At 67.2% G+C, this 113589-nt stretch carries 107 protein-coding genes (2 of these 107 running past the window's edge); 60 read left to right on the top strand and 47 right to left on the bottom strand.

Annotated elements, in window-relative coordinates:
- The 12 genes from H0X90_RS14945 to H0X90_RS14890 all read left to right on the top strand — a co-directional run.
- Window positions 1-625: the end of an MFS transporter gene (locus H0X90_RS14945; protein WP_077189823.1), read on the top strand. It extends 668 nt beyond the left edge of the window; only the last 625 of its 1293 coding nucleotides appear in the window; the start codon falls outside the window, past its left edge; its stop codon occupies window positions 623-625.
- Window positions 626-665: 40 nt separating this feature from the next.
- Window positions 666-1613 carry a YncE family protein gene (locus H0X90_RS14940; protein WP_077189824.1) on the top strand — a complete coding sequence of 316 codons (948 nt, stop codon included), beginning with the start codon at window positions 666-668 and terminating at the stop codon, window positions 1611-1613.
- Window positions 1614-1626: 13 nt separating this feature from the next.
- Entirely contained in the window at window positions 1627-2586 is a 960-nt protein-coding gene (locus H0X90_RS14935) for an amidohydrolase (protein ID WP_077189910.1), read from the top strand.
- A gap of 202 nt (window positions 2587-2788) precedes the next feature.
- Window positions 2789-4063: a sugar ABC transporter substrate-binding protein gene (locus tag H0X90_RS14930; protein WP_006482338.1), complete on the top strand. Its 1275-nt coding sequence runs from the start codon at window positions 2789-2791 to the stop codon at window positions 4061-4063.
- A complete protein-coding gene (locus H0X90_RS14925) occupies window positions 4047-5006 on the top strand; it encodes a carbohydrate ABC transporter permease (RefSeq protein WP_006494551.1) in 960 nt (319 codons plus the stop codon). Before H0X90_RS14930 ends, H0X90_RS14925 begins: the two co-directional genes overlap by 17 nt.
- On the top strand, window positions 4994-5821 hold the full coding sequence (locus tag H0X90_RS14920) for a carbohydrate ABC transporter permease (RefSeq protein ID WP_006482351.1): 828 nt from the start codon (window positions 4994-4996) through the stop codon (window positions 5819-5821). Before H0X90_RS14925 ends, H0X90_RS14920 begins: the two co-directional genes overlap by 13 nt.
- Before the next feature lie 10 nt (window positions 5822-5831).
- The gene (locus H0X90_RS14915) at window positions 5832-6866 is read left to right on the top strand and encodes an NAD(P)-dependent alcohol dehydrogenase (RefSeq protein WP_006494552.1); all 1035 of its coding nucleotides are present in this window, start codon (window positions 5832-5834) and stop codon (window positions 6864-6866) included.
- Window positions 6867-6869: 3 nt separating this feature from the next.
- Window positions 6870-8063 carry an ABC transporter ATP-binding protein gene (locus H0X90_RS14910; protein WP_062885122.1) on the top strand — a complete coding sequence of 398 codons (1194 nt, stop codon included), beginning with the start codon at window positions 6870-6872 and terminating at the stop codon, window positions 8061-8063.
- A gap of 29 nt (window positions 8064-8092) precedes the next feature.
- Window positions 8093-9028: an AraC family transcriptional regulator gene (locus H0X90_RS14905; protein ID WP_006482319.1), complete on the top strand. Its 936-nt coding sequence runs from the start codon at window positions 8093-8095 to the stop codon at window positions 9026-9028.
- The gene (gene xylB / locus H0X90_RS14900) at window positions 9025-10491 is read left to right on the top strand and encodes a xylulokinase (protein WP_006482345.1); all 1467 of its coding nucleotides are present in this window, start codon (window positions 9025-9027) and stop codon (window positions 10489-10491) included. The genes H0X90_RS14905 and xylB overlap by 4 nt, the downstream gene beginning before the upstream one ends.
- Window positions 10492-10573: 82 nt before the next feature.
- Window positions 10574-11629: a MerR family transcriptional regulator gene (locus H0X90_RS14895; protein ID WP_077189825.1), complete on the top strand. Its 1056-nt coding sequence runs from the start codon at window positions 10574-10576 to the stop codon at window positions 11627-11629.
- Between the two features lie 31 nt (window positions 11630-11660).
- A complete protein-coding gene (locus tag H0X90_RS14890; protein WP_027813915.1) occupies window positions 11661-11948 on the top strand; it encodes a barstar family protein in 288 nt (95 codons plus the stop codon).
- Window positions 11949-12060: 112 nt separating this feature from the next.
- Here H0X90_RS14890 and H0X90_RS14885 read toward each other — a convergent pair whose 3' ends face one another.
- Both H0X90_RS14885 and H0X90_RS14880 read right to left on the bottom strand, forming a co-directional pair.
- Window positions 12061-12876 carry a carboxylesterase gene (locus H0X90_RS14885; RefSeq protein ID WP_077189826.1) on the bottom strand — a complete coding sequence of 272 codons (816 nt, stop codon included), beginning with the start codon at window positions 12874-12876 and terminating at the stop codon, window positions 12061-12063.
- Between the two features lie 13 nt (window positions 12877-12889).
- Window positions 12890-14182 carry an MASE1 domain-containing protein gene (locus H0X90_RS14880; protein WP_006482331.1) on the bottom strand — a complete coding sequence of 431 codons (1293 nt, stop codon included), beginning with the start codon at window positions 14180-14182 and terminating at the stop codon, window positions 12890-12892.
- Window positions 14183-14488: 306 nt separating this feature from the next.
- Between H0X90_RS14880 and H0X90_RS14875 the strand changes: the two genes are divergently transcribed.
- Window positions 14489-15445 carry a hypothetical protein gene (locus tag H0X90_RS14875; RefSeq protein ID WP_006494556.1) on the top strand — a complete coding sequence of 319 codons (957 nt, stop codon included), beginning with the start codon at window positions 14489-14491 and terminating at the stop codon, window positions 15443-15445.
- A gap of 42 nt (window positions 15446-15487) precedes the next feature.
- Window positions 15488-15925 carry an N-acetyltransferase gene (locus H0X90_RS14870; RefSeq protein ID WP_060264152.1) on the top strand — a complete coding sequence of 146 codons (438 nt, stop codon included), beginning with the start codon at window positions 15488-15490 and terminating at the stop codon, window positions 15923-15925.
- A 31-nt stretch (window positions 15926-15956) separates the two neighbouring features.
- Here the strand turns inward: H0X90_RS14870 and H0X90_RS14865 are convergent, their stop codons facing one another.
- The 5 genes from H0X90_RS14865 to H0X90_RS14845 all read right to left on the bottom strand — a co-directional run bounded on the left by H0X90_RS14865 (window position 15957) and on the right by H0X90_RS14845 (window position 21769).
- Window positions 15957-16787 (bottom strand): peptidyl-prolyl cis-trans isomerase, encoded by an 831-nt coding sequence (locus H0X90_RS14865; RefSeq protein WP_077189827.1) that lies wholly within the window; start codon window positions 16785-16787, stop codon window positions 15957-15959.
- Window positions 16788-17067: 280 nt separating this feature from the next.
- Window positions 17068-19002, bottom strand: coding sequence for an SMP-30/gluconolactonase/LRE family protein (locus H0X90_RS14860; protein WP_077189828.1), 1935 nt, complete (start codon window positions 19000-19002; stop codon window positions 17068-17070).
- Window positions 19003-19259: 257 nt separating this feature from the next.
- Complete coding sequence (locus H0X90_RS14855) at window positions 19260-19460, bottom strand: hypothetical protein (protein ID WP_021033601.1); 201 nt, start codon at window positions 19458-19460, stop codon at window positions 19260-19262.
- Window positions 19457-20755 carry a dicarboxylate/amino acid:cation symporter gene (locus H0X90_RS14850; RefSeq protein WP_077189829.1) on the bottom strand — a complete coding sequence of 433 codons (1299 nt, stop codon included), beginning with the start codon at window positions 20753-20755 and terminating at the stop codon, window positions 19457-19459. Before H0X90_RS14850 ends, H0X90_RS14855 begins: the two co-directional genes overlap by 4 nt.
- 345 nt (window positions 20756-21100) lie before the next feature.
- Window positions 21101-21769, bottom strand: coding sequence for a TetR/AcrR family transcriptional regulator (locus H0X90_RS14845; protein ID WP_227739726.1), 669 nt, complete (start codon window positions 21767-21769; stop codon window positions 21101-21103).
- A 284-nt stretch (window positions 21770-22053) separates the two neighbouring features.
- Here H0X90_RS14845 and H0X90_RS14840 point away from each other — a divergent pair, with 284 nt between their 5' ends.
- The 3 genes from H0X90_RS14840 to H0X90_RS14830 are packed head-to-tail and all read left to right on the top strand — an operon-like array spanning window position 22054 to window position 24523.
- Window positions 22054-23208 carry a glycosyltransferase gene (locus H0X90_RS14840; protein ID WP_077189831.1) on the top strand — a complete coding sequence of 385 codons (1155 nt, stop codon included), beginning with the start codon at window positions 22054-22056 and terminating at the stop codon, window positions 23206-23208.
- Window positions 23205-23765, top strand: coding sequence for a hypothetical protein (locus tag H0X90_RS14835; protein ID WP_077189832.1), 561 nt, complete (start codon window positions 23205-23207; stop codon window positions 23763-23765). The genes H0X90_RS14840 and H0X90_RS14835 overlap by 4 nt, the downstream gene beginning before the upstream one ends.
- Before the next feature lie 23 nt (window positions 23766-23788).
- Entirely contained in the window at window positions 23789-24523 is a 735-nt protein-coding gene (locus tag H0X90_RS14830; RefSeq protein WP_077189833.1) for a polysaccharide deacetylase family protein, read from the top strand.
- A gap of 275 nt (window positions 24524-24798) precedes the next feature.
- Here the strand turns inward: H0X90_RS14830 and H0X90_RS14825 are convergent, their stop codons facing one another.
- The 5 genes from H0X90_RS14825 to H0X90_RS14805 form a co-directional block, all read right to left on the bottom strand.
- Entirely contained in the window at window positions 24799-25524 is a 726-nt protein-coding gene (locus H0X90_RS14825) for an OmpW family protein (protein ID WP_034203072.1), read from the bottom strand.
- Window positions 25525-25737: 213 nt separating this feature from the next.
- A complete protein-coding gene (locus H0X90_RS14820; protein WP_077189834.1) occupies window positions 25738-27699 on the bottom strand; it encodes an acyl-CoA synthetase in 1962 nt (653 codons plus the stop codon).
- On the bottom strand, window positions 27696-28652 hold the full coding sequence (locus H0X90_RS14815) for a fumarylacetoacetate hydrolase family protein (RefSeq protein ID WP_034203074.1): 957 nt from the start codon (window positions 28650-28652) through the stop codon (window positions 27696-27698). Before H0X90_RS14815 ends, H0X90_RS14820 begins: the two co-directional genes overlap by 4 nt.
- Window positions 28653-28688: 36 nt before the next feature.
- Complete coding sequence (locus H0X90_RS14810; RefSeq protein WP_012493005.1) at window positions 28689-29759, bottom strand: VOC family protein; 1071 nt, start codon at window positions 29757-29759, stop codon at window positions 28689-28691.
- 7 nt (window positions 29760-29766) lie between these two features.
- Window positions 29767-31479 carry a bifunctional 3-(3-hydroxy-phenyl)propionate/3-hydroxycinnamic acid hydroxylase gene (locus H0X90_RS14805; protein ID WP_077189835.1) on the bottom strand — a complete coding sequence of 571 codons (1713 nt, stop codon included), beginning with the start codon at window positions 31477-31479 and terminating at the stop codon, window positions 29767-29769.
- 100 nt (window positions 31480-31579) lie between these two features.
- Here H0X90_RS14805 and H0X90_RS14800 point away from each other — a divergent pair, with 100 nt between their 5' ends.
- From H0X90_RS14800 to H0X90_RS14790, 3 genes are all read left to right on the top strand, one after another.
- A complete protein-coding gene (locus H0X90_RS14800; protein WP_063899349.1) occupies window positions 31580-32359 on the top strand; it encodes a TetR/AcrR family transcriptional regulator in 780 nt (259 codons plus the stop codon).
- A 181-nt stretch (window positions 32360-32540) separates the two neighbouring features.
- Window positions 32541-33158 (top strand): LysE family translocator, encoded by a 618-nt coding sequence (locus tag H0X90_RS14795; RefSeq protein WP_006482276.1) that lies wholly within the window; start codon window positions 32541-32543, stop codon window positions 33156-33158.
- A 108-nt stretch (window positions 33159-33266) separates the two neighbouring features.
- Window positions 33267-33515: a hypothetical protein gene (locus H0X90_RS14790; RefSeq protein ID WP_012492997.1), complete on the top strand. Its 249-nt coding sequence runs from the start codon at window positions 33267-33269 to the stop codon at window positions 33513-33515.
- A 132-nt stretch (window positions 33516-33647) separates the two neighbouring features.
- Here the strand turns inward: H0X90_RS14790 and H0X90_RS14785 are convergent, their stop codons facing one another.
- The 7 genes from H0X90_RS14785 to pobA all read right to left on the bottom strand — a co-directional run bounded on the left by H0X90_RS14785 (window position 33648) and on the right by pobA (window position 40616).
- Window positions 33648-35006 carry an MFS transporter gene (locus tag H0X90_RS14785; protein ID WP_006494583.1) on the bottom strand — a complete coding sequence of 453 codons (1359 nt, stop codon included), beginning with the start codon at window positions 35004-35006 and terminating at the stop codon, window positions 33648-33650.
- 194 nt (window positions 35007-35200) lie between these two features.
- Window positions 35201-35587 (bottom strand): 4-carboxymuconolactone decarboxylase, encoded by a 387-nt coding sequence (gene pcaC / locus H0X90_RS14780; RefSeq protein WP_006480129.1) that lies wholly within the window; start codon window positions 35585-35587, stop codon window positions 35201-35203.
- Window positions 35588-35597: 10 nt separating this feature from the next.
- Window positions 35598-36383 carry a 3-oxoadipate enol-lactonase gene (gene pcaD, locus H0X90_RS14775; RefSeq protein ID WP_006482306.1) on the bottom strand — a complete coding sequence of 262 codons (786 nt, stop codon included), beginning with the start codon at window positions 36381-36383 and terminating at the stop codon, window positions 35598-35600.
- 16 nt (window positions 36384-36399) lie between these two features.
- Entirely contained in the window at window positions 36400-37758 is a 1359-nt protein-coding gene (locus tag H0X90_RS14770; RefSeq protein ID WP_034203081.1) for a 3-carboxy-cis,cis-muconate cycloisomerase, read from the bottom strand.
- An 88-nt stretch (window positions 37759-37846) separates the two neighbouring features.
- Complete coding sequence (locus H0X90_RS14765) at window positions 37847-38503, bottom strand: CoA transferase subunit B (RefSeq protein ID WP_077189836.1); 657 nt, start codon at window positions 38501-38503, stop codon at window positions 37847-37849.
- Between the two features lie 19 nt (window positions 38504-38522).
- Entirely contained in the window at window positions 38523-39239 is a 717-nt protein-coding gene (locus H0X90_RS14760; protein WP_006482282.1) for a 3-oxoacid CoA-transferase subunit A, read from the bottom strand.
- 144 nt (window positions 39240-39383) lie between these two features.
- A complete protein-coding gene (gene pobA, locus H0X90_RS14755) occupies window positions 39384-40616 on the bottom strand; it encodes a 4-hydroxybenzoate 3-monooxygenase (protein WP_077189837.1) in 1233 nt (410 codons plus the stop codon).
- Window positions 40617-40732: 116 nt separating this feature from the next.
- Between pobA and H0X90_RS14750 the strand changes: the two genes are divergently transcribed.
- From H0X90_RS14750 to H0X90_RS14740, 3 genes are all read left to right on the top strand, one after another.
- On the top strand, window positions 40733-41659 hold the full coding sequence (locus H0X90_RS14750) for a LysR family transcriptional regulator (protein ID WP_006482291.1): 927 nt from the start codon (window positions 40733-40735) through the stop codon (window positions 41657-41659).
- Window positions 41660-41754: 95 nt separating this feature from the next.
- Complete coding sequence (gene folE, locus H0X90_RS14745; protein WP_006482320.1) at window positions 41755-42390, top strand: GTP cyclohydrolase I FolE; 636 nt, start codon at window positions 41755-41757, stop codon at window positions 42388-42390.
- Entirely contained in the window at window positions 42390-43193 is an 804-nt protein-coding gene (locus H0X90_RS14740; protein ID WP_077189838.1) for an SDR family oxidoreductase, read from the top strand. Before folE ends, H0X90_RS14740 begins: the two co-directional genes overlap by 1 nt.
- Before the next feature lie 162 nt (window positions 43194-43355).
- Here H0X90_RS14740 and epsC read toward each other — a convergent pair whose 3' ends face one another.
- Together epsC and H0X90_RS14730 are read right to left on the bottom strand one after the other, a co-directional pair.
- A complete protein-coding gene (epsC, locus tag H0X90_RS14735) occupies window positions 43356-44276 on the bottom strand; it encodes a serine O-acetyltransferase EpsC (RefSeq protein WP_006482285.1) in 921 nt (306 codons plus the stop codon).
- Window positions 44277-44413: 137 nt separating this feature from the next.
- Entirely contained in the window at window positions 44414-44647 is a 234-nt protein-coding gene (locus tag H0X90_RS14730; protein ID WP_006480138.1) for a hypothetical protein, read from the bottom strand.
- 278 nt (window positions 44648-44925) lie between these two features.
- Between H0X90_RS14730 and H0X90_RS14725 the strand changes: the two genes are divergently transcribed.
- The 3 genes from H0X90_RS14725 to fnr all read left to right on the top strand — a co-directional run bounded on the left by H0X90_RS14725 (window position 44926) and on the right by fnr (window position 47161).
- Entirely contained in the window at window positions 44926-45333 is a 408-nt protein-coding gene (locus H0X90_RS14725) for a DUF3005 domain-containing protein (protein WP_077189839.1), read from the top strand.
- A 510-nt stretch (window positions 45334-45843) separates the two neighbouring features.
- The gene (locus tag H0X90_RS14720; RefSeq protein ID WP_006482283.1) at window positions 45844-46311 is read left to right on the top strand and encodes a universal stress protein; all 468 of its coding nucleotides are present in this window, start codon (window positions 45844-45846) and stop codon (window positions 46309-46311) included.
- A gap of 103 nt (window positions 46312-46414) precedes the next feature.
- Complete coding sequence (gene fnr / locus H0X90_RS14715) at window positions 46415-47161, top strand: fumarate/nitrate reduction transcriptional regulator Fnr (RefSeq protein WP_006482294.1); 747 nt, start codon at window positions 46415-46417, stop codon at window positions 47159-47161.
- A 48-nt stretch (window positions 47162-47209) separates the two neighbouring features.
- On the opposite strand, the gene H0X90_RS14710 is transcribed toward fnr, so the two are convergent.
- Window positions 47210-48103 carry a LysR family transcriptional regulator ArgP gene (locus H0X90_RS14710; protein ID WP_006480142.1) on the bottom strand — a complete coding sequence of 298 codons (894 nt, stop codon included), beginning with the start codon at window positions 48101-48103 and terminating at the stop codon, window positions 47210-47212.
- A 110-nt stretch (window positions 48104-48213) separates the two neighbouring features.
- Here H0X90_RS14710 and H0X90_RS14705 point away from each other — a divergent pair, with 110 nt between their 5' ends.
- Window positions 48214-48834, top strand: coding sequence for a LysE/ArgO family amino acid transporter (locus tag H0X90_RS14705; RefSeq protein ID WP_006482350.1), 621 nt, complete (start codon window positions 48214-48216; stop codon window positions 48832-48834).
- Window positions 48835-48914: 80 nt separating this feature from the next.
- On the opposite strand, the gene H0X90_RS14700 is transcribed toward H0X90_RS14705, so the two are convergent.
- The 4 genes from H0X90_RS14700 to H0X90_RS14685 are packed head-to-tail and all read right to left on the bottom strand — an operon-like array spanning window position 48915 to window position 54839.
- On the bottom strand, window positions 48915-50648 hold the full coding sequence (locus H0X90_RS14700) for a DUF2235 domain-containing protein (RefSeq protein ID WP_069352708.1): 1734 nt from the start codon (window positions 50646-50648) through the stop codon (window positions 48915-48917).
- A 36-nt stretch (window positions 50649-50684) separates the two neighbouring features.
- Window positions 50685-51362 carry a DUF3304 domain-containing protein gene (locus H0X90_RS14695; protein WP_006494589.1) on the bottom strand — a complete coding sequence of 226 codons (678 nt, stop codon included), beginning with the start codon at window positions 51360-51362 and terminating at the stop codon, window positions 50685-50687.
- Window positions 51363-51418: 56 nt separating this feature from the next.
- Window positions 51419-52321, bottom strand: a complete 903-nt coding sequence (locus H0X90_RS14690) for a DUF4123 domain-containing protein (protein WP_077189841.1) — start codon at window positions 52319-52321, stop codon at window positions 51419-51421.
- A 13-nt stretch (window positions 52322-52334) separates the two neighbouring features.
- Window positions 52335-54839 (bottom strand): type VI secretion system Vgr family protein, encoded by a 2505-nt coding sequence (locus H0X90_RS14685; RefSeq protein WP_077189842.1) that lies wholly within the window; start codon window positions 54837-54839, stop codon window positions 52335-52337.
- Between the two features lie 355 nt (window positions 54840-55194).
- On the opposite strand from H0X90_RS14685, the gene H0X90_RS14680 reads away from it, so the two are divergent.
- The 4 genes from H0X90_RS14680 to H0X90_RS14665 all read left to right on the top strand — a co-directional run bounded on the left by H0X90_RS14680 (window position 55195) and on the right by H0X90_RS14665 (window position 59998).
- Window positions 55195-56142 (top strand): aldo/keto reductase, encoded by a 948-nt coding sequence (locus H0X90_RS14680; protein WP_048986186.1) that lies wholly within the window; start codon window positions 55195-55197, stop codon window positions 56140-56142.
- 163 nt (window positions 56143-56305) lie between these two features.
- Window positions 56306-57109, top strand: a complete 804-nt coding sequence (locus H0X90_RS14675; RefSeq protein WP_227739728.1) for a hypothetical protein — start codon at window positions 56306-56308, stop codon at window positions 57107-57109.
- 196 nt (window positions 57110-57305) lie between these two features.
- Window positions 57306-58274, top strand: coding sequence for a helix-turn-helix domain-containing protein (locus tag H0X90_RS14670; protein WP_006482346.1), 969 nt, complete (start codon window positions 57306-57308; stop codon window positions 58272-58274).
- A gap of 158 nt (window positions 58275-58432) precedes the next feature.
- A complete protein-coding gene (locus tag H0X90_RS14665) occupies window positions 58433-59998 on the top strand; it encodes a GMC family oxidoreductase (protein WP_058902472.1) in 1566 nt (521 codons plus the stop codon).
- A gap of 95 nt (window positions 59999-60093) precedes the next feature.
- On the opposite strand, the gene H0X90_RS14660 is transcribed toward H0X90_RS14665, so the two are convergent.
- Window positions 60094-61074 (bottom strand): helix-turn-helix domain-containing protein, encoded by a 981-nt coding sequence (locus H0X90_RS14660; protein ID WP_006488519.1) that lies wholly within the window; start codon window positions 61072-61074, stop codon window positions 60094-60096.
- Window positions 61075-61253: 179 nt separating this feature from the next.
- On the opposite strand from H0X90_RS14660, the gene H0X90_RS14655 reads away from it, so the two are divergent.
- From H0X90_RS14655 to H0X90_RS14635, 5 genes are all read left to right on the top strand, one after another.
- Window positions 61254-61787 carry a 2,4'-dihydroxyacetophenone dioxygenase family protein gene (locus H0X90_RS14655; protein ID WP_006488523.1) on the top strand — a complete coding sequence of 178 codons (534 nt, stop codon included), beginning with the start codon at window positions 61254-61256 and terminating at the stop codon, window positions 61785-61787.
- A gap of 18 nt (window positions 61788-61805) precedes the next feature.
- Window positions 61806-63110, top strand: coding sequence for an MFS transporter (locus tag H0X90_RS14650; protein WP_006488522.1), 1305 nt, complete (start codon window positions 61806-61808; stop codon window positions 63108-63110).
- A gap of 1 nt (window position 63111) precedes the next feature.
- Window positions 63112-64233 carry a 2,3-butanediol dehydrogenase gene (locus tag H0X90_RS14645; protein ID WP_058902471.1) on the top strand — a complete coding sequence of 374 codons (1122 nt, stop codon included), beginning with the start codon at window positions 63112-63114 and terminating at the stop codon, window positions 64231-64233.
- Window positions 64211-64933 carry an SDR family NAD(P)-dependent oxidoreductase gene (locus tag H0X90_RS14640; protein WP_077189844.1) on the top strand — a complete coding sequence of 241 codons (723 nt, stop codon included), beginning with the start codon at window positions 64211-64213 and terminating at the stop codon, window positions 64931-64933. The genes H0X90_RS14645 and H0X90_RS14640 overlap by 23 nt, the downstream gene beginning before the upstream one ends.
- Before the next feature lie 177 nt (window positions 64934-65110).
- The gene (locus tag H0X90_RS14635) at window positions 65111-66202 is read left to right on the top strand and encodes a porin (protein ID WP_060264126.1); all 1092 of its coding nucleotides are present in this window, start codon (window positions 65111-65113) and stop codon (window positions 66200-66202) included.
- Window positions 66203-66269: 67 nt separating this feature from the next.
- On the opposite strand, the gene H0X90_RS14630 is transcribed toward H0X90_RS14635, so the two are convergent.
- The 6 genes from H0X90_RS14630 to H0X90_RS14605 form a co-directional block, all read right to left on the bottom strand.
- Window positions 66270-68510 carry a TOMM precursor leader peptide-binding protein gene (locus H0X90_RS14630; protein ID WP_077189845.1) on the bottom strand — a complete coding sequence of 747 codons (2241 nt, stop codon included), beginning with the start codon at window positions 68508-68510 and terminating at the stop codon, window positions 66270-66272.
- A 93-nt stretch (window positions 68511-68603) separates the two neighbouring features.
- Entirely contained in the window at window positions 68604-68966 is a 363-nt protein-coding gene (locus tag H0X90_RS14625; protein WP_058902467.1) for a BMA_0021/BMA_0022 family TOMM bacteriocin, read from the bottom strand.
- Window positions 68967-68982: 16 nt separating this feature from the next.
- Window positions 68983-69327 (bottom strand): BMA_0021/BMA_0022 family TOMM bacteriocin, encoded by a 345-nt coding sequence (locus H0X90_RS14620; protein ID WP_006488524.1) that lies wholly within the window; start codon window positions 69325-69327, stop codon window positions 68983-68985.
- 34 nt (window positions 69328-69361) lie between these two features.
- Window positions 69362-73414, bottom strand: a complete 4053-nt coding sequence (locus H0X90_RS14615) for a TOMM system kinase/cyclase fusion protein (protein WP_077189911.1) — start codon at window positions 73412-73414, stop codon at window positions 69362-69364.
- Entirely contained in the window at window positions 73411-74412 is a 1002-nt protein-coding gene (locus H0X90_RS14610) for an FHA domain-containing protein (protein WP_034178667.1), read from the bottom strand. Before H0X90_RS14610 ends, H0X90_RS14615 begins: the two co-directional genes overlap by 4 nt.
- Window positions 74413-74535: 123 nt before the next feature.
- On the bottom strand, window positions 74536-74937 hold the full coding sequence (locus H0X90_RS14605) for a hypothetical protein (RefSeq protein ID WP_125346531.1): 402 nt from the start codon (window positions 74935-74937) through the stop codon (window positions 74536-74538).
- Between the two features lie 284 nt (window positions 74938-75221).
- Here H0X90_RS14605 and H0X90_RS14600 point away from each other — a divergent pair, with 284 nt between their 5' ends.
- The 3 genes from H0X90_RS14600 to H0X90_RS14590 all read left to right on the top strand — a co-directional run bounded on the left by H0X90_RS14600 (window position 75222) and on the right by H0X90_RS14590 (window position 77174).
- On the top strand, window positions 75222-75929 hold the full coding sequence (locus H0X90_RS14600) for a PadR family transcriptional regulator (protein WP_012492994.1): 708 nt from the start codon (window positions 75222-75224) through the stop codon (window positions 75927-75929).
- Window positions 75930-75967: 38 nt separating this feature from the next.
- On the top strand, window positions 75968-76789 hold the full coding sequence (locus tag H0X90_RS14595) for a siderophore-interacting protein (RefSeq protein ID WP_077189846.1): 822 nt from the start codon (window positions 75968-75970) through the stop codon (window positions 76787-76789).
- A gap of 151 nt (window positions 76790-76940) precedes the next feature.
- Window positions 76941-77174 (top strand): hypothetical protein, encoded by a 234-nt coding sequence (locus tag H0X90_RS14590; protein WP_006485180.1) that lies wholly within the window; start codon window positions 76941-76943, stop codon window positions 77172-77174.
- A gap of 24 nt (window positions 77175-77198) precedes the next feature.
- On the opposite strand, the gene H0X90_RS14585 is transcribed toward H0X90_RS14590, so the two are convergent.
- Window positions 77199-77780: an undecaprenyl-diphosphatase gene (locus H0X90_RS14585; RefSeq protein WP_006485151.1), complete on the bottom strand. Its 582-nt coding sequence runs from the start codon at window positions 77778-77780 to the stop codon at window positions 77199-77201.
- Window positions 77781-78214: 434 nt separating this feature from the next.
- Between H0X90_RS14585 and H0X90_RS14580 the strand changes: the two genes are divergently transcribed.
- Genes H0X90_RS14580 through H0X90_RS14565 form a run of 4 tightly spaced genes read left to right on the top strand, consistent with a single transcriptional unit; the run spans window position 78215 to window position 81532 of the window.
- Window positions 78215-78955 (top strand): acetoacetate decarboxylase, encoded by a 741-nt coding sequence (locus H0X90_RS14580; protein WP_006485181.1) that lies wholly within the window; start codon window positions 78215-78217, stop codon window positions 78953-78955.
- A 52-nt stretch (window positions 78956-79007) separates the two neighbouring features.
- Window positions 79008-79793, top strand: a complete 786-nt coding sequence (locus H0X90_RS14575; RefSeq protein ID WP_006485158.1) for a 3-hydroxybutyrate dehydrogenase — start codon at window positions 79008-79010, stop codon at window positions 79791-79793.
- Window positions 79790-81007 carry a patatin-like phospholipase family protein gene (locus tag H0X90_RS14570; RefSeq protein WP_006496219.1) on the top strand — a complete coding sequence of 406 codons (1218 nt, stop codon included), beginning with the start codon at window positions 79790-79792 and terminating at the stop codon, window positions 81005-81007. The genes H0X90_RS14575 and H0X90_RS14570 overlap by 4 nt, the downstream gene beginning before the upstream one ends.
- A gap of 60 nt (window positions 81008-81067) precedes the next feature.
- Window positions 81068-81532 (top strand): hypothetical protein, encoded by a 465-nt coding sequence (locus tag H0X90_RS14565; RefSeq protein ID WP_077189847.1) that lies wholly within the window; start codon window positions 81068-81070, stop codon window positions 81530-81532.
- Window positions 81533-81588: 56 nt separating this feature from the next.
- Here H0X90_RS14565 and H0X90_RS14560 read toward each other — a convergent pair whose 3' ends face one another.
- Complete coding sequence (locus H0X90_RS14560; RefSeq protein ID WP_006485167.1) at window positions 81589-82473, bottom strand: LysR family transcriptional regulator; 885 nt, start codon at window positions 82471-82473, stop codon at window positions 81589-81591.
- A 121-nt stretch (window positions 82474-82594) separates the two neighbouring features.
- On the opposite strand from H0X90_RS14560, the gene argC reads away from it, so the two are divergent.
- Window positions 82595-83536, top strand: a complete 942-nt coding sequence (gene argC, locus H0X90_RS14555) for an N-acetyl-gamma-glutamyl-phosphate reductase (RefSeq protein ID WP_077189848.1) — start codon at window positions 82595-82597, stop codon at window positions 83534-83536.
- Between the two features lie 65 nt (window positions 83537-83601).
- On the opposite strand, the gene H0X90_RS14550 is transcribed toward argC, so the two are convergent.
- Window positions 83602-84525, bottom strand: a complete 924-nt coding sequence (locus H0X90_RS14550; RefSeq protein WP_006485150.1) for a LysR substrate-binding domain-containing protein — start codon at window positions 84523-84525, stop codon at window positions 83602-83604.
- Window positions 84526-84640: 115 nt separating this feature from the next.
- Between H0X90_RS14550 and H0X90_RS14545 the strand changes: the two genes are divergently transcribed.
- A complete protein-coding gene (locus H0X90_RS14545) occupies window positions 84641-85726 on the top strand; it encodes a tartrate dehydrogenase (RefSeq protein ID WP_077020560.1) in 1086 nt (361 codons plus the stop codon).
- A 461-nt stretch (window positions 85727-86187) separates the two neighbouring features.
- Here the strand turns inward: H0X90_RS14545 and H0X90_RS14540 are convergent, their stop codons facing one another.
- Together H0X90_RS14540 and H0X90_RS14535 are read right to left on the bottom strand one after the other, a co-directional pair.
- Window positions 86188-86667 (bottom strand): nuclear transport factor 2 family protein, encoded by a 480-nt coding sequence (locus H0X90_RS14540; protein ID WP_006485164.1) that lies wholly within the window; start codon window positions 86665-86667, stop codon window positions 86188-86190.
- A gap of 64 nt (window positions 86668-86731) precedes the next feature.
- Window positions 86732-87337 (bottom strand): TetR/AcrR family transcriptional regulator, encoded by a 606-nt coding sequence (locus H0X90_RS14535; protein ID WP_060211085.1) that lies wholly within the window; start codon window positions 87335-87337, stop codon window positions 86732-86734.
- Window positions 87338-87519: 182 nt separating this feature from the next.
- Here H0X90_RS14535 and H0X90_RS14530 point away from each other — a divergent pair, with 182 nt between their 5' ends.
- The gene (locus tag H0X90_RS14530; RefSeq protein ID WP_077189849.1) at window positions 87520-88158 is read left to right on the top strand and encodes a GNAT family N-acetyltransferase; all 639 of its coding nucleotides are present in this window, start codon (window positions 87520-87522) and stop codon (window positions 88156-88158) included.
- Window positions 88155-88571: a hypothetical protein gene (locus H0X90_RS14525; protein WP_077189850.1), complete on the top strand. Its 417-nt coding sequence runs from the start codon at window positions 88155-88157 to the stop codon at window positions 88569-88571. Before H0X90_RS14530 ends, H0X90_RS14525 begins: the two co-directional genes overlap by 4 nt.
- A gap of 398 nt (window positions 88572-88969) precedes the next feature.
- Here the strand turns inward: H0X90_RS14525 and tdh are convergent, their stop codons facing one another.
- Window positions 88970-89998: an L-threonine 3-dehydrogenase gene (gene tdh, locus H0X90_RS14520; protein ID WP_006480187.1), complete on the bottom strand. Its 1029-nt coding sequence runs from the start codon at window positions 89996-89998 to the stop codon at window positions 88970-88972.
- A 13-nt stretch (window positions 89999-90011) separates the two neighbouring features.
- The gene (locus H0X90_RS14515) at window positions 90012-91211 is read right to left on the bottom strand and encodes a glycine C-acetyltransferase (RefSeq protein ID WP_077189851.1); all 1200 of its coding nucleotides are present in this window, start codon (window positions 91209-91211) and stop codon (window positions 90012-90014) included.
- A 158-nt stretch (window positions 91212-91369) separates the two neighbouring features.
- On the opposite strand from H0X90_RS14515, the gene H0X90_RS14510 reads away from it, so the two are divergent.
- The 3 genes from H0X90_RS14510 (at window position 91370) to H0X90_RS14500 (ending at window position 93622) form a co-directional block, all read left to right on the top strand.
- On the top strand, window positions 91370-91981 hold the full coding sequence (locus H0X90_RS14510) for a helix-turn-helix domain-containing protein (RefSeq protein ID WP_006496226.1): 612 nt from the start codon (window positions 91370-91372) through the stop codon (window positions 91979-91981).
- A 141-nt stretch (window positions 91982-92122) separates the two neighbouring features.
- Window positions 92123-92500, top strand: coding sequence for a DUF2471 family protein (locus tag H0X90_RS14505; RefSeq protein ID WP_006485149.1), 378 nt, complete (start codon window positions 92123-92125; stop codon window positions 92498-92500).
- A 102-nt stretch (window positions 92501-92602) separates the two neighbouring features.
- Window positions 92603-93622, top strand: coding sequence for a tyrosine-type recombinase/integrase (locus H0X90_RS14500; RefSeq protein WP_006485171.1), 1020 nt, complete (start codon window positions 92603-92605; stop codon window positions 93620-93622).
- Window positions 93623-93758: 136 nt separating this feature from the next.
- On the opposite strand, the gene H0X90_RS14495 is transcribed toward H0X90_RS14500, so the two are convergent.
- Complete coding sequence (locus H0X90_RS14495; RefSeq protein WP_077189852.1) at window positions 93759-94940, bottom strand: DNA-binding protein; 1182 nt, start codon at window positions 94938-94940, stop codon at window positions 93759-93761.
- Window positions 94941-96763: 1823 nt separating this feature from the next.
- Here H0X90_RS14495 and H0X90_RS14490 point away from each other — a divergent pair.
- The gene (locus H0X90_RS14490) at window positions 96764-98131 is read left to right on the top strand and encodes a replication initiation protein (protein ID WP_006480193.1); all 1368 of its coding nucleotides are present in this window, start codon (window positions 96764-96766) and stop codon (window positions 98129-98131) included.
- 92 nt (window positions 98132-98223) lie between these two features.
- Here the strand turns inward: H0X90_RS14490 and H0X90_RS14485 are convergent, their stop codons facing one another.
- Window positions 98224-99285 (bottom strand): ParB/RepB/Spo0J family partition protein, encoded by a 1062-nt coding sequence (locus H0X90_RS14485; protein WP_006485146.1) that lies wholly within the window; start codon window positions 99283-99285, stop codon window positions 98224-98226.
- A 23-nt stretch (window positions 99286-99308) separates the two neighbouring features.
- Window positions 99309-99971: a ParA family partition ATPase gene (parA, locus tag H0X90_RS14480; protein ID WP_006480195.1), complete on the bottom strand. Its 663-nt coding sequence runs from the start codon at window positions 99969-99971 to the stop codon at window positions 99309-99311.
- Between the two features lie 983 nt (window positions 99972-100954).
- Between parA and arsC the strand changes: the two genes are divergently transcribed.
- The gene (arsC, locus tag H0X90_RS14475) at window positions 100955-101311 is read left to right on the top strand and encodes an arsenate reductase (glutaredoxin) (protein ID WP_048984707.1); all 357 of its coding nucleotides are present in this window, start codon (window positions 100955-100957) and stop codon (window positions 101309-101311) included.
- Between the two features lie 137 nt (window positions 101312-101448).
- Here the strand turns inward: arsC and H0X90_RS14470 are convergent, their stop codons facing one another.
- Entirely contained in the window at window positions 101449-101664 is a 216-nt protein-coding gene (locus H0X90_RS14470; protein ID WP_006485156.1) for a zf-HC2 domain-containing protein, read from the bottom strand.
- Window positions 101642-102241, bottom strand: coding sequence for an RNA polymerase factor sigma-70 (locus H0X90_RS14465; protein WP_006496230.1), 600 nt, complete (start codon window positions 102239-102241; stop codon window positions 101642-101644). The genes H0X90_RS14470 and H0X90_RS14465 overlap by 23 nt, the downstream gene beginning before the upstream one ends.
- 368 nt (window positions 102242-102609) lie before the next feature.
- Here H0X90_RS14465 and H0X90_RS14460 point away from each other — a divergent pair, with 368 nt between their 5' ends.
- Entirely contained in the window at window positions 102610-103164 is a 555-nt protein-coding gene (locus H0X90_RS14460; protein WP_006485152.1) for an NADPH-dependent FMN reductase, read from the top strand.
- A gap of 60 nt (window positions 103165-103224) precedes the next feature.
- Here H0X90_RS14460 and H0X90_RS14455 read toward each other — a convergent pair whose 3' ends face one another.
- Window positions 103225-105474, bottom strand: coding sequence for a hybrid sensor histidine kinase/response regulator (locus H0X90_RS14455; RefSeq protein WP_012493655.1), 2250 nt, complete (start codon window positions 105472-105474; stop codon window positions 103225-103227).
- A gap of 470 nt (window positions 105475-105944) precedes the next feature.
- Between H0X90_RS14455 and H0X90_RS14450 the strand changes: the two genes are divergently transcribed.
- The 3 genes from H0X90_RS14450 to H0X90_RS14440 are packed head-to-tail and all read left to right on the top strand — an operon-like array spanning window position 105945 to window position 107867.
- On the top strand, window positions 105945-106313 hold the full coding sequence (locus H0X90_RS14450; RefSeq protein ID WP_011548759.1) for a response regulator: 369 nt from the start codon (window positions 105945-105947) through the stop codon (window positions 106311-106313).
- Window positions 106306-106932, top strand: coding sequence for a chemotaxis protein CheC (locus H0X90_RS14445; RefSeq protein WP_006496234.1), 627 nt, complete (start codon window positions 106306-106308; stop codon window positions 106930-106932). The genes H0X90_RS14450 and H0X90_RS14445 overlap by 8 nt, the downstream gene beginning before the upstream one ends.
- On the top strand, window positions 106929-107867 hold the full coding sequence (locus H0X90_RS14440; protein WP_006485173.1) for a GGDEF domain-containing protein: 939 nt from the start codon (window positions 106929-106931) through the stop codon (window positions 107865-107867). Before H0X90_RS14445 ends, H0X90_RS14440 begins: the two co-directional genes overlap by 4 nt.
- Before the next feature lie 19 nt (window positions 107868-107886).
- Here the strand turns inward: H0X90_RS14440 and H0X90_RS14435 are convergent, their stop codons facing one another.
- Window positions 107887-108771, bottom strand: a complete 885-nt coding sequence (locus tag H0X90_RS14435) for an alpha/beta fold hydrolase (RefSeq protein ID WP_077189853.1) — start codon at window positions 108769-108771, stop codon at window positions 107887-107889.
- 190 nt (window positions 108772-108961) lie between these two features.
- On the opposite strand from H0X90_RS14435, the gene H0X90_RS14430 reads away from it, so the two are divergent.
- From H0X90_RS14430 to shc, 4 genes are all read left to right on the top strand, one after another.
- Window positions 108962-109294: a hypothetical protein gene (locus H0X90_RS14430; protein WP_006480205.1), complete on the top strand. Its 333-nt coding sequence runs from the start codon at window positions 108962-108964 to the stop codon at window positions 109292-109294.
- Window positions 109295-109552: 258 nt separating this feature from the next.
- Window positions 109553-110401, top strand: coding sequence for a presqualene diphosphate synthase HpnD (gene hpnD, locus H0X90_RS14425; protein WP_006485179.1), 849 nt, complete (start codon window positions 109553-109555; stop codon window positions 110399-110401).
- A gap of 13 nt (window positions 110402-110414) precedes the next feature.
- Window positions 110415-111668 (top strand): hydroxysqualene dehydroxylase HpnE, encoded by a 1254-nt coding sequence (gene hpnE, locus H0X90_RS14420; protein ID WP_058902453.1) that lies wholly within the window; start codon window positions 110415-110417, stop codon window positions 111666-111668.
- 12 nt (window positions 111669-111680) lie between these two features.
- Window positions 111681-113589 carry the 5' portion of a squalene--hopene cyclase gene (shc, locus tag H0X90_RS14415; protein ID WP_006482092.1) on the top strand. Its footprint extends 65 nt past the window's final position, so the window shows 1909 of its 1974 coding nt (coding positions 1-1909); the start codon lies at window positions 111681-111683; its stop codon lies beyond the right edge, outside the window.

The raw sequence follows: 113589 nt of genomic DNA, 5'->3' as shown, positions 1-113589 counted from the left end.
CGACGAGCAGGAACGCAAGCGCGCGGCCGGCACGCCGGCGGCCACGTCGTTCGGCGCGCTGCTGCGCCACCCGACGATCTGGCTGCTCATCGCGATCAACTTCTGCTATCAGGCCGGCATCTACGGCTATACGATGTGGTTGCCGACCCTGCTGAAAAATCTCACGCACAGCGGGATGGGCCGGGTCGGCCTGCTCGCGATGCTGCCGTACGTCGCGATGGTGATCGGGATGCTCGTCACGTCGTATTGGTCCGACCGGACCGGCAAGCGACGCCTGTTCGTGCTGCTGCCGCTGGTCGGATTCGCCGCGTGCCTCGCGCTGTCGGTGCTCACGCATGCATCGATGGCCGTGTCGTTCGCGTTCCTGATCGGCTGCGGCTTCTTCCTGCAGGCGGCGGCCGGCGTGTTCTGGGCGATTCCGCCGAAGCTCTGCAGCGTCGAGGCGGCCGGCAGCGCCCGCGGCCTGATCAACGCGCTCGGCAATCTCGGCGGCTTCTGCGGCCCGTATGCGGTCGGCGTGCTGACGCAGCACGTGAGCGCGGCGGCCGGCGTCTACAGCCTCGCGGCCACGCTCGCGGTGGCCGGGCTGCTCGCGCTGACGCTGCCGAAGCGCTGCGAGGGCTGACGAACCCGCGCGACAGCGAACGACACACCGGAGACCCATCATGAACGACATCCTGCTGCTGGTGCAGAAATGCGCGCACACTTTCAGCTTCTACGACCTCGACACGAAAGCGCCGCTCAAGCACATCGTGCTGCCGAACTTCCCGCACGAATTCGCCGTCGACGTGAACGACCGCTACGCGTACGTCGGCATCTTCGGAATCGAGACCGCGTGGTCGCGCGGCCATGAAGGCGATCACCGGATCGCCGAGATCGATCTCGTCGAGCGCACGCACACGCGCATGCTCGACCTGTGGCCGTACTACCGGCCGCACGGGATGGCGAGCGACCGCGACGGCCGGCTGTATGCGATGAGCGAAGCGCACGACATGCTGCTCGTATTCGACGAGCCGACCCGCCAGCCCGTGCCGAACATGGCCGTGCCGTCCGGCGGCGCGAAAACGCACCTCGTGACGCTCACGCGCGACGCGAGCCGTGCGTACGGCGTGCATCTGCTGTCGAACACGGTCACGCGATTCCATCCACGCGACGCGACGGTCGCGCCGCGCGCGGTGATGCCCGGCCCACGCCCCGAAGGCAACGCGCTGTCGAGCGACGAGCGCACGCTGTTCGTCGCGAATCGCGGCGACGACACGCTGGTCGAGATCGACACGGAGACGATGACCTGCGGCCGCCGCGTGAAAACGCGTAGCGACCCGAACCGCATCTACCGGACGAGCGCGCCCGACGGCCGCGACCTGCTGCTGTTGACCAACTCCGGCGAGCGGTCGATCTCGGTGTTCGACGCGCGGCAGCTCGAGGAGATCGAGCGCATCGCGCTGCCCGCCAATCCGACCGCGCTGTCGTTCCATCCGTCGCGGCGCGTCGCGTACGTGTCGTTCCAGGACGACCATGTGCGCGAACTTGACCTCGACGCGTGGCGCTTCGTCGGTGCGCTCGCGACGCTGCGCGAGCCCGATGCGTCGTACGTGCTCGCCGGCGCGCGCTGACATGCGCGCTGACATGCGCGACGAAGCGCCGCCCGACGGCATGCCCGATGCGCTCGTCGATGCGCATCACCACCTGTGGCAGCTCGATGCGGGCGCGCACTACCCGTGGCTGCAGGCGCACTACGACCCGGCACGCTTCATGTTCGGCGACTACGCGGCGCTGTGCCGCAACTTCGACGTCGACGATTTCCGGCGCGCGGCGCAATGCGCGCCGCTCGTCGCCAGCGTGCACGTCGAAGCCGAACGCGCGCGCGACGAGGCACTCGCGGAAACGCGCTGGCTGCATGAAGTCGCGGCCGCGCACGCGCTGCCGTCGGCGATCGTCGCGTGGGTCGACCTGCTGGCCGGCGATGCGGACGAACGGCTCGCCGAACAGGCCGCGTGGCCGCGCGTGCGCGGCGTGCGGTTCAAGCCGCGCACCGCGGCTGCGCCGGACGCATCGATCGACGGGCCGGGCGCGCTGCGTGATCCGCGCTGGCCGGCCGCGCTCGAACGCCTCGCCGCGCACGGCCTGAGCTGGGATCTGCGCGTGCCGTTCTGGCATCTCGGCGACGCGGCCGCGATGCTGGTCGATGCACCCGACGTCGATGTCGTGCTCGAACACGCGGGGCTGCCGTGGGACCGTTCCGAAGCCGGACTCGCGCGTTGGCGCGGCGGCATGGCGGCGCTCGCCGCGTTGCCGCGCGTGACCGTGAAAATCTCCGAGCTCGGCCTGCGCGATGCGGCGTGGAACGACGCGGACAACGCGCGGATCATCCGCGACACGATCGCGATCTTCGGCTGGCGGCGCTGCCTGTTCGCCAGCAATTTCCCGGTCGCCGGACTGCGCGTGTCCTATCCCGCACTGCTGCGCACGTTCGCCGGCGCGATCGCGCACCTCGACGGCCCCGCGCGCCGCGCGATCTGGCACGACAACGCGCTGCGCGTCTACCGGATCGCGCTCGACGCGCCGCATCGACCGGCGCGCGGGTAACGCCGCGCGTCCGCCGTTCGTCCGCGCCGGGCCGGCCTCGCGCCGCCCCCCGACCACCACATTTTGTGCATCGCACGACCGAACCTGAGCAAAAAGTATCGGTTCGCGAATTCTTTTGATGTGGTGATCGCATCGCCCCCGTCACACCATTGTCCCTGCCGTCATCGGCGGCATTCGAACAAGCAGAATCAAGGAGACACGGGTGAACAAGATGCGAATCGTCGCAGCCGGCCTGCTGCTCGGCGCCTGTCTGCCGGGCGTCGCGGCCGCGCAAACCTGCAAGGTGCCGACCCTTCGGGTGCTCGCGCAGAAGAGCCTCGGCCTGTCGGTGATGGAGAAATCGCTGGCCGACTACGAGAAGAAGAACGGCACCAAGGTCGAGATCAGCTATTTCGGCGAAAACGACCGCCGCGCGAAATCGCGGCTCGACGCGTCGACCGGCGCGGGTTCGTACCAGATCTACTACGTCGACGAGGCGAACGTCGCCGAATTCGCGTCGGCCAACTGGATCGTGCCGCTCCTGAAGTACTATCCGAAGGACTACGACTACGACGACTTCCTGCCCGGCCGCCGCGCGGTCGCGAGCTACAACGGCGTCGCGTACTTCGCGCCGCTGATCGGCGGCGGCGACTTCCTGTTCTACCGCCGCGACCTGCTCGACGCCGCGCACATCCCGGTGCCGAAGACCCTCGACCAGCTCGTCGCCGCGATCAGGAAGCTCAACGCGCCGCCGAAGCTGTACGGCTGGGTCGCGCGCGGCCAGCGCGGCTCGGGGATGAACGTGTGGCGCTGGTCGCCGTTCATGCTCGGGATGGGCGGCGCGTGGACCGACAAGGGCGGCCAGCCCGCGTTCAATTCGCCGGCCGCGGTGAAGGCCACGCAGCTCTACAGCGACCTGTTCAAGTACGCGCCCCCCGGCTCGGCGACCTACGACTGGAGCAACGCGCTCGAAGCGTTCCGCTCGGGCAAGGTCGCGTTCATGATCGAATCGACGCCGTTCGCGGACTGGATGGAAGATGCGAGCAAGTCGAGCGTGGCCGGCAAGGTCGGCTATACGCGGCCGCCCGCGCCGTTGCCGTCGGCCGCGTACGGGCACGGCTTCGCGATCTCGGCGGTCGGCGCAAAGGACGACTGCACGCGGATGGCCGCCGGCCGCTTCATCGCGTGGGCGACCAGCAAGGACCAGGAGCAGGCGCGGCTGCGCAACGGCGTGTTCAGCGACTACAACCGCTCCAGCACGATCGCCAGCCCGTACTTCAAGCAGCACGTCGCGCCGCAGATCCAGGCCGGGCTGAACGACACCAACCCCGTCACGCAGGTGACGATCTGGCGGACGCCGCAGTGGCCGGATATCGGCGACAACCTCGGCATCGCGCTCGAACAGGTGTTCACCGGCACGCAGACGGACATCCGCGGCACGCTCGACGACGCGGACCAGTATGCGAAGGACGCGCTCGAACATGGCGCTCGCAAATGACGGCACGGGCGGACGCACGCTCGGCGTCCGCCCGGCCCCTTCCGCAACGTCGGTCCGGCGCGGCCGCGCGCGCCGCGATCGCACGAGCCTGCCGTGGGTGTTCCTCGCGCCGACGCTCGCGCTGCTCGCGGTCCTGAGCCTCGTCCCGACGATCGCCGCGATCAACCTCGCGCTGCGCAACCGCGTGCTGCGCTACCCGGACAGCGAATACGTCGGCCTGCGCAACTTCGTCCGGCTCGCGTCGGACCGGCGCTTCCTGAACGCGATCGAGGTGTCGGTGCTGTGGGAAGTCGTCACGGTCGCCGGCGCGGTGCTGGTCGGGATCGCGCTCGCGGTGTTCCTGTTCGAGCGCGTGCACGGCCGCTGGCGCCGCTTCGCGTCGCTGGTGCTGATCATGCCGGTGCTGCTGCCGCGCGTGTCGGCCGCGTTCATCTGGAAGTTCATGTACGCGCCGCTCACCGGCATCCTGAGCTGGCTGCTCGGCACGCTCGGCGTCGAGCACACCGCGTTTCTCGCCGATCCGCATCTCGCGCTGTACGCGGTCGCGCTCGTCGACGTGTGGCAGTGGGGGCTGTTCTTCGCGGTCGTGATCCTGAAGCTGCTGGAGACACTGCCGCCGGAGCCGCTCGAGGCCGCGCGGCTCGACTACGCGACGACCTGGCAGGTGCATGCGTACATCGCGCTGCCGATGCTGAAGGCGCCGCTCGTGAGTCTCGTGTTCATCAAGATGGTCGAATCGCTGCGCTCGTTCGACCTGATCTACGTGATGACCAAGGGCGGCCCCGGCATCGCGACCGAAACGCTCGATCTCTACGCGTACCAGCAGGGCATCGGCCTCGCCGGCAAGGTGTCGTATGCGTCGGGCATGGCCGTGCTGATGATGGTCGCGACCACGCTGGTCTTCACGCTCATCTGGAAGAGGGTCAACAAATGGGACGACTGATGGCCCGCCGCGGCCCCGCCGCCGTTTCCACCGTCGCGATCGCCGGCGCGATCCTGCTCGTCGCCGCGTTCCCGCTGTTCTGGGCCGTGCTCAATTCGCTCAAGCACCTGCTCGACATCGTCACGCCGACGCCGCGCTTCTTCTTCACGCCGACGCTCGCGAACTACGAACAGGTGCTGTCGAGCCCCGAAGTGCTGATCGGGCTCGGCAACAGCATCGCGATCGTCGGCGCGGCGGTGCTGATCGGCGCCGTGCTCGGCGTGCCGGCCGCGTATGCGATCGCGCGCTACCCGGTGCGCGGCAAGCGGGACATCCAGTTCTTCCTGCTGTCGCTGCGATTTCTGCCGCCCGTCGCGGTCGCATTGCCGCTGATCGCGATCTGGGTCGATCTCGGGCTGTACGACACCAAGCTGTCGATGATCGTCACGTACCTGCTCGTCACGCTGTCGACCATCACGTGGCTGTCGATCCCGGTGTTCCGCCGGCTGCCGCGCGAGATCGAGGAAGCCGCCGCGCTCGACGGCTACGGCCCGTACGCGGTGTTCTGGCACATCGCGCTGCCGGTGTGCGCGAGCACGCTGCTCGGCGGCATCGTGTTCAGCTTCGTGCTGGTGTGGAACGAACTGATGATCGCGCTCGCCCTCACGTCGTCGCGCAGCGCGACGCTGCCGGTGGTCGCGTCCGCGTTCACGTCGCTCGGCCAGGAAGTGCCGTGGGGCGTGATCAACGCGTCGACGGTGCTGCTCGCGCTGCCGCCGCTCGTCTTCGTCGGCATGCTGAGCCGCCTGCTCAATTCGATGGTCAAGGGAAAATAAGGAGAACACGTTGAAAGCGCTCGTACTCGAACGCACGCGCGAGCTCGCGCTGCGCGACATCGACCTGCCGCAAGCGGTCGGCCCCGGCGACGTCCGGATCAAGGTCCATACGGTCGGCGTCTGCGGCAGCGACGTGCATTACTACGTTCACGGCGGGATCGGCCCGTTCCGCGTCGATGCGCCGATGGTGCTCGGCCATGAAGCGTCCGGCACGGTCGTCGAGACCGGCGCCGACGTCACGCACCTGCGCGTCGGCGACCGCGTGTGCATGGAGCCCGGCGTGCCGCGCCTCGATTCGCCCGCGACGCTGCGCGGGCTCTACAACCTCGATCCCGACGTGCGCTTCTGGGCGACGCCGCCGATCCACGGCTGCCTGACGCCGTTCGTCGTGCATCCGGCCGCGTTCACGTACCGGCTGCCCGACAACGTGTCGTTCGCCGAAGGCGCGATCGTCGAGCCGCTGTCGATCGGCCTGCAGGCCGCGAAGAAGGCGGCGATGAAGCCGGGCGACCTCGCGGTCGTGATCGGCGCCGGCACGATCGGCGCGATGACGGCGCTCGCCGCGCTCGCCGGCGGCGCCGCGCGCGTGATCCTCGCCGACGTCGTGCCGGACAAGCTCGCGCTGTTCGCCGGCAACCCGGCCGTCACGACCGTCGACGTGCGTACGCGGCCGCTGGCCGACGCGGTGGCCGAAGCCTCTGGCGGCTGGGGCGCGGACGTCGTGTTCGAGGCGAGCGGCAGCGCGAACGCGTATGCGGGCCTCGTCGACCTGATGTGCCCGGGCGGCTGCGCGGTGCTGATCGGGATGCCGGTCGCGCCGGTGCCGCTCGACGTGGTCGCGCTGCAGGCGAAGGAAGGCCGCATCGAGTCGGTGTTCCGCTACGCGAACATCTTCCCGCGCGCGCTCGCGCTGATCGCGTCCGGCGCGATCGACGTGAAGCCGTTCATCTCGCGCACGTTCCCGTTTTCCGAAGGCGTGCGCGCGTTCGAGGAAGCGGCGAGCGGACACCCGCGCGACGTCAAGATTCAGATCGAAATGGATTGAGCCATGGCCCAGATCACCTGCAAGGCTTTGTCGAAGCACTACGACGGCGGCCCCGCCGTGCTGCATCCGCTCGACCTCGAGATCGCCGACGGCGAATTCATCGTGCTGCTCGGCCCGTCCGGCTGCGGCAAGTCGACGATGCTGCGGATGATCGCGGGCCTCGAGGCGATCACCGGCGGCGAGCTCGTGATCGGCGATGCGGTCGTCAACGACCTGCCGTCGCGCGAGCGCAATGTCGCGATGGTGTTCCAGAACTATGCGCTGTATCCGCACATGACGGTGTACGACAACATCGCGTTCGGCCTGCGGCGGCTGAAGGTGCCGGCCGACGAGATCGACCGCCGCGTGCGCGACGTCGCGCGCATCCTGAGCCTCGACGCGCTGCTCGACCGCCGTCCGCGCGCGATGTCGGGCGGCCAGCAGCAGCGCGCGGCGATCGCGCGCGCGATGATCAAGACGCCCGCCGTGTTCCTGTTCGACGAGCCGCTGTCGAACCTCGACGCGAAGCTGCGCACGCAGTTGCGCGGCGACATCAAGCGGCTGCACCGGCAACTGAAGACGACCACGCTGTACGTCACGCACGATCAGCTCGAGGCGATGACGCTCGCCGACCGCGTCGTGCTGATGCGCGGCGGCCACATCGAGCAGATCGGCACGCCGGCCGAGCTGTACGGCCAGCCGCACACGGTATTCGCGGCCGGGTTCGTCGGCACGCCGGCAATGAACTTCGCGGACGGCACGATCGCGCGCGTCGGCACGAACGTGCTGCTCGACTGCAACGGCGCGCGCTGGCCGCTCGCGTCCTCGCGCTTCGCACGGCTGCAGGACGGCCAGCGGGTGAAGGCCGCGATCCGCCCGAACCACCTGCAACTCGTCGCCGAAGGCGATCCGACCCCGGGCACGCTCACGCTGACCGGCACGGTCGAACTCGTCGAGCTGCTCGGCGCCGAGGCGCTCGTCACGCTGGACTGGCGCGGCCAGCCGTGCGCGGCCCTCGTGCCGGCCCCGATGGCCCCGGCGCCGGGCGCCGTGGTAGCGTTCCGCTTCGACGAAGAAGCCCTGCATCTGTTCGACGCCGGCACCGAGCGCAACGTCACACTGCCGGACGCGAACCCGATCGCGCACGCGGCGCCGCCGGCGGCCGCGACGCGCACCACGCCGCCTGCCGCGACGGGCTGGTCGATGTCCCGTTCGTAGCACGCCGGCACGCCCCGACGGAGTACACGATGAACCCGGATCTCGAGATCGTTCCCACCCACCGCGACGAATCGTTTCGCGCGTGGGTCCACGACTATCCGCATTCGGTCGCGAAGTGGCACTTCCATCCCGAGTACGAGATTCATCTGATCCAGGCGTCGCACGGCAAGGTGTTCGTCGGCGACCACATCGGCGATTTCGGCCCCGGCAACCTGATCGTCACCGGGCCGAACCTGCCGCACAACTGGGTCAGCGAGCTGGCCGACGGCGAACGCGTGCCGTCGCGCGACGTCGTGCTGCAGTTCTCGCGCGATGCGATCGAGAAGATGGTCGGCGCGTTCAGCGAGCTGCAGCCGGTGATCGACCTGATCGACGATGCGGCGCGCGGCGTGCAGTTTCCCGACCGCGTGGGCATCGAGGTCGCGCCGCTGATGCTCGAACTCGCGAATGCGCACGGCTGCCGCCGCGTCGAGATCCTGATGTCGCTGTTCGACCGGCTGTCGTCGTGCCGCGAGCGGCGCGTGCTCGCCGGCCCCGGCTACCGCAGCGACGCGCAGCACTACATGTCGTCGACCATCAACCAGGTGCTGTCGTACCTGCAGCAGAACCTGCCCGGCATGCTGCGCGAAGCCGACGTCGCCGCGTTCGCCGGCATGAGCGTCAGCACCTTCACGCGGTTTTTCCGGCGTCATACCGGCTCGTCGTTCGTGCGCTACCTGAACCGGCTGCGCATCAACGAAGCGTGCGAGCTGCTGATGTTTTCCGACCTGACGGTGACCGACATCTGCTACCGGGTTGGCTTCAACAACCTGTCGAACTTCAACCGTCAGTTTCTCGCGATGAAGCAGGTGCCGCCGTCGAAGTTCCGCGCGCTGCACCGGCTCAACGAACCGCACGGTCGCGACGACGCGCCGCCCCCGCGACGCGCGCCGCCCCGCGCCCCAGACAGGACGCTTCATACGTGACATATCTCGGCATCGACCTCGGCACGTCCGAGGTCAAGGTTCTGCTCACCGATTCCCGATCGGTGCCCCTCGCGACCGGCTCGGCCGCGCTGTCGATCAGCCGGCCGCATCCGCACTGGTCCGAACAAAGCCCGCAGGCGTGGTGGCACGCGATGCTCGACGCGATCGCGTCGGTGCGCGCCGCGCATCCGGCCGGCTTCGCCGCGCTGCGCGGCATCGCGCTGTCCGGCCAGATGCACGGCGCGACGCTGATCGACCGCGCGGACCAGGTGCTGCGCCCCGCGATCCTGTGGAACGACACGCGCGCCGGCACCGAATGCGTCGAGCTGGAAGCGCTGGTGCCGGAATCGCGCGCGATCACCGGCAACATGGCGATGCCCGGCTTCACCGCGCCGAAGCTGCTGTGGCTCGCGAAATACGAGCCCGCCGTGTTTCGCGCGGTCCACAAGGTGCTGCTGCCGAAGGACTACCTGATCTGGCGCCTGTCCGGCGAATTCGTGTCCGACATGTCCGACGCGGCGGGCACGCTGTGGCTCGACTGCGCGCGCCGCGACTGGTCGGACCGGATGCTCGCCGCAACCGAGCTGTCGCGCGCGCAGATGCCGCGCCTCGTCGAAGGCAACGCGCCCGCCGCGCAGTTGCGCGATGCGTTGCGGCGCGAATGGGGCATCGACGGGCCCGTGACGATCGCCGGCGGCGCCGGCGACAACGCGGCGTCCGCGATCGGCATGGGGGTCACGGGCGCCGGCAGCGGCTTCCTGTCGCTCGGCACGTCGGGCGTGCTGTTCGCCGGCAACGACCGCTTCGCGCCGAACCCGGACGCCGCCGTGCACGCGTTCTGCCACTGCGTCGAAGGACGCTGGCACCAGATGAGCGTGATCCTGTCGGCGGCCGCGAGCCTCGACTGGCTCGCGCGTGCGCACGGCACGACCGCCGGCGCGCTCGCTGCGCGCGCCGAACGCGCCGATCCGGCCCGCGCGCCGCTGTTCCTGCCGTATCTCGGCGGCGAGCGCACGCCGCACAACGACGCGCATGCGCGCGGCGTGTTCTTCGGGCTGTCGAACGAACACGATGCGGATGATCTCGCGTATGCGGTGATGGAAGGCGTCGCGTTCGCGATGGCCGACGGCTACGACGCGCTGCGCGCGGCCGGCACGACGCTCGACGCGGTGTCGTTCATCGGCGGCGGCTCGAAGAGCGCGTTCTGGGCGCGGCTGTGCGCGAATGCGACCGGGCTCGCGATGCAGCGCCATGCGGACGGCGCGGTCGGCGCGGCACTCGGCGCCGCGCGGCTCGCGCGGCTGGCGGCGACGAACGACACGCTGGAGGAGGTCTGCGTCGCGCCGCCCGTCACGGAGACGGTCGCGCCCGATGCCGCGTCGGTCGATCTGCTGGCGGGGCGGCTCGCGCGCTACCGGCGGTTGTATCGCGCGCTGCGGGACGAGTTCGCGGCGGCTGACTGAACGCCCGCGCGATCGCGCTTGACCCGGCCCTTGGGATCGCCTTTATGCTGGGCGCAACGAATCGACAGCAAAGAGGTGACGGATGGGTACCGCCACACCCGGCTTGAACGCGTCGGCCGCCGCCGCGCGGCTCGGCGTCTCGATCAAGGCGCTGCGGCTGTACGAGCGGCACGGCCTCGTCACGCCGGCGCGCACGCCGGCCGGATACCGCACGTACGGCGCGGACGATCTCGCCCGCGCCGCCGACATCGCGGCACTGCGCAAGCTCGGCCTCACGCTCGCGCAGGTCGCGAGCGTGCTCGACGGCGACGCGCGCGGTCTCGACGCAGCGCTGGCCGCCCACGAAGCGGCGCTCGATCACGGGATTCACGATTTCGTCAGCAAGCTCGACCGCGTGCGCGCGATGCGCGCCGGCCTGGCACGCGGGCGGATGCCGGCGGACGGCGAACTCACGCGGCTGCTCGACCCCGGCAGCGCCGGCGTCGCGTTCAGCCTGCCGTGGCCGTGGGGCGGCGAGTGGTTCGAGTGTCGCGATATCCGGCCGCTGAACTACATCATCGGTTCGCCGGGGAGCGGCAAGACGCGGCTCGCGCTTCGGCTGGCGGAGGCGCTGCCTGGCGCCGTGTTCGTCGGCCTCGATCGGCTGGACGACGATTGTGCGGCGGCATCCGACGCATTGCGCGCCGATCCGCAACTGAAGTCACGTGTGGACCGCACGTCGGCGTTGCTCGTCGGCACGGGCGCGACGCCTTCGGCGGCGCTGACCGCGCTGCTCGTCAGCCTCGAAGCGGAAAGTCCGCGCGTGCGGATCGTCGACCTGATCGAGCAGGGCCTCGATCGGGCCACGCAACTGGCGCTGATCGCGCATCTGCGCGACAGCGCGGCCGCCGGCATGCGGCCGCTGTTCCTGCTGACGCGCTCGACGACGATCCTCGATCTCGCGGCGGTCGGTCCCGACGAAACCATCCTGTTGTGCCCGGCCAATCACAGCCCGCCCGCACGCGTGGCGCCTTACCCCGGCGCGCCGGGGTATGAAGCCGTGGCCACGTGCCTGGCGGCGCCGGAAGTCCGCGAGCGGATCGCGCGGCGGCCGGAAGCGCGCGCTATGATGCTCGGTACGGAACGCGAAATGAATTGAATGTTTCGCGACCTGTCCGTCGGAGAACATGATGGCACGCGACACGCGGGTAGAAATCGAACTCGACGATATCGAATCGACCGAACAGTTGCACGTACGACTGATGAAGAAGTTGAGTTTCCCGGATTGGTATGGAAGAAACTGGGATGCGTTCTGGGACGCCATTACCGCGCTGGTCGATATGCCGCTCATTCTCCGGCTGAAAGGCTGGTCGGAATTCGAACGCCGCTTTCCCCGCGACGCGAAGCTGATGCGCGACTGCCTGCAGGACATGGCCCGGCAATATCCGGCCTTCGCACCCCGTGTCGAATACGATTGATCGAACTCGCCGCGAGCCGCAAGATCGCGCGTCCGTTCCTTCCAGACTAGATCGCGACAACCTCAAATGGATTTGCCCCCGGATTGACGCCATTGTGACGGTTGCGCCACCGTCACGATCCCAGCCGCCCCATCCTCCGCGCCATCGCCGGGCTCACCGCATGCACGGGATCGAAGCCGAAGAACTCGAGCACGTGCCGCGCGACGTCGTCGCGATCGTTGTCCGCGCAGATCATGTGATAGCTGTTCTCCAGCACGATCCCGCGCGCGTCGGGCAGCTTCTCCAGCAGGAAGTCGGCCGAGCGCAGGCTCGTCAGCTCGTCCTCGCGCGCATGCAGCACGAGCGTCGGGCACGGCGTGCCGGCCGCGGCGTCGAGCGCCCAGTCGCGCATCCGGTCCACCTGCCGCACGCACGCGAGCGGCACCCACGCATAGTGGAAACTGTCCTGCCGCTCGAACTTCTTCTTCACGATCGCGCGGATCGTCGCGTTCTTGATGCCGAACGGATCGCCTTCCTCCACGCGCATTCGCTCGGCGACACCCGGCACGCGGTACAGCACGTGCCGCAGCGACCGGTACCACGGCGTCGACCAGCCGTCGATGAACATCGGCGTCGCCAGCAGCGCGAGCCGGCCGCGCGCATGCTGCACGCGATGACACAGCAGCAGCGCGACGAGCGCGCCCATGCACATCCCCGCGACGTGCAGCGTGTCGTACTCGCGCGCCAGCGTGCGGTATTGTTCGGTCACCGCATCGAGCCACGCCTCCGCGCGCACGCCGACCAGATCCTCCGGGCGCGTGCCGTGCCCCGGCAGCGTGATCATGTGCGTGTCGCCGCCCGCGCGCCGCATCGCCTTGTGCAGCGAACCGAGATCGTATTGCGTGCCGCCGAGCCCGTGGATCAGCAGCACGCCCGTGCGGCCCGTCATGACGCGTACCCGCTCATTCGTCCGCCGGCCACACGCGCTCGAGCTGCCACACGCCCGCCACCACCGTCACGTCGACGTTCGAATCCAGCAGCGGCGCGCCGTGGTCGGTGATCGTCCGCGTGCCGCCGTCGCGCAGCACGATGCGCAGCGACAGCGACGCGCGGTCCTCGCCCGCGATCTCCGCATTCCAGTAGTCGCGCAGCGCGTCGCGATCGCCCGGCTGCACGCGTTCGAGCACGAGCGGCACGGTCGCGATCTGCGCGGCGTCGACGCCGACGCCGAACACGCGCTCGACGTCGCCGCTCCACTCGATGCGGCCCGACTCGGGATCGAGCACGTACGCGATCTGGCCGGCGCTCGCGAGCGCGAGCTCCATGTTGTTCTGCAGGACGGCCGCATGCTCGTGCACGCGCTCGCGTGTCGTCTTCAGCGTGCTGACCGTCAGCACCAGCAGCGACGCGACCGCCAGATAGAGCTGCGCTTCGAGCAGCGCGCTGCCGTAATGCGCGTGAAGCGACGCGAACGGGCCGTCGCCTTGTGCGGTCTGCTCGATCACGATCAGCGCGAGCACCAGCACCGACGACGAACCCGCCCGGCCGCCGAGCAGCAGCGTCACCGCGACCGTCAGGAACAACGGGACATACGTGAGCGCGAAGCCGGCGCCCGTGCCGAATTTCCGCGACGTATCGCCGTCGAAGATCACGAGCGCGACGGCCGCGAGCAGCACGAACGCGACGATGCCGAGCACCAGGTCGAAGCGCTCGTGGTCGCCCGAACGGTGCGCGCGAAAGCGCGACCACGACGCGAGCACCGGCGTGACCAGCAGCACGCCGACGAAATCGGATGCGGCCCACACCGACCACACGTCGAAGAACGGCGCGCCCTTGAGCGTCGTGTACCACGCCGCGCCGCCGATCGCGCCGACGACGCCCGCGATCATCCCGGCGAGGATCACCGAGCGCAGGAAATACAGCCCTTCGAGCGAAAAGCGCACGCGCTGCACGAGCCAGACCGCGAGCGCGGCCGCGCCGACCTCGTCGACCGTGAACAGCACCGCGTTGACGAGGCTGCCGTGCTCGATGGCGGTCAGCGCGAGTTGCCCGACCAGGAACGCGCCGGCCAGCGTCAGCCAGTCGCGCATCGGCCGCAGCATGAATGCGCCGACCGTCACGCCGGCCGGCAGCCAGATGTAGCCCGTCAGCCGGACGGGGCCGTTGAATTCGTGCGAGATGTAGCCGGTCGCGAGATACAGCGCCGCCCAGAGCAGCGCGGCGACGAGCCCCGGCCGCGATCGTTTGGTGTCCATCGAGAATCCCTGTGTATTGCGCCGTGCGTGCGAGCGATGTGCGAATGATAGGCGGGCGGGTTGAACGGCGGAATACCGGACGGCGGCAGCACGTTCGGGGCACCGGCGCGCGCCCGCAAGCTGGCGAGTGTGACCGGCAAGGTATCGGAAAAGTTCGCCGCTTGCCGGGCGCTATCGGGACACGTCTGCAAGTCGTCTTGTCCTGATGGCCAAAATCGGCCGCGGCCGGTCATTCGGCCCTACGATGAAAGGCATCCGAAAGCGTTCGTTTCGGCGTATCGTCCAGCTCTCTTGCCAGCACTCGACATGACCGCACACGATGAAAACAGTACCGGCCCGGCCGATATCGGCCCCTTCGACACCATGAGCCGATTTCGCATCACGTACGACGGGCCCACGCTCGATTCGTCCGAGATGGACGTACGCGAACTCGCGCCCGCGCTGCTGGCATTCGGCGATTTGCTCGACGCGTCGACGCGCGCACTGTGCGGCGGTCAGGTCCGGCCGCAGGTGAACGTGCGCGGCAGCTTCAAGACCGGCAGCTTCGGCATCGATTTCACGCTCGCGACCTCGCTGCTCGGCCGCATGCGCGACATGCTGAGCGGCAGCGAAGGCACGGCGCTCGCCAATGCGGTCACGATCCTGACCGCGCTCGGCATCGCCGCGCCCAGGGCGAGGAAGGGGCTTTTCGCCGTCCTCAAATGGCTGCGTGGGCGCGAGATCACGCACGTGCGGATGCAGAACAACACCGCGGTGCTGGACGTCGACGGCGACGAACTGGAAATCGACCTACCCGTCCTCACGCTGCTGAGTGACGTCCGCGTTCGCCAAGCCATCGCGCAAGTGCTTGCGCCGCTCGCTCGCGAAGGCATCGAGATTTTCGCTGCCGGCACCGATACCGAGGTATACGAGACGGTCGCCCACAACGAGATCGCATGGTTTCACGCGCCGGAGCCAACCGATTCGCTCCTGCTCGACGAGCATCGCAAGATGGCATTCTCGATCGTGTCGCTCGCGTTCAAGGACGACAACAAGTGGCGCCTGTACGACGGCACGTCGACGATTCACGCGACGATCACCGATGCCGGCTTCCTGTCGCGCGTGAACAACAGCCAGATCAGTTTCAGCAAGGGAGACGTGCTCTTGTGCAATGTCCGTATGCAGCAGTGGCAAACTTCGGACGGGGCAAAAACCGAATACGAGGTCACGGATGTCCTCGAACATCGCCCGGCCGGCCTGCAAATTCGGTTGCCGGGCATGTGATCCGCACCAAAGCCTCGCGCCCGACGCAACCTCTCATCACTGATGAAACCCGCGATCCATCTGCGTGCTGCCTCCCAGGAAGATCTCCCGTTCCTGCTGACGCTCCGTCGACTCACGATGACCGAGCATCTGCAGCGCGTCGGCGCGCCGACCGACGATGAAGCGCACGACCGCCGCATCCGCGCGAACTTCGACGACGCGATGATCGTCTGTGAAGGCGCCGATGCCATTGGCCTGCTGAAGGTGACACGCGCCGCCAGCGAATGGCACGTCCATCAGATCCAGATTCTCCCCGCGCGCCAGGGCCAGGGAATCGGCGAAGCCGTGCTGCACACATTGCTGACCGACGCGGCGCACGCGCGCGTGCCGGTATCGCTCAGCGTGCTGCACGGCAACCCGGCGCGGCGGCTCTACGAACGGCTCGGCTTTCGCGTCGCGTCGGCAACCGACACGAGCGCGAGCATGGTCTGGCACGCGTGACGCGCGTCATGTCGACGCCATCGCATGGCCATTACTGCGTGATCTTCGCGTCCTTCAGCAGATTGCCGATCATCTGCGCACTCGCCTTCTCGGCCGCGATCGCCTGCAGTTGCTGCTGAAGCGTCGGCTTCGCGGTCTCGAAGCCCGGCACCTGCGTCGGCCGCTTCGCATCCAGCTTCACGATCGCCCGCACGCCATCGACCGGAATCGAATCCTTCGTCACCGCGCCGACCGACAGCTTCTCGAGCGCCTGCGCGACGGGCAGCGGCAATCCGGCCGTCTTGCCTTCCACCGCCGGCGTGTTGAAGCTCACCCACGGCAGCTCGCCGCCGGTATCGCGGCTCGGCGCCACGCTGTACTGGCGCGCGAGCCCGTCGAACGACTTGCCCGCTTTCAGCTCGCTCAGCACGGTCGCCGCCGCGACCGGATCCTTGACGACGATCAAACGCGGCTTGAATTCGTTCTTGCCGAGCGCGGCGACGAGTTCGTCATAGCGCGCCTTGACCTGCTCGTCGGTCACCGGCTCCGGCTTCACGTGGTCGCGCAGGTACAGCTGCACCTCGGCCGTCACCTTCGCCTGCTGCATCGCCGCCTTGACCTCGGGCTTGTCCGCGTAGTTCGCCTTTTCGGCCGCCTGCTGAACCAGCACGCGCGTGATCAGCTGATTCTTGATCGCCTGGCGGATCTGCGGCGAATCGGGCTGACCGGACGCGCGCAGCAGCGTATCGACGTCGGTCTGCGTGATCGGCGTGCCGTTGACGGTCGCGACGGTCGCCGCCGTCTGGGCGTGGACAGGGCCGCTCAGTGCGCCGGCCAGCGCAACGATCGTCAACAGGCGGTTCGGTGTCGTTTTCATTTTCATCGGGGTTGTCACTTCGAGCATAAGAAACGCGGCAGCGGCAGCCGCGCCCGTTCATCGGGCACGCCCGCGCAGCGTCCGCGGGTGCCGCTGTCATTGTGCACGGAACCGCGTTTGCGCGTCGGGAGGTTGGGGCGGCTGGCCACCGCGGTGCGGCACGCAGTGTGCCCACCGTTCATTGCATGCGCGTTGCGCAACCATCCCGAGAGAATGCGCCGATGGTCTTCACGACTTTCCGTCCGCGGCCGCGGCCCGAAGCGACCGCACCAGCACGTTCAGCCCGTCAGGGCGTCCATCGGTACACGGTGATGCTGTTCCCCTTCACGTTGTTCTTCATCACCACGTACTCGCCGTTGGACCGGCGGTACGCGCGGATGCTGTACATCGCATCGATCGCGCTGCTGGTGTCGACCGTCGCGGGGCTCGTGTTGACGAGCGTCGTGTCGAGCTTGCCGGTGGCGAGGTTGAACGCGTCGACGTTCGGCCACAGCGGCCCGCTGCTGCTGAACCAGTAGCCGACGAACAGGTGGTTGCCCGCCGCGTCGATCGATTTCGCGCCGCTGTGCGGCAGCGTGATCACCGGATCCGGCTTCGTCGTATTGCCTGCGCGCCAGCCGTGATACACCTCGATGCGCGTGCCGATCGACGTCCAGTCGTTGCTGCCGAGCGCGCCCTGCGCGAGCACCATCGTGTCGCTGTCCGCGAGATACACGATGCGCGTGAGCGGCTGGATGCTGGCCGGAATACGGGTCGCGACACCCGGCCCCCACGACGGCTTGCCATCCGCGTCGAAGCCGGTCAGCGGGTAATGCGTGATCGCGCCGGTCTTGTCGAGGCCGGCCCACACGCCGCCCTGGCTGTCGACGCTGAAGCCGCCCGTCACGCGTTGCGTCGTGTTGAACGCGGGGCCCGGAATCGAGCCGTCCGGAATCGCGATGTAGCCGTTCGCCGCGTTGAAGTGATAGAAGTAGAAAATCGGCGGATTCTGGCCGGCCGCGACGAGGATCCGGTTCGCGCCGACCGACGTGATCAGCCCGAAGTGCTCGTCGCGCTGCATGTCGCTCATGTTGATGCGCGGATCCGACGGGTACGTGAACGGATCGACGGTATTCGCGACGAACTTGCCGCCCGCGCTGCCGCTGTAGATATGCGTGCCGCCGTAGAACAGCGCACCGTCCGTGACCGGGTCCGGCGCGGCGATGCCTTCGAAGTTCAGCGATTGCAGCGTCCAGCGCAGGTTGCCGTTGCTGCCGTACGCATGAATGTCGGTCGCGCCGTTGCGCCCGAGATCCCAGCTGCCGCCCCACGGATTGTTGAGCACATAGAGGTTGCCGCCGGTGTCCTTGCCGATCCCGACGATGCGCGTGAAGCGTTGCGGGCCGACCTGCCCCTTGATGCCCGTCGTCGTGTCGAGATAGCCGCCGCGCACGCCGAACGTGCCGGCCAGCGCAGGCTGGCCCGATATCGAATAACGCTTGATGTTCTGGTCGGGGCCTTCGTCGCCCACCAGCAGTTGCCCGGCCGCCGCATCGACATGCAGCGCCGACGGATGCGAGCCGGCCGGCATCCGGATCGTATTCAGCAGCGCGCCGGTCGGACTGAAGCCGACGATCGAGCCGGCGCTTTTCTGCGCGACCCACACGTTGCCCGCGCCGTCCACCGCGAGCGCGCCCGGCGCCGACACGCCGATGTCCCGCTGCCACACGCCGTCGGTCGTGAATACGCGCACGCGATTGCCGTAGAAGTCGCTCGCATAGAGCAGCGAGCCGGCCGTCGCGAGCCCGGTGACGACATCGATGCGCGGCTGGTTGGTCGCCGCGCTGATCTGGATGACACGATCGCGAACCTTCGTCGCGCGGCTGTAGCGCCCCACCGCGCCGCTGCCGTACGTCTTGCCGGGCTGCAGCGCGACGAACAGCGACGTTGCATTGCCGGTGATCGCGCTGCCCTGGAATTCCGAATGCGCGCCAATCGAGCCGATGCTCTTGCCGTTCTGGTAGATCGCGACGCCGCCCTCATCCTCGTCCCACATCGACGCCGTGTAGATCACGCCTTCGGGGGCGACCCACATCGCGCGCGCGACGTTGCCGACGTGCGCGGCGAGCGTGCCGTACGTATTCGCGAGCCAGTCGGTGGTGTTGGCTGCATGAGCAGCGGGTGCACATGCGGCGATTGCCGCGGCAACGAGCGCGGCCTGGATGCGTTTTCTGGCGACCATGACGGATGCTCTCCTGAACAGGGTAGTCATTCACATGAGGGATCGGCCGGCCAGATGGCTTGAAGCCCGCGAGATGTCAATTCTTCCCCGAATCATCCGGCGCAGTCGGTATGACATACGGCATGCATTCGATCATGCGCAGCGCGAGAATAACGTCATATAAATCGAAAAAAATTGCGAATCGCCCCATGCTTGCGGCGAGCGCCGCCGCCCGTCAGTGAATGGTCACTTACGCGCCGGATCGGGAATGGGGAAAATCAGGCAAGCGCCTGTCGGAATATCGCCGCCGATTCGACGTCGATCGATTGAAACGGCGAATGCCATTTCGGCAACATCGGGACAAGCCGCCGCCCCAAAACACATCGCCGGCCCGAATCCGTATCGAATCCGGGCCGGCGAATGTCATTTGCCGCGGGTTGGGCAACGCGGCGTTGCGCCGCCGCGTTGCCACGCGTCATGCCGACGTTTCCCGCACCTTCGCCTCGGCTACGCGCGCACCGTCCGAATCGTCGTCGTCGCGCGGCGCGTCGAGCTGCCCTTCCCACTTCGCGACCACGGCCGCCGCGATCGAGTTGCCGACGGCGTTGGTGGCCGAACGCCCCATGTCGAGGAACATGTCGACGCCCATGATCAGCAGCAACCCGGCTTCGGGCATGTTGAACTGGTTGAGCGTCGCCGCGATCACGACCAGCGACGCGCGCGGCACGCCCGCCATCCCCTTCGACGTCACCATCAGCATCAGCAACATCGTGATCTGCGTGCCGAGCGGCAGATGGATGCCGTACACCTGCGCGATGAACAGCACCGCGAACGTGCAGTACATCATCGAGCCGTCGAGGTTGAACGAATAGCCGATCGGCAGCACGAAGCTCGAGATCTTGCGGTTCACGCCGAAGCGGTCGAGCGCGTCCAGCAGCTTCGGATACGCGGCCTCGGAGCTGGCCGTCGCGAACGACAGCAGGAACGGCTCGCGAATCAGCCGGATCAGCGTGAACGCGCGCTTGCCGAGGAACGTCACGCCGGCCAGCGTGAGCACGGCCCAGAGCAGCGCGAGCGCCAGGTAGAAGCTGGCCATGAACTTCGCGAACGTGAGCAGGATGCCGAGCCCTTCGGTCGTGATCGTCGACGCGAGCGCCGCGAACACCGCGACCGGCGCGAACCACATCACCGCCCCCGTCACCTTCAGCATCACCTGCGCGAGATCCTCGATCACCCCGGTCAGGCGCTTGCCTGCGTCGCCGAGCGCGGACAGCGCGGTGCCGAAGAAGATCGAGAACACGACGATCTGCAGGATTTCGTTGTTCGCCATCGCCTCGGCGATCGACTTCGGCACCAGGTGCACCACGAAATCCTTCAGCGTGAACGCGCCCGTCTTCAGGTTGAGCGCCGCATCGGACGGCGGCAGCGGCAGGCTCAGGTGGCTGCCCGGCTGCAGGAGCGTCGCGGTCAGCAGGCCGAGCAGCAGCGACGTGAACGACGCGATGAAGAACCAGCCGAACGCCTTGACGCCCACGCGGCCCACCGCGCTGCCGTCGCCCATCTGCGCGATGCCGACGGTCAGCGTCGCGAACACCAGCGGCGCGATGATCATCTTGATCAGGCGCAGGAACACATCGGACAGCAACGACACGTACCCGGCGACCTCCTTCGCCATCTTCGGGTCGGGAAACGCGCTATGGCAGGCGTAACCCACGGCGATGCCAAGAATCATCGCGACAACGATGTACCTGGTAATGTTGTGCTTCTTTTTCATTAGTGATCCAAATTACAAAGCGTATGTTGCTAACGGCTGGCCCATCATTCGCGTCCGGCTGCGAATCGAAACCTGTGTCTCCAAGCGGGCGACCTGTCCACTTCGGGCGGTCACCCGGGCGGACAAGGGGGGGCATTCTAACGCAAACGGCGAGCCGGCTTTCAAATCTGAAAGCGCCGCGGGTTGATTTGCGTCCTGATGTCGTCGGGAAAGGGCAGGTGCCGCGGTCCGGCTCGCTTCCGGTGCGGCCGGATGCCGGGGGATTTCAGCGGATCGGATAGCGCGCGGCTTGCCGGAAGGCCGCGGCGAACGTGTCGACGCGATGCGCGCCGGTGGCGTCGGGCGTCAGGCAACCAGCACGTAGGTGCGGAAGAAATCGCCGAGCGCGGCGGCCGTCTGTTTCATGTCGACGGACGTGCCGAGGCTGCGGTCGAGCCACAGGCCGTTGAACAGCGCGAAGACGATGTTCGTCGCACCGGCGGGATCCAGCGATGGCCGGACCCAGCCTTCGGCCTGGCCGCGCGCCAGCAGCGCCGCAAGATCCGCGCGCATCTTCCGGTCGAGCCCGACGATATCGGGGCGGCGTTCGGCATCGCGCGCCAGTTCGAGCCAGCTGTCGACACCGAGGCCGTCATCGCCTTGCGCCATCATCCCGGCCAGCTCGTCGGCCGTGATGCCGGCCAGTCCAAGCAGCCCCTCCCTGCTGAGGATGCGGTTGAAGTCCTGCGTATAACGCTCGACCTCGACCGCGATGATCGCGTCGATCATCTCGCGCTTGTCGGCGAAATACCGGAACACCGCGCCCGCGCTCATGTCGGCCGCCGCACAGATATCTTCCGTGCGCGCGCCGTGGAACCCCTTGGCCTTGAAGACCCGGGCGGCCGCGGTCAGGATCTGCTCGCGGCGCTGCTGATGAAGGTTTTCGTTCCGTGTACGCGCCATGCTTCCCGAAATAACCGGACTAAATCGTCGCATTATAGGGAAGACATCGACCCGAATCAAATCCGGCGCCATCGTTGCAATCGAAATCGCGATCGCGGGAGATCGTCACGCACCGGGCGACACGATCCAGCGATCACGACAGATTCTCACAAAGATGCGCAGACCTCGACACTACGGCACGTAAACGATCTGTAATATTTGGAAATGATTCGCATTGGCGCCGTGCACCGACGTCGATGCGCAATCCCGGGCCGGAAACGCGGCACCGCGTTCGCGCCATGGCTTCCATCAGGTCGAGTCCGGCATTTCATCAGTATTCCTCTGAAATGACGGATCGATAAAAAAGCGGCATCGTGATGAACATTCTGTACACCAACTTCCACGGCGATTACGGCGGCGGCCAGGACACCTACGTGCGCGATCTCGCCGTCGCGATGAGCCGCCATCACCGCGTGACCGTCGCGTCGCCGGAAGGCAGCCGCCTGTCGCGACTGTTGAAGGACAGTCCCGACGTGGCGATTTTCGACATGGAATTCAAGCCGCGCTGGAACCGGCTGTGCCGGGAGATTCTCCGGCTGCGCCAGCGGATCGCCGCCGAGCGCTTCGACGTGATCCATGTGAACGGGGCCGCCGATCACAGGCAGGTGATGCTGGCACTGCTCGGCTGCCGGTATCGGCCCGCGATCGTGCTGACCAAGCACAACACCTATCGCGCCGACAGCCTCGGCAACGTGCTGCGTGCGCGGCTGGCCACCGACCATACGATCGCGGTCAGCGACTACGTCGCCAGCATGCTCGCGCTGCGCTCGCCGTACGGCAACGTCACGGTGGTCAAGCACGGCGTGCGCCGGCCGGCCGCCGAACGACTGGCCGGCGACGAGATCCGCCGCCGCAAGATCGCGCTGTTCGGCGCGTCCGGCGCGGAGGCGATCGTGCTCGGCAGCAGCGCCGGCACCACGCCCGAAAAAGGCTGGATGGACCTGATCGCGGCGCTGGGCCGCCTGCCGGAAGCCGAGCGCGAGCGGTTTCGCGTGCTGCTGATCGGCGCGGAGCCGTCCGGCGAGCAGCGCGAACAGCTCGCGCGGCACGGCATGGCGTCGCGCACCGCGTTCACCGGACGGCTCGACGACGTGTGGGCGCCGTTCTCGATCATCGACGTGTCGTTCGTGCTGTCGTACCACGAGAGCCTGTCGTATGCGTGCCGCGAAGCGATGTCGCTCGGCTGCCCGGCGATCGTGACGCGCGTGGGCGGGCTGCCCGAGAACGTCGAGCCGGGCGTGGACGGCTGGGTCGTCCCGCCGCGCGAGCCCGCGGCGATCGAAGCGATCCTGCGCGCGATCGTGCAGGAACCCGGCTGCGTCCGCGCGATGGGGCGCAGCGCGCGGCTGAAAGGCAAGCGCGAATTTTCGTTCGACGCGTTCGTCGACGCGACCTTGTCCGTCTATCAGAAGTCGATTCGACACAACCCGTACCGCTGGGTGACTTCCTTGAGATCCACGAAATGGCATTGAATATCTGGAAGAAGTACTGGGACCTGCGCACGCAGGAATGTCCGTGTGACGTGCACTTCGTCGAATGGCTGGAATCCGTGCACCTCAAGGGCATCCGCATCTATCACTTCGGCACCGGCGGCCACCACCATGTCGGCATCGAATGCGCGCGGCCGCACCTGAACAACACCGTCTTCGGCGTGACGGCATCGCCGAAGGAATACAAGTCGTATGTCGATCTCGTCACGCGGCAACCGGAGGTGAGCAAGACCTACCTCGCGTATTTCGGCGACATCTATACGAGCCATTCGCGCCTGCTGCCGACGTTCGACGTCGTCACGCTGTTCCATCTGTGCGAATTCCGCGACGAAGCGAACAGCCGCTACGGCGCGAAGACCGACGAAGCGGTGCTCGACCTGTTCGCGCGCCATACCGCGCCCAACGGCCATCTGTTGTTCTACACCGGATCGTCGGCGTATCGAAAGGCTGAACCGATCATCGCGCGGTGGGCCGCCAATGCCGATTTCGTCGAGGTCGGCGACTTCAAGACCCTGCGGATTTTCCGCAAGGCCGCGTAATCCCGCTTTCCTGCGACCCGCCGATGCTTGCGCGCACCCCACGCTATCCGATCCTGATGTATCACCAGATCCGTCCGCTGCCGCCGCCGACCGACCGGCTGCGCAGCCTGAGCGTCGCGCCCGACGCGTTCCGCCGCCAGATGACGCTGTTCCGGCGGCTCGGCTACCGCGGCCTGAGCGTGCGCGAACTGCAGCCGTACCTGCGCGGGGAGCGGCAGGGCAAGGTCTTCGGCATTTCGTTCGACGACGGCTTTCTCAACGTGCTGACGCATGCGATGCCCGTGCTGGATGCGCTCGGATTCACCGCGACCTGCTACTTCGTCGCCGGCCGGTTCGGCGGCGCGAACGACTGGGACGCGGGCGCGCCGACCACGCGCTCGCCGCTGATGACCTGCGAGGACATGCTCGCGTGGCGCGACCACGGCCATGAAATCGGCTCGCATACGCTCGACCACGTCGCGCTGTCGTATGTGCCGGCGCCTGATTCGGACTTTCAGCTTACCGAATCGAAGCGGCAACTCGAAATGCTGAGCGGGCAATGTGTCGAATCGTTCTGCTATCCGTACGGCAATCTCGACGCGCGCGTGCGCGATCAAGTCATCGCTGCCGGTTACGGCAACGCAACGACGACTCGACGCGGATGCGCCGGCGCTGCCGACGATCCGTTTCTGTTGCCGCGGATTCCGGTCGCGGGCGGGGTCGGGGCTGCGAGGCTGTGGTTCAAGTGTTGGAAGGGGCGGATAGCGGGGCGCCAATAAGTATCCAGGCAGATCGTCCGGATGAACCGGTACCACGCCGAGCGAATACCCGTCTCCTTCGATGTCACTGTCATCATCCGCACCTTGTGTGGGCCATATTCATCGTTCTGGTCAGCAATCCTTCATGCTCCGACCGCACTCGAAGCATGTCGCGAGCAAGGGACGAGGAAGCGTCCGCGGCCGGCCCATGCGCCGCCGAATCTCGGCGGCAATCATCACGTCGCACGCAGCGCGGCGACTGCAACGTGCGTGCGCCGTGTCCCGGGCAATGCGATTCAGAAGCGGTATCCGACCGACAGGAACGTCACGATCGGATTGACCCGGAATTTGCTGGTGCTCGTGACCGTGCCGACGGAGGACCGGGTGGTGAGCGTGGCGCGTGTCGATACCCACGAATACGCGACCGACGCGTTGATCGACCAGTGCGAATCGATGTTGTACGTCAGGCCGCCGTTGACGACGGGCGCGAAGGAATGACTGAGCGACACGGATGTCGGTCCCTCGAGCGCGGTCCCGACGGTCGGCGAGAAATAGATCTGGCCGGTGGAAACGGGATTGCTGAGCTTGATGTTGCTGAACCACGTGTAGGTGACGCCGGCGCCCAGATACGGCCTGAACCGTGCATTCGGCTGGCCGAAGTAGTAGTTGAAGATGATCGCCGGACTCCAGGCCCGCGCGGTCCCCAGCTCGCCGAAACCGCTGAGCGTGCCTGCGCCGTTCAAGTGCCAGGTCGGCGGAAAGCCCATGACCGTCGTCGCCGCGATATGGTCGGTCAGGAAGTACGTTGCGGTCAGTCCGAACGTATCGCCGCTTGCGATGTCCCCGCCGCTGCCGGTCATCACTTGCGACTGGCCGAGTGCATTGAGGGTCAGCGGATCCGCCGATCCCTGCGGGGCAAAGTGGGACCAACCGGCACTGACCACCCACTGACCGGCTGATTGCGCATGCGCGCCAGAGATGGCCGCGACCAATACGACGGCTCCTGCACTGATTCGTTTCATGATTGTCTCCAGATTTTGGTGTTGGTGTTCAAGAATCGTGAAACCTGTCTTCATCGCCGTGCGCCACGCATGACTTGCGGGCTGTTCCCGCGCGTGTGACGCGCGACGCCAAAAACGTCGGGTGCTGCTTCGTCAAGCGAAATTCCCGCTCCATAGATTCGGATTCCGAATCTATTTGCTCAATTCAATGCCGAACGTTCCGGGAATCGACAATCAGTGATGTTCGGGTTCCACGGAAGTCGAAAAGGCGAACGGGAAGCGGCCCATCACCGTATGGGCCTTCGCTGTCTGCGCGTGATCGCTCAGCGCCACATGCAGGGTGAGCCCGCGCGACGGGTCGTCCACCATGCTCACCCGCGCACCCTCGACGCCGGCATCCTTCAGCGCGGAGACCAGCGCGTCGAACGTCTCCCATCGTTTGAGTTCGGGCTTGAAGATCTTGCCGACCGCCGTAAGCGGCATCGCATCGACGATATGAATCCGCTTCGGTATCGCGGCGCGCTCGCCGATCATGCCGCGTATGAACGTGTCGAGCTCCGTCTCGGTTGCCGTTGCGCCGGCTTTCAACTGCACGTACGCGACCGGCAGCTCGCCAGCATGCACGTCGGGACGTCCGATTGCCGCAGCGATTTGCACGGCCGGGTGGCGGTGCAGCGGTTCCTCGATCGTCGCCGGATCGATGTTGTGACCGCCCCGGATGATGAGCTCCTTGCGGCGGCCCGTGAGCCAGAAGTAGCCCTGCGCATCGCGTCGCGCGAGGTCCCCGGTGTTGAGCCACTGCCGGCCGTCGCCGAGATCGAGCCACAGGCTCTTGTTCTGATCTTCCTGAAGATAGCCCGCGAACACGTTCGGCCCGGAAATCGTCAGCACACCGACTTCGTTCTCGACGCAATCGCGCACATAGCGGCCGGCGTCGTCGAGTATCACCGCCTTCATCATCTGGCCGGGGATGCGCAAGCCGATCGAACCGAGACGCCGTTCGCCGCCTGGCGGATTGACGCTGCTGACGCAGGCGCCCTCGGTGAGCCCGTAGCCTTCGAGGATCCGGACCCCGGTGCGATCCTGGAACGTGCGGAATACTTCCACGGGCATCGGCGCGGCACCGCACAGCCCATATTCCAGCGAGTCGATGTTCCGGCCGTCGACGGGCACGTCGAGCAACGCCGAATACAAGGTCGGCACCGCGCTGAAGAAATTGATCTCGTGGTGCTCGACGATTTCCCAGAATCGTTTGACGACGCCGTCGCCGCGATAGCCCTGTGGCGTACCCAGCACCACATGTGCGCCGCGCGAGAACGGCACCAGGCCGGTTGCCAGCACGGCATTGACATGGAACAGCGGCAGTCCGCAGAACACGGTCTTCCCCGGACCCATCCCGGCGCCGACGACCTGCCCGACGCTCCAGGCATTGGCCACCTCGTTGCCGTGCCGGCGAATCGCGATTTTCGGCAATCCCGTGGTGCCGCCCGTACAGAAGTAGGACGATATGTCGTCGGCTTCGAAACGCCGTGGGATCAGCAGCGAATCGCCGGATTCACGCGACATCGCACTGTCGAAATCGTGGATCGCGACGTGGCGCGGAACGGCGCCGCGCACGCCGGCGCGCCCGTGCAACCGTTTGCATTCGCGACGCTGCATCGCGCGTGCGGCAATGCGGCGCCACCCCTGCACGCGCTCGGCCAGATCGATCAGGACGAGGCTTTGCAGCGACGGCACCTCGCTCAGGACGGGCTGGATCTTCGACCAGATATCCGTTCCCGGAAAAGGCGCCAGCGTCACCAGCACCTTTGCGTTTGCGGCCTTGAGCAGCGATGCGATCGCCGGCCCCTCCAGCAACGGATTGATCGCGCACACGATCCCGGCCGCTTCGCCTCCCCAGATGACGAAATGCGTTTCCGGCAAATTCGGCAGCACGTAGGCGACCACCGCGTGGCGATCGATACCGAGGCGCGAAAACATGTTCGCGGCGCGGGTGATATCCCGCAGAAGCGCCGCATAGGTCCAGCGCAATGGCTTGCGATGATCGTCGGCGCGCAGGAAAAACGACAAGGCCGGCGCGGTCGGGTCGATCGCCGCACCACGGCCGATCATCTCGTAAGTGCTGGCCGGGAGGTCGGCGGGCGGCCCCTGGTTTTCGATCCGAAGCACGTCCGCTTCGGTTGCGATGGCGTTCATGCGAGCTCGTCCACGATTCGGTTGCGTTGCACACCGAGGTCGATCGCCCCGTCCCTGCTCCGGATCCGCGACTCGACCAGATCCCCGGCCTTCAGGTACTGCGGGCGCGCGGCTTGAACCTTCGTGAAAATCCGCCACTTCATGTGCTCCGGCAGCAACGCGGCAATTCGTTGCTTCGCCGGCGACGGAATGCTGAGCGCGCACCCGGACGGCGTGCCGGTTGCAAGCAAGTCACCGGCGTTCAGATCCTGAACACCCGAAAGTTCCGTGAGCGTTTCGGCCGGACCGTACACGAGGTTCCCCGTCGAATCGCTCTGCCGCACGTCCCCGTTCACGGTCAGTGTCAGCGTCAGCGCGTGCAGCCGTGCGATATCGCTGGCCTCCAGCAGGCACAGATACGGCCCGACCGGCCCGAACGTCCGATAGCTTTTCCCCTTGTAAAACTGCATTTGGGGAATCTGGATATCGCGGGCGGAATAGTCGTTGACGATCACGAGGCCCGCGACGTACTCGTGCAGGTTCTTGTCCGTGATGGCTTGCCGGGACGTGATATCGCGGCGAAGCACGAGCCCCAGTTCGATCTCGTAGTCCAGAAACCGCACATGTTGCGGCCGGATGACGTCGGAATCGGCGGCGACGATGCAGCTCGTCGCCTTCGTGAAGATCATGTTGAATGACTTCGCATCCGGATTCATGCCGGACTCGATCATGTGCTGGCGATAGTTGGCGCCCTGGCAAACGAACCGTTGATTGCGCGTGACCGGCGACAGCCACTCGACGTCCGATTCGGGAATCGTTTCTCCGTCGAGCGCGGCGAGGTCATCGATCCGATGTGCGCGCACGAATTCGCCGGTCGTCGGGTAGTCGCCCGGTATCGGCGTGATCCGGTGATGCCTCACCACGCCCCATTGGGCGCGCCCCTGATGCCGGTAGTGCAAGACGTGCAATGCCATGAAGATGCCTCGAACAGGTCTGAGTGAAGATGAAGGTCACGCAAACAGCTTCGCGAGCGTGCGCAGCTTCGCGAACGTGACGTCCGGACTGGCCCGGAGGTTTCGGATGAGCGATGCGATGCTGGCGGCGGTGATCTTCGGTTTGGTGAAGCTGCGCGGCATCCGCGGGCCCCACTGCGACATCGCTTCACGGCTGACTTCATGGATGCCCGTCGCCACGTCCGCCGTGAACATGTCCCCATCGCAATAGTGTTCGTGCTTGTCGCCCCAGGGGTCCTGCCAATAATCGAAGACCTGGCTGCCGAGAATGTGGCGACCCATTCCCCATGCGTGCGTCCATCCTTTTTCGCTCAGCACACGCTGCCCGATCCCCACGGCGTCCGCGTCCACCAGCTCGAATGCCGAGTGGCTGTAAAGCGCTGCGAACCCCTGTGCCAATGCCAGCGTATGGTGATCCGTGGGGGTCGCCCCGCGATCGAGCCGCAAGAACGCGACGGCGGGCGATCCATCCGGCAACACCTGAACGTCGCTCGGGATGAAACCGAAGTGAGACGTGTACCACGCACAAGTCGCCTGGAAATCGGCGAGTTCGAGCACGACATGACCGAGGCGAATCACTTCCGGCGCCGCCAGCGGCGCACGCTGGGTATCGTTCACGCGAACGACGGAATCGGGGGAGTTGAACGGTAACGCCGACCGGTGCGGCAGGGCGCCGGCCCGCGCTTGTCCCGCGACCGCGTCGACACGAAAACCCGACGGATCGACGAGCGTGACGCGATGGCCGCCACCGGGCCACGGCGACGGCGCCACGTCCGACGCGCCCGGCACGCCGGCAAGCTTTCGCAGCGCGTCGATGCCGTCCACTTCAAGCCCGAAGCCGACGAACCGGTTTTTTTCAGCCCGCCGGACGACGTAGCAGAACGGTGTGGCGGCCGTGCCTCGAAGGAACAAATGTTCGCCGTCACGGGATACCGTCCGCAGGCCGAAGTCGTTGAGAAATCGTTCGGCCCGTTCGAGATCGGGACGCTCGAACATCAGGTAGGAAAGCGCCCGAGCCTTCGTCGTCGGCTGGGGACTCCGTGCGGGTTGTGCAGTCGTAAGCTTCATGGGGGCCTCAGGAAATCGGCTGGGCAATGTGATCGGACAGCGGCGACAACGCGGTGCGCGCACCAAGCAATCGCAGGGATTCGAGAACCAGACGGGTCGAGTCGGCCACCGGGCCTTCGTGCAGGACCGTTTTGTCCGGCCGAATCACGGCCGCCCAGCCAAACCGCACGACACCCGGCATGAACGTACCGTCCAGGTCCTCCCATCCGTCGTCCTCGATGCGATGAAGGCGCTGCCCGCGGTGCATCACCTGCACCACGACGCCGCCCGCCGCGATCAGCGCGGCTCGCGCGCCGGCGTCGAGCTCGACGCCCGGATCCCGTCCGAATCCGATCAGCGCGAGACCAGTACCGAACACGTCGTCGCTCAGGCGGATCGTCCCATCGTGCCTGCGCAGCCATCCCTGCGGCAGGGCTGCACCGCGCACGAGCCGCGTGGACGAATGGCCGGGGACGAACAGACCGCTCCGGAACGCATTCTTCGGCTTGATCCCGAGTTCGTCGAAATGATTCCGTAGCGGCGGAACGAGCCGCGTCAATCGCATCAGACCATGCGTGAACAACGCGATCCCGGCGTTTCGCGGCATCACGAGCTTGCCCATGAATTTCGCGACGCCGATCATCGCCTTGGCGTGCGGTCGGCGTTCCCGATCGTAGGAATCCAGAATTTGCGGGGTTGCGTGGCCTTTGACGACCCACGCCAGTTTCCAGCCGAGATTCGCGGCATCGCGCAGGCCGGCGACGAGCCCCTGGCCAACGAACGGCGGCGTGATATGGGCGGCGTCGCCCGCGAGAAAAACGCGCCCTTTGCTGAACGTCGTGACGGTTCGGGCATGAAAACGGTACACGGCCTTGCGTTCGATCACCATGTCCTCGATGCCACCCCACGGCGCGAGCAGTTCGCGGATGCGTTCGTCGGATTCCATCTCTTCGCGCGTCTCGTCAGGATGGAGCATGAACTCCCAACGCTCGCGCCCCCCGGGTGCGGTCATATGAGGCGTCGGTCGCCGGTGGTCACAGATGAACTCGACATGGTCGATGGGTCGGCGCACGTTTCGCGCATCGACGATCAACCAGTCCTCCGCGAACGTCTTGCCTTTGAAATCCTGTCCGATCAGCTGGCGCACGATCGAGCTGGCGCCGTCGGCACCGACGACGTAGCGGGCGCGCACGACGTGCCGTGCGCCCGGCCCGCTGTCGAGCGTGGCGGCGACGTGGTCGGCGTGCTCGTCGAGCGAGACGAGCGTCACACCGAGCGCCATTCGGGCCGTGCGGTGCGCGGCCAGTCGGGCACGCAAGCATCGCTCCAGGTCCGGTTGATAGAACGTCACGAGCTTCGGATGGCCGTCGATGCTCCCCAGCGTATTGATGCGCCCGAACTCGCCGAACCAGGGCGAGCGCATCCTGACGTACGGAATCGCCACCGTATCGAGGTCGGCTTCGTTCACCCCGACGTACTGCAGGATGCGAAGCGCGTCGTTGTCGAGCGCGATCGCACGCGGCGCCATGAAGATCTCCGCCGCCCTGTCGACGACGAGCACGCGCACGCCGTCCCGGCCGAGAAGCGCACCGATCGCCGCGCCGACGGGACCGCAGCCCACCACGAGCACGTCTACCTCCGACGGCAAGTCGCGGCCGCCGGCACAGTTCGCGTTGTCGTTGCCTTCATGGACGCCCGGCTCGCACGTCAGTTTTGTCTCCACCACCGTTCCGTCTCCCATTCTCGGGACTGGCCACTGCCGGCCGCCTTGATGACATTAAAGTCATAACTGATAACTTTGTCAATTTTGACGTTCGAACGTATACTCGAACACCGAAACCATGCGCACGCCGATGCCCAACACTTCTTCCCGTCGCACCAGAACACCGTCGCCGGCCGTCTCGAACGGGCAAGCGCCGTCGAGCCCCGAGGTTCGCGAGCCGCGGGGCGCGCGCCGCAAGCGCGAGACGCGCGCGCGCCTGCTGGATGCCGCCTTTGTACTCATGGCGCAAAAGGGGATGGAAGGCGTCGCGATCAATGAAATTACGGAAGCCGCGGACGTGGGTTTCGGGTCGTTCTACAACCACTTCGAATCGAAAGAGGCGATTCATGCCGCGGTGTTGGAAATCGTGTTCGAGGAGTTCGCGGATACCCTGGACCGCATCGCAGGCGGCCTCACCGACCCGGCCGAGATCATTTCCGTGTCGCTGCGCCATACATTGCTGCGAGCCAGAAGCGAGCCGGTCTGGGGACAATTTCTCCTGCGCGAGGGGTTGTCCATGCGAGCGCTCAGCCGCGGCCTCGGACCGCGGTTGTTGAGGGATATTCAGAAAGGCATCCTCGCGGGGAGGTTCTCGGCAAGCGACCCGCTGATGAGCGTGATCACGGTCGGGGGCGCGGTACTGACCGCCATTGCGATCGAGCTCCGATTCGATGCGGACGAGAAGCCGGTTACCGACATGTTGAACATGATCGGGTACAGTCAGAACGGCTTTGCCGAACGGGCAGCTTCATCCCTGTTGCAGACCTTGGGTGTGCCGCGAACTGAAGCGATAGAGATCGCGAATCGCCCGTTGCCGCCCGCCGTGACGCCTGCGCCCAACGAATCGCAAGAACGTTAGCGGTCCATCGTTCGGCTGTGATGGGCAGAACCTTGGCGGGTGCTCGCGTCGTGCTGACGACCGCCGTCACGCACTCCCACGCCCCGTACCGGCAATCGTCAATTTAACTGTACCGGTACTGTACAGAAAACCGTCGCTACACTGACTCCATCCCAGCCTCGAACCGAATGGAGAATCCGCGATGGAATTCCTCACCCTCAGCGCGCTGCCCGCCGGCATGCTGTTCGCGCTCGTCACGACGATCACGCCCGGCCCGAACAACACGATGCTGCTCGCGTCCGGCGTCAACTTCGGTTTTCGCCGCACGATGCCGCACCTGTTCGGCATCAGCATCGGCGTCGCGATCCTGATGCTCTGCGTCGGCTTCGGCCTCGGCGAAGCGTTCAAGCGCCTGCCGCTGCTGTACACGCTCCTCGAAGTGGCGAGCGTCGCCTATCTGCTGTACCTCGCGTGGCGCATCGGCACGTCGGGCGAAGTGAAGGCGCACGGCGCCAAATCGCGGCCGATGACGTTCATCGAAGCCGCCGCGTTCCAGTGGGTCAACCCGAAGGCGTGGATGATGGTACTGACCGCCGCGACGACGATCCGCCTGTCCGCCGACTATGGAATGAATGCCGCATGGATGGCCATCCTGTTCATCCTGATCGGCTTCCCGTGCATCAGCCTGTGGGCCGCGTTCGGCCTCGGCCTGCGCCGCTTCCTGTCGAATCCCCGCGCGCTGCGCATCTTCAACGTGACGATGGCCGTGCTGCTGATCCTGTCGCTGTACCCGCTCGTCGCCCATCTGCTGCCGCAGTAAGCGCTCACGAGCGCCCGTTGAGCTTCACGTGATGCAGGCGTACCCTTTCGGTACGGGCGCGTGCAACCGCTTCGGCGGTTGCACCGCTGCTCTGCATGGAGACTGCCGATGAAGCCAATGCTCAGAGCGGGCGAGCACATCGAGGGTATGCACTGGATCGCCGAGTATCACCCGCTCACGCACGATATCCGCGTGCTGCGCGAGAACATCGAAGTCGGCACCTACTGCGCGCCGCCGACGCTGTTCGGCGACGAGGCGGGAATGGGCGCCGCGAACCATGACGATCATCGCGGCCGGGAAGCCGCGCTGCGCGCGTATCTGCGCAACTTCGTCAAAGAGCACGACGCGGAGGAATAACGGTGCGACGGCCGCAGTGTCGACGGGCCGCGAAGGCGGCCCGGTCTGTCGTCGTGCGCCGGTCGATCTGCTCTCGACCGGCCCGAATCCATCACGCGCCGGGCCGATGCAACGCACCGGCCCGCACGCCGCTCAATGCCCGAGCGACTCGATCTTGCCCGCCGGCTGCGCCACGCCATGCGGGCGCGCCATCTGCTTGATCAGCAGCGCGACACACGCGAGCACGCCCGCGATGGCGATCGTCGCGAACACCCCCGCGAACGAGAAGTGCCGGCGCGTCAGCTCGGCGACGAGGAACGACCCCGCGATCCCGCCGAAACGGCCGACGCCGAGCATCCACGCGACACCCGTGCCGCGCCCTTCGGTCGGATAGAACGCGGCGGCCAGCGCCGGCATCGACGACTGCGCGGTGTTCATCAGCACGCCGGCCACGAACACGACCAGCACCAGCAGCCCGACATTGCCGGCCGCCTGCCCGATCGCATACACGCTCACCGCCGTCAGCGCGTAGCACACGGCGATCACGCGGTTCGCGTTGAAGCGGTCCATCAGCACGCCGCACAGCACGGCGCCCACGCCGCCGAGCGGGAACAGCGCCGAGATCAGCGTCGCGCTCTTCGGCGTCAGGCCCGCATCCTTCAGCAGGATCGGCATCCAGTTGATCGACGCGTAGAAGATCACGAGGCCCATGAAGTACGCGAGCCACAGCATCACCGAGCCGACGATGTACGAGCGCGACAGCACGACGCCGAGGCCCTTGCCGCCCGTCTGCGGTGCGGCTTCGGTCAATGCGAACGAGCCGGCGTTCAACGCGTCGCGCGAGATGCGTGCGAGCGTGGCGCGGATCTTGTCGACGGACTGACCGGTCGCGACCATGAAACGCACCGATTCCGGCATCTTCAGCAGCAACAGCACGCCGAGCAGCAGCGGCGTCACGCCGCCGAGCACCAGCACGCTGCGCCAGCCGAAATGCGGAATCATCCACGCGGCCAGGAAGCCGCCGAACGCGGCGCCGAGCGGAAAGCCGCAGAACATCAGGTTGATCACGGTCGCGCGGCGCTTGTCCGGGCAGAATTCGCCCATCATCGTGACCGCGTTCGGCATCGCGGCGCCGAGCCCGACGCCGGTGATGAAGCGCAGGATGGTCAGGTGTCCGATCGTGTTCGAGAACGCGGACATCAGGCACGCGACGCCGAACAGGAACACCGAGCCGAGCAGCAGCGAGCGGCGGCCGAGCCGGTCGGACAGCGGGCCCGACACGAGCGCGCCGCACGCGAGGCCGAACAGCGCGGCGCTCAACACGGGCGCGAGATCGGGCTTGGTGAGGTTCCATTCGCCGAGCAGCGACGGCGCGATGAAGCCGATCGCGGCCGTATCGAAGCCGTCGAGCAGCACGATCACGAAACACATGAGGAACACGAGCCATTGAAAGCCGCCGAACGGCTGCTCGTTGATGAAGGTCTGGACATCGACCACGGGTGCGCGATTCATCGCTAGTCTCCTTGTCGGCCGGCGTGGGCGCGTCTGCGCTTGCGCCGGTCCCATGCAACATTGATATATGCAAGAAGCGCGGCCTCGTGGCCGCGCCGTTCCTTCGTTCACGCACCGATTCGCTGCCGGTGCGCTCTTCATCGACGACTGCCCGCCAGCCTCGGCGGGCCGCCCGATCGGATCATCGCCGGCGCTTAACCGGCCGCATCCTGTTCCTTGAAGATCTTGTCCGCGAGATGGAACGCGGAATTCGCGGCCGGCACGCCGCAATAGATCGCGGTCTGCAGCAGCACTTCCTTGATCTCGTCGCGCGTCACGCCGTTGTTGCGCGCGGCGCGCAGGTGCAGCGCCAGTTCCTCGCCGCGATTCAGCGCGACCATCATCGCGATGGTCAGCAGGCTGCGCGTATGGCGCGGCAGCCCGTCGCGGGTCCAGATCTCGCCCCATGCATAGCGCGTGATCAGGTTCTGGAATTCGTCGGTCACCTCGGTGCGGTTCTCGATCGAACGGTCGACGTGCGCGTCGCCGAGCACCGCGCGACGCACCTTCATCCCTGCTTCATAACGTTCCTGGTCATCCATCGCCGGTGCCTCACGCAGTCAGGAAATCGAGCAGCGCGCGGTTGAACCCGCCGGTGCACTCGATGTTCGAAATGTGCGCGGCGTCGAATTCGACGTGCAGCGCACCGGGAATCGCGGCGGCCAGCGCGCGGCCCTGGTCGGGCGGCGTCGACATGTCCTTCGCGCCGGTCACGACGAGCACCGGCAACGCGATGCCCTTCACTTCCTCGCGCAGGTCGGCCGCGTTCAGCGCGTCGCAGTTCGCCGCATAGCCGTCCTTGTCGGTATGCACGAAGGTGTCGCGGATCGCATCGAACAGACGCGGCTCGCGTTCGACGAATGCGTCGGTGAACCAGCGCGGCAGCACGGCGTCGGCGAGCGCGGCCATGCCTTCGGCGCGCGCCTTCTGCGCACGCGGCCCCCACACTTCCGGCGAGCCGATCTTCGCGGCGGTATTCGACAGCACCGCGCGCACGATGCGCGACGGGTAGCGCGCGGCGAGCGCGGCGCCTGTCAGCCCGCCCATCGAGATGCCGCAGAAATGCGCGCAGTCGATGCCGACGTGGTCGAGCAGGCCGATCACGTCGCCCGCCAGTTGCTCGATCGTGTACGAACCGGCCGGCGCGTCGGAATGGCCGTGGCCGCGCGTGTCGTAGCGCAGGATGTTGAAGTGCTGCGTGAGCGGGCGGATCTGCGGGGCCCACATCTGCAGGTCGGCGCCGAGCGAATTCGAGAAGACGAGCCACGGCGCGTCGTCGCGCGCGGCACGGTCGATCCGGTAATGCAGTTTCACGCCGTTGACAGTGGCGAAAGGCATCTCAAGGTTCTCCTGGTTAGTGCGCGCCCGCATGCAGCGCGAGCACGGCGTCGACATAGGCATGCGCCTCGCCGACGTAATGTGCGGGATCGAGCAGCCGCGCGAGCGCGTCGCGCGACAGGTGGGCCGACACGGTCGCATCGGCGGCGAGCACGTCGAACAGCGTCGCGCCCGTGCGCACGGCTTCCTTCGACGCGTGCTCGACGACGTGATGCGCATCGAGCCGGCCGATGCGGTCGCCGAGCGCGAGCATCACGGCTTCGCCGAGGATCAGCCCGTGCGTGAGGTCGAGGTTCGCGGCGAGGCGCTCGGTGTTCACGTCGAGGCCCGCGACGATCTGCGCGATCTGTGCGAGCGCGCCGCCCGTCAGGCGGGCGAGGTCGGGCAGCGCATCCCATTCGGCCTGCCAGCCGCCGAGGGCGCGCTCGTGCTCCTGCACCATCCCCGCGAACACGGTCGCGACGAGGTTCGGCGCGCGCACGGCAGCCGTCAGCACGGCTGCGCAGCCGACCGGGTTGCGTTTGTGCGGCATCGTCGACGAGCCGCCCTTGCCGGCGGCGGCCGGTTCGCCGAGCTCGCCGACTTCGGTCTGCATCTGCAGCGACACGTCGCGCGCGATCTTGCCGAGCGTGCCGATCAGCATCCCGAAGCACGCCGCCGCTTCCGCGATGCGATCGCGCTGCGTATGCCACGGCACGGCGGGCACCGCGAGCTTGAGATCGGCCGCGAGCGCGGCGCTCACGCCGGCTGCGTGTTCGCGCAGGCTCGCGAGTGTGCCGGCCGCGCCGCCGAACTGCAGCACGAGCGCGCGTTCGCGCAACTCGGCGAAACGCGCGCGATGGCGCAGCAGCGCATCGAGCCATTGGGCGAATTTGAGGCCGAGCGTGATCGGCAGCGCCTGCTGCAGCCACGTACGGCCGATCATCGGCGTCGCGCGATGGGTGCGCGCGAGCGCCGCGAGCGACGCGCAGGCTTCGTCGAGCAGCGGATCGAGCACGTCGAGCGTGTCGCGCAACTGCAGCACGGTCGCGGTATCGATGATGTCCTGGCTCGTCGCGCCCCAGTGCACGAACTTCGCGGCCTCGGGGTCGTCGGCCTTCACTTGCGCGGTGAGCTGCTTGACGAGCGGAATCGCAAGATTGCCGCCGAGCGCCGCACCGTGCGCGAGCGCGTCGGCATCGAGCCGGCCGGCGTCGCACGCACGTTCGATCGGCGCGACCGCGGCGGCGGGAATCACCTGCTGCGCGGCCAGCGCGCGCGCAAGCGCGGCCTCGACGTCGAGCATGCGCTGGATCGTCGCGCGGGGCGACCAGATCCGGTTGAGCGGCTCGGTGCCGCAGATCAGGGAGGTCAGGCGGGCGCTGTCTTCGAGCATGGCATCAGAATGGGGAAACGGCGTGCGCCTATTGTCTACCCAAGCGTGCCGGCGTGCGCTCGAATGCGCGCCCCGGCACGCTTGCCGTTCAGGCGGCGGCCTTTTGCGTCGCGTCGATCAGCGGCACGCCGGTCAGCTTCTGCAGCTCGTCGAACGACAGGTCGGTGAAGATCTCGCTCACCGCGAGGCCGTCGGCCGTCACGTCGAGCACGGCGAGATCCGTATAGATGCGGCTCACGCATTGCACGCCGGTGACCGGATACGAGCACTGCGCGACGATCTTGCTCTCGCCCTGCTTCGTCAGGTGCTCCATCATCACGAACACCTGCTTCGCGCCGATCGCGAGGTCCATCGCGCCGCCGACGGCCGGAATCGCATCGGGCGCGCCCGTATGCCAGTTCGCGAGATCGCCGTTCGCCGACACCTGGAACACGCCCAGCACACAGTAGTCGAGGTGGCCGCCGCGCATCATCGCGAACGAATCCGAGTGGTGGAAATACGCGCCGCCGGTGAGCAGCGTCACGTGCTGCTTGCCGGCGTTGATCAGCTCGTCGTCCTCCTCGCCGGGCGCGGGCGCCGGGCCCATGCCGAGCAGGCCGTTCTCGCTGTGCAGGAAGATCTCCTTGCTCGGGTCGAGGTGGTTCGCCACCAGCGTCGGCACGCCGATGCCGAGGTTCACGTACGCGCCTTCGGGGATGTCCTGGGCGACGCGCTTGGCCATTTCATCGCGGGTCAGTCGTTTCATGTCGGTTTCTCCAGGCGGGTCAGGCGGCTTGCGACGCAGCGTGTTCGGCGGCCAGCTCGGCCGCGTGCGCGGCCTGCGGCACCTCGACGATCCGCTGGACGAAAATGCCCGGCGTCACGATGTGTTCCGGGTTCAGCGCGCCGAGCGGCACGACTTCCGACACCTGGACGATCGCGACCTTCGCGGCGCTGGCCATGATCGGCCCGAAATTGCGCGCGGTCTTGCGGTACACGAGGTTGCCCCAGCGGTCGCCCTTGTATGCCTTCACCAGCGCGAAATCGGCGTGGATCGGCGTCTCGAACACGTACGGCTTGCCGTCGATCACGCGCGTTTCCTTGCCTTCCGCGAGCTTGGTGCCGTAGCCCGTCGGCGTGAAGAACCCGCCGATGCCGGCGCCCGCCGCGCGGATGCGCTCCGCGAGGTTGCCCTGCGGCACGAGCTCCAGTTCGATCTCGCCCGCGCGGTACAGCGCGTCGAACACCTGCGAGTCGCTCTGGCGCGGGAACGAACAGATGATCTTGCGCACCTTCTTCGCCTTCAGCAGCGCCGCGAGGCCCGTCTCGCCGTTGCCCGCGTTGTTGTTGACGATCGTCAGGTCGCGCGCGCCCTGTTCGATCAGCGCGTCGATCAGCTCGGACGGCATGCCGGCCGTGCCGAAGCCGCCGATCATGATTGTCGCGCCATCGTGGACGTCGGCAACCGCCGACTGAAGCGATTCGAAAATCTTGTTGACCATGTCTCTTCCTGATGCGAACCCGCGGCTCGTGCGCGGCCTGTCGAGGGGACACGCGCGTGCCGCGTGCCGCGCCGGAGGCCTTCGTCGACCCTCGGCTTTTGTTCGCTATTCGAACTCAGATTCGATTAGCGAACGATGGGCCGATCATAGAGTCGCGCACAGCGCGTTGTCAAGGCGGGTTGCCTCGGAGGCCGTCGCATCGTCGAACGGCAAGCCGACGTAGTTTTCAGCGAGCGACTGCGCGGCGGCCCGCGAGCGCGTCACGTATTTCAACTCGGCAAACTTCAGGCGATTGACGAACGGCGAATCGTCCGGCGACGCATGCAGCATGTTCGTCATGAAGTACGAGAAGTGCTCGGCGCGCCACACGCGTTCGAGGCAAGTCGCCGAATAGCGCTCGAGCGGCGTCGCGTCGCCCGTCCGGTAGCGTGCGCCGAGCGCGCGGGACAGCGCGCGGACGTCGGCCATCGCGAGGTTCATGCCCTTCGCGCCGGTCGGCGGCACGATGTGCGCGGCGTCGCCGGCGAGGAACAGGCGGCCGTGCTGCATCGTCTCCGACACGAAGCTGCGCATCGGCGTCACGCTCTTCTGCGTGATCCGGCCCTCGGTCGGCGTCCAGCCGGTGTCGTTCGAGAAGCGCGTGTGCAGTTCGTCCCAGATCCGCGCGTCGGACCATTCGGCGAGGTCTTCATCCGGCTTGCATTGCAGGTACAGCCGCGTGACCGTCGGCGAGCGCATCGAGAACAGCGCGAAGCCGTTGTCGTGGTGTGCGTACACGAGCTCGTCGAGCGACGGCGCCGCGTCGGCGAGGATGCCGAGCCACGCGAACGGGTAGACGCGCTCGAACGTGTTCAGCCGGTCGGCCGGAATCGTCTGCCGCGCGATGCCGTGGAAGCCGTCGCAGCCCGCGATGTAGTCGCAGTCGATGCGGTCGGCGCGACCGTCCGCATGCTTGAACGTGACGAACGGCCGCTCGCTTTCGACATCGTGCAGCGCGACGTCGCTGACTTCGAAGTGCATCTGATGACCGTGCTCGACGCCGGCCGCGATCAGGTCGCGTACGACTTCGTGCTGGCTGTAGACGGTGATCGCGCGCCCGCCGGTCAGCTCGGACAGGTCGATGCGGTGACGCTGGCCGTCGAACAGCAGCTCGATGCCGTGATGTTCGAGCCCTTCGCGACGCATCCGGTCGCCGAGGCCGGCTTCGTTCAGCGTGTCGACCGTGCCCTGCTCGAGCACGCCGGCGCGGATGCGGTTCTCGCAGTATTCGCGCGAACGCGCTTCGACGAGGATGGAATCGACGCCTTGCAGGCGCAGCAGGTGGGAAAGCAGAAGGCCGGACGGACCGGCGCCGATGATCGCGACTTGGGTGCGCATTGTTCGTCTCCAGAACATTAATTCGAATCGTGGAACACATTTGAGCGCTTTCCCGACTATGCGGCAACGCGATTCAGGAGATATGTTGTATACGTTTTGAAGATACCGGCCCGGCCATGGATGCGCTCGATCTGAACCTGATTCCCTACCTCGTCGCGCTCGACGACGCGCGCAACGTGAGCCGCGCGGGCGACCTGCTCGGCGTGAGTCAGCCGCGCGTGAGCACCGCCCTCGGCCGGCTGCGCGAGTATTTCGGCGATCCGCTGTTCGTGCGCACGTCGCGCGGGATGGAGCCGACGCCGCGCGCGCTCGCGCTGCTGCCGGCCGCCCGCGACGCGCTCGCGCAGATCGAGCGCGGCCTCGTCGCGCCGCACGACTTCGATCCGGCCGCGAGCACGCATACGTTCTCGATCGCGCTGTCGGACGTCGGCGAGATCGTGTTCCTGCCGAAGCTGCTGCAGGCGTTCGCGACGCACGCGCCGCACGCGAACCTGCGTTCGGTCTCGCTCGCGCACGACGAAGTCGGACGCGGCCTCGAAGCCGGGTCGATCGATCTCGCGGTCGGCTACTTCCCCGACCTCGACGGCAACAACTTCTTCCAGCAGCGGCTGTTCACGCACCGGTTCGTCTGCCTGATGCGGCGCGGCCATCCGTTCGAGCAGACGCCGCCGTTCACGGTCGAGCAGTTCCTCGCGTGCGGGCACGCGGTGGTGCGCGCCGAAGGCCGCAGCCAGGAGGTGCTCGAGAAATATCTGGCGAAGCAGCGCATGCAGCGCCGCGCGGTGCTCGAAACGCCGCACTTCATGAGCCTCCCGTTCATCCTGAGCCGCACCGACCTGATCGCGACGGTGCCGCACGCGATCGGCTACGCCTATGCGGCCGAGCACGCGTTCATCGTGCCCGTCGAGCCGCCGCTCGCGTTGCCGCGCTTCGACCTGAAGCAGCACTGGCATCGCAAGTACCACAACGACCCGCGCACCGCGTGGCTGCGCGGCGTCGTCGCGTCGCTGTTCAACGACGAGCAGGACGAATGGCCGAAGTGACGAAGGGGCGCGGCGGCCCGCACGCACGACCGGCGAAAGCATGAAACAATGGCCGGATATCGGCCGCCGCAGGCGGCCTTCGATGGAGCCACTACATGGGTAAGGGAAAGAAATCCGCGCGGCCCGAGGCGGTCGCCTCCCGGCCGAGCCGTGAAGAAGCCGAAGACGCCGTCCGCGTGCTGTTGCGCTGGGCCGGCGACGATCCCGCGCGCGAAGGCCTGCTGGACACACCCGCACGCGTCGTGCGCGCGTACGAGCAGTTCTTCGCCGGCTATGCGCTCGACCCGCGCGACATCCTCGCGCGCACGTTCAGCGAAGTCGACGGCTACGACGAGATGATCGTGCTGAAGGACATCCGCTTCGAGAGCTACTGCGAGCACCACATGGTGCCGATCATCGGCCGCGCGCACGTCGCGTATCTGCCGAACCATCGCGTCGTCGGCATCTCGAAGCTCGCGCGCCTCGTCGATGCGTTCGCGAAGCGCCTGCAGATCCAGGAAAAGATGACCGTGCAGATCGCCGACACGCTGTTCGACGTGCTGCAGCCGAAGGGCGTCGGCGTGATCCTCGAAGCCGCGCACCAGTGCATCTCCACGCGCGGCGTGCACAAGCCGGGCGTCGAGATGGTCACGTCGCGCATGCTCGGCACGTTCCGCACCGATCCGTCGACGCGTCGCGAATTCCTGTCGATCGTCGCGAATCCTTCCTCGGTCAACCTGACGAATACCTGATGGAGCAGACGAAGCAAACGGCGCACGCGCCCGTCGTGCTCGTGACCGGCGCCGCGCGCCGGGCCGGGCGCGCGTTCGCCGAGTATTTCGCCGCGCATGGCTATCGCACCGCGGTGCACTACGACCGTTCGGCCGATGCCGCGCAGGCCGCCGCCCGCGCGATCGCCGAACGCGGGCACGATTCGGTGGCGCTGCAGGCCGACCTGTCCGATGCCGCGCAGATCACCGCGCTGATCGACCAGGTGTATGCGCGCTTCGGGCGCCTCGACGTGCTGGTCAACAACGCGTCGGTGTTCTGGCAGGACCATTTCCCGAGCTTCGACCTCGCGGCGTTCGATCAGGCGTGGGCCGTCAACTGCCGCGCGCCGATCCTGCTCACGCGCGCGTTCTACGAACGGGCTCGCGTGGCCGGCACGCAGGGCGTGGTCGTGAACGTGGTCGACCAGAAGATCAAGGAAAACTTCCACCGCGACCATTTCAGCTACACGGTCGCGAAGGCCGCGCTCGGCAACCTGACGCAGATGCTCGCGCTGTCATCCGCGCCGGTGCTGCGCGTGAATGCGGTGTTCCCGGGGCTGATGCTGCCGAGCGACGACCAGACGCAGGCCGACTTCGAACACGCGAGCCGCGCCTCGACGCCGCTCGCGCGCATCGCCGGCCCCGACGACGTCGCCAGCGCGATCCTGCTGCTGACGGGCAATGCGTACAACGGCGTGGATTTCGTCGTCGATGCGGGCCAGAACCTGATCCGCGTGGACCAGGACGTGCTGTACAAGCACCGCTCGCCGGACGGCAAGCACTGACGCTTCGATGAACGAAGGCTGCTGCACGCCGCCTTCGTGCGCCGGGCCGAGCGGGCTTCGCGCCGCTCACGCCCGCGAACGCCGGACGGCGGTCCGGCCGCCGATCCATTCCGCGTCATCCGCCGCGTTGCGCGGAACGGCGCCCGCGCATTCGCTGCCGCGTTACGGCTTCTCGGCGCTGCCGCCTTCGCGGACCTTGCCCTGCGCGACGCTCGTGCCGGGCGGCACGCTGTGCGTGAGCCACACGTTGCCGCCGATCACCGAGCCGCGCCCGATCGTCACGCGGCCGAGAATCGTCGCGCCCGCGTAGATCACCACGTCGTCCTCAACGATCGGGTGCCGTGCATTGCCCTTCACCAGCGCGCCGTCGCCATCGGCCGGGAAACTCTTCGCGCCGAGCGTGACGGCCTGGTACACGCGCACGCGCTCGCCGATGATCGCGGTCTCGCCGATCACGACACCAGTGCCGTGGTCGATGAAGAAGCTCGGGCCGATCTGCGCGCCGGGGTGGATGTCGATGCCGGTCGCCGAGTGGGCGATTTCATTGATGAACCGCGCGAGCAGCGGCACGCCGAGCTGGTGCAGCGCATGCGCGAGCCGATGGTGCATCATCGCCAGCACGCCGGGATAGCACAGCAGGATCTCGGTGATGTGCTGCGCGGCAGGGTCGCCCGCGTACGCGGCCTGGATGTCGCTGACGAGCAGCGCGCGGATCGCCGGCAACTGCCGGCCGAATTCGCGTGCGATCTCGAACGCGCGTTCGTCGAGTTCGGCGAACGGCGTATCGACGTGCTCGGGCAGGAACGGCAACGCGCGGCGGATCTGCTCGGACAGGATGCGCAGCGTGCTTTCGAGCGTGTGGCCGACGTAGTAGTCGACGCTTTCGTCGGTCAGGTCGGGCGCGCCGTAGTGCGTCGGAAACATCGACGCGCGCAGGCCGGTCACAATCTTGCAGATTGCATCGCGCGACGGCAGTTCGCGGATGCCGCGCGGATGGCGCGTGCGATGGAGTTCCTCGCGCGACTCGCGCAAGCCGGCGACGATTTCTTCGAGGCCCCACTGACGGGCGGGTGATGTCGACATATGCCAATGCGGGCAGCCGCGCGCGGATGCGCGGCCGCTAATAAAGTGACGGGTTCCGCAAGATTACCGCGTTTTTTGTCCGGGAGCGGCGCCCCGGGGATCGGCCGGACGGCCGGCGCTGCTCGACCGCGACGGCGTCACATCGAGATGCTGCTCGCGTCGATCCAGCGCACGGCCCAGTCGCGCGCGTGCGCGATCGCGTCGCCTTCGTCGTTGAACTGGAGCTCGATCGGAAAAAAACGGTTCGCAACCAGTTCCCCGTCGCTCGATCGGGAGATCACGACGTAGGGCTTGAATGAACCGTCACTGGCGCGTGCGGGCGCGCAATTCAACAGATAACCGCGGTGCGTGAAGGCAGTAGTCGCTTGCATGAATCCGCCACCTCTAGTCCCTTGCTTTGTTGTTCACTACCCGTCTTTAAGGGTGCTGCGGCGCCCCGGCGCGGGCAGAGGCGGCGAGACTTCATCCCCTGTCGCCGCTTCGCAGGAAAAGAATCATACTCTGTAGAAAACGCGTCTTCTAGCTGAAATAAATCATGACAAATCAGTGCGCGTCGCGCGACCGCGGCGATCGCCCGCGCGCCTTTTCCCGTCGTGCCCGGAACGGGATTTGCTTCGATCCGGAGCGTGTCGCCGCCAGGAGAGCCGCGATGGAATCATCCGCTCAAACAGGTCGTGCGCATCCGCGCAGCATCGAACTCGACAACGACGACACGCACGACAGCACGGTCGATACCGACGGCAAGCACCGCGAAGCGTCGCGCCTCGCCGGCGCCGGGCCGATCTCACCCGACCAGATCACGCGCAGCAACGCGTCGCTCGTCAATGCGATGCCGGAAGCCGGCGACGGCTTCGCCGGTTTCGACAGCCGCCCCGACGGCAATCATCCGGCGTTCGCGCTGCGCGCCGGCTACCGGGTGATCGAGAAAGGCTTCGACACGCCGCCCGCGGACGACGCGCCGTTCGGTCCCGTTCACCGGATGTACGGCAGCGCGTACTGGCCCGGCCACGGCCGCCGCCCCGAGCGCGTCATCGAGTTGACCGCCGTGCCGGGATAGCCCGCGCGGCGTTTGAATCGATCGTTCGATTCGGAATCGCCGTCGAACGATGGCGGTGGATCGGCGCGTACGATTCGCGCTACGCGCCGATACTCGTTCGCGCGATGCCGAAGCGAACGGTTCCGCGCGCGGGCCTCGGCGTTCACGGTCATGCCTGGCGTGCATCGCATCGACGCACATGCATTGACCGAAGTCATGGCGGCGCGGCGCGATTGCGATTGAATGGCGATGCGTGCCGCGCATCGGCGTGACTGCCGTGTCGGGTCGATGCGCGCGCATGCGGTTTCGCCGACGATGCGGCCACACCACGCGACACGCATCGCGCGGTGCAGCATGCGTCGCATGCATGGCCCTGCCCGGCCGCGACCGGAACCGCGCGACCGTGCGGCAGCGCGGGCATCTCGCTGCACGATCCTGCCCGTTGGTTTACTCTGCCTCGCAGCATCGCGCATTGCCCAGCCCGCTCGGCCATCCGGCCGACTTCGTTTCAACCCGCCACTCGGAGACACTATGTACAAGCGTATTCTGGTTGCCGTCGACGGCAGCGACACGTCCCGCCATGCGTTCGACGCCGCGCTGGCGCTCGCGAAAGCGCACGGCGCGGAGCTGCAGCCGTTCTACGTCGTCGAAAACGCGGCGATCTACTACAACGTGCCCGGCTACGATCCGTCCGTGCTGCGCGATCAGCTCGTCGCGCAGGGCAACACGCTCGCGCAGGATTTCGCGAAGCGGATGCAGGCCGCCGGCGTGAAAGGCGAAACGCGGCTGAACGAAGCGACGTCGCTCAACGACGTATCGTCGCTGATCCTCGACGGCGCGAAAGCGTTCGGCGCCGATCTGCTCGTGCTCGGCACGCACGGCCGTCGCGGCTTCCGCCGCCTCGTGCTCGGCAGCATCGCCGAACAGTGCGTGCGCCACGCGACGCTGCCCGTGCTGCTGATCCCGGCGGCCGCCAACGCGGACGAGCCGGCCGCCTGAGCGGCGCTCGGCAGGCGCGGCCGGTCGCGACGTTTTGTCACCCGACAGCGGCAACTTGCGGTGGGACAATGATTTCGTCGATTCAACGCCGGAGTAAACGATCATGCTGACGCCCGTCGCCACCCGCCCCGCCGCCACGCCCCATGCCGGTAGCTGGGCTCCTCGCCAGGCCGCGCACTGCTCGTCGTGCGCGATGCGGCACTTGTGCATGCCGCAGGGCCTGGCGCCCGAAGCGCTCAGTCGCCTCGAGTCGGTCATCTGCGCGGCACGCCCGGTCAAGCGCGGCGAAGCGCTGTTCCGCGAAGGCGACGCATTCGACAACCTGTACGCGGTGCGCTCGGGTTCGCTGAAAACCGTCGCGACGCGTCACGACGGCCGCGAACAGGTCACGGGCCTGCACCTTGCCGGCGAAGCGCTCGGCCTCGACGGCATCTGCGACGATACGCACCCGCGCACCGCGGTCGCGCTGGAAGACAGCTCGGTCTGCGTGATTCCGTACAGCGCGCTCAAGACGCTGTGCTCGGAAGCCGGCTCGATGCAGTTGCGCATGCACAAGCTGATGAGCGAACAGATCGTGCGCGAAACGTCGCAAACGATGCTGCTCGGTTCGCTGAATGCCGAAGAGCGCGTCGCCGCGTTCCTGCTCGACGTGTCGTCGCGCTACCTGAAGCGCGGCTACTCGCCGTCGGAATTCAATCTGCGGATGACGCGCGAGGACATCGGCAGCTATCTCGGCATGACGCTCGAAACGGTCAGCCGCACGCTGTCGAAATTCCAGAAGCGCGGCCTGATCGAAATGCAGGGCCGCCACGTGCAGATCATCGACTTCGACGGCCTGCAACACCTCTGATACCGCACGGCGCGCGCCCGTCGCGCGCCGCCTGCCCAACCTCGCCGGTCAATCGAGAAACAGCGCGGCACGCGCTTTCAGCGCCGCGCTGAAATCGTCGAGCCAGCCGATCGACAGACGCCAGCTCTGCCAGTACAGATCGATGTCGATGGTTCGCCCGCGCGACATGTCGATCAACTCGCCCGCCGCCAGCTGGCGGTCGACCATCCGGTCCGGGCACATCCCCCATCCCAATCCCGTTTCGCACGCGCGCAGGTAGCCGGCGACGTGCGGTATCCAGTGCTGCGGCGGATCGAGATCCGCGCGCGTCACGCGCCGGATGAAGCGCGCCTGCAACCCGTCCTTCGGATTGAACATCACGCACGGCGCGCGGCGCAGCGCATCGCGCGTGATCCCCGCGTCGAAATAACGTGCGTAAAACGCCGGCGAACACACCGCGCGATAGCGGATCCGCCCGAGCCGCTCCGACCGGCAGCCCTGGATGGGCTCGGCCTGCGCGGTCACGGCGCCCTGCACGCTGCCGTCGCGGATGCGCGAGGCCGTGTAATCCTGATCGTCGATCACGAGGTCGAGCAGCGTCTCGCGCTCGGTGCAGAACGGCCCGACCGCGTCGATGAACCACGTCGCGACGCTGTCGTCGTTGACGGCCACGCGCAGCGTCGGCCACGCGCTCGCGATCTGGCCCGGCAACGCGGGCATCCGGCCGCCCAGTTCGGCTTCCAGCAACTGCACGCGTTCGGTATGCCGGCACAGCAGCGCGCCCGACGTGGTCGCGACGCACGGCTGCCCGCGCTTGACCAGCACGCTGCCGACCCGCTCCTCCAGCAGCTTCACGCGCTGCGACACCGCCGACGGCGTGACATTCAGCTCCTTGGCCGCCCGCTCGAACGAACCGTGCCGGATCACGGCGGCGAGGGCATCGAGCAACGCGTAGTCGAGCATTAGATTTCCTTAATCTGCATTAGGTGATTTAGCTTCTCTTATTCTCGCGCTGCTCGCAGACTAGCGCTACCCGATTCGTTCGTCTACTGCTTCCACGGCTGTCCCCCATCATGAACTGGCTCGCTTTTTCTCACGGCGCCGCCCTGTGCGCGTCGCTCATCGTCACCATCGGCGCGCAGAACGCGTTCGTCCTGCGCCAGGGCATCATGCGCTCGCATGTCGGCAAGATCGTGCTGCTGTGCGCGGTGTCCGACATGATCCTGATCGGCGCGGGCGTCGGCGGCGCGTCGGTGCTCGTCGAGCGCTATCCGACCTTCGTCCACGCGGTGCTGTACGTCGGCCTCGCATATCTCGCGTGGTTCGGCATCAATGCGCTGCGCCGTGCGTTCAAGCCCGGCCACGACACGCTCGACGTGCGCGGCGACGCGGTCGCGCCGCCGCCGCAGAGCGCGCTCGCGATCGTGCTGATGACGCTCGCGTTCACGTGGCTCAACCCGCACGTGTATCTCGATACGTTCCTGCTGATCGGCACGGCCGGCGCGCGCGAGCCGGAAGGCGGGCGGCTCGCGTTCGCGATCGGCGCGATGACGGCCAGCGTCGTGTGGTTCCTCGGGCTCGGCTATGGCGCGCGCTTGCTGGCGCCGTGGTTCCGCAAGGCGGTCGCGTGGCGCGTGCTGGATGGCGCGATCGGCAGCATGGTGCTGTTTCTCGCGGCCGTGCAGTTGCGGTAGGGAGGGAGCGTCGCGGCAGACGCAGTCTGCCGCGACGTGAGGTCAGCCGGTCGCGGTCGCGACCGGTATCGCGTTCGGCGTCAGGCCGTCGAAGTCGCGTCGGGCAGCGTGCCGCCAACCGCCGCGGGCTGGTTGCTGGCGAGCTGCGGCTCGTTGGCTGCCATCGGGTCCTGCTGCTTCGCCGGATCGGCCTTGGCGAGTTGCGTGGCGGCCTGCTCGGCCTTGTCGCCCTCGTAACGCCAGTACAGGAACTTCTTGCCGCGCTTGCCCATGAAGTACTGGCGGTTGACCGACCAGCGGCTCGCTTCGGCGAAGCCGGCGTAACCGTCTTCCATCTGCTTCTTGAAGCCCGCAATCGAGTCGTGCACGTAGTGATCGAAGAACCGGTCGAACGTCGCGCGCGCCGCCGGATCGATGCCGCCGAGCCAGTTGCCGGTGACCCGCGTCGCCGCGTCGATCGCCTTGTACTGCTCCGAGATGGTCCGCGTCAGGATGCCCCCGTTGGCCCGACGCACGGCATCCGCATCTTCGTTCCATTCGCCGTCGGTGATGGCCATGTGGGGGTCCACGCCGCCCGGCGGCTTCAGCCGGCCGTCGTGCAGGCGCCGGCTGCGGCTGGCGCGCCACTGGTAGTAGCGGTTCATGTGCCAGATGATCTGCGACTCGAGCCGGTCGCTGTTCGACGCCACGCCCGCGCGACGCTCGTTGCCCTGCCCCATGTACACGTTCCAGGCCGCCTCCAGCTCGCGGGAAATCGCGAACAGCCCGCCGGCCGTTTCCATGACATCCTTCGGCTCGCGGAACGGCACGCCGGCCTTCCAGGCCTCGATGAAGAGATTGTTCAGCGCGACGTTGGCCAGTTCGTTGGTTCGCCCTTCCTGGTAATTGCGCTCGTAGCCGCCGCCCACGTCCGAGTGCATGCCGGGGTAATACACCTCGCGGCAGTTCGCGGGAAGCTTCTGATCCTCGCGCACCGAGTCGCCGGGGAATTTCTCCCGGACCTCATGCGACGCGACATAGTGCACGCATTGCCGGACGTAGTCCGGAATGCGGATGTCGTTCGCCCATTCCGCATGGCCGCCCTTGTCGATGCCGTGCAGCACGCCGCCATAGACCGGCCCGAGGATCGCGCCCACGATGTAGGGCGCCGCCTTCTCCAGGCGGCTGCCGCCGAAGCCCGTCGACGCCACCGTATCGAGGATGCCCATGAAGTAGACGACCACTTCGGGACGCATCCCCTTCATGTTCTTCTTGTTCCACCAGAGCCGGCCGCCGATGTTCTCGGCCAGCTGCTCGGTCAGCATGCGGACGAACGCGCGCGCCTCGGTGGCGCCGCGCGAGAAGCCGAACGCGGCCACGTTGATCTGGCTCACGGCCGGCATGTGGTTCGTCACGTGTTTTTCGAGCTCGCGGAGCATCCAGCGGATGCGCGCCTCGCCCTTGCTCGCGGCCGCCATGCCCAACACGCCGTCGAGACCCTTGCCCGAATCGCCGACCTTGCTGCAGGGGGTGCCGACGCCCTCGACGTACCGGCTCATCGTGCGCGGATTGGCCTTGTTGAACGGGACATGGGCGAACATCGCGAGCTTGGCGATGTTGCTGTACTTGGTCCTCGCGACGTCCGTCGAGCCGTTGCCGTCCTCGCCGTAGTTGTTGCCCGTGCCATCGAAGAAGGCCGTGAACCACACGGGCTTCGGACACTCCTTGCATTGCTCGACCCGCAGCGGATCGAGCGCCTCGCGGTGCGCGTGGCGGATCGAATCCTCGACCGGCGTGATATCGGTGATGCGTCGAATGAGGGGAGGATTGCTCATGGCGGTTACGCTCCTGTTCCGATCAGGTGTCCGGCGTCAATTCCACTGGGCCGGCTTCTTGCGCCCATAGAACGGATTGGGAATTTCCTTCAGGCACGCGCGGTCGGCCAGCTTGCGCTGCGCGTCACGCTTGGACAGGGCCACCTTCGGGTCCGGGCCGTCGACTTCGAAATCCATGTCGCCTTCCACCCGGCCATCGGGGAAGAAGTGCAGCACGATGCCGCCGCTCTTGTCCTTGACGGGCGGCCGCGTGACCGTGATCTCGCCTTCGCACCACGCCATCCCCGGCTGGGTTTCCCGGTGCGTGTACGGGTCGTAGTTCGCGGACGACGCTTCCATCGCGCGCTTGTCGACCACGCGCTCCCACCACACCTTGAACGTCTTCGGGGTCTTCCAGCGGAAATCCCACGCGAGACTCGGGCGCGAGCCGCCCCCGCCGGACCAGTACTTCGCATTCCGGGGCGTGGCGTGCGCGCCGTCGGCGCTCGCCGCGTCGTCGAGGCTGTTCTTGTCGGGCGGCAGCAGATAGACGCCGTAGATGTCGTAATCCGTATAGTTGAAGGACCCGGCGGTAATGATGTCGTAGTTCGGGTCGTTCCATTTATTCACTTCGCCCGGCGCCAAGCTGTCCTTTTCGGCATCGTTCACGCTCTTGCTGCAGGCAGCCGTGGAGAAAACCATCACGGACAGCAAGGTGATCCAGCAGCGGTTCATATTGAACTTCCTTCTCTTTCAGTCGATTTCATTCGCGTCGCGTCGCGCACGCGCCATCACGCGGCCGCTTCCTGCATCCGCCGCCAGTCTTCCGCCGGCACCCGCGCCAGCGCCTCCGGAAACGCCTGCCCCTGCGCCACCGCGTCGAACACGGCGGCCATCGCCGGATCCTCGTCGAAGCGCGCGCCGTACCGCAACGCCAGTTCGCAATAGATCAGCAGCGACGCCGCGCTGTCGGCGCCGTGCGCACGGCAGCGCGCCAGTTGGTCGCGCACGAAGTCGTAGTGCCGCGCGGCCGGCAACGACGCCAGCAGCGCGGGCTTTTCGACGCGCAGCCGCTCGAGCATCGTGTACGGATAGCACGCGGCGAGCAGTTCGTCCTCCTGCGCCTGGGTCAACTGCAGCGGAAATTCGGCGGCCTGCCTGACGTCGGCGGGCGCGGCGATGTCCGCCGTGCGAAGCTGCAGCGCGGTATCGCGGTGAATCCAGTGCCGCACACCCTGCGCCAGATACGCGCGATGCGCGGCGGGCAGCATGTCGAGCCAGAACGGCAGCACGCGCGGATCGAAGAAGCGCATCAGCATCACGCTCTCCATCTGCTCGAGCTGGACGTCCACCATCGGCGCCAGATGCGCGGCCAGTCGCTCGAGCGACAGCGGCGACACGAGCACGCTCGCCGCCGGCCATGGAATGCTGCGCGCCTCGATCGCGTCCGCGGCATCGGCGCCGTCGGCGCCCGGCTGCCATTCGAACAGCAGCGGCCCGACGATTCTCGCCTCGTCGTCGGCGTCGTCGAGCAGCGAAGCCGCGACGAACGCGGGCCACGACGCCTTCTCATCGTCCGGCAAGGTATCGAGCAAGGCACCGTCGATCAGGACGTAAGCGCGCAGCCCGTCCTGCGACGACAGCGCCGCCTGCAGCGCGTCGGCCGCCTGCGCGGCGATCGGGTCATTCGTCATGCGCTGCCCTGCCTCACGCCTTGGCCGCGAACGGCGACGCCATCGACGCCGCGTTGACCATGCACGGCGCGCACGCCGTGCCCGGGAACGCGCGCGCGGGCACCGGCAGGCTGTCCGGCCCGATGAACGTATGCGACGCGGCATGCGCGGTGAATTCGCCCTTGGTCCCGTGCACGATGCCGCTGCCGTTCCAGCGCGTATAGCTGGTGCCGCCGTTGATCAGGACTTCTTCCTTCGCGGTGATGGTGATGCGGTTCGCATCGACCTTCACGTCCAGCTTGGCCAGCACGTTGATGCTGTCCTTCAGCGCCTGGATGTCGATGTCGGCGGCGGCGGCCACGAGCCGGATGCCCTTCTCGAACGCGGCGACGCGCACCGCCTCCTGCGCGCTGACCAGCATGCTCTTGCCCGCGCCGATGCTCGTGTGGGCGCCGCTCGTCAACGCGACGTGCTGATCGCTCGCGACATGAGTCGACCCCGTCGTCGTGGCCAGGATCCCGGCCGGGCTGGCGAGCGCGAGAAACGGCTGCGCGAACTCCGGAAACTCGCCTTGCTGCGGATTGCCGCCGCTGCCTCTCAGGCCGTCGTTCTGCGTGCGAAGCGCCTGATGGACGGCATCCTGGTCGCCGGACTCCTGCGCCTTCACGTCGTGCGCGGAACCCGACAGCGACTCGTGCAGGTCGTGCGCCTTGTCGAGACGCGCGACGGTCTCGCCGATGTCGGTCGCGTGGGCACGCGCGTCGTAGCGCGCCTCGCTGGTGACGAGCAGGCCCTTGGCCGCCCGCACCGCGCCATGCGCGTCGGTCCGCAACTCGAAGCCGCGGGCGCGCTGATCGGTGCGCCCCTGGGTTGCATCGATGCGGACGTTGTGCCCGAGCGTCAGCTCGCTCGCGTCGGTATCGCTGCGCAGCTTCAGCTGGAGCTGCTGCGGCGTATCGTCGAGCAGCACGTGGTTCGAACGCCCGCCCGCCGCGTTGCCGCTGTCGCCCGACAGCTCGCGGCTGCGCAGGCCCGTCAGCACGTGCTGGTCGGGCAGCGCCCACGGCGGCATCCGTTCCGCGTTGTACGTGGTGCCCGACACGACGGGGCGATCGGGATTGCCGTCGAGGCACATCACGAGCACCTCGCTGCCCACGCGCGGATGCGCGATCATGCCCTTCTCGCCGCCCGCCCAGCCGGCGGCCACGCGGATCCGCGCGCTGATCTGCGCCGCACGATCCCAGTGATAGACGATGCAGACGCGGCCATATTCGTCGACGTCGACGCTGCCGGCCCCTTTCGCGCCGGCGACGGTCGCGGTTTGCGGCGCCAGCACGCGCACCGGTTCGCTGTTGAACCCGCGGCCCGGGCGCCACGGCGTACGTCGATGGCCCGCGACGAAGCGGTTGCGATACTCGGGTTTGCCGTCGGCCTGCAGGTAATTGTTCGCCGCTTCGTGACGGGCTTCGAGAATCAGGTACTCGTGATCCTGCGGGCTACCCGACGCCGCGCTGAAGTGATCGGACAGCTGGAACCAGCGGCCGGGCAGGATGCCGTGATGGTTGCCGGCCGCGTCGAAACGCGTCGCGGCCGCCTCGATCTCTTCCATCCGCACGCGCGCGAGCGCATCGCCGGCGCGCGTCTGCTTCGCGAACCCGTAGTGCCCCACGTACTCGTGATGCTCGACCTGCGGCGCGACGCCCGGCGGATGCAGCGTCGGAATCTGCGCATGGGCCGCATGCGGCGCCTTGAAATCGAACGCGGTCGCGCTGTAGCTGCCGGCGGACAACGACCGCACCGCGGACCATTGGGAAATGGCGTCGGCGGCCATCGGGCCGTCGTGGGTCTGGAAACGGATCACCGGCGAGCGGCCGTCGACGGCCGGGCACTGCACCGTGCTGTCGTCGCCGACGATCAGCTTCAGGCCTTTCTCGTCGTGCTCCCACCAGTACAGGAACCCGACGGCTTCCAGATGGCGGACGATGTAGTTCCAGTCGCTTTCGCCGAGCCCGCCGCCCTGGACGTTCATCGTGCGCGCCGGATCGTCGCCGCGCACGCGCCACTCCCACGACGGCGCGAGCCCCTGGTAATCGGCGAGCAGCGTGCCGATCTGCTGCTGAAGCGATTGGCCGAGGAACAGGCGGTTGTTCACGCGAGTCCGCAGGAAATGGCTCCACGGGCGCAGCACCGCGCGATATTCCGCGATCGAATCGTCGTTGCGGACCAGCGAAAACTCGGTGCAATAGCCGGTGAAATAACGCAGGCCGCCGTCGGGGCGCACCATCGACACCGCGAGCAGCTTGCCCAGCATGTCGGCCAGCGTGATGCCCGCCTCGCTGGACAGCAGCGTCACGTCGAACGTGAAATCGATCCCCAGCCCTTCGTGCGCGACGAGACGCTCGGCCACCAGCCGCGCCGGACGTTGCCGCCCGTACGCGTCGGTCACCGACGGTGCGTCGTCGTGCGGAAAAGACAGCGCGAGCAGGCGTTTGTCTTGCAGGAAAAACGGGGTTCGAATGAATGCCGCCAGGTCAGCCATGACCGCCTCAGAATGATTTTTCGTTCGTATGGAAACGGCCCGCTGCCATCCCTAATTTTGGGATGAAAGGATATCGTAGACAACGCAGCGCGACAACGTTGACGCCCTACGTCATTTCCCTGTGCCGGCACGGAAAATCGGTAATAAATACAGCACGTTGCGCGCGTGGGAGCCGGTGCTCGAACGGACGTCGCCGCCATGATGACGTCGCCTCGTCCGGCATCCCGACGCACGCGCGCGAAACCCGCCGGTTGCTGCGCCGGCGGCGGAACCTCGCCATGCGCTTCGCCGTCTCAACGCGACCGGCTTCACGTCCCGCAGTCCCTCCCGTCACCCGCAGCTTACGGAGCAGAACATGGCACATCGCACCCTCGGTACATCCGGCATCCAGGTTTCGCCGCTCGCGTTCGGCGGCAACGTCTTCGGCTGGACCGTCGACGAAAACGCATCGTTCGCGTTGCTCGACGCGCTCGCCGACACCGGCATCAACTTCATCGACACGGCCGACGTCTATTCGGCCTGGGTTCCCGGCAATCACGGCGGCGAATCGGAAACGATCATCGGCAAGTGGCTGAAGCGCTCCGGCAAGCGCGAGCAGGTCGTGATCGCGACCAAGGTCGGCCTGCTCGACGCGCGCGCGGGGCTGTCGAAAGACAACATCCTGAAGGCCGTCGACGATTCGCTGCGCCGCCTGCAGACCGACTACATCGACCTGTATTTCTCCCACCGCGATCTCGCCGACACGGCCCCGCTCGAAGAAACGCTCGGCGCGTATCAGACGCTGATCGACGCGGGCAAGGTGCGCATCATCGGCGCGTCGAACTACAGCGGCGCACGCCTGCGCGAGGCCGCCGCGATCAGCGCGCGCGACGGGCTGCCCGCCTACCAGGTCATCCAGCCCGAATACAACCTGCTCGACCGCGCCGACTACGAACGCGATCTCGAGCCGGTCGTGCGCGACCTGAAGCTCGGCGTCGTCAACTACTACGCGCTCGCGAGCGGGTTCCTGTCGGGCAAGTACCGCAGCGAAGCCGACCTGAAGAAGAGCGTGCGCGGCGATCGCGTCGCCGGCTATCTGAACGCGCGCGGCCTGCGCATCCTCGCCGCGCTCGACGCGGTGTCGGCGAAGCACAATACGCAGCCGGCCGCGATCGCGCTCGCGTGGCAGATCGCGCGGCCGACGATCACCGCGCCGATCGCGAGCGCGACGTCGCTCGCGCAGCTCGCGCTGCTCGGCGAGGCGATCCGCGTCACGCTCGATCAGGACGACATCCGCCGGATCGACGAAGCCAGCGCCCCCTGAAGTCTGCCGCGGCGGCAAGCCGGTGGAATCGCATGGGCAGGCGGTTCCACGGCCTGCCCGCGATTCACGCAGGGCGGATGGATACAATGGCGAGCATCCGATGGCCGCGGGGCTCGACCGGGCTTCTTCGCGCCGAATCAAAACCACGCATAAGAAACCGCCGATGATCCACCTTGCCCGCCGCTCCCGTGCTGCCCGTCATGTCCGTCCGCTCGCCACGACGATCGCCGCGCTGCTCGCCTGCGCACCGGCCGTATCGTTCGCGGGCTGGTACGAAATCGCGAACTACACCGGCACGATCGGCAACGCGCCGGTGCACGTGTCGCTGCAGACCTACGACGCGATCAACCACAACGACGCGGGCCGCTGGCGCGTCGACGGCAGCTACTACTACGACGCGCATCGCAAGCCGATCCCGTTGCGCGGCCAGCGCGAGCCCGACGGCCGCCTGACGCTGTGCGAAGCGTCGTCGCCCGCATCGAACGCCGACGCGCCGGTCGTGCCGGCCGCCTCGCCGTCACGACCGAAGCCCTGCCCGATCGCGCTGACCGTCAGCGGCAAAGCGGCGACCGGCACGTGGGACGACGGCCGCAAGACGCTGCCGATCACGCTGAACGAAGTCGGGCGGCTGAACGACACCGACGACCCGCATCCGCAACTCGACGGCAGCGTCGATATCCCGATGTGGTATCGCACCAAGACGCACATGCTGGTCGGCGTCTACGCGCGGTCCGACAAGTGCGGCGTGGCGATGCAGTCGCTGCGGGCCGTGAACATCGCGACGGGGCGCGTCGATCGCACCATCGCGCTCGACTGCGACGCGGGGATGGTGATGACGTCGATCTACGCGAACGTCACCGGCGCGCACTGGGCGGACCACGTGAGCGTCGAATTCCGCGGCGGCAAGATGGGCTACGCGGAGGACGTGTCGCTCGGACTGCCGTCGTCCTCGTCGAAGCCGAAGTAAGCCGGCCACGCCTACCCCAAAGCCGCATACGTGTCTTGACTCGCACGGCCGCTTTCGTTGACCCGGACGGCCATCGATCGCGCAATCGCGCCCCGCTGCAAGCGCGTCACGCGCACGTCCCGGGTCTTTCACGGATTGACCGCGACGTCCGGCGTGCCCGAGACTGCGCCGCTCGGGCCGTCATCGGGAGAACGTCATGCCGGACACCAGCACGGAGATCGCCACGATCTCGACGCGCGCCGTACGCGGCGCCGAGCGCGTCGACTTCTGGGTCGACCACGTCGCACGCACGCTCGTGCGGATCGAATGCAGCGGAAAGTCGTCCGAAGGGATCGATGCGTCGCTGCGCAAACGCGATCTCGGGCTGTTCCGCGCGTGCGACATCGTCGCGAACCGGCACGCGGTCGTGCGCACGTCGCACAACATCCACGCCGACCAGCGCGACGCCGTGTTCATCTGCCTGATGCACGAAGGGCACGGCTATACGTTCCAGGACGTCGACTGCATGCAGCACGGGCCCGGCGACCTCGTGCTGTACGACACGTCGATGCCGTACGGTCACGGCTTTCCCGCCGACATGGCGATGACCGTGCTCGACGTGCCGCGCGACGTGTTCGAAGCCCGCGTCGGCCCGTGGCGCTACCGCAGCCTCGTCAAGATCGATCGCGACGACGGGGTCGCGTCGTGGGCCGTGCGGCAGGTGGTTGCGCTGCTCGCCGCGCCGCAGGAGCCGACGCCCGACGCGCGCGAACGGCGCGCCGCCGCGATCCTCGAGCTCGTGCAGTCGATGCTGCGGCTGCGCGACGGCGACGCGTCGCCGACGAAGTCGACGGTCCACACGCTGTCGCGCGCGAAGGCGTTCATCGACAGCCATCTCGCCGACGACGATCTCGACAGCCGGTCGGTCAGCCGCGCGATCAACCTGTCGCCGCGCCAGCTCGCCCGCGTGTTCGAGATCGAAGGCACGCCGCTCACGCGCTACATCCTCGCGCGGCGGCTCGAACGCTGCCGCGCCGACCTGCGCGACCGGTCGCTGAAGCACCTGACGGTCAGCGAAATTGCGTTCCGCTGGGGCTTCAACAACAGCGCGCACTTCAGCCGCAGCTATCGCGCGCGGTTCGGCGAAACGCCAAGCGACACGCGCGCGCCGGCCGACACGCGCTAACCGCTGCCACCCGCTCCTCGCACCGCCGCTCGCCGCATGTCCCGCCGAGGCAAGCACGGCGTCCGCGTCGGTCAAATCGGGCCGCAACCCGCTCGCTAAGCTGGCTTCCTGCGCGGCGGCATTCGTTCCGCCGCCCGACAGCAAGGAGAAGAAGCGGGATGGAGACGTACGACCACATCGTCGTCGGCGGCGGTTCGGCCGGCTGCACGGTTGCGCACCGGCTGGTGAAGGCCGGCCGGCGCGTGTTGCTGCTCGAGGACGGCCCGAAGGACGACAGCCTGTTCATCCGGATTCCGGCGACGTTCATCCGCGTGCTCGGCACGCAACGGACGGTGACGTTCGAGAGCGAGCCGCAGCCGGGCGCCGCGGGACGCAAGACCTACGTGCCGCAGGGCCGCACGCTCGGCGGCGGCAGCTCGGTCAACGCGATGCTGTACGTGCGCGGCACGCGCGACGACTACGACGACTGGGCCGCGCTCGGCTGCACCGGCTGGGGCTGGGACGACGTGCTGCCGGTGTTCAAGCGCGCCGAATCGCATCTGCGGCTGTCAGAGCCGTTCCACGGCACCGACGGGCCGTTGAAGGTCGGCGACACGCGCTTCCGGCATCCGCTGAGCCTCGCGTTCGTGAAGGCCGCGCAGGAAGCCGGCATCGCGTACAACGACGACTTCAACGGCGCCGCGCAGCATGGCGTCGGCTTCTATCACACGACGATCTTCGACGGCCAGCGCGGCAGCACCGCGGCCACCTATCTGGCCGACGCGATCGCCGATCCGAACCTGCGCGTGCTGACCGGCTGCCGCGTGACGCGCATCCGGTTCGACGGGCGCCGCGCGAGCGGCGTCGAATGGCGCACCGCGAGCGGCGCGACGGGAGCGGCCGCCGCGCGCGCCGACGTCGTGCTCGCGGCCGGCGCGCTGAGCACGCCGAAGCTGCTGATGCTGTCGGGCATCGGCCCCGGCGCGCACCTGCACGCGCACGGCATCGACGTGCTGCACGACAGCCGCGACGTCGGCGCGCACTACCAGGATCACCTCGAGGTATCGATCTACGGCCGCACCCAGGCGCCGGTCAGCCTGCTCGGCGAGGATCGCGGGTGGCGGGCATTGCGGCACGGGCTGCAATGGATGCTGTGCCGCTCCGGCCTGCTGACGTCGAACGTCGTCGAATCGGGCGCGTTCGTCGATACGACCGGCGGCGGCCGCCCGGACATCCAGTTCCACGTGCTGCCGACGCTCGTCGGCGACGTCGACCGCGCCCCGCTGCCCGGCCACGGCCTGTCGATCAACCCGTGCCTGCTCCGGCCGCGCTCGCGCGGCACCGTGCAACTGCGCGGCAACGATCCGGCCGCGCCGATCCTGTTCGACAGCGGCGCGCTGTCGGACCCGGCCGACGTCGAGGGCCTCGTGCGCGGCGTCAGGCTCGCGCGGCAGATTCTCCGCGCGCCGTCGCTCGCCCGCCTCGTGCGCGAAGCCGAGACGCTGACCGACGCCGCGCTCGCCGACTACGTGCGGCGTCGCGCGAAAACCGTCTATCACCCGGCCGGTACGTGCCGCATGGGCAGCGACGCGCACGCGGTCGTCACGCCGCGTCTCGCCGTGCAAGGCGTCGACGGGTTGCGGATCTGCGATGCATCGGTGATGCCGCGCATCGTGTCCGGCAACACGAACGCGCCGACGATCATGATCGCGGAGCGCTGCGCGGCGTTCATGTTGACGGCGTGACGCAATGCACGTGCGTGTGCGCTGCAGCACGCCGCGCCGAAAACGCAGACGGCGCGTGATGCACGCGCCGCCGTCGACCTGTCGGAAAACCGGCGTCAGCCCGCGGCGTCACGCGCCGCGTCGCGCAGCGCCATCGGCGACGCGCCGTAGCGCTCGCGGATCGCGCGGCTGAAGTGCGCCTGGCTCGAAAACCCCCAGCGAAACGCGATCTCGCCGATGCTCGTCTTGCGCAGCCGCGCGTCGGTCAGTTCGCGATGCGCGTGCGACAACCGCTCCGACCAGATGTGCTGCGTGATCGACTCGCCTTCGGCCGCGAAGAGGCGCCCCAGATGTCGCAGCGACAACCCGACCGCATCGGCGACGGCCTGCGGTCCGAGTTCCGGTTCGCCGAGATGCGTCGCGATGTATTGCTTCGCGGTCAGCAGGTACGACAGCGACGCGCGCGATGCGCCCACGCCGTTCACCTCCGCATCGACGAGCGCCGCGATCAGCGTGCGCGTGTGCTCGGCGAACCGCGCGGCGTCGCGCTCGACCGGCGCCTTCATGAACCGCTCGACGCTCGCGCGCAAGGTCGCGCCGAGCATCGCGCCCGCACCCGGCTTCGGCGCGATCCGCAGCGGCAGCGCGGCCAGCTCCGCATCGAGGCGGTCGTCGAGCGTCGTGATCGGGATATCGATCAGCAACTGCCGCATCGGCGTCAGGAATCCGAACAGATACGGCACGCGCGTGTCGTAGACGACGACATCGCCGGCTTCCGCGAGCAGGCACCGGTCGCGCTGGATGAAATACGCGCGCCCGCTCAGGATCTGGCACGCGAACAGCGATTCCTTCGGCAACTGGCGCACCAGCGCGGGGCTGCGCTCGATCACGTGATCCTGCCCGCTGATGTCGGCGATGCCGAGGCCCGGCAGCGCGATGTCGGTCTTCTCCACTTCGAGCCCGGCCGGCGACAGCGACGAGCAGCGCAGGCCGACCAGCGTCGCCGCGTTGAACGCATCCCAGTACGCCATCCTGTCGCGCGCCGGCACGTCGGCCGTCGAACCTCGCGTGCGTGAAAAAACGGTCGAATTCGTCACGTCGCCTCCTGCTGGCGCCTGTCGTGCGGAGCGGCACGGATTGGGGGATGGTTCGTCTGGATCCTGGTGCGATGCAATGTCCGGCGCGGTCAAGCAATTCGTCCAGCCCAGTCAAGAGCGGCGCGCACCGGCTGGCTAAAGTCGAGCCCACGACACCCCTACATACAAGGAGACACACCGTGGTCGACAAAGCCGTATCCGAATTCTGGCAAAACATCCCGGCGATTGCCAATCCGTTCAAGCCCGATGCGCTACCCGAAGCCTACATCCCGAACGCGGCCACCGACGACGAGCGCTATTACGTTCCGTTCACCGAAACGGTTTCGTCGCGGCCGCTGTGGATCTCGCCGTCGCAGAACAAATGGTGCGACATCCTGATGGCGAAGGAAGCCGGGCTCGTGAACCGGCACTATCACCCGCACGAGGTGTTCGCGTACACGCTGTCCGGGAAATGGGGCTACCTGGAACACGAATGGACCGCGACGCGCGGCGATTTCGTGTACGAGACGCCGGGCGAAGGCCACACGCTCGTCGCGTTCGATCACCCCGAGCCGATGCGCGCGTTCTTCATCGTCAAGGGCCCGCTGATCTGGCTCGACGACGAAGGCAATCCCGACGGCTACTTCGACGTGCACTCGTACATCGCGATGTGCAAGGCGCATTACGAGAAGGTCGGCCTCGGCGCGCAAGCGATCGAGAAGCTGTTCCGCTGACGCGCGGCGAGGCTCACGATGACTTCCCCGTCCTCCTCCCGGCCCGCCTGGACGTACGAGAACAGGCTGCTGCTGATCCTGTTCATGACGTTCGGCTTCGTGTTCTTCGACCGCCTCGCGCTGTCGTTCCTGTTTCCGTTCATGTCGGCCGAGCTGCACCTGACGAACACGCAGCTCGGCATGGTGTCGTCCGCGCTCGCACTCACGTGGGCGCTGTCGGGCGCCGCCACGGGTGCGTGGTCCGACGCGCGCGGCACCCGCAAGCCGCTGCTGATCGCGGCCGTGCTCGGCTTTTCCGTGTGCTCGGCGCTGTCGGGCCTCGTCGGCGGCTTCGCGAGCCTGATCGCGTTTCGCGCGCTGATGGGCATCGCCGAAGGGCCGGTGCTGCCGCTGTCGCAATCGCTGATGGTCGAAAGTTCGACGCCGAGCCGCCGCGGGCTGAACATGGGCCTGCTGCAGGGCTCGGCCGCCGGCCTGCTCGGCGCGATGATCGGCCCGCCGGTCGTGATCGGCATCGCCACCGCGTACGGCTGGCGCGAGGCGTTCTACGTGTCGTGCATTCCGGGCTTCCTGATCGCGTTCTGCATCTGGCGCTGGGTGCGCGAAGTGCCGCCCGGCGGCGTGCGCCACGCGCAGGCCGACACCACCGCGGCACCGGCCGCCGGCGGTGCGACGGTCAGCCGCTGGGCGCTGCTGAAGGAGCGCAACATCCTGCTCTGCGTGCTGATCAGCTGCTTCTTCCTCACGTGGTTCGTCGTGATCATCTCGTTCGCGCCGGTGTTCCTCGTGGAAAGCCGCCACCTGTCGCCGGCCGACATGGGCGTCGTGATGACCTGCCTCGGCGCCGCGTGGGTGTTCTGGGGCTTCGCGGTGCCGGCGATCTCTGACCGGATCGGCCGCAAGCCGACGATGATCGCGTTCGCGCTGATCGCGGCCGTGTGCCCGGTCGTGCTGATCCACGTCGGCTCCGTCTGGGCGCTCGGCGCGCTGGTGTTCGTCACGTACACGGGCCTCGGCTGCTTCACGCTGTTCATGGCGACGATCCCGGCCGAGACGGTGCCGCCGCGCGCGATCGCGAGCGCGCTCGGGCTGATCATGGGCGCCGGCGAGCTGATCGGCGGCTTCGTCGCACCGACCGTCGCCGGCTTCGCCGCGGACAAGTACGGCCTGCAGTTCGCGATGTGGACGTCGACCACCGGCGCGATCCTCGCGTGCGTGCTGTCGTTCGGCCTCGTCGAAACCGCGCCGGCCGTGCTGCGCAAGCGCGCGCTCGCCGGCGCCGCGGCCGGCCGCCTCGATACGCAAAACCTCGGAGGACGCTGACATGCGCGCACTTCAATGGCATGGCCCGCGCGACGTCCGTCTCGTGGAAATCGACACGCCGCACGTCGGCCCCGGCGACGTGCGCATCGCGGTCGCGTATTGCGGCATCTGCGGCAGCGACCTGCACGAATATGCGGACGGCCCGCACGCGATTCCGGTCGACGCGCCGCATCCGCTGTCGCGCCGCACCGCGCCGCTGACGCTCGGCCACGAGTTCTGCGGCACCGTCGTCGAAGTCGGCGCAGGCGTGACGACGCTGCGCGCGGGCGACCGCGTCGCGGTCGAGCCCGAGTATCGCTGCAGCCAGTGCGCGTACTGCCGCGCGGGGTCGTACAACCTGTGCGTGTCGATGGGCTTCGCCGGGCTGATGGGCGACGGCGGGATGGCCGACTTCGCGGTCGTGCCCGCCTACATGCTGCATCGCCTGCCCGACGGCGTGAGCCTCGAACAGGCCGCGGTGATGGAGCCGGCCGCCGTTGCGCTGCACGCGCTGCGACGCGGCGAGCTGCGGCTCGGCGAGACCTGCGCGGTGTTCGGGCTCGGCCCGATCGGCCTGCTGCTGATCATGCTCGCGAAGCGGCAGGGTGCGACGACGATCGTCGCCGTCGACGTGTCGCCCGAACGGCTCGCGGCCGCCACGCGCTTCGGCGCGACGCATGCGTTCGATGCGCGCGGGCTCGATGCGTCCGCGCTGCAGGACGCGATTCGCGCGGCCACGGGCGGGCTCGGCGTCGATGCGAGCTTCGAGGCGGCCGGATTGCAGGCCACGTTCGAATCAGCGATGCGGGCACTGCGCAAGGGCGGCCGCGTCGTGATGGTGGGCCTGATGCCGCACGCGGGTTTCGACGCGTTCCGCGCGGTCAACGACGAACTGACCTTCACCGCGAGCGTCGGCTATCGGCATGCGTACGAAGACCTGCTGCGCATCGTCGCGTCGGGCGCGCTCGACCTCACGTCGATCGTCACGCGCACCGTGTCGCTCGAAGACGCCGTCGCCGACGGCTTCGACGCGCTGCTCGCCGATCGCACGCAGATCAAGATCCTCGTTTCACCCGCGCAGCGGCCAGCCCGTCGCGCCACCACCATCGGGAGTGCCGAACATGAATCGTCAGTGGGCGTTTGACGGGCAGTCCGTCGTGGTGACGGGCGGCACGTCGGGCATCGGCGCGCGCACCGCGCTGCGGTTCGCGCAGGCCGGCGCGTCGGTCGTCGCGCTCGGGCTCGACGCCACTGGTCCGCACGCGCCGGTGCATGACCGCATCCGGTGCGTGGAACTCGACGTGGCCGACGGCGCGGCACTGACGCGCACGATCGCCGGGCTGCCGCGGCTCGACGCGCTCGTCAACGGCGTCGGCATCAGCCGCCACGCGGACGAATACCGGATGGACCAGTTCGAGCACGTGCTGAACGTGAACCTGACGTCGGTGATGCGGGCCTCCGACGCCGCGCTGCCCGCGCTGGCGGCCACCGGCGGCAGCATCGTCAATATCGCGTCGATGTACACGTACTTCGGCAGCAAGGACCGGCCCGCGTACAGCGCGAGCAAGGGCGGCATCGCGCAGCTCACGCGTTCGCTCGCGCAGGCGTGGGCCGATCACGGCATCCGTGTGAACGCGGTCGCGCCGGGCTGGATCGACACGCCGCTCAGCAGCGCGCTGATGGCCGACACGCAGGCGTCGCGCCGCATCGTCGAGCGCACGCCGCTCGGGCGCTGGGGCACGGCCGACGAAGTCGCGGAAGTGATTCTGTTCCTGTGCTCGCCCGGCGCGTCGTTCGTCACCGGCGCGGTCGTGCCGGTGGACGGCGGGTATTCGACGGTCTAGCGCTCGACACGCCGCGCATCGACGGATCGACGCGGATCTGCCGAGGCGCGTTGCACGTCACGGCTTCCCGTGACCGTCGCCGAACCGGGTTCGCCCGGTTCCCGTTTCTTCATATCAATCAGTAGTCACATTAAAAAATATCCGGCTCGACCGGATCATGTGAGGAGCACTTTGGAGATGACGAAAAAGACCTTTCTGGCCCTCGCGGCCTGCACGCTTCCGGCTGCGGCATTCGCCCAGAGCAGCGTGACGATGTTCGGGCTGATGGATGCCGGCATCAGCTACGTCAGCAACCAGGGCGGCCACGGCGCCGCGAAATTCGACGACAACATCTTCTTTCCGAACCTGCTCGGCTTCGAAGGCAAGGAGGATCTCGGCGCGGGCACGCGCGCGATCTTCCGGCTCGTCAACCAGTATTCGCTCGGCAACGGCTCGATCATCGGCGGCGGGCTGTTCGCGCGCACGGCCTATGTCGGGTTGCAGAACGACCGGTACGGCACGCTGACGCTCGGCAACCAGTACGAATTCATGGTCGATGCGCTGGCCGCCAGCGGCAACGAGATCGCGCAGGATCTCGTCGGCCTGTACGGCTTTCGCAACGGGCCGTTCGACCGGCTCGCGCTGCCGAACAACCCGACCGGCGCATTCGACTGGGACCGCGTCGCGGGCAGCAATCGCGTCGCGAATTCGGTCAAGTACACGAGCCCGTCGCTGTCGGGCCTGACTGTCGGCGCGCTGTACGGCTTCGGCAACGTCGCGGGATCGATCGGTGCGAACAACACGGTCAGCATCGGCGCGAGCTACGATCGCGGCCCGTTCGGCGCGGGCGTCGCCTATACGAACCAGAAATACGGCGCGGCCGGCGGGCTGCCGCCCACCAGCGTGCGCAACTGGGGCGCGGGCGTGCACTACACGGTCGGCACGGTCACGGGCAAGGCGCTCGTCACGACCGTGCACAACGCGCGGAACGGCGCGGGGGCGTGGTCGGCGGAAGCCGGTGCCGCGTGGCGGCCGTCCCCGGTATGGGTGATCGGCGCGAGCTACACGTACATGAAAGGCAACGACACGCTCGACAACGCGCACGCGCACCAGTTGCTCGCCGCCGTCCAGTACTGGCTGTCGAAGCGCACGATGGTGTACGTGGCCGGCGTGCATCAACGCGCGAGCCACGGCAGCAATGCGCAGATCAACGGCGTGATGGATGCGAACGGCGCATCGAGCGGCGCGCTGCAGTCGATCGCGCGGGTGGGGTTCAGTACGCGGTTCTGATCCGGCGCGGGCTGTCGACGTTCCGGCAGCCCGCGCGGTTCGACGACAACACGATTGCGCGCGCAGGTCACAGAAACAGCAGCGCCGGATTCAGCGCCGTTTCGTCGCACGGCCGCGCACGCCAACCCAGCGCCACCGGAACCGAATAAAGCCGCCGCGCGCCGAAACGCGGCCAGAAATGGCACAGCCCGGGCGCGATCACCTGCACCACGGACAAGCCGATGTCGGGCCGCGTCTTGTCGACGACGAGCACGTCCATCCCGGCCGCCGCGATCCGCCCGACACAATGCGCGATCGCCGCCGGCAACGACGCGATATCGAGCGGCTGCCACGTCGAATGCGTCGTGGCGGGCGTGCCTGGCGCCGGATACAGAAATCCCGTCGACGAAAGCATGTCGCGATCCCACGGATCGGGCGCATCCGCCGCGATATCGAGCAACTGGTTGACCTCGGTCAGCGCGCGCTGCACCGCGATCCTGCCATCAAAATGACAGCCGAAACCGATCGAGAAACGTCCGTCCTGCAGATTTTCCGCGAGCGCGGCCACGGTCGGCACCGTGAGATCGGTGGTGATGTCGAGCGCCCACACACGCCATCCGAACGTCGCGTATTCGTGCACGAGCGCGTCGAAGTACGGATCGGCGAAGCTCGCGAGATCGATGCCGGGGCGTTCGATCCGGTTGTACCACCAGATCGCGACCGCATCGCGCTCGATCAGCTCGAGCATGCCTTGCAGCATCGCCTCGTCGAGGCTCGATCCCGCCGCGCAGCCGTTCGGATTGTGCACGCAGGCGGCAGGCGCCCGCGCACTGTCGGGCGTTTCCGCGTAGCAATAGCTCAGCGGCACGAGACGGCGCCGACCGTCGACGAGCGACCACGCAGGCGTCCAGTCGATCACGTCGCGCGACGTGAAGCGCGGCGGCACCTGCTTGCGGACATCGCGCGTCAATGCGTTGATCGCGTCGCGCGCGTCGAATTGCCGTTCGCTGAATTGCTGAAGCGCGTTCACGTGGATCGGCTCGGCGTCGCAAGCCGGATCGGCGCGCAGGCCGTCGATGCTGCCGGTCACCGTTGCCTCGTCGCCTTGATACACGCTGCTGAAGCGTTCGAGCGCCTCGCACAGCGCACTGGTGCGGGCCTGCTCGTCGGTGCGACCCTTGCCGGAGCAGAGCCTGTCGAACCGGTTGCTGTCCGGTACGGCGGCCGGGCACACGAGAAAGCCCGACGCATAGACCTTGCGCAGGCCCGCGTGCCGCTTCGGCATCGGATGCAGATACGCGATCGCGCCGCTGACCGGCGAGATCAGGTGCGCGTGGCGCGCGAACACCTGCTGCGGATCGGCGGTCCGGTAGCCGCCGTCCGCGCGCGCCAGCGGCGCAGGCGCGGCGAGCCGCGGCGCACGCGCCGCCTGCTCGCGCATCCACAAGGGATGGCCGCAGCACGGGCATTGCGGCCGCCTGACCACGCGGTGCCGTTCGACGGTCAGCGTATCGAGGCGCTGCGCGACGATATGCGTTTGCGAACGCTCCGCGACCGCGCGGTTGACCGCGATCTGCTCGACCGTCGCGGCCACGAGCGCGGCCGCCGCCGCGGCCCCGGCTCGCGAGGCTGCCGGCGGCACGTGCTTCGCGTCGCGGCCATGATGGCGTGCCAGCAGCGCCTCGACCGGCCGGTTGACGCGAATCCAGTAGCGCACGCATTCGACGCACGGCGCGTCGGCAAGCGCGTCGACGCCGCCGGCCAGCAACGGCCCGATCAGCATCTGCACACCGCCGGCCGCGACGACGAGCAGCGCACCGCCGCGCGCCGCCACGCGGGCGGCGCATGCGGCGAGATCGTCGCGGTCGTGCGTATCGACGATCGCGACGGTCAGTTCGGCTTCCTTGGCGATGCCGATACCGGCCATGTCGAGCGCGCGCCGGAGCGGCGCGCCGTCCGCACCGAACGTCTCCACCGCGACCCGCAGTTGCGCGACGCGCGCGCACGCCGCGTCGCCGTCGAGCCCGGCGCGCTCGAAATAGCCGCGCGCCGCATCGTCGCCGTGCGGCGGATCGGCGCGCACGTAGCCGCGCCGCACCAGATGGTCGAGCCGCGCGAGCACGTCCCATTCGCCGAACGTGCCGGCCAGCGACGTCACGATCTCGGCAATCGTCATGCGCGCTCGCAGGCACGCGGCGATCCGCACGAAGATCGCGCCGGACAGCATCGCGCGCTTGAATTCGTCGACGACGAACAGCGTCTCGGGCCCGGCATCGAGCACGAGCAAGTGCGGCTTGAAGCGCAATACGCGCGAAAGATCATCGAGCATGCATCGGGCTCCGTGCGACGGGTCGGACAAACGTCGCGCGGCCCGGGCAACCGCTCCGGGCCGCGTGACGGTGCGCGGGTCGGCCGCGCCCGGTCAACAGCAGGTGAACAGGTAACACGGCCCCGCGTCGCAGTAGGCCGCGAGCGCCACGGCCTCCTCGTCCAGGTGCACCGGCTGCTCCGGTATGCCGACCGTCATCACGTTGCGCGGCAGGTTCCAGCTCCCGCCGCCTTTCCCGTCGCTCGTCCAGCCATGATCGCCGCCCGTCTTCTCGATATCGATGTCGATGATCCACGGGCACTGATAGCCGAAGTATTTCGCGAGCGTATCCAGCGGCCGTTCCAGCAATTCTTCCTTGAACGCCGGGTCGCGCCACGAAAGCGCGATCGCACGCAGATAGACCTTCTGAAACTCCAGCATCGATTCGAGCGTCGGATTCGCGTTGTCCTTTGCCATGTCGGTTTCCCCGGAGTCATTCCATGATGGTGATGTGGTCCGCGTTGTACGCGGCCAGCGCCTGCGCGAACTGCGTCTCGTCGGCCGGCGCGGGCGGCAGGTACAGCGTGAGCCTGTTTTTCTGGCCGGCCGTCCAGTCGCCGTTGACGGTCGGCGTCCATTCCGACGATTTGAGCTGCACCTTCAGGTCGAGCTTGAACGGGAAGTGATAGTCGAACTGCTCGCGCAATGCGTGGACCGGATCGGCCTCGAGCTTGTCGAGAAACGCCGGCGAATGCCACGCGAGGGCGATCGCCCGGATGACGGTCGCGCGGTATTCGAGAAACTGTTCGTACGTCGGTAATCGAAGATCCTTGCTCATCGGTCTGCTCTCCTGAATGACGGGTTTGAACTGCTTACGGCAACGACTGCAACGTCGCTTCGGCGAGCCTGGCGATGCGGCCCATGCCCGCCGTCGTTGCAATTTCGACTGCGCGCCGACATGCGTCCAGCGCGGCCACGCCGCCGCAACGCGGATCGGCCCGGCACAAGTACTCGCCCTGCTTCAGCAATAGTTGTGCTTCGTAATACCGTTCGCCGCTCGATTCGCACCAGGCGAGGCACTGCCCGATCTGCGCGAGCGCCGCGTCATGGTCGCCGCGTTCGGCATCCAGTTCGGCCAGCAGCGACGCGTAGTAGGTCAGCCCGAGCAGGCCGCCCGATTGCCGCTGCGCGTCGAGATGCGCGACGACGCCCGCGCGATCGCGTTGCGTCCACGCGTGAATGATCGCGGCGTAGTGCCCGACCGCGCGCAGCCGGTGCGCGTCCGCGAGGCGGAGAATCGCCTCGGACACCGCTCGCGCCGCGTCGCGATCGCCCGCGAGCTGATGCGTGCGCGCGAGGTACATCATCGTGACGCCGAGCGTCGGCAGATGATCGAGGCAGGTCGCGCGATACACGGCTTCGTGCGCCATCGCGAGCGCCGGCTGAGGATCGTCGTCCATGCACCAGCGCACGCTGGCGAGCGACGCCATCGTCCATGCGCGCGTATCGAGCCCCAGGATGCGCCGGTGCCCCGCGTCGCGTCGCACGTCGTAACCGGCCAGCACCGCGTCGAACGCGGCACGCGCGCGCGCATAGTCGCCGTCGACCCACAGGCTCATGCCGCGCATCGCGTCCGCCGCGACCTGCACGCCCGCCTCGCCGCGCTCGGTCGCGAGCGTGTCGAGCCGCTTGCCGATCCGGCGCACGGTCGCGCGGTCGCCGGCGACGTGGTAGTAGGTCGACAGCGTCCACAACGCGCTGATCTCGAGCTCCGGGTCGTCGAGCGTCTGCGTCTGCCGCAGCAACTGTTCCGCATGCTCGCGTACCTGCGCATCGGCCCAGCCGAAGCGCGCCATCGTCGCGTGCGTCAACGTGGCGCGGATGCGCGCGCGGTCGTGCTCGCGCTGCGCGTGATCGGCGGTGGCGAGCCAATCGAGCACGGCCTGCCCGTAACGGATCGCATCGTCGTATCGCGAACGTTCGAGCGCGCGGCGCGCCGCGTCGATGCCGTGCGCGATCGCGTCCGCGCACGCGCCGGCGCGCGCGAAGTGTCCGGCGACGCCGAACGCATGCGCCCCGGCGCCGCGATCGGCCTGCGCGAGCAGCGCACGGCCGACGCGCGCGTGGTTGCCGCGCCGCACCGCGGGCGGCATCGATTCGTATGCGGCGTCGCGAATCAGCGCATGGCGGAACGCATAGAACACGCGGTCGCGCCGATGTTGCGCATACACGATCCGCTCCTCGAGCAGCAGCCGCAGATGCGCGTCGAGCGTGACCCGATCGTGCGGCGACGCGTCGGCGAGCAATTGCGCATCCACTTCGAGCCCGATGGTCGCGGCGAGCTGCGCAGTGTCGCGCGCGTCGTCGATCCGGTCGAAGGCCAGGCCGAGCATGCCACCGAGGCTGAGCGGCAGCGGATACGGGTCCGTTGCCGCAGGCCCCGCGAGCGGACCGTCCGCGCCGCTCACCGTCAGCTCGCGCGCGACGGCCTCGATGAACAGCGGAATGCCGGCGGTGCGATCGGCGAGCCGGTCGAGCCACACCGGATCGAACGCGCCCGGGCCCAGATGCGCCGACATCAGACGTTGTGCGTCGTCGCGCGGCAGGCGGCGCAGCACCACGCGATCGGTCGCGCCGCGCCAGCGCGCGAGCTTGTCGGGGCGCGACGTGAGCACGATGCACAGTGCCGCTGCGCGCGGCGAGTGCTGCAGATACGCGAGAAACTCCTCGGTCGAGCGATCGAGCCACTGAACGTCCTCGATCACGAGCAACACCGGCGCGCCGTTGCCGAGCGACACGATCAGTTGCTCCAGGACGTCGAACAGCGCGTGCTGCTCGCGCGCGCTCGACCACAGCAGCCCGTTCGCATCGCAGGGCAGCCCGAGCCAGGTCGCGAGCGCGACACGCGCCGCCGCATGGTCGCAATCGAGCGGCGCGATCATCGCGTCGATCGCCGCGAGCGCCGCGCCGGGCGCACGATCGGCGTCGACCTGCCAGTGCGCGGCGATGAACCGCAGGACCGGAAACAACGCGTGGTTCTCGCGTTCGGGCAGGCAGCCGCACTGCGCGAAGGCATGGCCGCGGGTCCGCACGGCCTCGCACAGCTCGTGCACGAGCCGCGACTTGCCGAAGCCCGCATCGCCGATCACCAGCCTCGGCAGCCCGGGCGGCGCCGGCTCGCCGCGCCTCGCGCGACGATGCCGTGCGTGCGTGTCCTGCCACGCGCGCAGCAACGCGTCGAGTTCGCGCGCGCGGCCGACCATGGGCGTGCGCCTGCCGGCATCGAGCGAATCGAACGGCGTATCGGCGTGCCGCTCGCCGAGCAGTTCATGAACCGGCTGCGACACGACACCCGCGCGCGCGAGCCGCAACGCGGTCGGCCGCGAATCGGCATGCCGTTCGAGCACGAGCCGCGCATCGTCGCTGATCAGAATCTGTCCCGGGCCGGCCAGCCGCAACAGCCGCGATGCCGCGGCGGGCGTCGACACGCCCGACATGTGCGACGCCTGCGCGAGCACCTGCCCGACGTGAATCGCGGCGGCCACTTCGACCCGCCAGCCTTCTTCCGCGCCGGCAGCAGCACGGCCGCCGGCGGCCGGCGGCACCGGCAGCCGCGCGCGCTCGGCGACGCGCACCATGTCGAGCGCCGCCCGTACTGCCCGGCGGGCGGGCCGGTCGATGTCGCCTTGCAAGCCGAAATGGAACAGCAGCGTGTCGCCGAGCCGTCCGCCCACATGCGCGCCGTAACCGACGGCGATATCGGCGCACTTCGTCAGCCACTGTTCCTCGTAGCCGTCGAGCACCATCCCGTGCTCGGTTCCGGCATGGCGCCGGCGGCCCTCTCCGGCGATCGTCACGCAGCAGCACAGGGTAGTGATCTGCCGGTACTCGCCCACCTCCGCGATCGTCTCGCCGCGCGGCGCAAGCGGTCGCGAACGCGCGTGCCGGCCGGCGCGCCCGGCGGCGAACTGGCCGACGAGCGCGGCGAAGTTGAGCGCCCGAAACTGCGCCGCGAGCGCCTCGGCCGACGCGGCGCGCTGCCGCGGATTCTTGTTCAGCGCATGCCGCAGCACCGCGCCGAGCGGCAGCGCCGCGATCGACGGCGGGAGCGCCACATCCACCGGGCTCAGTTGCTGATAGAGGATCTCGGCCACGCTTGCGCCTTGCATGACGACCTCGCCCGTCAGGCATTCGATCACGATCAGGCCCCACGCATACAGGTCGCTGGCGGGCGTCGGCGGCTCGTTGCGCAACTGCTCGGGCGCGCAGTAGGGCGGCGAGCCGAGCACCTCGGTCGCGAGCGTCGCGGTCTGGCGCGCGATGTCTTCGGTGCCGGGCAGCAACGCGCCGATGCCGAAATCGAGCAGCTTCGCGTGCGGCCCGTCGTCGGCCAGCGCGATCACGATGTTCTGCGGCTTCAGATCGCGATGCACGATGCCGCGCCGATGGGCGGCCGCGAGGGCGTCGAGCACCTCCGTCATCAGCCGCCCGGTGTCGATGGCCGACAGCGGCCCGTCCGCCGCGAGCCGGTCGCGCACCGTCCGGCCCTCGACCAGTTCGAATACGGCGAACAGCCGCCCGTCGGGCGCCTCGCCCTGGTCCAGCAGCGCCACGATGTTCGGATGCCGCAGCGCCTCGCACAGGCTCGTCTCGCGCCGGAAGCGTGCCCGCCGTCGCATCCGCTCCGGCGCAACCAGCGCGGCGTCGTCGCGCATCAGCTTGAGCGCGACGGCGTGCCCCGTCTCGTCGCAGGTCGCCCGAAACACCACGCCGTTGCCGCCTTCGCCGAGCAGCGCGCCGAGCCGGTAATGCCATTTGCCGGCGAGCGTCGCGAAAGGCGCCGCGCGCTTCGACGGTTCTGGTGCGTCCGGGCGGACGGCGGGGTGAGACGCGGTCGGTAGCACGGCCGGTTCTCCCGCGTTCACGGGCAATGGACGACCGGGCCCGGCACCGCGCGCGGCACGCCGAGACGCGGCCCGACGGCCGGCACCGACTCGCATTCGAGATGCTCGCCGCGCATGATCCGGAACGGCACATCGCCGAAGCGGACGCTGCCGCGCCGACGCTCGACGAGCTGGCTCGCGCCCAACCCCGGCAGCGCTGCGAACTGGCTCCGGGCGCGATGAATCTGCACGTTGACATGGGACGCGTCGATGCCGAGCATGCGCGCGAGCCGGTCGAGTTCGATCCACCCTTGCGTGGCGGCGTCGTAGCCGGCCTGCATGTCGGCCGAGCGCGCGCGGGCAAGCGTGACGAGGCTGTAGTGATGGGCGCGTTCGCCGAGGTCGACCACGCCGCCACGGACATGCAGCAGCATACGCACGTGCTCCTCGTCGCGGCTGACGAAGAATTCGAGCAATTGCGCCGGCGCGGCCGGATCGGCGGGGGCGGCGAGCATCACCGTCGAGCCGTGGCGCGCGAGTGCGAGGCGCCACGCGAAGTCGCCGGTCGACACTTCGTCGCCGTCATGCAGCGCGCGCGGCGGCAACGTGTCGTCGCACAGCCATTCGCCGGCCGGCGAACGAACGATCGTGACCGGCTGCGCGGCAGGCGCCGGCAGGATCTGGCATGGCGCGAGCACGATCGGCGCGGCGGCGCCGCGGATCGGCCACAGCGTATCGGCCGGATCGTCGAGCGACTCGACGCGCCACGGCGCGATGCCGGCCCTGCCGAAGCGGATCACGTCGCCTTGCTGCAGCACCGCATGCTCGCCGTCGCGCAGCGAGACGCCCGATACCGACGTGCCGTTGCTGCTGTGATCGTGGAGCTCCCAGAGCCCGCCGACCCAGCGGATATGGGCGTGGACGCGGGACACCGAGCCGTCCCGGATGACCGTGTCGCAGCGCGCGTCGTCGCGGCCGAACACGTGATACGCGCGGAGCAGGCATGCGTCTCCGGAAGCGTCGTTCTTGAGTATCGCCATGGCCGCCCCGTGTCGGATTCGCCCGGATCGTTCGAGTGACGCATCGACGCTGCCGGGCAAGCGATTGCTTCAATGATCGCGAACAGTGCCGCCCGTTCGCCGCCTCGTTACCTGTTTTTCTGGTCAGCTTCCTGCAAGGGTCGCCCAAGCGTCGCGCGTTATTTCGGCAAATTGAATGGTCGATCGCTTTGTTGTTTTAAAGTCTGGCATCCCGATGAAAATCCTGCCAAATAAAATCGTGCTCCGCAACCGGCATACCTGGATAACGATTTTATATTGCAATGCTTTACCTTTTCGATGAATTTTCGGGTGACGGATAAAGGGTCGAAATTCTTCATCGTGGCTCGCTCTGCCGTGATCCATGCGCCATGGCCGACACGATGACATTGAATGACGGAGTCGGATTAATGACCTTTGCCAACGCGGAATTCTTGTTTGCACGATGGAAAATAAAATAAAACCGTTTCGATTTTTAAAATAGTTTTCTTCGGCGTTTTTATAATCTTCCCTGTTTAACTTATTCATGAATCCCACCGCATCGCGGCGAATGTCTCGCGGGGTAGTCGGCAAACGCAGGTGTATCCGCACGACCATGCATCGGGAGGCGTCGATCGAACGGCCGCGACACCGGATGCGGCATCGCGCCCGCCCGGTCGCCGGGATCGATTCACCCACGACATCGCAGGAACGCCCCCAACGGCCGCCTCGTCGCACGCCCCGCCCCACCATCCCGCCCTCAATAATCCCCTTGACGCTGTATCTTTCGATATATATCTTTAGATATGTTTTACGACATACAGGACACGATCATGCGACACAATCACTTCCGCGGCCATGCCCGATGCGACGGTCATGGTGCGCATGACCACCCCGAGGGATTCGCCGGTCTCTGGTACGCGATCGGTCGCCACCGTCGCGGCCACGATGCATTCGGCGGCGGCCCGTTCGGCGGCCGTGGCGGGCGCGGCTTCGGCGATTTCGGCGACGACGGCATGCCACGCGGCCGCCAGTTCAGCTCCGACGATCTCCAGCTGCTGCTGCTCGCGCTGGTGGCCGAACAGCCCAGCCACGGCTACGAACTGATCAAGGCGCTCGACACACGCTCGAACGGCTTCTACAGCCCGAGCCCCGGCATGGTGTATCCGGCGCTCACCTATCTCGAGGAAGTCGGCTTCGTCGCGTCGCAAGCGGAAGGCAACCGCAAGCGCTATGCGCTGACCGACGCAGGCCGCGCGCATCTCGACGCCCAGCGCGAACGCGTCGACACGCTGTTCGCGCGCCTCACGCACCTCGCCCGCAAGATGGAGTTCATGCGGCGCGCGTTCGCCGGGGAATCGGCGGGCAACGAAGCGCAGGACGAATCGCAAGCCGGCTGGCTGCCGGAATTCGTCGAGGCGCGTCTCGCGCTCAAGCGCGCGCTGCTGCACAAGAGCGCCGCCGACGCCGACGAACAACGCCGCATCGCGGCCATCATGCGCCGCGCGACGGCCGAAATCGAAGGCGGCGCCGGCGCGTGATCCGCGCCGTCCCGTCACCACCCAAGGAGAACGGATCGATGCAGAACACATCCGAGCGCACCGTCACCCGCGTGCGCCACACCCTCAAGTTCCGCCTGCTGCAAGTGCTGCGCGTGCATCCCGTGACGCCGCATCTGCTGCGCGTCACGCTCGGCGGCCCCGATCTCGCGGATTTCGAATCCGCGTCGTTCGACGATCACGTGAAGGTATTTTTCCCGCCGCCGGGCGCGGAACGCCCCGCGCTGCCGACGCTCGGCGCGAACGGCCCCGAGTTTCCGGCCGGCGAACCGAAGCCGGTCGCGCGCGACTTCACGCCGCGCCGCTTCGACCGCGCCGCCCGCGAACTCGATCTGGAATTCGTGCTGAACCATCCGGGCCCGGCATCGCAGTGGGCCGCGCAGGCACGCGTCGGCCAATGGCTCGGCATCGGCGGCCCGCGCGGTTCGTTCGTCGTCCCGACCGGTTTCGACTGGCATCTGCTGATCGGCGACGATACGGCGCTGCCGGCCGTCGCGCGGCGTCTCTCGGAATTGCCGGCCGGCGCGCGCGCGGCGGTCGTGCTGGAAGTCGCGGATCGCACCGCGCAGATCTCGTTCGATACGCGCGCCGACGTGCATGAAATCTGGCGCTTTCGCGCCGAAGCCGACGCGGCGGACGGCGACGCGCTGCTGAATACCGTGCGCGACCTGCCGCTGCCGTCGTCCGGCGACGGCTACGTGTGGGCGGCCGGCGAAGCGCTGTCGATGCGCGCGGTGCGCCAGCACCTGACCGGCGAGCGCGGCGTCGACAAGTCGCGCATCCGCGCGGCGGCCTACTGGAAGCGCGGCGCGGCGGCCGTGCACGAAACGCTGGAAGACTGAGCGGGGCGGATACCGCTCGACCGGCGGCTGAAACAATCGTGGCGTCGGCGCAGCAGCGGGCTTGGCACCGGCATCGCGGCGGGTATATATGTATGTCTGCGACGCCGCTGTCGGGCGACAGCCGCCGCAGCCCGCCCAGGAGCGCCCGGTCATGACAAAAGAAAGCCACGCTTCGCCTTTCCTTCGCCACCTGAAGATCGCCGGTTATTGCGGCCTCGCCGCGGTCGTCCTCGCGCTGTTCGTCGCGATGTGCGCGATCCTGAAGGAAAGCGCCCTCGACCGCGATGCCGCGCGGCATCCGGCCGATACGCCTGAACTGCACGATGCGGGCGGCAGCCCGTCCGCCTCGGCCGAATCGGCCCGCACATCCGGCTCGTCCGGCTGACGGCGTTCCGCCGCTTCCTTCTGCTTACGGCGCCTGCCGGCGCCCCATCACGACCGCATGCACCGAATCGCCGAGCCGTTCGAGCAGCGCGGTCACGCGTTGCCCGTACAGGTGCGCGGCCAGCGCGCCCACCGTGCCGACCAGCACCCCGCCCGCCATGTCGAACGGCCAGTGCACGCCCGCATAGACGCGCCCCCATGCGATCGCCACGGCCATCGCGGCCATCACGAAACCGGTGACCCGCGTCGTGCCACCGAGCAGCAGGCCGACCGCCATGCTCCACGCGAACGTCATGTGATCGCTCGGAAACGAACTGTCCGGCGCGTGCGGAATCAGCTGCGTGCCGACGCCGGCCATGAACGGGCGCGGCGAGAACCAGACATGCCCGAGCATCTGCGCGAGCACGAGCGCCACGCAGACGCCGACGCCGGCTTCGATCGCCTGGTGCCGCGCGGGGCGTGCGCCGAAGATCCAGGTCAGCAGCAGCATCGCGGGCAGCGCATAGACGAGCCAGTCGGCGGCGAAGATCGCGAGGCGGGCAACGCCCGGGTGCGGTGCACCGCCGGCGTTGATGGCGGAAAAGAGGGCGAGATTGAGGTTCTGCATGAATCCGGTTGCGTGGGGCGTCAAGGATCGGCCGGTTGCCCGGCCGGAGTCGAACGATGCTAGAGCGTCGCCGCTTAAGCGGTGCTTAATGCGGCAGCCGCCCGGACAAGGCCCGCGCGGCGAACGCACTTAGAGCCTGCACTGCAACACAAGTTCACACAATTGTCATATTCCCGCGCGACCGTTTCCCGTAAAGGCTCACCCTCTCTCCCGTAAAGACTCACCCTTTTCACACGATGGCGTCATCGATGCGTGCGACCATGGCCCGGCCGGCACGCCGTCCAGGCCGTTTGTCTCATTCATCTCAATATTTACGCCGCAAATTATTCGAAATCGGCAACAATTAATTCCAGATGCGGCATCGCACAACGGCAACGCACAGGCATACGATTACGTCCACTCATCCACGAAGCGATCAACAACAAGGAGTCCGCATGAAACCCAGCGATGTCCGATCGAAAGCGTTTGCGATGCCGTTGACCAGCCCTGCGTTCCCGATGGGCCCGTACCGTTTCGTCGATCGTGAGTTTCTGATCATCACGTACCGCACCGATCCGGACCGCCTCCGTGAAATCGTCCCCGAGCCGCTGCAGGTCACCGAGCCGCTCGTCCACTACGAATTCATTCGCATGGCCGATTCGACCGGCTTCGGCGATTACACCGAAAGCGGCCAGGTGATCCCGGTCGAATACAACGGTCAGGCGGGCGGCTATACGCTCGCGATGTATCTCGACGATCATCCGCCGATCGCCGGCGGCCGCGAGCTATGGGGCTTCCCGAAGAAGCTCGCGTCGCCCACGCTGCACGTGAACACCGATCACATCCTGGGCACGCTCGACTACGGCAAGGTGCGCGTCGCGACCGGCACGATGGGCTACAAGCACAAGGAACTCGACATCGACGAGCAGACGAAGCGGCTCGCCGGCCCCAATTTCCTGCTGAAGATCATCCCGCACGTCGACGGCACCGCGCGCGTCTGCGAACTGGTGCGCTATTACATGCAGGACATCAAGATGAAGGGCGCATGGACGGGCCCCGCATCGCTGGAGCTGGCGCCGCACGCGCTCGCGCCGGTGGCCGATCTGCCGGTGCTCGAGATCGTCGAGGCGCGCCACCTCGTCGCGGATTTGACGCTGGGCCTCGGCGAAGTCGTCTACGATTACCTGGCTCAGTAACACGTCCGCAGTCCTTTCTCCCTGTCAATCCTTTCACCACGGGAATTCGAACATGAGCAACCTGAATGGCAAGACCGCAGTCGTCACGGGCGCCGCGAGCGGCATCGGCAAGGAAATCGCACTGGAGCTCGCCAAGGCAGGCGCGGCCGTCGCGATCGCCGACCTGAACCAGGACGGCGCGAACGCGGTCGCCGACGAGATCAACAAGGCAGGCGGCAAGGCGATCGGCGTCGCGATGGACGTGACCAACGAGGAGGCCGTGAACACCGGCATCGACAAGGTGGCCGAAGCGTTCGGCTCGGTCGACATCCTCGTGTCGAATGCGGGCATCCAGATCGTCAACCCGATCGAGAACTACTCGTTCGCCGACTGGAAGAAGATGCAGGCGATCCACGTGGACGGCGCGTTCCTGACGACGAAGGCCGCGCTCAAGCATATGTACAAGGACGATCGCGGCGGCGTCGTGATCTACATGGGTTCGGTGCACTCGCACGAAGCGTCGCCGCTGAAGTCGGCGTACGTGACGGCCAAGCACGGTCTGCTCGGCCTGGCGCGCGTGCTGGCGAAGGAAGGCGCGAAACACAACGTGCGCTCGCACGTCGTGTGTCCGGGCTTCGTGCGCACGCCGCTGGTCGACAAGCAGATTCCGGAGCAGGCGAAGGAGCTCGGCATCAGCGAAGAGGAAGTGATCAAGAAGGTGATGCTCGGCAACACGGTCGACGGCGTGTTCACGACGGTGCAGGACGTCGCGCAGACGGTGCTGTTCCTGTCGGCGTTCCCGAGCGCCGCGCTCACGGGCCAGTCGTTCATCGTCAGCCACGGCTGGTTCATGCAATGAAGCCGCACGCCCGCACCGAAAAGCAGGCCGTGGATGCGGCGGACCTGCACCACGAAGCCGGCGCGCCGGCGGCCGCACGGTCGCTGCCGTACGAAACGATCGCGCTCGTCCTGCAGGGCGGCGGCGCGCTCGGCGCGTACCAGGCCGGCGTGTTCGAAGGGCTGCACGAGGCGGGCATTCCGCTCGACTGGATCGCGGGCATCTCGATCGGCGCGCTCAACACCGCGCTGATCGCCGGCAATGCGCCCGAGCATCGCGTCGAGCGCTTGCGCGAATTCTGGGAAACGATCTGCCAGCCGGCGTTCTTTCCGACGATTCCGGCCGCGTTCGAATTCGCGCTGTTCAACAGCATCGACCAGGTCCGCACGTTCTTCACCGCGTCGCAGGCCGCCAGCGCGATGATGCAGGGCCAGCAGGGCTTCTTCGTGCCGCGCTTTCCGCCGCCGCTGCCGGGCGTGTCCGACCATCCTGAAAAAATCAGCTGGTACGACACGTCGGCGCTGCGCGCGACGCTGCTGAAACTGTGCGATTTCGACCGGATCAATTCGGGCGAGACGCGCGTGTCGGTCGGCGCGGTCAACGTCGGCACCGGCAACTTCGTGTACTTCGACAACTCGCGCATCCGTCTCGCGCCCGAGCATTTCATGGCGTCCGGTGCGCTGCCGCCCGCGTTCCCGCCCGTCGAGATCGACGGCGAGTATTACTGGGACGGCGGTGTCGTGTCGAACACGCCGCTGATGGAAGTGCTCCGCGCCCGGCCGCGCCGCGACACGCTCGCGTTCCAGGTCGATCTGTGGAGCGCGCGCGGGCCGCTGCCGCGCACGATGGCCGACGTCGCCGAGCGCACGAAGGACGTGCAGTACTCGAGCCGCACGCGTTTCGTCACCGACACGCTGCAGCGCGAACAGCGCTACCGCAACGTGCTGCGCCACGTGCTCGAACAGGTGCCGGAAGAGCAGCGCAAGAACGACCCGTGGTGCGTCGAGGCCGAAGCGATGTCGAGCGGGAAGAAGTACAACATCCAGCATCTGATCTATCAGCAGAAGGCGTACGAGCATCACTACAAGGACTATCAGTTCGGTCTGTCGACGATGCGCGACCACTGGTCCGCGGGTCTCGACGACATCCGCAAGACGCTCGCGGTGAAGGACGGCCTCGCGCTGCCCGTCAACGACGCGGGCTTCGTCACGCACGACATTCACCGCCGCCGGTAATGCCGTGTGCAACGGGCCGGCATGCTGCATGCGCCGGCCCGTCCTCCTTTCCGATTCGACATGCCGATTTTCATTGCGCTATTCGCGCTCATCGCCCTCGGATGGGGCGCCGTTCACCTGTTTCACGTCATCGCCGCGCAGTTCGGCCAGCCGGTCGCGATCGCGGCCGCCGTGCTGGCCGCCGCGCTCCTGGTCGTGCTGATCGCGTGGTGGCTCAAGCGTCGCCGCGACATCGCACCGAACACGAAGGAAGAAGGCTGGACGCACGTCGTGCATCGCGCGTGGGGCGAGTTGCGCGTGTCCGCGACGCAAGGGCTGCTGTGGCTGTCGCATGACGGCGCGGACGGCCGCTATACGCTGTCGCAGCTCGACGGCTGCGAGGCCGCGCCGATCGACGGCCGCTGGCATCTCGTCGTGCGCGTGCGCGACGCCGTGCGCGGCGAATGGAAGCTGCCGATGATGGACAAGCGCGATGCGCAGCGCTGGGCGCGCGTGCTCACGCTGGCGAAGGACAACCGGCTCTGAATCTGAACGCGCATGCGGGCCGCATGGCTCGCACGGGCCGATCGCACAATGATCGGCTATCGCGCACCGAGCGCCCACAGCGCGTCGAGCACGTGCTGCGTCGCCCGTTCGACCGGGCCGGCACGATGGGCAATCCCCAGCTCGCGCCACAACGCCGGCCGTAGCGGCCGCATGACGATGCGCGCATCCGGCAGCGGGGCACCCGCCTCGTGCGGCAGCAGCGTCGCGCCGTACCCCGCGGCGACCAGGCTCTTGATCGCATCGTTGTAGTTCAGTTCGATCCGCGGCTCGGGCCGATGGCCGCCCAGTGCGAACCATTCGGTCGTAAGCCGCGACAGGCGCGTCGTCGCATCGTTGAGGATCAGCGGCCGCGCGGCCAGATACGCCGGCGTCACACGGGCCGGAAGCGGCCAGTCCGCAGGCAGGAAAGCCATCACCGGATCGCGGCGCCACGGCCGGATCGACAGCCCCGCGACCGGCGCCTGCGGCAGCGCAACCAGCCCGACATCGAGCGTGCCTTGTGCAATGCGCGCCAGCGTGTCCTGCGACGTGAGCACCGCGATCTGCACGTCGATATCCGGATGCTGCGCGCGCAATCCGGCCACCGCCTGCGGCAACAGATGCGCGATCGCGCCGGTCGATGCGCCGAGCCGGACGCGCCCGCTCAACCCCTGCACCTGTCGCTGCACGTCGTCCAGCGTGGCTTCGACCTCGGCCAGCAGGCGCCGCGCCCGCTCCACCAGCACTTCGCCGATCACCGACGGGCGCACGTTGCCGCGTGTGCGCGACAGCAGCGGCGCGCCGACGCGGCTTTCCAGCTCGGCGACATGCAGACTGACGGTCGGCGGGGCGAGATGAAGCCATTGCGCCGCCGCCACGAAGGACCCCTGGTCCGCGATCGCGACCAGCGTACGCAGGCGGTCCAGACTGATCTCGCGCATCGCATCCCTCTCGTTCAGGAAAGCTGAATCATACGATCAGCAAATTCAACTTTTCCTATTCTAGGCGTTCGGTGGACGATACGGTTTCCCCCGACGACCGAACGCGACGCACACGACCATCATGAGCTTCCCCACTGTCTTCATCGACGGCGACCAGGGCACGACCGGGTTGCAGATTCACGCGCGTCTGCGCGACCGCACCGACGTACGGCTGCTCACGCTTCCCGCCGCCGAACGCAAGGACCCCGCGCGCCGCGCCGATGCACTCAACGCGTGCGATATCGCCATCCTGTGCCTGCCCGACGCGGCCGCGCGCGAAGCGGTCGGCTTCATCCGGAACCCGGCGGTACGCGTGATCGACGCGAGTTCGGCCCATCGCACGCAGCCCGAATGGGTCTACGGCTTTCCCGAGATGGCCGACGGACACGCGCAGGACATCGCACATGCGAAGCGCGTGACCAATCCCGGCTGCTACCCGACCGGCGCGATCGGCCTGCTTCGCCCGCTGCTGCAGGCCGGGCTGCTGCCGCGCGACTACCCGGTGAGCATCCACGCGGTGTCCGGTTACTCGGGTGGCGGCCGGGCGGCCGTCGACGCATTCGAATCGGCCGACGCCGCCACGCCCCCGTTGCCGCTGCAGGTGTACGGCCTCGCGCTCGAACACAAGCACGTGCCCGAGATCCGGCAGCATGCGGGCCTCGCGCACCGCCCGTTCTTCGTGCCGGCCTACGGTGCCTATCGGCAAGGCATCGTGCTCACCATTCCGATCGAGCTGCGTCTGCTTCCGGCCGGCGTGACCGGTGAGCGGCTGCATGCGTGTCTCGCGCACCACTACGCGGACGCGCGCCACGTCGACGTGACACCGCTCGCGGACGCCGCCGCGGCAACACATCTCGATCCGCAAGCGCTGAACGGCACCAATGATCTGCGGCTCGGCGTGTTCGTCAACGAAGCGCGCGGCCAGGTGCTGCTGTCCGCGGTGTTCGACAATCTCGGCAAAGGCGCATCCGGCGCGGCCGTGCAGAATCTCGACTTGATGCTCGGTGCGTCGAGCGCCGTGTAACGCGCCCGCAGGCGCCGTCGATGGCGCCTGCGCACGCCCCCGTAAAAGCTCACCTTTAGCCGGTTTCAGGCCGTATCGTCGCTCGCGACGGCATTCAGGCCGGCCAGCGTCTCCACCAGGAAATCCACGCACACGCGCACCTTCGCCGACGCCGCGACGCGTTCCGGATACACGGCCCAGATGTTCGCGGGCTGAAGCGCGTCCGGCAGCACGCGGCACAACGCGCCGCGTTCGATCAGCGGCCCGGCCTCCCAGATCGAGCGCAACACGATGCCGCGCCCGGCCAGCGCCCATTGCACGGCCACCTCGCCATGGTTCGTCGACAGCGCGCCGCCGACCTTCACCGTGGCCGTTTCGCCGCGCACGGTCAGCCGCCATACGCCGAACGGATGATCGCGCTCCTTGATCGCGAGACAGTCGTGCGAGGCCAGATCGGCCAGCGAGCGCGGCGTTCCGCGGCGGGCCAGATAGTCGGGCGACGCGCACAGCACGCGATGGTTCGTGGCGAGGCGGCGCGCGATCAGGTGATCGGCGATCTCGTCGCCGATGCGCACGTCGAGGTCGTAGCCTTCGCCGGCCACGTCGACGAGCCGGTCGAACAGATCGAGCCGCACGTTCAACTGCGGATAGCGCGCGCTGAAGTCGAGCAGCGCCGGCGCGACGACGTGCCGGCCGAAGCCGAAGCTGCTCGACAGGCGCAGCGTGCCGCGCGGCACCGTGCGCGTGGTCGACACGTCCTCGACGAGATGATCGACGTCGTCGAGAATCTTCTCCGCGCGCGCGAACACGCGTTCGCCGGCTTCGGTGACCGTCATGCGGCGTGTCGAGCGATGCAGCAGGCGCGTGCCGAGCTGCGCCTCGAGCATCGCGATGCGCTTGCTGACGTACGCGGGCGATACCGCGAGCTGCTCGGCGGCCGCGCTGAAGCTCGCGAGGCGGACGACCAGGCTGAACACGCGCAGGTCGTCGAGGTTCGGCGATTTATTCACGATTCGTGGAAAGTCGATTAACTTTTGCGTGATTTTAATCCGGATGGAAATAAATAGAATGACGTGACGGGCCGTTGCCTTCCCGGCAGCTGGCCGACCAGCCAAGGAGATTTGCATGACCGACAGGACTTACAGGATTGCCGTGATCCCCGGCGACGGCATCGGCCGCGAAGTGATGCCCGAGGGGCTGCGCGTGCTCGCCGCCGTGACCGCGCGCTTCGGCGTGCGCTTCGACTTCGTCGAGATCGACTGGGCGAGCTGCGACTACTACGCGCGGCACGGCAAGATGATGCCGGACGACTGGAAAGCGCAGCTGTCGGACATGGATGCGATCCTGTTCGGCGCGGTCGGCTGGCCGGCGACCGTGCCCGATCACATTTCGCTGTGGGGCTCGCTGCTGAAATTCCGCCGCGAATTCGACCAGTACATCAACCTGCGGCCCGCGCGCCTGTTCGACGGCGTGCCGTCGCCGCTCGCCGGCCGCCGCGCCGGCGACATCGACTTCATGATCGTGCGCGAGAACACCGAGGGCGAATATTCGTCGGTGGGCGGCACGATGTTCGAAGGCACCGAACGCGAAGTCGTGATGCAGCAGTCGGTCTTCACGCGGCACGGCACCGAGCGCGTGCTGAAATTCGCGTTCGAGCTCGCGCAGCGGCGCGCGAAGCGCGTGACCGTCGCGACGAAAAGCAACGGCATCGCGATCAGCATGCCGTGGTGGGACGCGCGCGCGGCCGAGATGGCCGAACGCTATCCGGAAATCGCGGTCGACAAGCAGCACATCGACATCCTGTGCGCGCGCTTCGTGCTGCAACCGGACCGCTTCGACGTCGTCGTCGCGTCGAACCTGTTCGGCGACATCCTGTCGGATCTCGGGCCGGCGTGTACGGGCACGATCGGCATCGCGCCGTCGGCGAACCTGAACCCCGACCGCACGTTCCCGTCGCTGTTCGAACCCGTGCACGGTTCCGCACCCGACATCGCGGGGCAATACATCGCGAATCCGGTCGCGATGATCTGGTCGGCGGCGATGATGCTCGACTTCCTCGGCAACGGCACGGGCCGCGAACGCGACGCGCACGATGCGATCGTCGCCGCCATCGAGGACGTGCTGCGCACGGGGCCGCGTACCCGCGATCTCGGCGGCCATGCAGGCACGCAGGAAGTGGGCGAGGCGATCGCCGCGCGGGTCGCCGGTTGAGGGGCGCGTCCGGCGTTCGCGCCGGGCGGCACTGCGTGAATAGTCTGCGGTGAGCGGCACGCGATGCGGTTGCGCACTTGTGCAGACTCCGCCGATACGTCGCGGTGGAGTCGAGCGGTGAGCAACGGCACATCGCAACGCGCACTGTTTGCGCGGATCTTCGTTGACGTCGAAATCAATTCGATCGGTGAGTTGCACGTCGCGCTCGCACCCACCGATCGTCAACACACGTTCGCTTCGACGCGATCGGTGAGATGCATCACGCAGCGACGCACACCGCAGCACGTCGAGACGTCCGCCGCTGCATCGGGCGCAAGGCCGCGTCGACCGGGTCGAAGCACACAGTCCGACGCAGCATTTACCTCGTCCCGAAAAATCTCACCTTCAGCGGACGGCTCCCGAATTTCCTCACCATTGAACGGCGGGGATGCGTTCCCGCTCCGTTGAGCGCGTGCGCGGCATCACAGCCCGAGGTCGGACAGCCCCGGATGATCGTCCGGACGACGGCCAAGCGGCCAGTGATAAAGGCGGTCCGCCTCGCGAATCGGCAGATCATTGATGCTCGCGTGGCGATGCGCCATCAGGCCGTTCTCGTCGAACGCCCAGTTCTCGTTGCCGTACGAACGGAACCAGTTACCCGCATCGTCATGCCACTCGTACGCAAAACGCACCGCGATGCGATTGCCGTCGAACGCCCACAGCTCCTTGATCAGCCGGTAGTCGAGTTCGCGCGCCCACTTCCGCTGCAGCAGCCCGACGATCTCGTCGCGGCCCGTCACGAATTCCGCGCGATTGCGCCAGCGGCTTTGCGGCGTATAGGCGAGCGACACGCGTTGCGGGTCGCGCGTGTTCCACGCGTCCTCGGCGGCGCGCACTTTCTGGCGCGCCGTGTCGAGCGTGAAGGGCGGAACGGGCGGACGAACTTCGGGGGAAGCGGACATGGGTTGCTCCTGTTCTGGGTTGTGGCCGCGAACGCACGCAGCCGGTTCGGGTTCGTTGCGTCGGCTACCGCGCTACGGCATCGAGCAGCAGTTCGGCCGTCGCGCGCGCATCGCGCGCGGCGTTTGCATCGCCACTGACGAGCGCCACGCCGATCGCGCCGTCGATCAACACGAGCCACTGACGCGCGATGCGCGCGAGCCCGCGGCGCTCGATGCCGGTTTCGTCGGCACAGGCGTCGAAGCGCTCGCGCACGAACGCCAGCAGACGCGCCTTGTGCATGCGGGCGACGACGCGCACGGGATCGTCGGCGTCGGGTATCTCGCCCGCCGTATTCAGGAACGCGCAGCCGTGAAAGTCCGGCTGCCCGAACCAGTCGCGCAGCACGTCGAACATGCCGAGCAGTTGCGCGCGCGGCGTCTTGCCGCGCGCCAGCGTGGCGTCGACGAACCAGCGCATCCAGCGCTCGTCGCGACGTTCGAGCGCGGCGACCACCAGCGCCTCTTTCGATTCGAAATGCGAATAAAAGCTCTTTCGTGCCGCGCCGGATCGCTTGACGATCGCATCGACGCCGGTCGCATGGATGCCGCCCGAATAGATCAGCGCTTCGGCCGCGTCGAGCAGCCGGTCGCGCACGCCCGGTTCGCCGGAGGAGTCGAGAAGTGTGTTCATGGGTTTACGGTAGAACGATCGTTCTCCGGCGTCAACCTTCATGTGAAAAGCCCTGCCGGCGAGAGGGCCTCGTCGGGTCCTGGCGGAGACGTCGAGGCCGGCCGCGTTTACGACATTTTTTCTTGAAGCGGCGACGCGACGCTCACTACACTTCGGTCACCCTGTCTGGGCGAAAGGACATCATGCAGCGACCGGAATCCGCGCGCCCCGCGCGCGCCTATGCGGCTTATGCGAAACGGCTCGACGGCCGCGTCATCGTGCGGCGCTTCGACCCGCGCAGCGATTCGTACGACACGCTGACCGCGCTGCTGCATCGCGCGTTCGCGCCGCTCGGCGTCTTGGGCTTCAATTGCCCGTGCGTCGATCAGCCGGCCGCGGCGACGCGCGAACGCGTGCTGACCGGCGAGTGCTTCGTCGCGCTCGGCAACGCGCATCTGGTCGCGACGATGACGATGCGCTCGCACGATCCCGATTCGCGCTGCGATCCGTATCGCAGCCGGCGCGTCGCGACGCTCGAGCAGCTGGCCGTCGATCCGGTCTGGCAGGATCGCGGCATCGGCCGCGCGCTGCTCGCATTCGCGCAACGTCGGGCCGCCGTGCGCGGCGCGACGCATCTCGCGCTCGACGCGCCGTACGCGGCGGCTCGGCTCATCGCGTTCTATCGTCGCGACGGATTTCAGCCGGTCGACGTGGTGCGCTTTCCGGGGCACAACTACGACAGCACGATCCTGTGCAAGGCCGTCGGCGGCGCCGACGGCAGCACGCGCGCGCACGGCACGATGCAGATCGACGTCGCGCGGCAAGCCGGTGCGGCATCGTGAAACCCGAGGTGCGCAAGCGCGATGACGACGACGATCGCGCACGGCTCGCCATCCGACAGGCACGCGTGCGGGCGGCGCTAAGGCTGCGTGGCGTGATGAAGCTGACGATCGTCACGATCGCGGTGGCGCACGTGTTGAAGTTCGCGTTCGAAGGCGTGCTGGCCGCAGCCGGTTTCGCACCGGACGCGGCGGCCGTGCTGCTGTTCCGCTTCGCGACGTGCGCGCTCGTGAGCTTCTGGCTGCAGGCGGATGCGTTGCGCGCGTACCGGTACGCGGCGCAACACGGGTTCGTCACGGCTCCCGGTGCGCATGGCGATCCGCTCGACGTTGCGCCGCAGTGTCCGAAGCGCTGGCTCGTCGTGTTGAGCCTTCAGCTCGACCCGCGCGGATCGAATGGTGAACGGATCAAGTAGCGATCGGCGCACCGATCGAGGCCGATCGCCCCGCGCATCAGTGAGTCGCAACGCGGGGTGCGGCTCACGGTTGAGGTTTCGGTTCGGCACGATGTCGCATAGGGTGGCGGGCGAACGCGTGCACGCCAAGCGAAGCGGGGAAGTGCGGCGAAGTGGAGAAACAGGCGCCGGATGGCGTGACGGGAGAGAAGCGAAGCAGCTGCCGACCGGTGAAGCGAACGTGCAATTGCCGGTCACCGATGCGGGATCGTGCGGCGATTCGGCACGCAAACACAGCTCCCGAATAATCTCACCTCAAGCGCTGCGTCACGCGTTTCGACGTGTGACGGTGCGCGTGCAAACGAAAACGGGGCAGGCGGCAATCGCGCCGCGCTGCCCCGTCTCGACACTCACTCGACTCAGACGGTCCAGTCGAGAATCACCTTGCCGCTTTCGCCGGACAGCATCGCGGCGAAGCCTTGTTCGTAATCGTCGGCCGCGAAGCGGTGCGTGATGATCGGCGACAGGTCGAGGCCGCTCTGCAGCATCGCGACCATCTTGTACCAGGTCTCGAACATCTCGCGGCCGTAGATGCCCTTGATCTCGAGCCCCTTGAAGATCACCTGGTTCCAGTCGATCGCCGTCTGCGCGGGCGGGATGCCGAGCAACGCAACCTTGCCGCCGTGGTTCATCGCCTCGAGCAGGCTCGTGAACGCGCTCGGCACGCCCGACATCTCGAGACCGACGTCGAAGCCTTCGGTCATGTGCAGGTCGGCCATCACGTCGCGCAGCGACTCGCGCGCGACGTTGACCGCCCGCGTCGCGCCCATCTTGCGCGCGAGCTCGAGCCGATAGTCGTTGATATCGGTGATGACGACGTTGCGCGCGCCGACGTGCTTCGCGATCGCGACGGCCATGATGCCGATCGGGCCCGCGCCGGTGATCAGCACGTCCTCGCCGACGAGGTTGAACGACAACGCCGTGTGCGTCGCGTTGCCGAACGGATCGAAGATCGACGCGAGATCGTCGGAAATCTCCGGCGGAATCTTGAACGCGTTGAATGCCGGAATCGCCAGGTATTCGGCGAACGCGCCTTCGCGGTTCACGCCGACGCCCACCGTGTTGCGGCACAGATGCCGGCGCCCGGCGCGACAGTTGCGGCAGAAACCGCACGTGATGTGACCTTCGCCGGACACGCGATCGCCGATCGCGAAGCCGCGCACTTCCTGCCCCATCTCGACGATCTCGCCGACGTATTCGTGGCCGACGTGCATCGGCACCGGAATCGTCTTCTGCGCCCAGTCGTCCCACTTCCAGATATGGATGTCGGTGCCGCAGATCGCCGTGCGGCGGATCTTGATCAGCACGTCGTTGTGGCCGACTTCGGGGCGCTTCACCCGCGTGAGCGTGAGGCCGGGGCCGCGTTCGAGCTTTGCCAGTGCTTTCATGGTCGCGCCTCCGTCAGATGATGCCGAGCGACTTGCCGACGCGCACGAACGCGGCGACCGTCTGGTCGATCTGCTCGGGCGTATGCGCGGCGCTCATCTGCGTACGGATGCGCGCACGGCCGCGCGGCACGACGGGGAACGAGAAGCCGATCACGTAGACGCCTTCGCCGAGCAGCCTGTCGGCCATGTTCGTCGCGAGCTGCGCGTCGCCGAGCATCACCGGGATGATCGGATGCGCGCCGGGCACGAGCGTGAAGCCGGCTTCGGTCATCTGCTTGCGGAACCGCGCGCCGTTCTCGCGCACGCGCTCGCGCAGCTTCGCGCCTTCGTCGCTGCCGAGCAGTTCCAGCACCTTCAGCGACGCCGCGGCGATGCTCGGCGTGAGCGTGTTCGAGAACAGATATGGACGAGAGCGCTGGCGCAGCAGCTCGATCACCTCGCGACGCGCGGTGACATAACCGCCCGAGGCGCCGCCGAGCGCCTTGCCGAGCGTGCCCGTGATGATGTCGACGCGGCCTTCGACGCCGCAGTGTTCGGGCGTGCCGCGGCCGTGCGTGCCGATGAAGCCGACCGCATGCGAATCGTCGACCATCACCAGTGCGCCGTAGCGATCGGCGAGATCGCAGATGCCTTTGAGATCGGCGATGATGCCGTCCATCGAGAACACGCCGTCGGTGGCGATCAGCTTGTGCCGCGCGCCCGCGGCATCGGCTTCCTTGAGCTTCGCCTCGAGGTCGGCGAGATCGTTGTTCTTGTAGCGGAAACGCTTCGCCTTGCACAGGCGAATGCCGTCGATGATGCTCGCGTGGTTCAGCTCGTCGCTGATCACTGCGTCGTTCTCGTCGAGCAATGTTTCGAACAGGCCGCCGTTCGCGTCGAAGCAGCTCGAATAGAGGATGCTGTCCTCGGTGCCGAGAAACGCGGCCAGCGCGCTTTCCAGTTGCTTGTGGACGGTTTGCGTGCCGCAGATGAAGCGCACCGATGCCATGCCGAAGCCGTCCTGGTCGAGGCCGGCCTTCGCCGCGTCGAGCAGGCGCGGATCGTTCGCCAGACCCAGATAGTTGTTCGCGCAGAAATTGAGCACGCCGGCACCGCCGGCGAGCCGCACGGCTGCCGCCTGGGGACTCGCGATCTCGCGCTCGGTCTTGTAAAAACCGTCCGCGCGGATCTGGTCGAGCGTCCCGCGCACCTGGGCGAGAAAGGCATCACGCATCGCAAAGCTCCTGACAGGGATTCGCATTCCGCAGCGCACTGCTCGTGGCGGCGCAACGGCCTGCTACTGTTATAGTCGGTCGTTCGGTTGACCGCATTTATCCGATATTCCGAACTGAAATTCGAAATATCGAACAACTCTAAGCGAACGGAATCCAAATGGCAAGTTCCTCCGGATCGCGGCGCCCGCCCGCCGCAGCCGCCCCGCAACCGCCGGCCGCGACCCCGCCGCGCGTGGGCGAGCAGATCCAGCGACTGCGCAACGAGCGCAAGCTGACGCTCGACGACCTGTCGCGCGCGGCCGGCGTATCGAAATCGATGCTCTCCGAGATCGAACGCGACAAGGCCAACCCGACGATCGCCGTCGCGTGGCGGCTGACGAACGCGCTCGGCATCACGCTCGACGAACTGTTCTCGCAGCCGAAGGCGCCCGAGACGATTCGCGTGGACGGCCCGCACGACATTCCGACGCTCGCCGGCCACGACGGCCGGTACCAGCTGCGCGTATGGGGCCCGATCGACCTCGCCGGCAAGTTCGAGTGGTACGAGCTGACGCTGCCCGGCGGCGGCGCACTGGTATCGAACGCGCACGAACCGGGCACGCGCGAACATCTCACCGTGCTGCAGGGCGCGATGGAAATCGAGGCCGCCGCCGCCAGCCGGCGCCTGAAGACGGGCGACACCGCGCGCTACCCGGCCGACGAGCCGCATGCGATCCGCAATCCCGGCAAGGCCGAAGCGCGGGCACTGCTGATCGTGATCCATCGCTGACGGCGCGGATAGTCGGCCAAAAGGCCAATCGCAGGCCTGTTGCGGAAAACACTGTATGTTTGTACAGTATACGGACATTCCGCCATGCACGGGCCGGAGCCGGCGCACCGAGGCGCCCGCCCTGGTCGACAGGAGCCTGCAATGACAGAAGAACAAGATTTGGCCGCGCTCAGCTTCAAGGCTGCCGCGCACGACCTCGAATTGATCGTCCGCCATATCGCCGGACGCTACATCCGTCAGCGCGTGCCGCTGACGTGGCGCCTGCTGCACGCGATCGAAGCCGAAGCGCTCGCCGATCTCGGCTTTGCGAGCCGGCACGACGCGGGCATGCGCCAGTTGTTCGAACGGCCGTCGGACATGACGTTTCCCGAAACCGACGATCCGATCGACTTCGGGCGCTCGAATGCGCTGCCCGCGGTCTTTTCGTTCGCCGTTCTCGCCTATGAAGCCGCGGCAACGGCGCACGACACCGCGCGTCCCGCGCGCGCGCTGCGCCCGTCCAAGGCGTGGGGAGACTGATGGCCCAGCCCCGGCCGAGCCGCACGGCGGCCGGTTCACCCGTTCGCTGCCCGAGACGTTGCGGAAAGGGCTACCATACACGCAACTAACGGAATTAATACCATGTCCCTTCCCGCCGCTCCCGACACTGCCGCACACCCGGAAGAAAAGGATCTGTTCGACCGCGATGCGTCCGACTGGGTTGCGTCGCCCGAAGCTGCGTTCGACGCATGGCTGGCCATGCAGGACTATCGCCGCTCGTCAGCCGATGTCTATCGCGCACAGTGGGGCGCGTTTCTCGCGTGGATGCGCGCGCATCAAAAGAACCTGGCGACGGTCGATACACCGACCATCGCGAACTTCGTCGGCGAGTTGCCGATCAAGAAAACGCAGCGGATGCGCTATCTCCGGCTGATCGAGCGCGTGCTCGACCATATCCGCCGCACCGAGTACGCATCGACCAATCCGGCCCGCTTCATTGCTCAGGATGGCGAAGCGAACTGGCGCAAGGCGCGCGACAACGAGCCGACCGGTTTCCTCACGCCGGCAGAGCGCGCGACGTTGCTCGCCTATCTGTTTTCGCCGATCGGCGTATCGGGTTCCGCATACTGGAAGGAGCGTCGCGACCGCGCGCTCGTCGCTGCATTTCTCGGCGCCGGCATCAAAACCGGCGAAGCGCGCTCACTTACGATTAGTTGCATCAATACGAGTGGCACGTCGCTGCGGATCGAGTCGACACATCCGGATTATTCGCGGGAGACCCATCTGGCCTCGTTTGCGATCGCTTTGCTCGAAGCCTGGCTCACCGAGCGCAAGCGCCAGGAGATTCCGGGAGAACTCGTCTTCCCCGCATCGCATGCCGGGCGACCGATGCACAAGGCGACGATGCTGCGCGCGATCGATGCGATCGTCGAATCGGCCGGGCTCACGTCGTCACGCACCGCGCGCGCTAGCCCGCAAACATTGCGCAACACCTATGCGGCGGAATTGTTCGAGCACGACGTGCCGCCCGAGCGGGTCGGCAAATGGCTGGGCTTCATGCGGCCGATCTCGTCGAATCGCCTGCATCGCGCGTGGAAAAACTGGCGCGACGGGCTGGCCGACCACAACGGTGACGCGTCCGACCGCGACGAAACTCACTGATCGGGAACCGGCTGCTCACGCGAAGCGATCCGTGAGCAGCCTTGTGTGGCGCAGCCTCACCGTTTCAAAGCTCCCGAAAAATCTCACCTCAAGCTTCCCGGATCATCTCACCTGTGCGGCGCCGCTGGCCTCCCGGTCAGGTGTGCGCAAAACGCGCGACGGCTTCGAAGCGGGACGGCCAGGTGCCGGAAGCGTGCTCGCACTCGGGGCACGCGACTTCAAAACCTTCGTCGCCGTGCGACAGTTCTGGTTCGCCATCGCAATGCGGGCACTGAGTCGGCGCCGGAATCTCGTGATCCAGCGCGGTGCCGATCGCGGCATACGCATCCGCGTCGAGTTGTCCCGCCTCGGCCAGGCGCCGGATCAGCGCGGCGATTTCCGGATTCATTCCGCGGTTCGCGCGCAACGAACTCACGTCACGCGTTGCGCGCTCCAGTTCGTCGCTCTGCGTACGCAGCTGTTCTTCGAGCCGGTCGGCGCGCGCCTTGGCCGAACTCAATTGCTGCAGGAAATCGAACTCCTTGCGCTGGACGTCGCGCAACCCGCTCTGGTAAGTCGACGCCATGCTGCGCAACGAGTCCAGTTCGACCAGCATCGGTTTGACGCGACGCTCGGCTTCGGCCACCGCATCCTTGATTTGCTGCGCATAGTGCTCGGTACGCTGCTGTAATTCGGCTTGCAGCGCATCGATGCGGTCGCGCAGGGCGGCGTTCTGTGCCTGTTCGGCTTCGATCCGGCCGGCAGCCGCGGCCAGTTCCTTTTCCAGTCGTGCGACTGTGGTGAGCAACGTTGCTTCGCTTGCCGAACCGTGAGTCGTTTGCGACGCGAGCTGAACCTCGAGTTCGGTTACCCGCGCCTGCAATTGTTCGTTTCTCGCTTCCCCGCGCGCGAGCGCCCCTTCGAGCGTTTCCTGGCGGACGGTTGCGTCACGCAACCGCTGTTCGGCTTCGGCCATGTCGGCGCGAACCTGCTCGCGGTCGCCATCGAGGCTGTCGCGCGCCGCTTTCAATGCTTCTTCATAGAGTGCGCCCAGCAACGCGCCGGCTTTTTCCTCGACGACTTTCGGGATCGCCGCGCCGTCCAGCCTGATCTTGGACGCGGAACGAATGCGCTCCCAGAAATAGTCGATGTCTTTCGGGATGTCGCTGGCGCTGCCGGTCTGGGTGAGATCGCGGACGTTGGCGGCCGAGGGCCGGATGCCGAGATCGAAGAACAAGCGTTTGCACGCATGCAGTGACAGTTCCTGGCGCCGTGCACCGCTTGCGCGCAGCGATTCCAGTTCTTCCCGAATGACTTGACGCATTTCGTCCAGGGTCATGACCACACTCGCAAACTATGAAATGTTGCAATCATAACGAAATACGTATTTATTGATACTTTTTTCGAGGGTCCGTTGTGAATTTACGTCGTTTTGCACAGAAATCGGATCCATGAGTCCATCTGGTCGAAGGAAGCTCGGAATTCCGTGAAACAAAGCGAAGAAAGTCAGCCAAGTCCTTGTCTTGCAAGCATTTTCCAGCGAACCGCGAATTTCGGCCTTTGTTTCACATGACACCGGATCCGGTTGCCGGTCGGTGTTCAGGGGTTGGGGTGTCTGTGGAAAACTCGTCAGCCGATGTCTTGAGAGTATTAGAAGTAAACACCCTTGAACCCTTAGTTAAAAACGTTAACGCCACGGCACAGCCTTATGGAGCAAAGCTTTCCGGCCGACAAGGTGAAGTTTTACGGGAGCCAAGGTGACCTTCTGCGGGAGCTGACGTGATGGGGTTCGGGGAGCTGCGTGAGCCGTTGCAGGAAGGGTCGTGAGCGGATTCGGGATCACAGTAAAACACGCGTTTTCCCAAAGGTGAGAGTTTTCGGGGCCTCACAGCCATGGAACCCGCGCTGTGCCTGACTGCACAGTTTTCTGCCTGTGCAGACATAGGTGAGAATTTGCAGGACCCGCTTCGCGCCCCGATTCTGCCCATCTTTTGGGCAGATTTGGCGAAAGGTGAGGTTTCACGGGACTCCACGGGAATTTGCTGTGAGGATTTCCGGGAAGCGAACGCCATTTTGCACAGCAAAAGTGCTCTCGGGGGCCTGTGATGCCCCAAAGGTGAGGTTTTTCGGGAGGGAAATCCGGGTTTTCCTGCCCCGATCCCGTTAAGGTGAGCTTTTTCGGGGCATGGATCACAGACCGTGATCCGGCTTACAGGTGAGATTTTCCGGGAGCCGCAGGTGCTGAAAAAATGGGCAAAGGTGAGGTTTTTCGGGACCTGTTGCCGGCCAAATTCGCTGAAAAGCCCGCCAGGACTGGAAGAAATCTCGTTTTTGCTGTGCCACTTTTTGGCACAGGTGAGATTTTTCGGGGGCTGACATACGGTTGTCGTATGAAGGATTCCGGTCCAAAGGTGAGGTTTTTCGGGGGATCCTGGCGCGGCACAGCCAAATGCCTACTGTGCATAAGTATCGGAAGAGATTGGAGTTTTTGATACCGCGCCGGTTACGGTGAGGTTTTTCGGGAGCGTTTTCCGTGCCCGCTGCTGTGCCGCATTTCGTCGGTAAGGTGAGCGTTTTCAGGAGTCGTTGGCAGCCGATCCCGCGCGGGTCGGGCGTTCGTCGGTAGCCGGATGAATCAGCAGGCTGTGCTTGAGGTGAGTATTTTCGGGACCGGATACGATTTGCGCGCTGTACAATGCGCGCCCGAGCTGGCCAAACACGCGCTGATCGGGCTGCGCGTGCCGGTTTCGACGGCGCTTTTGCATGTGTCGAAGCCGAATCGATCTCCCGGCGCGCCACGCCTGTACATGCATACAGGCCCGCTGGGCGGCGGTCGACGAGATCCGGTGAGGTGCAATCGCGAGCCTGTGTCGAACTCACGGCTGCGCAGTCGCAAAATTACGACAAATCGAAAGGTGAGCCGATACGGGAGCCAATTCCGCACGTGTCGAGCACAGGTGAAATTCTGTGAATCGGCGCATGCCGCGGCACGTCTGGAAGAGTCCGGAACGCCGCAACGGCGGACCGGTGAGCGTTTTCGGGAGCCGTTCGGGTGAGTGCCGTTTTGCCGGCGCGCTTCACCGGCTATGGTGAGCATGTCGTTCTGGACGCACATCACCGCAGGCGCTATCCTTCCGGGAAACTTCTCCTCCGACCCGACGTATGGCCACGACGAAGCGCGCCAAGAAAACCGATGTGGATGTGGTGAGTGCCAGTTCAGCCGAATTGCGAAAGGCCGTCGAGGCGATCGCCATTCAGCCGAAGAGCGGCAAGATCACGCTCCTCACTCGCAAGCTGTTCAATGTCCTGCTGGCCGTCGCGCAGCAGGCCGACGATTCGGGCGATACGTATCGCGCACTGCTGTCGGACATCGTCGCCAACTCCGCTTTCGATTCGAACGACACCGCCTTGGTGAAGGAACACCTGCGCCGCATGGTGTCGGTGCAGGTCGAATGGAGCACGGGGACGTCGAGCCAGAAGCCGGGCCGCAAGTGGGGGATCTCCACGCTGATCGCGGATGCGGAAATTCTCGAGGATCCGACCACCCGCCGCGTGTGGGTCGAATTCTCGTTCGCGCCGAAGATCAAGAAGAAGCTGCTCGACCCGGTCCAGTACGCGCGTCTGAGCCTGCAGTTCCAGAGCCAGCTGCGCAGCAGCGCGGGTCTCGCGCTGTACGAGATCTGCGTGCGCTACCTGACGAACCCGAGCCACCTGACGATGCGCGAGCCGTGGGAATGGTGGCGGCCGATCCTGTCGGGCACACCCGACACGGAAGCCGGCGACGAAGCGAAGCGCGAGTACAAGTACTTCAAGCGCGACTACCTGCGCCCGGCGATCGCGGAAGTCAACGCGGTCACCAACATCTTCGTCGAGCTGATCGAGCACCGCGAAGGGCGCCGGGTTGCCGAGATCCAGTTCCGCGTGACCGAGCGCAAGCAGCCGATGCTCGCGCTCGACGAACACCCGAACGTGTTCGACAGCACGCTGGTCGACCGGATGGTGAAGCTCGGGATCCCGCTGAAGGAAGCGCAGACGCTCTACGCGGACAGCGAGGAAAACCGGATTCGCGCCGCACTGCAGATGACCGAGCAGCGGATGCGCAGCACGACGCTCCCGCCGGTGCGCAGCGCGCCGGCGCTGTTCAAGGATGCGCTGAAGAAGGGGTATGCGCCGCCGGTCGAATCGGTCGACGCGCTGCCTGCCGGCACGCCGTCCGCGAAGGTCGCGGCTGCCCAGCCGGACGATCTGAAGGCCCGCCTGCTGAGCGAGTTCGCGGCGTTCCGCCGCAAGGAAGCGAAAGTGCTGTACGAAGAGCAGGGCGACGCGGAGCGCGAAGTGGCGCGCGAGTCGTTCGAATCCGAGGCGTTGCCGACGATGGGCTCGCATCTGCGCGACGACTGGCGCAAGCGCGGCCTCGATTCCAAGCTGGCCGAGACGGCCTTTTTCGACTGGCTGGCCCAGAAGACCTGGGGCGAGCCGACGGACGGCGACCTGCTGTCGTTCACGCTGAACCAGTCGCGGGCCGCTTGAGGCCCGCTCAGGCCCGTTGACGGGCCGCCGCCGGCTCCGCCCCCTGATCGGGCGGGACCGGCGCCCTCAATAGGCCCTGCGAGCCGTTTCCCTCACTCCGACAACAGCATCCGCTCGAGCTGCTCGAGAATCGCGTCGCGCTTGTCCTTCGGGAGGCCGCGCAGGCGCAATTCGATGCGGTCTTCGCCATACGACTTCAGGTCGCCGACCGACTTGCCGCCGAGCTTGATCTCGAGACGCTGCGCATAGCGCTGACGGCCTGCAGGCTTCGGCGTCTCCTGTGCCGCGACGCGACCCTTGACGATGTCCGACACCTGGCGCGTGCTGAGATCGTCCGACACGATCTTGTTGATCAGCCGCAGCGTGGCCTCGGTGCCGCGCGCATTGTGATAGCGGCCGACCTGATACGCCATGTTCGATCCGAAGCGATCGGGGCGTGCGACCATTTCCTGCATGATCGCTTCCGGCAACTTGCCGATCGACAGCGCGACGGCCACCGTCGACTCGTCGAGGCCGAGATGCTCGGAGAGTTCTTTCTGGCTCTGGAAATGCTTGTCGTCGAGGAAGCGGCGCCACACGACGGCGTTGTCGAACACCGTCTGCGAATCGCGCTGAACGTTCAGGTCGTAGCCAAGCTTGTAGCTCTGGATGCCAATCGGCACATCGATCACGATCGCCTTGACCGATTCCTTGTTCGCTTCCTTCAGTGCCCGCACGCGACGCCCGCCATCGCTGACGAAATACGTGCCCGGGTTGTCGTAATCCGGAATCACGTGGATCGCCTGCTGCTGTCCCTGCTTCGCGAGGTTGACCGCGAGTTCGGCAATCGACGATTTCAGATAGAAGTGCCGCGGGTTGAACGGGCTGTGCTTGATCGCCTTCAGCGGCAGCTCGATCACCTGCCCGGGTGCATAGCGATTCTCGAGACGCCACGCGCGATATTGCTGCGATTCGTCGATCGACGGATCGATCGTGAATTCCGGAGCAGGCGGCGGTGCGATGTCCTTCTTCGCGGATTTGGTCGGCGCCGGGGTCGGCGTCTCGGACTTGACGATGCCGTCGATCGCATTGAGCCGATCAAGCGCCGTGCGCTTCTCGCTCGTCGTGATATCCGGGCGCGCTTGGAATCCTTTGGCAAATTGAGAGGGTTTCATGTGACTCCTTTGTGCGCATAAAGTCAGGGCAGCATGGCGACGATTTCGTCGGCGCATGCGCGAATTTCGGCGGCGGCCAGCTTGCCGCCACGATCGTTCATCTGCAGCACGGTCTGACCGAGCGCCATCGCCTGCTTGTACGCTTCCCGAGTCGGAATCTGCGTCTTCAGCAGCGGGAAGCCGAGTTCCTCGAGCGCACGCTTGAGCTCACGGGTCAGCATGCGCTTCTCTTCGGTCTTGTTCAGCAGGAAGACCGCGCGGAGGTCTTCGTTCATCACCTGCGCCTGCTGAATCAGTTTGACCAGCCCGACGCTCGACCAGTAGTCGGCCGGCGACGACGACGTCGGAATCACGGCAATCGACGCGGCCAGCAGGACGACACCGGAGACTTTCTCGGTGATCGACGGCGGGCAGTCCACGACGATGATGTCGTAGTCGTTGATGAACTTCTTGATCTCGCGATGGATCTGGCCGTCGGCCTCGGCAAGGTTGACGACCGGAAACGGGATGCCGTTGTCGCTGTCGCCGGATGCGCTCGACCAGTGAACGAGCGTGTTTTGACGGTCTGCGTCGATGACGAGGACGCGCTTCCCTTTTTCATGGAACGCGGCGCCGAGATGCATGGCAATCGTGCTTTTGCCGACGCCACCTTTTTGTTGAGTGACTGCAATGATTTCCGCGGCCAATTTTCACTCCTGTTTTGGTCGTTGGAATTCTACAGGACGATATTTGAATTTCAATGAAATTGTCGTTCGACAACTACGCGTTGGCCATTCGGACGATCGGTTTATGCGCATAAACGAGCGGTGGATGTTCGATGGCTCGTTTGGACGGTGTGGTGAAGAGGAAGCGGCTGATGCCGAGTGATCGATGCCCTGCTCAGGATTACGTCTTCATGGGCGTATCGTCGGGGCCGTTCGTGGCAGAGATATCTCGACGCTCTCTCCTTTCGCGGGACGAGCCGCGTTGCCTGCGAGCCGCGAGTTTGTGCGCATAAAGACTGCGGAGGCCGATCGATGGGCTTCGTCGCTAGAGCGCATGGTATTCACTCGCGAGCGTCCGGCGTGAGCTGCGTGTCGTAGTCAGGTGCGTAGATCACGAGGTGCGTCGTTGAATGGACGTGCATGGAGGCAATGTCCTGCCGGGCCGTAGTGTTTATGCGCATAAACCAGAGGCAACGATAGGCCGCGACGAAGCGCCGTTGACAGAGACTACGCCTGAGTCAGGCGGGCAATGACGTCATGTCGGGGACGACGGTCTATCGATATAGCCATCGCGCAGTGCCGTTGCGTGTCGACGTACGTCCATGCCACGAGCCACGCTGTACCTCGCCCGGCAATCGCGCACTTTATGCGCATAAACCTACCCGGCGTGTTCCGCAATCGCGTACCCCTTTCGTCACCCGAGACAGCCCTCACGAGACATCGGCTGCGCCGGTCGTCGGCCCCGCGAAGCCCCCCGCCCGACTTTATGCGCATAAACGACCACTCTTCGACGCGTCTCCCGCCGAACACAGGACACTCCCCTCTCGCGATCACTGCGCATCGCCAAACCGAAACCGCCTCAGCGACCTATCAAGACGAACCCCACGCCGATCTCGATTGCCCCCCATCAGGCCCCTCGATGCAGACTCGCTACAATACAGGCCTCACCCCTCCTGCCTTGAACGATGATCACGATCTACCACAACCCCCGATGCTCGAAGTCCCGCGAGACGCTTGCGTTGGTCGAGTCGCTGAATACCGCCGGCGCGCCGCTGAATGTCGTCGAGTACCTGAAGACGCCGCCGACTGTCGAGGAGCTGGACACGCTGCACAAGCAGCTCGGCCGCCCGGTCCGCGACATGCTGCGCGACGGTGAGGAGCCGTACAAGGCGTTGAATCTGGCCCGCGCGGATCTGACCGACGCCGAGGCCTACGCAGCGATCGTCGCTCATCCGGTTCTGCTGCAACGCCCCATCGTCGTGTATCGCGGCAAGGCGGCTATCGGTCGCCCGCCCGAGTCGGTGAAGGCGCTGTTCGAATAATTCTTGCCGCGCGTATTTTTCTTATTGCATCAACGCGCTCCAGCCCGGCACGCGCAACGGCAATCCACGCCGACGCGCTCGCCGGGCCGCACCCGCCAGCCACCACCGGAACGATGCGTCGGCAGGCACCGCGACGCCTAGCCCCCACCGGACGATCCATCGTCACCGTCCGGCTCCCGCCCGGCCGCCGCTTTCGCCGCCGTCCGCAACAGCGCGATCTGTCCGCGATAGGCGCGGCATCCGCTGCAGGTCGGCAGATGCACGCGCACCTGCAGGCGCTCGTGCAGCGTCAGACGCCGATCGAGCGCATCCGACAGCAGTCGCGTCACGTCAGTACATTTCCCCGGCAGCATCTTCGGTCGTCAGTCCTTTTTCGCTCAGGCAGGTTCGCAGGCGCGTGCGCGCCCGATACAGCAGCACGCTGCAATGATTCGTCGTCAGCGTCAATTCACTGCAGATGTCCACGATCTCGACATCGAGGAATTCGCGCATCATGAACACGCGTCCGATCTGCTCCGGCAGATGGTCGAGGCACGCCTGGAACAGCGTCCAGAATTGCTGCTGCTGCAACAGCGTTTCGGGCTTCGGCCACGGACGCGGTTTCGCGTGCGCGGCCCAGTGACCGTTGTCCTTGAACAGTTCGCGATCGAGCACGGATTCGCCGTCGAGTTCCGCATCGAGCGCGGTCAGGCTCACCATCCGCTGCCGTGCGCGCAGCACGTCGATCAACTTGTTGCGCAGGATGCCGAACACCCAGGTCTTGTGGGCCGACTGTCCGGCGAAATCGCCGGCATGCGACCACGCGGCGGCCAGCGCTTCCTGCACGGCGTCTTCGGCCGCGTCGGCGTCGCGGAGCTGGAGTCGCGCGAAGCGCAGCAGGTCGCGCCGCAGTTGCGCGAGATAGGTGGGGTCGTCGTATGCGGACGGCATGTCTGGGTGGCAGTGTCTCGAGGCGACCGCGCGTGCGTCACGGAGCGGGCGCGTCGCGGTGCGAGCAGCTTACTGGGCGCGGTGCCGGCCTGCAACGCAATGTTCCGTCACGATTTCACGAAGCCGGTCGCCGCGCTGCGCTATGCTTGCCGAACCCTGTCGCGCGCGTCGACGCCGACACGCGGCGGGCAATCTGTAACGTCAGAACATAACGGTCGAGTTATCCACAATTTCTGTGGAAAACCTTGTGGAAAGTCGGCCGGACGGCCCCGTGGGACGGCTCGCGGGCTGGCTTGCCTATAAACAGACCTTTGTCGCTCATTCGGAAGCAATCGATCCGATTCCTCACTCACCGGAAGGAGAATGCCATGTCCTATCGTATTGCGGTCGTCGTCGGCAGCCTGCGTCGCGCGTCGACGAACCGTGCGCTCGCGCACGCCGTGATCTCGCTCGCCCCCGCCGATTTCTCGTTCGAGTTCGTCGAGATCGGCGAGCTGCCGTTGTACAGCCAGGACTACGACGCGGATTTCCCGGACGTCGCGAAACGCTTCAAGCAGTCGATCGAAGCCGCCGACGCGCTGCTGTTCGTCACGCCCGAGTACAACCGGTCGATTCCGGGCGTGTTGAAGAATGCGCTCGACTGGGGTTCGCGCCCGTGGGGTTCCAACTCCTGGTCGGGCAAGCCGGGCGCGGTGCTCGGCACGTCGCCGGGCGCGGTGGGAACCGCGCTCGCGCAGCAGCACCTGCGCAACGTGCTCGCGTACCTCGACGTGAAGACGCTCGGTCAGCCGGAGATGTTCATCAAGCACGATCCGGCGCGCATCGACGACCAGGGGCAGATCGTCAGCGAGGACACGCGCAAGTTCCTGCAAGGCTTCGTCGATCGCTACGCGAGCTGGGTGCGCCTGCTGAAGTCGGCGTGATGTCGCCGGCCTGATCGCCACACCCGTTCACGCCGCCGGCGCCGGACCGCCCGCAGCGGGTCACGCGCCGGCGTGGCGTGCGTCGCGCGCTTCGCGGATGCCGAGCAGGATCTCGTCGAGCAGCGCGATGTCGAACGGCTTCGACAGCACGCGGACGTTGACGGTGCGCGTGCGGTCGAGTTCCTCCGCATAACCCGTGACGAGAATCACGGGCAGTTTCCCCGGCCGCTTCTCGATCGCTTCGGCGAGATCGATGCCGTTCAGGCGGCCCGGCATGTGGATGTCCGAAATCACGAGATCGAACGCATCGTTCGCGGCGGCGCCTTCGATCAGGCGCAACGCGTCGTCGGCAGTCGGTGCATAGGTCACGCGATGACCGAGCAGCGACAGCAGCGCCTCCGTGCCGGCCGCGACTTCGCCGTTGTCCTCGACGAGCAGCACGTGCAGGCCGGCGAGCGCGCCGCTCCCCGCATCGTGCGCGACGGCCGCCGGCCGCGCGACGACATCCTCGGCGCGCGCGCGCGGCAGATACAGACGCACCGAGGTACCCGCGCCGACCGCGCTGTCGATCGTCGCGAGGCCGCCCGAGCGTTCGCAGAACGCGAATACCTGGGGCAGGCCGAGCCCCGTCCCCATCCCCTGCGCCTTCGTCGTGAACAGCGGCTCGAACGCGCGGGCGAGCACGTCGGGCGCCATGCCCGAACCCGTGTCGTCGAGCGAGATCTGCACGAAGTCGCCGGTCAGCGGGAAGCCGTCCTCGCGGCGCAGCGTGACGTTGCGCGCGCCGACCGTGAAGCGTCCGCCGGTCGCCATCGCATCGCGTGCGTTGACCGCGAGGTTGATCACCGCGAGTTCGAGCTCCGCGACGTCCACGCGGATCGGCCAGACGCCCGGCTCGATCGCGACGACCAGCGACGACTTCGACCCGAGCGACGTCTTCAGCAGTTCGCGGCACGTGCCGACCCATTGCCCGACGTCGATCGTCTCGTTGTGCAGCGGCTGCTTGCGCGCGACGCCGAGCAGCTGGCGCGTGAGCGACTGCCCGTTCTTCAGCGCGCGTTCGATCGCGCCGAGCTCCTTGTCGAGATGCTGGACGCCGCGCCGCCGCGCGATCTGCACGTTGCTCGAGATGATCATCAGCAGGTTGTTGAAGTCGTGCGCGACACTGCCGACGAGATTGCCGAGCGCCTGCATCTTGCGCGACTGCCGGTACGCCGATTCGATCGAGCGCCGCATCGACGCTTCGGCCTGCCAGCGGTCCCACGCCTCTTCTTCCGCCTTCAGCCGCTTGAGCGACAGCCAGATCACGGACCACAGCGCGACCGACGGCGCGAACATCGAGAGGAACAGCACGCTCAGGTGTTCGTACCATTCATGCCAGATCGCCGACGTGCGGTACGCGCAGCTCACGTAGACGGGATAGCTGCCGACCTGGCGATACGCGACGATCTCGCTGCTCGCGCCGTCGTGGCGCACGCGCACGACGCCGGCGCGCGGATCGTTGCGCGCATTGCCGAACGTGATCGAGCGATCGGTGTGCGCGAGCGACGGCGGCGGCGGATACGACGCGATCACCGCGCCGTCCGAGCGCGCGAGCGCCATCGTCATCGGCGTGCTCGCGCCGCCGAGCAGGTCGCGGTAGAACGCGTTGAAATACGACGACTTCAGCGCGATCGACACCATGCCGGCGAACGAACCGTCGCTATGGCGTCGCGCGACGCCCGTGTTGAACACGGGGATGTTCTCGAGCTTGAGCGGCCCCATCATCAGCCGCGAGATGTGTTCGATGACCTTGCCGTCGCGAATGCCGGCGAAGTCGTCGCGGTTCGCGATCGACGCGTACGGCGCCGGATAGTAGAGGCTGTTGGCGAGCAGCATCCCGCTCGCGCCGAAGATCGACACGGCCGCCACCTGCGGATAACCGCCGCCGATCGTGTTCAGCGCTTCGTGGATGTCGGATTCCCTGCTGCGCACGGTCGCGTCGTCCATGTCCTGCACGAGGTCGACGATGCGCGCATCGAGCGTTTCGCTCAGGTCGAACACCTTGAGCGCATGCTCCTCGGCGACGCGCACCGTGCGCATCGTCACGTCGCTCGCGGCGGCCTCGCGCGCCTTCAGGTCGTTGTACGCCATCACCACCACGTAGATGCACGGCAGCACGATCGCCGCGACGAGCAGCACGATCAGCGTGACGCGGCGCACCGCGAAATCGTGCTCCGGTGCGCCGGACGCGTAGCTGCCGTCGTCCTGCCAGTCGTCGGCGGGAGGGGGGGCGGGGGCGCGGGAGTCGGCAGGCCGTTCGGACGTCATCGAGGAAAGCGGGTGAGGCAGAGGTGTCTGCCATCATAAACGAGTTGCGACGGCCCGCCGCGGGGCGCCGTACGGGCGTCATCCCGTCGCATGTGACAGCGGTAAACCGTCAGATTGAAAACGCGACGAATCCGGCAGCGCAAACGTACACAAGGAAAAATTTTGCGTGCTTATCTCGAAAATGGTCGCGGTTGTTTTCGGAATGGCCCGCGATCGGATCGATTCTGTTCGAAATGGTGAAAATGGCGAGTTGCATCGCCTCCGGTTTACTCCGAGAATCGCGCCTTGCTTTCCCTATGACAGATATATGCGCCCGCCGGCGATGCCGCGCGGTGCGTCGCGCGCATCTGCGTCGCGGCGCCCGTGCGCGGCCGCAAGGCGGTTGCCCGCGCCCGAAACGCATGGCACTAAAGAAGTGCGCCGCGCGGTCGTTAACGCGAGAGAGACCATTCCGTATACCGCATCGCCCCATGCCTTTGCCGATTGTAATTGCCGACGATTCGCTGCTCGCTCGCAAACTTCTGACAAAGGCGCTGCCGGGAGACTGGGACGTTGACGTCGCGTATGCAGCGAATGGTCGCGAGGCCTTGGCGCTCTATCGTGACGGCAAAGCTTCCGTGATGTTTCTGGACCTGACGATGCCCGACATGAGCGGATATCAGGTCCTGGAAACACTGCGCCACGAAGATCTGAACACGTTCGTGATCGTGGTATCCGCCGATATCCAGCCGCAGGCGCAAGCACGCGTGCGTGAATTGGGCGCGATCGCATTCGTTGCCAAGCCCGTGACGTCGGAGGCATTGCTGCCCATTCTCAAGGAGTATGGGTTGTATGCCTGAATCGGTGTTCACGGCGGAGCAACGCGACGCGTTGCAGGAGATCGCCAACCTTGCAATGGGCCGCGCCGCCGCGCGGCTGGCGTTGCTGCTCGGGCATTTCATCGAGCTGTCGGTGCCGCGCGTGCGCGTCGTGAAAGCGGCCGACGCGGGCGACGCGCTGCGCGAGATGACGGGCATCCACGACAACGTGACCGCCGTGCGCCAGGGCTTCCGTTCCGACATCAAGGGCGAGGCGATCGTGCTGTGCCGCACGGCGGGCGTCGCGCGGCTCATGTCGGTCGTCGACCGCACCTTCGGCGACGGCGTGTACGGCGGGATGGCGACGCCGGACGAGCTCGTGTTCGACGTCGCCAACGTGCTGATGGGCGCGTGCGTCGCGTCGATCCTCGACGAACTCGGCCGCAAGCCCGTGTTCTTTCCGCCGGGTCTGCTCGGCGCGAACGTGTCGTTCGACGACGTGTTCCAGCCGAACGAGCTCGGGTGGAGCGTCGCGCTGCTGCTGGAGGTGAACTTCGGGCTCGAGGACCACACGTTCCGCGCGCATTTCGTGATGCTGATGGCCGAGGATTCGATCCGGCTGATGGGCGACGCGCTCGACGCGTTGCTGTCCGCGCTATGACGGCCGCCGCCCCGTCGCTGAGCGACCTCGTGATCGAGCGGGTCGGCTTCGGCCTGTTCGTGCTCGACCGTTCGATGACCGTCCTGATGTGGAATCGCTTCATGCAGGACCACAGCGGCATCCCGGCCGCCGACGTGATCGGCCGCAACCTGTTCGACTGCTTTCCGGACCTGCCGCACGCGTGGCTGTCGCGCAAGCTCGAGAGCGTGTTCCAGCTCGGCAGCTTCGCGTTCAGCTCGTGGGAGCAGCGGCCCTACCTGTTTCGCTTCGAGCACGACCGGCCGATCACGGGCGGCGTCGACTACATGCAGCAGGACTGCACGTTCATGCCGCTCACGCGCGGCCGCGACGTCGAGGCCGTGTGCGTGACGATCTCGGACGTCACGCATGTGAGCGTGATGCAACGGGAGCGCGAGGAAGCGGTCGCGAAGCTGCGCGAACACGCGAATCGCGACGGGCTGACCGGCATCGCGAACCGGCGCTTCTTCGAGGCGCGGCTCGGCGACGAATTCGCGCGCTGGCAGCGCTACGGCGGCGACCTGTCGGTGCTGCTGTTCGATCTCGACCACTTCAAGACGATCAACGACCGCTTCGGGCATGCGGCGGGCGACGCCGTGCTGCGCGAAACCGCGCGCCGCGTCGCGTCGATCGTGCGCGGACAGGATACGTTCGGCCGGTTCGGCGGCGAGGAATTCGCGCTGCTGCTGCCGTGCACGAATCTCGACGAGGCGATGCGGGTGGCCGACAAGGTGCGCGACGCGATCGGCAGCCTGCCGGTCGACGCCGAGGGCGTCAGCGTGCCGGTCACGGCGAGCGTCGGCGGCGCGTGCGCGAAAGCCGGCGCGCTGACCTGCGACGTGCTCGTCAACGAGGCCGACGCCGCGCTCTATCGCGCGAAGCGGCTCGGGCGCGATCGGTCGGTCGCGTACGCGTGACGGGCCGCGCCCGCCCTGCTCAACCCTTCGCGATGTCGGCGAGCACGCCGGCCAGCACGGCCGGCTGCGACACGAACGGCGAGTGGCTGCTGTCGAGCTGGTGCACGTGGGTCGGGTTGCCGGGTGCGAACGCGTCGGCTTCGTCGATGAAGCGCTGCTGCAGCGCGGGCAGGATCACGCGATCCTGCAGGCACTTGATGTAGTGACGGTCGAGCGCGCCCCAACGGGCGGCGGTCGTCGGGATCGCGGTCGCGAACGGCGCGGCCGGCACGTCGCAGCTCATCAGGTTCGCGACCGCATCGAAATCGGCCTGCGGCACGTCTTCGTACAGCGCGCGCTTCATCAGTTCGCGATATGCGGCGTCGCCGCTGTGCGGATCGACGCGCAGCGCACCAGCCACACGCGGGCTCGCGAGCATCAGGGGGCCGAGCAGCTCGCCCTGGTTTTCCGGCGCGCGCACGTAGTCGAGGCCCGGCACGCCCGACGCGGGCATGAACGCCGCGAGATAGACGATCTTCGCGATCTTCTCCGGCGCGCGTTCGGCGGCCGCCGTGATCGCGAGGCCGCCCATGCTGTGCCCGACCAGCACGACCTTGCCGCGGCCGAGCGCGTACGCGTCGTCGACGGCCTGCATCACCTGCGTCGCGTATTCGTCGAGCGTGGTGTTCGCGACCGGCGACGGCTCGGCGCCGAACGCGTCCTGGTCGAGCGGCCGGGCGAGATACGACGCGGGAAAGCGGGCATGGATGCCGTGCGCGGGCAGGTCGCGCGCGATCGACAGGTAACCGCGCGCGGCCAGCGCGGCCGCGACGTGGGCGTAGCACCACGCGCCATGCCACGCGCCGTGCACGAGCACGAAAACGGGATGATCGGCCTGCGGGGTGGTGGTGTCGTGCGTCTCCATGGTGTCCGTATTTTTTGCGGGAAAGGTGTCATCTTAGACGAACCGGCCGGCATCGAGACGCGATCGCGCGGCGCGTTTCGATGCCGGCAACGATCCGTCCCTTTGTGTCGCGCAGGCCACATTTCGTCGGATCCGATTTGAATTTGTGCCGAAGCGCGCTAATTTGTTGCTTTACCTGCGATTGCGCCCCATGAACGTCGACTATCTCTTCTATCGGAAGCCGAACAAACCCGGCCCCTATTCGCTCGACGATCTGGGCGACATCGCGCCGCCGATCGGCCCGGGCGACCTGGTGCGGGCGGGCATCGCGCGCGTGTTCGAGCAGATCGACTGGCAGGAATCGCCCGACGTGCCGGGCGCGTGGTTCGGCACCGGCGGCGCGGTTTTCCAGTTCACCGCCGAGCCCGACGGCCGCGTGACGAGCTTCATGGGCTCGCGCCTCGAGCGCCGCTCGATGCTGCAGCTCACGCGCGAAATGGGACTCATCGCGCTCGATCTGCAGCGCGACATCGTCTACGGCTGACGCACCGCGCGGCGCCGGTTCGCCCAGGCCGGCTGTGCGGGCCTCCCGACAGCGCTGAACGCCCCGCCAGACAGGGCGCGTGTCCGCCATCGAACTTCAAAGATTGCTATACTTTCGGCCAATTCCGGCTTCCGGCCGGTAATTTGTGCCTGTCTGCGTCGATCGTTCGCATATCTCGCACGCATTCGACGCCCTGACCATCCCAGCCGGGCATGGCTTCTTCAATCGCCCCGCGTGGGTGTCTCCGTGGAGCTCGTCTTGGCCGTTTCCCATTCCGTCGTGGACGAACAAGAAACCGACGCCGCTGCCGTCACATCGGGCAGTTCTTTCTATCTGGCGATGCGCATCCTGCCGGCCGTGCAGCGCGATGCGATGTTCCAGGTCTACGCGTTTTGCCGCGCGGTCGACGACATCGCCGACAGCGACCTGCCGCGCGCCGAGCGCAACGCGGGCCTCGATCGCTGGCGCGCGGACATCGACGCATGCTTCGCCGGCCGCCCGCCGCGTCACCTGGCCGCGCTCGATCGCGAGATCCGCGCGTTCAACCTGCAGCGCGACGATTTCCACGCGATGATCGACGGGATGGCGATGGACGCGGCGGAAGACATCTGCGCGCCCGACGAGCCGACGCTCGACCTCTTCTGCGATCGCGTCGCGAGCGCGGCCGGCCGGCTGTCGGTGAGGATTTTCGGGATGCCGGAAGCCGAAGGGATCACGCTGTCGCACCACCTCGGCCGCGCGCTGCAACTGACGAACATCCTGCGCGACATCGACGACGACGCGGCGATCAACCGCTGCTACCTGCCGCGCGAACTGCTGGCGCGCGAAGGCATCGCGATCACCGATCCGGCGACGATCGTGCGCGATCCGGCGCTGCCGCGCGTGTGCGCGACGCTCGTCGAGCGCGCGCTCGAGCACTTCCGCCAGGCCGACGCGGTGATGGATACCTGCCCGCGTGCGCAGGTGAAGGCGCCGCGCATCATGTCGGGCGCGTATCGCTGCATTCTCGAGGCCGCGATCGCACGCGGCTTTGCCGCGCCGCGCGCCCCGCTGCGCAAGCCGAAGGCGCGCATGCTGATGATCGCCGCGCGCTACGCGCTGTTCTGAGTCGACCGACGCGATGCCCAGGACCGTCCATGTGATCGGCGCAGGACTCGCGGGCTTGTCGGCCGCGGTCGAGCTGCAACGGCGCGGGCGGCGCATCGTGCTGCACGATGCGCATGCGCACGCCGGCGGCCGCTGCCGGTCGTGGTTCGACGGGACGCTGAACACGACGCTCGACAGCGGGCTGCACACGGTTTTCGCGGGACAGCCGGCGACGCAGCGCTACCTGCGCGCGATCGGCGCGGCCGATCAGCTCGCCGGGCCCGCGCTGGCTGAATTCCCGGTGATGGACATCGCGTCGCAACAGCGCTGGACGCTGCGCTTCGGCAACGGCCGCTGGCCGTCGTGGCTGTTCGATGCCGCGTCGCGCGCGCCGGGCACGACGCCGCTCGACTACCTCGCGCTTGCGCCGCTCGCGCTCGCCCGCACGGGCCGCTCGCTCGCGCAGACGATGCGATGCGACGGCGTGCTGTGGGATCGCTGGCTGCGGCCGTACTTCCTCGGGGTACTGAATATCGAGCCGCGCCACGCGAGCGCCGAGCTCGCGCGCGCCGCGCTGTGCGGCACGTTCGCCGCGGGCGGCCTCGGCTGCCGTCCGCGCGTCGCGCGCCGCGGGCTCGGCAGCGCGTTCGTCGAACCGGCGCTGCGGATGCTGCAGTACGGCGGCGCGCAGATCCGCCTGAATTCGCGGCTCGACGCGTTCGAGTTCGGCGCGCACGGCAATGCGGTCGATGCGGTGTCGATCGGCGGCGAGCGCATCGATCTCGCGCCGGGCGACGCGGTCGTGCTGGCCGTGCCGCCCGAGGTCGCGCAGCCGCTCGTGCCGGAACTCGCCGCGCCCGACACGTTCAGCGCGGTCGTGACCGCGTATTTCGCGGTCGAAGCGTCGGCCGGCCATCCGCTGCAGACGACCGTCGTCAACGGCGTCGTCGATGCGGTGCGGAGCGGCGATGGCCAGCTCGCGGCGACGATCCGCGATGCGGGCCGCTGGCTCGACATGCCGCGCGACACGCTCGCGCGGCGCATCTGGGAAGACGTCGCGCGCGTGACCGGCGCGAACCCGGAAACCATCCCCGCGTGGCAGCTCGTCGTCGAGCCGCGCGCGGGCTTTGCGGCGGTGCCGTCGCAGGAAATGAAACGTCCGGCCGTGCGTACGCGCTGGACCAATCTTGTACTGGCGGGCGACTGGATTGCCACCGGCTTGCCCGCCACGATCGAGGGCGCGATCCGTTCCGGCCAGCTGGCCGCGGACGTGCTCCAGACGCAATAAAGAGAGGGACCGATGAACGATCTCACCGAAATGGCTACCTTGTCCGCCGGCGCCGTGCCGGCCGGCGTCGACGCGGCCGTCGCGCGGGCGACCGACGCGCTGCTGGCCGCGCAGCAAGCGGACGGCCACTGGGTCTACGAACTCGAGGCGGATTCGACGATTCCCGCCGAATACGTGCTGCTCGTCCACTATCTTGGCGAGACGCCGAACCTCGAGCTCGAACAGAAGATCGGCAAGTATCTGCGCCGCATCCAGCAGGCCGACGGCGGCTGGCCGCTGTTCACCGACGGTGCGCCGAACATCAGCGCGAGCGTGAAGGCCTACTTCGCGCTGAAGGTGATCGGCGACGACGAGAATGCCGAGCACATGCAGCGCGCGCGCCGCGCGATCCACGCGATGGGCGGCGCCGAGATGTCGAACGTGTTCACGCGCATCCAGCTCGCGCTGTACGGTGCGATTCCGTGGCGCGCGGTGCCGATGATGCCGGTCGAGATCATGCTGCTGCCGCAGTGGTTCCCGTTCCACCTGTCGAAGGTGTCGTACTGGGCGCGCACCGTGATCGTGCCGCTGCTCGTGCTGAACGCGAAGCGACCGCTTGCGAAGAACCCGCGCGGCGTGCGCATCGACGAGCTGTTCATCGACCCACCGGTCAACGCCGGGCTGCTGCCGCGCCAGGGGCATCAGAGCCCGGGCTGGTTCGCGTTCTTCCGCGTGGTCGACCATGCGCTGCGCGCGGTCGACGGGCTGTTCCCGAGTTACACGCGCGAACGCGCGATCCGCCAGGCCGTGTCGTTCGTCGACGAGCGCCTGAACGGCGAGGACGGCCTCGGTGCGATCTATCCGGCGATGGCCAACTCGGTGATGATGTACGCCGCGCTCGGCTATGCGGAAGATCATCCGAACCGCGCGATCGCGCGCAAGTCGGTCGAGAAGCTGCTCGTCGTGCACGACGATGAAGCGTATTGCCAGCCGTGCCTGTCGCCGGTGTGGGACACGTCGCTCGCCGCGCATGCGCTGCTCGAAACGGGCGATGCGCGTGCGCAGGAAGCCGTGCTGCGCGGCCTCGAATGGCTGCGCCCGCTGCAGATCCTCGACGTGCGCGGCGACTGGATCTCGCGCCGCCCGAACGTGCGGCCCGGCGGCTGGGCGTTCCAGTACGCGAACGCGCACTACCCGGACGTCGACGATACGGCCGTGGTCGTGATGGCGATGGATCGCGCGCAAAAGCTCACGCAATCGGACACGTATCGCGAATCGATGGCGCGGGCGCGCGAATGGGTCGTCGGCATGCAGAGCAGCGACGGCGGCTGGGGCGCGTTCGAACCGGAAAACACGCAGTACTACCTGAACAACATCCCGTTCTCCGATCACGGCGCGCTGCTCGATCCGCCGACGGCCGACGTGTCGGGGCGCTGCCTGTCGATGCTGTCGCAGCTCGGCGAGACGCCGCTGAACAGCGAGCCGGCCCGCCGCGCGCTCGACTACATGCTGAAGGAACAGGAGCCGGACGGCAGCTGGTACGGCCGCTGGGGGATGAACTACGTGTACGGCACGTGGACCGCGCTGTGCTCGCTGAACGCGGCCGGCCTGACGCCGGACGACCCGCGCATGAAGCGCGGTGCGCAGTGGCTGCTGTCGATCCAGAACAAGGACGGCGGCTGGGGCGAGGACGGCGACAGCTACAAGCTGAACTACCGCGGTTACGAGCAGGCGCCGAGCACGGCGTCGCAGACAGCCTGGGCGCTGCTCGGCCTGATGGCGGCCGGCGAAGTGAACAACCCGGCCGTGGCGCGCGGCGTCGACTACCTGGTTGCCCAGCAGAACGAAGAAGGTCTGTGGGACGAGACGCGCTTCACCGCGACGGGCTTCCCGCGCGTGTTCTACCTGCGCTACCACGGCTATCGCAAGTTCTTCCCGCTGT

It is taken from the genome of Burkholderia sp. 9775_39 (assembly GCF_015712225.1).
In the GTDB taxonomy this organism is placed as follows: domain Bacteria; phylum Pseudomonadota; class Gammaproteobacteria; order Burkholderiales; family Burkholderiaceae; genus Burkholderia; species Burkholderia cenocepacia.
The sequence above is the reverse complement of the archived record's forward strand: the minus strand, read 5'-3'. Positions and strand labels throughout refer to the sequence as shown.

Coding starts and splice junctions, on each gene's coding strand:
- H0X90_RS14940 (WP_077189824.1), top strand. CDS start 666: ATGAACGACATCCTGCTGCTGGTGCAGAAATGCGCGCACACTTTCAGC.
- H0X90_RS14935 (WP_077189910.1), top strand. CDS start 1,627: ATGCGCGACGAAGCGCCGCCCGACGGCATGCCCGATGCGCTCGTCGAT.
- H0X90_RS14925 (WP_006494551.1), top strand. CDS start 4,047: ATGGCGCTCGCAAATGACGGCACGGGCGGACGCACGCTCGGCGTCCGC.
- H0X90_RS14920 (WP_006482351.1), top strand. CDS start 4,994: ATGGGACGACTGATGGCCCGCCGCGGCCCCGCCGCCGTTTCCACCGTC.
- H0X90_RS14910 (WP_062885122.1), top strand. CDS start 6,870: ATGGCCCAGATCACCTGCAAGGCTTTGTCGAAGCACTACGACGGCGGC.
- H0X90_RS14905 (WP_006482319.1), top strand. CDS start 8,093: ATGAACCCGGATCTCGAGATCGTTCCCACCCACCGCGACGAATCGTTT.
- H0X90_RS14895 (WP_077189825.1), top strand. CDS start 10,574: ATGGGTACCGCCACACCCGGCTTGAACGCGTCGGCCGCCGCCGCGCGG.
- H0X90_RS14890 (WP_027813915.1), top strand. CDS start 11,661: ATGGCACGCGACACGCGGGTAGAAATCGAACTCGACGATATCGAATCG.
- H0X90_RS14885 (WP_077189826.1), bottom strand. CDS start 12,876: ATGACGGGCCGCACGGGCGTGCTGCTGATCCACGGGCTCGGCGGCACG.
- H0X90_RS14880 (WP_006482331.1), bottom strand. CDS start 14,182: ATGGACACCAAACGATCGCGGCCGGGGCTCGTCGCCGCGCTGCTCTGG.
- H0X90_RS14875 (WP_006494556.1), top strand. CDS start 14,489: ATGACCGCACACGATGAAAACAGTACCGGCCCGGCCGATATCGGCCCC.
- H0X90_RS14870 (WP_060264152.1), top strand. CDS start 15,488: ATGAAACCCGCGATCCATCTGCGTGCTGCCTCCCAGGAAGATCTCCCG.
- H0X90_RS14865 (WP_077189827.1), bottom strand. CDS start 16,787: ATGAAAATGAAAACGACACCGAACCGCCTGTTGACGATCGTTGCGCTG.
- H0X90_RS14860 (WP_077189828.1), bottom strand. CDS start 19,002: ATGGTCGCCAGAAAACGCATCCAGGCCGCGCTCGTTGCCGCGGCAATC.
- H0X90_RS14855 (WP_021033601.1), bottom strand. CDS start 19,460: ATGACGCGTGGCAACGCGGCGGCGCAACGCCGCGTTGCCCAACCCGCG.
- H0X90_RS14850 (WP_077189829.1), bottom strand. CDS start 20,755: ATGAAAAAGAAGCACAACATTACCAGGTACATCGTTGTCGCGATGATT.
- H0X90_RS14845 (WP_227739726.1), bottom strand. CDS start 21,769: ATGGCGCCGGATTTGATTCGGGTCGATGTCTTCCCTATAATGCGACGA.
- H0X90_RS14840 (WP_077189831.1), top strand. CDS start 22,054: ATGAACATTCTGTACACCAACTTCCACGGCGATTACGGCGGCGGCCAG.
- H0X90_RS14830 (WP_077189833.1), top strand. CDS start 23,789: ATGCTTGCGCGCACCCCACGCTATCCGATCCTGATGTATCACCAGATC.
- H0X90_RS14825 (WP_034203072.1), bottom strand. CDS start 25,524: ATGAAACGAATCAGTGCAGGAGCCGTCGTATTGGTCGCGGCCATCTCT.
- H0X90_RS14820 (WP_077189834.1), bottom strand. CDS start 27,699: ATGAACGCCATCGCAACCGAAGCGGACGTGCTTCGGATCGAAAACCAG.
- H0X90_RS14815 (WP_034203074.1), bottom strand. CDS start 28,652: ATGGCATTGCACGTCTTGCACTACCGGCATCAGGGGCGCGCCCAATGG.
- H0X90_RS14810 (WP_012493005.1), bottom strand. CDS start 29,759: ATGAAGCTTACGACTGCACAACCCGCACGGAGTCCCCAGCCGACGACG.
- H0X90_RS14805 (WP_077189835.1), bottom strand. CDS start 31,479: ATGGGAGACGGAACGGTGGTGGAGACAAAACTGACGTGCGAGCCGGGC.
- H0X90_RS14800 (WP_063899349.1), top strand. CDS start 31,580: ATGCGCACGCCGATGCCCAACACTTCTTCCCGTCGCACCAGAACACCG.
- H0X90_RS14795 (WP_006482276.1), top strand. CDS start 32,541: ATGGAATTCCTCACCCTCAGCGCGCTGCCCGCCGGCATGCTGTTCGCG.
- H0X90_RS14790 (WP_012492997.1), top strand. CDS start 33,267: ATGAAGCCAATGCTCAGAGCGGGCGAGCACATCGAGGGTATGCACTGG.
- H0X90_RS14785 (WP_006494583.1), bottom strand. CDS start 35,006: ATGAATCGCGCACCCGTGGTCGATGTCCAGACCTTCATCAACGAGCAG.
- pcaC (WP_006480129.1), bottom strand. CDS start 35,587: ATGGATGACCAGGAACGTTATGAAGCAGGGATGAAGGTGCGTCGCGCG.
- pcaD (WP_006482306.1), bottom strand. CDS start 36,383: ATGCCTTTCGCCACTGTCAACGGCGTGAAACTGCATTACCGGATCGAC.
- H0X90_RS14770 (WP_034203081.1), bottom strand. CDS start 37,758: ATGCTCGAAGACAGCGCCCGCCTGACCTCCCTGATCTGCGGCACCGAG.
- H0X90_RS14765 (WP_077189836.1), bottom strand. CDS start 38,503: ATGAAACGACTGACCCGCGATGAAATGGCCAAGCGCGTCGCCCAGGAC.
- H0X90_RS14760 (WP_006482282.1), bottom strand. CDS start 39,239: ATGGTCAACAAGATTTTCGAATCGCTTCAGTCGGCGGTTGCCGACGTC.
- pobA (WP_077189837.1), bottom strand. CDS start 40,616: ATGCGCACCCAAGTCGCGATCATCGGCGCCGGTCCGTCCGGCCTTCTG.
- H0X90_RS14750 (WP_006482291.1), top strand. CDS start 40,733: ATGGATGCGCTCGATCTGAACCTGATTCCCTACCTCGTCGCGCTCGAC.
- folE (WP_006482320.1), top strand. CDS start 41,755: ATGGGTAAGGGAAAGAAATCCGCGCGGCCCGAGGCGGTCGCCTCCCGG.
- H0X90_RS14740 (WP_077189838.1), top strand. CDS start 42,390: ATGGAGCAGACGAAGCAAACGGCGCACGCGCCCGTCGTGCTCGTGACC.
- epsC (WP_006482285.1), bottom strand. CDS start 44,276: ATGTCGACATCACCCGCCCGTCAGTGGGGCCTCGAAGAAATCGTCGCC.
- H0X90_RS14730 (WP_006480138.1), bottom strand. CDS start 44,647: ATGCAAGCGACTACTGCCTTCACGCACCGCGGTTATCTGTTGAATTGC.
- H0X90_RS14725 (WP_077189839.1), top strand. CDS start 44,926: ATGGAATCATCCGCTCAAACAGGTCGTGCGCATCCGCGCAGCATCGAA.
- H0X90_RS14720 (WP_006482283.1), top strand. CDS start 45,844: ATGTACAAGCGTATTCTGGTTGCCGTCGACGGCAGCGACACGTCCCGC.
- fnr (WP_006482294.1), top strand. CDS start 46,415: ATGCTGACGCCCGTCGCCACCCGCCCCGCCGCCACGCCCCATGCCGGT.
- H0X90_RS14710 (WP_006480142.1), bottom strand. CDS start 48,103: ATGCTCGACTACGCGTTGCTCGATGCCCTCGCCGCCGTGATCCGGCAC.
- H0X90_RS14705 (WP_006482350.1), top strand. CDS start 48,214: ATGAACTGGCTCGCTTTTTCTCACGGCGCCGCCCTGTGCGCGTCGCTC.
- H0X90_RS14700 (WP_069352708.1), bottom strand. CDS start 50,648: ATGAGCAATCCTCCCCTCATTCGACGCATCACCGATATCACGCCGGTC.
- H0X90_RS14695 (WP_006494589.1), bottom strand. CDS start 51,362: ATGAACCGCTGCTGGATCACCTTGCTGTCCGTGATGGTTTTCTCCACG.
- H0X90_RS14690 (WP_077189841.1), bottom strand. CDS start 52,321: ATGACGAATGACCCGATCGCCGCGCAGGCGGCCGACGCGCTGCAGGCG.
- H0X90_RS14685 (WP_077189842.1), bottom strand. CDS start 54,839: ATGGCTGACCTGGCGGCATTCATTCGAACCCCGTTTTTCCTGCAAGAC.
- H0X90_RS14680 (WP_048986186.1), top strand. CDS start 55,195: ATGGCACATCGCACCCTCGGTACATCCGGCATCCAGGTTTCGCCGCTC.
- H0X90_RS14675 (WP_227739728.1), top strand. CDS start 56,306: ATGATCCACCTTGCCCGCCGCTCCCGTGCTGCCCGTCATGTCCGTCCG.
- H0X90_RS14670 (WP_006482346.1), top strand. CDS start 57,306: ATGCCGGACACCAGCACGGAGATCGCCACGATCTCGACGCGCGCCGTA.
- H0X90_RS14665 (WP_058902472.1), top strand. CDS start 58,433: ATGGAGACGTACGACCACATCGTCGTCGGCGGCGGTTCGGCCGGCTGC.
- H0X90_RS14650 (WP_006488522.1), top strand. CDS start 61,806: ATGACTTCCCCGTCCTCCTCCCGGCCCGCCTGGACGTACGAGAACAGG.
- H0X90_RS14645 (WP_058902471.1), top strand. CDS start 63,112: ATGCGCGCACTTCAATGGCATGGCCCGCGCGACGTCCGTCTCGTGGAA.
- H0X90_RS14640 (WP_077189844.1), top strand. CDS start 64,211: ATGAATCGTCAGTGGGCGTTTGACGGGCAGTCCGTCGTGGTGACGGGC.
- H0X90_RS14635 (WP_060264126.1), top strand. CDS start 65,111: ATGACGAAAAAGACCTTTCTGGCCCTCGCGGCCTGCACGCTTCCGGCT.
- H0X90_RS14630 (WP_077189845.1), bottom strand. CDS start 68,510: ATGCTCGATGATCTTTCGCGCGTATTGCGCTTCAAGCCGCACTTGCTC.
- H0X90_RS14625 (WP_058902467.1), bottom strand. CDS start 68,966: ATGGCAAAGGACAACGCGAATCCGACGCTCGAATCGATGCTGGAGTTT.
- H0X90_RS14620 (WP_006488524.1), bottom strand. CDS start 69,327: ATGAGCAAGGATCTTCGATTACCGACGTACGAACAGTTTCTCGAATAC.
- H0X90_RS14610 (WP_034178667.1), bottom strand. CDS start 74,412: ATGGCGATACTCAAGAACGACGCTTCCGGAGACGCATGCCTGCTCCGC.
- H0X90_RS14605 (WP_125346531.1), bottom strand. CDS start 74,937: ATGAATAAGTTAAACAGGGAAGATTATAAAAACGCCGAAGAAAACTAT.
- H0X90_RS14600 (WP_012492994.1), top strand. CDS start 75,222: ATGCGACACAATCACTTCCGCGGCCATGCCCGATGCGACGGTCATGGT.
- H0X90_RS14595 (WP_077189846.1), top strand. CDS start 75,968: ATGCAGAACACATCCGAGCGCACCGTCACCCGCGTGCGCCACACCCTC.
- H0X90_RS14590 (WP_006485180.1), top strand. CDS start 76,941: ATGACAAAAGAAAGCCACGCTTCGCCTTTCCTTCGCCACCTGAAGATC.
- H0X90_RS14585 (WP_006485151.1), bottom strand. CDS start 77,780: ATGCAGAACCTCAATCTCGCCCTCTTTTCCGCCATCAACGCCGGCGGT.
- H0X90_RS14580 (WP_006485181.1), top strand. CDS start 78,215: ATGAAACCCAGCGATGTCCGATCGAAAGCGTTTGCGATGCCGTTGACC.
- H0X90_RS14575 (WP_006485158.1), top strand. CDS start 79,008: ATGAGCAACCTGAATGGCAAGACCGCAGTCGTCACGGGCGCCGCGAGC.
- H0X90_RS14570 (WP_006496219.1), top strand. CDS start 79,790: ATGAAGCCGCACGCCCGCACCGAAAAGCAGGCCGTGGATGCGGCGGAC.
- H0X90_RS14565 (WP_077189847.1), top strand. CDS start 81,068: ATGCCGATTTTCATTGCGCTATTCGCGCTCATCGCCCTCGGATGGGGC.
- H0X90_RS14560 (WP_006485167.1), bottom strand. CDS start 82,473: ATGCGCGAGATCAGTCTGGACCGCCTGCGTACGCTGGTCGCGATCGCG.
- argC (WP_077189848.1), top strand. CDS start 82,595: ATGAGCTTCCCCACTGTCTTCATCGACGGCGACCAGGGCACGACCGGG.
- H0X90_RS14545 (WP_077020560.1), top strand. CDS start 84,641: ATGACCGACAGGACTTACAGGATTGCCGTGATCCCCGGCGACGGCATC.
- H0X90_RS14540 (WP_006485164.1), bottom strand. CDS start 86,667: ATGTCCGCTTCCCCCGAAGTTCGTCCGCCCGTTCCGCCCTTCACGCTC.
- H0X90_RS14535 (WP_060211085.1), bottom strand. CDS start 87,337: ATGAACACACTTCTCGACTCCTCCGGCGAACCGGGCGTGCGCGACCGG.
- H0X90_RS14530 (WP_077189849.1), top strand. CDS start 87,520: ATGCAGCGACCGGAATCCGCGCGCCCCGCGCGCGCCTATGCGGCTTAT.
- tdh (WP_006480187.1), bottom strand. CDS start 89,998: ATGAAAGCACTGGCAAAGCTCGAACGCGGCCCCGGCCTCACGCTCACG.
- H0X90_RS14515 (WP_077189851.1), bottom strand. CDS start 91,211: ATGCGTGATGCCTTTCTCGCCCAGGTGCGCGGGACGCTCGACCAGATC.
- H0X90_RS14510 (WP_006496226.1), top strand. CDS start 91,370: ATGGCAAGTTCCTCCGGATCGCGGCGCCCGCCCGCCGCAGCCGCCCCG.
- H0X90_RS14505 (WP_006485149.1), top strand. CDS start 92,123: ATGACAGAAGAACAAGATTTGGCCGCGCTCAGCTTCAAGGCTGCCGCG.
- H0X90_RS14500 (WP_006485171.1), top strand. CDS start 92,603: ATGTCCCTTCCCGCCGCTCCCGACACTGCCGCACACCCGGAAGAAAAG.
- H0X90_RS14495 (WP_077189852.1), bottom strand. CDS start 94,940: ATGACCCTGGACGAAATGCGTCAAGTCATTCGGGAAGAACTGGAATCG.
- H0X90_RS14490 (WP_006480193.1), top strand. CDS start 96,764: ATGGCCACGACGAAGCGCGCCAAGAAAACCGATGTGGATGTGGTGAGT.
- H0X90_RS14485 (WP_006485146.1), bottom strand. CDS start 99,285: ATGAAACCCTCTCAATTTGCCAAAGGATTCCAAGCGCGCCCGGATATC.
- arsC (WP_048984707.1), top strand. CDS start 100,955: ATGATCACGATCTACCACAACCCCCGATGCTCGAAGTCCCGCGAGACG.
- H0X90_RS14470 (WP_006485156.1), bottom strand. CDS start 101,664: ATGCTGCCGGGGAAATGTACTGACGTGACGCGACTGCTGTCGGATGCG.
- H0X90_RS14465 (WP_006496230.1), bottom strand. CDS start 102,241: ATGCCGTCCGCATACGACGACCCCACCTATCTCGCGCAACTGCGGCGC.
- H0X90_RS14460 (WP_006485152.1), top strand. CDS start 102,610: ATGTCCTATCGTATTGCGGTCGTCGTCGGCAGCCTGCGTCGCGCGTCG.
- H0X90_RS14455 (WP_012493655.1), bottom strand. CDS start 105,474: ATGACGTCCGAACGGCCTGCCGACTCCCGCGCCCCCGCCCCCCCTCCC.
- H0X90_RS14450 (WP_011548759.1), top strand. CDS start 105,945: ATGCCTTTGCCGATTGTAATTGCCGACGATTCGCTGCTCGCTCGCAAA.
- H0X90_RS14445 (WP_006496234.1), top strand. CDS start 106,306: ATGCCTGAATCGGTGTTCACGGCGGAGCAACGCGACGCGTTGCAGGAG.
- H0X90_RS14440 (WP_006485173.1), top strand. CDS start 106,929: ATGACGGCCGCCGCCCCGTCGCTGAGCGACCTCGTGATCGAGCGGGTC.
- H0X90_RS14435 (WP_077189853.1), bottom strand. CDS start 108,771: ATGGAGACGCACGACACCACCACCCCGCAGGCCGATCATCCCGTTTTC.
- H0X90_RS14430 (WP_006480205.1), top strand. CDS start 108,962: ATGAACGTCGACTATCTCTTCTATCGGAAGCCGAACAAACCCGGCCCC.
- hpnE (WP_058902453.1), top strand. CDS start 110,415: ATGCCCAGGACCGTCCATGTGATCGGCGCAGGACTCGCGGGCTTGTCG.